102 protein-coding genes, 1 tRNA gene and 3 pseudogenes (1 of these 106 running past the window's edge) are annotated in these 115,343 nt (G+C 67.5%); 50 read left to right on the top strand and 56 right to left on the bottom strand.

Translation table 11 applies throughout. From position 1 onward, the window contains the following. The 10 genes from AU185_RS18175 to AU185_RS18130 form a co-directional block, all read right to left on the bottom strand. A protein-coding gene (locus tag AU185_RS18175) for a GNAT family N-acetyltransferase (protein WP_082683955.1) crosses the window boundary here: on the bottom strand, window positions 1-192 show its start. It extends 390 nt beyond the left edge of the window; the window shows 192 of its 582 coding nt (coding positions 1-192); it begins with the start codon at window positions 190-192; the stop codon falls past the left edge of the window. A gap of 37 nt (window positions 193-229) precedes the next feature. Then, window positions 230-1,114, bottom strand: coding sequence for a 5-oxoprolinase/urea amidolyase family protein (locus AU185_RS18170; RefSeq protein WP_059098727.1), 885 nt, complete (start codon window positions 1,112-1,114; stop codon window positions 230-232). 66 nt (window positions 1,115-1,180) lie between these two features. Next, complete coding sequence (locus tag AU185_RS18165) at window positions 1,181-1,858, bottom strand: 5-oxoprolinase subunit B family protein (protein ID WP_059098726.1); 678 nt, start codon at window positions 1,856-1,858, stop codon at window positions 1,181-1,183. Window positions 1,859-1,932: 74 nt separating this feature from the next. After that, entirely contained in the window at window positions 1,933-2,643 is a 711-nt protein-coding gene (locus tag AU185_RS18160) for a queuosine precursor transporter (RefSeq protein ID WP_059098725.1), read from the bottom strand. Window positions 2,644-2,655: 12 nt separating this feature from the next. Continuing rightward, the gene (locus AU185_RS18155; RefSeq protein ID WP_059098724.1) at window positions 2,656-3,564 is read right to left on the bottom strand and encodes an ABC transporter substrate-binding protein; all 909 of its coding nucleotides are present in this window, start codon (window positions 3,562-3,564) and stop codon (window positions 2,656-2,658) included. Between the two features lie 35 nt (window positions 3,565-3,599). Then, a complete protein-coding gene (locus tag AU185_RS18150; RefSeq protein WP_059098723.1) occupies window positions 3,600-4,409 on the bottom strand; it encodes an SDR family oxidoreductase in 810 nt (269 codons plus the stop codon). Next, window positions 4,409-5,281 (bottom strand): MOSC domain-containing protein, encoded by an 873-nt coding sequence (locus AU185_RS18145; protein WP_231740265.1) that lies wholly within the window; start codon window positions 5,279-5,281, stop codon window positions 4,409-4,411. The genes AU185_RS18150 and AU185_RS18145 overlap by 1 nt, the downstream gene beginning before the upstream one ends. A 22-nt stretch (window positions 5,282-5,303) precedes the next feature. Beyond that, the gene (locus tag AU185_RS18140; RefSeq protein ID WP_059098721.1) at window positions 5,304-6,269 is read right to left on the bottom strand and encodes a YihY/virulence factor BrkB family protein; all 966 of its coding nucleotides are present in this window, start codon (window positions 6,267-6,269) and stop codon (window positions 5,304-5,306) included. Window positions 6,270-6,319: 50 nt separating this feature from the next. Beyond that, on the bottom strand, window positions 6,320-7,303 hold the full coding sequence (gene ligD, locus AU185_RS18135) for a non-homologous end-joining DNA ligase (protein WP_059098720.1): 984 nt from the start codon (window positions 7,301-7,303) through the stop codon (window positions 6,320-6,322). Window positions 7,304-7,322: 19 nt separating this feature from the next. Further along, window positions 7,323-8,366: a CobW family GTP-binding protein gene (locus tag AU185_RS18130; RefSeq protein WP_059098719.1), complete on the bottom strand. Its 1,044-nt coding sequence runs from the start codon at window positions 8,364-8,366 to the stop codon at window positions 7,323-7,325. 76 nt (window positions 8,367-8,442) lie between these two features. On the opposite strand from AU185_RS18130, the gene AU185_RS18125 reads away from it, so the two are divergent. Together AU185_RS18125 and AU185_RS18120 are read left to right on the top strand one after the other, a co-directional pair. Further along, window positions 8,443-8,991, top strand: a complete 549-nt coding sequence (locus AU185_RS18125; protein ID WP_059098718.1) for a CsbD family protein — start codon at window positions 8,443-8,445, stop codon at window positions 8,989-8,991. Window positions 8,992-9,014: 23 nt separating this feature from the next. Then, the gene (locus AU185_RS18120) at window positions 9,015-9,680 is read left to right on the top strand and encodes a hypothetical protein (RefSeq protein WP_059098717.1); all 666 of its coding nucleotides are present in this window, start codon (window positions 9,015-9,017) and stop codon (window positions 9,678-9,680) included. Between the two features lie 6 nt (window positions 9,681-9,686). Here the strand turns inward: AU185_RS18120 and AU185_RS18115 are convergent, their stop codons facing one another. Beyond that, window positions 9,687-11,102 carry an NCS2 family permease gene (locus tag AU185_RS18115; protein ID WP_059098716.1) on the bottom strand — a complete coding sequence of 472 codons (1,416 nt, stop codon included), beginning with the start codon at window positions 11,100-11,102 and terminating at the stop codon, window positions 9,687-9,689. Between the two features lie 10 nt (window positions 11,103-11,112). Further along, window positions 11,113-11,547, bottom strand: a complete 435-nt coding sequence (locus AU185_RS18110; RefSeq protein ID WP_059098715.1) for a MarR family winged helix-turn-helix transcriptional regulator — start codon at window positions 11,545-11,547, stop codon at window positions 11,113-11,115. 51 nt (window positions 11,548-11,598) lie between these two features. Between AU185_RS18110 and AU185_RS18105 the strand changes: the two genes are divergently transcribed. Further along, window positions 11,599-12,234, top strand: coding sequence for a TIGR03086 family metal-binding protein (locus AU185_RS18105; RefSeq protein ID WP_172800161.1), 636 nt, complete (start codon window positions 11,599-11,601; stop codon window positions 12,232-12,234). On the opposite strand, the gene AU185_RS18100 is transcribed toward AU185_RS18105, so the two are convergent. From AU185_RS18100 to AU185_RS18090, 3 genes are all read right to left on the bottom strand, one after another. After that, the gene (locus AU185_RS18100; RefSeq protein WP_059098713.1) at window positions 12,218-12,589 is read right to left on the bottom strand and encodes an NYN domain-containing protein; all 372 of its coding nucleotides are present in this window, start codon (window positions 12,587-12,589) and stop codon (window positions 12,218-12,220) included. The two genes, AU185_RS18105 and AU185_RS18100, sit on opposite strands and share 17 nt — an antisense overlap. Window positions 12,590-12,721: 132 nt before the next feature. Continuing rightward, on the bottom strand, window positions 12,722-13,132 hold the full coding sequence (locus AU185_RS18095; RefSeq protein WP_059098804.1) for an STAS domain-containing protein: 411 nt from the start codon (window positions 13,130-13,132) through the stop codon (window positions 12,722-12,724). Between the two features lie 132 nt (window positions 13,133-13,264). Further along, window positions 13,265-14,533: a DNA polymerase domain-containing protein gene (locus tag AU185_RS18090; RefSeq protein ID WP_059098712.1), complete on the bottom strand. Its 1,269-nt coding sequence runs from the start codon at window positions 14,531-14,533 to the stop codon at window positions 13,265-13,267. 55 nt (window positions 14,534-14,588) lie between these two features. Between AU185_RS18090 and fadD2 the strand changes: the two genes are divergently transcribed. After that, the gene (gene fadD2 / locus AU185_RS18085) at window positions 14,589-16,271 is read left to right on the top strand and encodes a long-chain-fatty-acid--CoA ligase FadD2 (protein ID WP_059098711.1); all 1,683 of its coding nucleotides are present in this window, start codon (window positions 14,589-14,591) and stop codon (window positions 16,269-16,271) included. Window positions 16,272-16,277: 6 nt separating this feature from the next. Here fadD2 and AU185_RS18080 read toward each other — a convergent pair whose 3' ends face one another. The 4 genes from AU185_RS18080 to AU185_RS18065 form a co-directional block, all read right to left on the bottom strand. Next, window positions 16,278-16,589 (bottom strand): hypothetical protein, encoded by a 312-nt coding sequence (locus AU185_RS18080; RefSeq protein WP_059098710.1) that lies wholly within the window; start codon window positions 16,587-16,589, stop codon window positions 16,278-16,280. 81 nt (window positions 16,590-16,670) lie between these two features. Then, the gene (locus tag AU185_RS18075; protein WP_059098709.1) at window positions 16,671-18,887 is read right to left on the bottom strand and encodes an acyl-CoA dehydrogenase family protein; all 2,217 of its coding nucleotides are present in this window, start codon (window positions 18,885-18,887) and stop codon (window positions 16,671-16,673) included. 33 nt (window positions 18,888-18,920) lie between these two features. Further along, a complete protein-coding gene (locus tag AU185_RS18070; protein ID WP_231740264.1) occupies window positions 18,921-19,955 on the bottom strand; it encodes a 2-hydroxyacid dehydrogenase in 1,035 nt (344 codons plus the stop codon). Continuing rightward, window positions 19,931-21,073 carry an alpha/beta hydrolase gene (locus AU185_RS18065; protein WP_059098708.1) on the bottom strand — a complete coding sequence of 381 codons (1,143 nt, stop codon included), beginning with the start codon at window positions 21,071-21,073 and terminating at the stop codon, window positions 19,931-19,933. Before AU185_RS18065 ends, AU185_RS18070 begins: the two co-directional genes overlap by 25 nt. 237 nt (window positions 21,074-21,310) lie before the next feature. Here AU185_RS18065 and AU185_RS18060 point away from each other — a divergent pair, with 237 nt between their 5' ends. Beyond that, on the top strand, window positions 21,311-21,886 hold the full coding sequence (locus AU185_RS18060) for a VOC family protein (protein ID WP_059098802.1): 576 nt from the start codon (window positions 21,311-21,313) through the stop codon (window positions 21,884-21,886). A 3-nt stretch (window positions 21,887-21,889) separates the two neighbouring features. Here the strand turns inward: AU185_RS18060 and AU185_RS18055 are convergent, their stop codons facing one another. Beyond that, a complete protein-coding gene (locus AU185_RS18055; protein WP_059098707.1) occupies window positions 21,890-22,510 on the bottom strand; it encodes a TetR/AcrR family transcriptional regulator in 621 nt (206 codons plus the stop codon). Window positions 22,511-22,589: 79 nt separating this feature from the next. Here AU185_RS18055 and AU185_RS18050 point away from each other — a divergent pair, with 79 nt between their 5' ends. From AU185_RS18050 to eccE, 13 genes are all read left to right on the top strand, one after another. Then, window positions 22,590-23,480, top strand: coding sequence for an oxygenase MpaB family protein (locus tag AU185_RS18050; protein ID WP_059098801.1), 891 nt, complete (start codon window positions 22,590-22,592; stop codon window positions 23,478-23,480). Window positions 23,481-23,518: 38 nt separating this feature from the next. Beyond that, window positions 23,519-24,424 carry a class I SAM-dependent methyltransferase gene (locus AU185_RS18045; RefSeq protein ID WP_059098706.1) on the top strand — a complete coding sequence of 302 codons (906 nt, stop codon included), beginning with the start codon at window positions 23,519-23,521 and terminating at the stop codon, window positions 24,422-24,424. Between the two features lie 68 nt (window positions 24,425-24,492). After that, window positions 24,493-26,334, top strand: coding sequence for a type VII secretion AAA-ATPase EccA (eccA, locus tag AU185_RS18040; protein WP_082683954.1), 1,842 nt, complete (start codon window positions 24,493-24,495; stop codon window positions 26,332-26,334). Beyond that, a complete protein-coding gene (gene eccB, locus AU185_RS18035; protein WP_059098704.1) occupies window positions 26,331-27,896 on the top strand; it encodes a type VII secretion protein EccB in 1,566 nt (521 codons plus the stop codon). The genes eccA and eccB overlap by 4 nt, the downstream gene beginning before the upstream one ends. Window positions 27,897-27,957: 61 nt before the next feature. Continuing rightward, window positions 27,958-31,932: a type VII secretion protein EccCa gene (gene eccCa / locus AU185_RS18030; protein ID WP_059098703.1), complete on the top strand. Its 3,975-nt coding sequence runs from the start codon at window positions 27,958-27,960 to the stop codon at window positions 31,930-31,932. Continuing rightward, on the top strand, window positions 31,932-32,240 hold the full coding sequence (locus AU185_RS18025; protein ID WP_059098702.1) for a PE family protein: 309 nt from the start codon (window positions 31,932-31,934) through the stop codon (window positions 32,238-32,240). Before eccCa ends, AU185_RS18025 begins: the two co-directional genes overlap by 1 nt. 2 nt (window positions 32,241-32,242) lie before the next feature. Continuing rightward, window positions 32,243-33,754 (top strand): PPE family protein, encoded by a 1,512-nt coding sequence (locus AU185_RS18020; RefSeq protein WP_059098701.1) that lies wholly within the window; start codon window positions 32,243-32,245, stop codon window positions 33,752-33,754. Window positions 33,755-33,806: 52 nt separating this feature from the next. Further along, window positions 33,807-34,100: a hypothetical protein gene (locus tag AU185_RS18015; RefSeq protein ID WP_059098700.1), complete on the top strand. Its 294-nt coding sequence runs from the start codon at window positions 33,807-33,809 to the stop codon at window positions 34,098-34,100. Window positions 34,101-34,129: 29 nt separating this feature from the next. Then, window positions 34,130-34,420 carry a WXG100 family type VII secretion target gene (locus AU185_RS18010; RefSeq protein WP_059098699.1) on the top strand — a complete coding sequence of 97 codons (291 nt, stop codon included), beginning with the start codon at window positions 34,130-34,132 and terminating at the stop codon, window positions 34,418-34,420. Between the two features lie 6 nt (window positions 34,421-34,426). Then, window positions 34,427-35,293: an ESX secretion-associated protein EspG gene (locus tag AU185_RS18005; protein ID WP_059098698.1), complete on the top strand. Its 867-nt coding sequence runs from the start codon at window positions 34,427-34,429 to the stop codon at window positions 35,291-35,293. Window positions 35,294-35,379: 86 nt separating this feature from the next. Then, window positions 35,380-36,765, top strand: a complete 1,386-nt coding sequence (gene eccD / locus AU185_RS18000; protein WP_059098697.1) for a type VII secretion integral membrane protein EccD — start codon at window positions 35,380-35,382, stop codon at window positions 36,763-36,765. 10 nt (window positions 36,766-36,775) lie between these two features. Beyond that, window positions 36,776-38,182, top strand: coding sequence for a type VII secretion-associated serine protease mycosin (gene mycP / locus AU185_RS17995; protein WP_059098696.1), 1,407 nt, complete (start codon window positions 36,776-36,778; stop codon window positions 38,180-38,182). Beyond that, window positions 38,179-39,096: a type VII secretion protein EccE gene (gene eccE / locus AU185_RS17990; protein ID WP_059098695.1), complete on the top strand. Its 918-nt coding sequence runs from the start codon at window positions 38,179-38,181 to the stop codon at window positions 39,094-39,096. The genes mycP and eccE overlap by 4 nt, the downstream gene beginning before the upstream one ends. Here eccE and AU185_RS25690 read toward each other — a convergent pair. Then, the gene (locus AU185_RS25690) at window positions 39,083-40,279 is read right to left on the bottom strand and encodes an alpha/beta hydrolase family protein (RefSeq protein WP_059098694.1); all 1,197 of its coding nucleotides are present in this window, start codon (window positions 40,277-40,279) and stop codon (window positions 39,083-39,085) included. The genes eccE and AU185_RS25690 overlap by 14 nt on opposite strands. Window positions 40,280-40,320: 41 nt before the next feature. Between AU185_RS25690 and AU185_RS17980 the strand changes: the two genes are divergently transcribed. Next, window positions 40,321-41,082 (top strand): trans-aconitate 2-methyltransferase, encoded by a 762-nt coding sequence (locus tag AU185_RS17980; protein WP_059098693.1) that lies wholly within the window; start codon window positions 40,321-40,323, stop codon window positions 41,080-41,082. Between the two features lies 1 nt (window position 41,083). Here AU185_RS17980 and stf0 read toward each other — a convergent pair whose 3' ends face one another. The 3 genes from stf0 to AU185_RS17965 form a co-directional block, all read right to left on the bottom strand. Next, complete coding sequence (gene stf0, locus AU185_RS17975) at window positions 41,084-41,887, bottom strand: trehalose 2-sulfotransferase (protein WP_059098800.1); 804 nt, start codon at window positions 41,885-41,887, stop codon at window positions 41,084-41,086. Window positions 41,888-41,954: 67 nt separating this feature from the next. Next, complete coding sequence (locus tag AU185_RS17970; RefSeq protein WP_059098692.1) at window positions 41,955-43,319, bottom strand: sulfatase family protein; 1,365 nt, start codon at window positions 43,317-43,319, stop codon at window positions 41,955-41,957. A gap of 120 nt (window positions 43,320-43,439) precedes the next feature. Further along, the gene (locus AU185_RS17965) at window positions 43,440-43,922 is read right to left on the bottom strand and encodes a hypothetical protein (protein WP_059098691.1); all 483 of its coding nucleotides are present in this window, start codon (window positions 43,920-43,922) and stop codon (window positions 43,440-43,442) included. A gap of 48 nt (window positions 43,923-43,970) precedes the next feature. Between AU185_RS17965 and AU185_RS17960 the strand changes: the two genes are divergently transcribed. Continuing rightward, window positions 43,971-44,642 carry a phosphatase PAP2 family protein gene (locus AU185_RS17960; RefSeq protein ID WP_059098690.1) on the top strand — a complete coding sequence of 224 codons (672 nt, stop codon included), beginning with the start codon at window positions 43,971-43,973 and terminating at the stop codon, window positions 44,640-44,642. Here the strand turns inward: AU185_RS17960 and AU185_RS17955 are convergent. After that, complete coding sequence (locus AU185_RS17955) at window positions 44,596-46,086, bottom strand: bifunctional phosphatase PAP2/diacylglycerol kinase family protein (RefSeq protein WP_059098689.1); 1,491 nt, start codon at window positions 46,084-46,086, stop codon at window positions 44,596-44,598. The two genes, AU185_RS17960 and AU185_RS17955, sit on opposite strands and share 47 nt — an antisense overlap. A gap of 94 nt (window positions 46,087-46,180) precedes the next feature. Here AU185_RS17955 and AU185_RS17950 point away from each other — a divergent pair, with 94 nt between their 5' ends. Continuing rightward, the gene (locus tag AU185_RS17950; protein WP_059098688.1) at window positions 46,181-46,834 is read left to right on the top strand and encodes a L,D-transpeptidase family protein; all 654 of its coding nucleotides are present in this window, start codon (window positions 46,181-46,183) and stop codon (window positions 46,832-46,834) included. Window position 46,835: 1 nt separating this feature from the next. Here the strand turns inward: AU185_RS17950 and AU185_RS17945 are convergent, their stop codons facing one another. Next, window positions 46,836-47,294, bottom strand: coding sequence for a nuclear transport factor 2 family protein (locus AU185_RS17945; protein ID WP_059098799.1), 459 nt, complete (start codon window positions 47,292-47,294; stop codon window positions 46,836-46,838). Between the two features lie 30 nt (window positions 47,295-47,324). Further along, window positions 47,325-48,830 (bottom strand): FAD-dependent oxidoreductase, encoded by a 1,506-nt coding sequence (locus AU185_RS17940; protein WP_059098687.1) that lies wholly within the window; start codon window positions 48,828-48,830, stop codon window positions 47,325-47,327. A gap of 110 nt (window positions 48,831-48,940) precedes the next feature. Here AU185_RS17940 and AU185_RS17935 point away from each other — a divergent pair, with 110 nt between their 5' ends. Both AU185_RS17935 and AU185_RS17930 read left to right on the top strand, forming a co-directional pair. Continuing rightward, on the top strand, window positions 48,941-50,653 hold the full coding sequence (locus tag AU185_RS17935) for an Hsp70 family protein (RefSeq protein ID WP_156425576.1): 1,713 nt from the start codon (window positions 48,941-48,943) through the stop codon (window positions 50,651-50,653). 107 nt (window positions 50,654-50,760) lie between these two features. Next, the gene (locus AU185_RS17930) at window positions 50,761-51,213 is read left to right on the top strand and encodes a cupin domain-containing protein (RefSeq protein ID WP_059098685.1); all 453 of its coding nucleotides are present in this window, start codon (window positions 50,761-50,763) and stop codon (window positions 51,211-51,213) included. Between the two features lie 3 nt (window positions 51,214-51,216). Here AU185_RS17930 and AU185_RS17925 read toward each other — a convergent pair whose 3' ends face one another. Then, the gene (locus AU185_RS17925) at window positions 51,217-52,392 is read right to left on the bottom strand and encodes a DUF7159 family protein (protein ID WP_059098684.1); all 1,176 of its coding nucleotides are present in this window, start codon (window positions 52,390-52,392) and stop codon (window positions 51,217-51,219) included. A 143-nt stretch (window positions 52,393-52,535) separates the two neighbouring features. On the opposite strand from AU185_RS17925, the gene AU185_RS17920 reads away from it, so the two are divergent. The 6 genes from AU185_RS17920 (at window position 52,536) to AU185_RS25200 (ending at window position 57,148) form a co-directional block, all read left to right on the top strand. Further along, complete coding sequence (locus AU185_RS17920; protein ID WP_172800402.1) at window positions 52,536-53,201, top strand: VldE C-terminal domain-containing protein; 666 nt, start codon at window positions 52,536-52,538, stop codon at window positions 53,199-53,201. A gap of 757 nt (window positions 53,202-53,958) precedes the next feature. Then, complete coding sequence (locus tag AU185_RS17915) at window positions 53,959-54,183, top strand: hypothetical protein (protein ID WP_156425575.1); 225 nt, start codon at window positions 53,959-53,961, stop codon at window positions 54,181-54,183. Between the two features lie 105 nt (window positions 54,184-54,288). Continuing rightward, on the top strand, window positions 54,289-54,471 hold the full coding sequence (locus AU185_RS17910) for a hypothetical protein (protein WP_059098798.1): 183 nt from the start codon (window positions 54,289-54,291) through the stop codon (window positions 54,469-54,471). Then, window positions 54,461-54,982, top strand: a complete 522-nt coding sequence (locus tag AU185_RS17905; protein ID WP_059098681.1) for a hypothetical protein — start codon at window positions 54,461-54,463, stop codon at window positions 54,980-54,982. Before AU185_RS17910 ends, AU185_RS17905 begins: the two co-directional genes overlap by 11 nt. Window positions 54,983-55,158: 176 nt before the next feature. After that, entirely contained in the window at window positions 55,159-55,809 is a 651-nt protein-coding gene (locus AU185_RS17900; protein ID WP_059098680.1) for a hypothetical protein, read from the top strand. Beyond that, on the top strand, window positions 55,778-57,148 hold the full coding sequence (locus AU185_RS25200; RefSeq protein ID WP_156425574.1) for a PDDEXK family nuclease: 1,371 nt from the start codon (window positions 55,778-55,780) through the stop codon (window positions 57,146-57,148). The genes AU185_RS17900 and AU185_RS25200 overlap by 32 nt, the downstream gene beginning before the upstream one ends. Before the next feature lie 202 nt (window positions 57,149-57,350). On the opposite strand, the pseudogene AU185_RS24820 reads toward AU185_RS25200, so the two are convergent. The 6 genes and pseudogenes from AU185_RS24820 to AU185_RS17865 all read right to left on the bottom strand — a co-directional run bounded on the left by AU185_RS24820 (window position 57,351) and on the right by AU185_RS17865 (window position 62,203). Further along, window positions 57,351-58,124, bottom strand: a pseudogene (locus AU185_RS24820) (phage major capsid protein). A 53-nt stretch (window positions 58,125-58,177) separates the two neighbouring features. Beyond that, the gene (locus AU185_RS25685; RefSeq protein WP_231740263.1) at window positions 58,178-58,414 is read right to left on the bottom strand and encodes a hypothetical protein; all 237 of its coding nucleotides are present in this window, start codon (window positions 58,412-58,414) and stop codon (window positions 58,178-58,180) included. 531 nt (window positions 58,415-58,945) lie between these two features. Beyond that, a complete protein-coding gene (locus tag AU185_RS24815; protein WP_172800401.1) occupies window positions 58,946-60,211 on the bottom strand; it encodes a serine/threonine protein kinase in 1,266 nt (421 codons plus the stop codon). A 234-nt stretch (window positions 60,212-60,445) separates the two neighbouring features. Further along, window positions 60,446-60,913, bottom strand: a complete 468-nt coding sequence (locus AU185_RS25460; RefSeq protein WP_197413431.1) for an Rv1352/Rv1906c domain-containing protein — start codon at window positions 60,911-60,913, stop codon at window positions 60,446-60,448. A gap of 352 nt (window positions 60,914-61,265) precedes the next feature. Next, window positions 61,266-61,856: a GIY-YIG nuclease family protein gene (locus tag AU185_RS17870; protein WP_231740262.1), complete on the bottom strand. Its 591-nt coding sequence runs from the start codon at window positions 61,854-61,856 to the stop codon at window positions 61,266-61,268. After that, complete coding sequence (locus AU185_RS17865) at window positions 61,853-62,203, bottom strand: nucleoside triphosphate pyrophosphohydrolase (protein WP_059156994.1); 351 nt, start codon at window positions 62,201-62,203, stop codon at window positions 61,853-61,855. Before AU185_RS17865 ends, AU185_RS17870 begins: the two co-directional genes overlap by 4 nt. Before the next feature lie 67 nt (window positions 62,204-62,270). Between AU185_RS17865 and AU185_RS17860 the strand changes: the two are divergent. Beyond that, a pseudogene (locus AU185_RS17860) lies at window positions 62,271-62,490 on the top strand (tyrosine-type recombinase/integrase); the annotation flags it as partial. Between the two features lie 34 nt (window positions 62,491-62,524). Here AU185_RS17860 and AU185_RS17855 read toward each other — a convergent pair. After that, window positions 62,525-62,598: transfer RNA gene (locus AU185_RS17855), tRNA-Gly, on the bottom strand. 45 nt (window positions 62,599-62,643) lie between these two features. On the opposite strand from AU185_RS17855, the gene dcd reads away from it, so the two are divergent. From dcd to AU185_RS17815, 8 genes are all read left to right on the top strand, one after another. Next, window positions 62,644-63,216: a dCTP deaminase gene (gene dcd, locus AU185_RS17850; protein ID WP_059098673.1), complete on the top strand. Its 573-nt coding sequence runs from the start codon at window positions 62,644-62,646 to the stop codon at window positions 63,214-63,216. A 119-nt stretch (window positions 63,217-63,335) separates the two neighbouring features. Next, window positions 63,336-64,661 (top strand): ammonium transporter, encoded by a 1,326-nt coding sequence (locus AU185_RS17845; protein ID WP_059098672.1) that lies wholly within the window; start codon window positions 63,336-63,338, stop codon window positions 64,659-64,661. A 223-nt stretch (window positions 64,662-64,884) separates the two neighbouring features. Then, the gene (locus AU185_RS17840; protein WP_059156993.1) at window positions 64,885-66,510 is read left to right on the top strand and encodes a DUF7159 family protein; all 1,626 of its coding nucleotides are present in this window, start codon (window positions 64,885-64,887) and stop codon (window positions 66,508-66,510) included. A gap of 79 nt (window positions 66,511-66,589) precedes the next feature. Further along, window positions 66,590-67,927, top strand: a complete 1,338-nt coding sequence (locus AU185_RS17835; RefSeq protein ID WP_059100269.1) for a UDP-glucose dehydrogenase family protein — start codon at window positions 66,590-66,592, stop codon at window positions 67,925-67,927. 55 nt (window positions 67,928-67,982) lie between these two features. After that, complete coding sequence (locus AU185_RS17830; protein WP_059100271.1) at window positions 67,983-69,320, top strand: cytochrome P450; 1,338 nt, start codon at window positions 67,983-67,985, stop codon at window positions 69,318-69,320. Between the two features lie 44 nt (window positions 69,321-69,364). Continuing rightward, window positions 69,365-70,108, top strand: a complete 744-nt coding sequence (locus tag AU185_RS17825) for a maleylpyruvate isomerase family mycothiol-dependent enzyme (protein WP_059100268.1) — start codon at window positions 69,365-69,367, stop codon at window positions 70,106-70,108. A gap of 261 nt (window positions 70,109-70,369) precedes the next feature. Then, window positions 70,370-71,041, top strand: coding sequence for a TetR/AcrR family transcriptional regulator (locus AU185_RS17820; protein ID WP_059100267.1), 672 nt, complete (start codon window positions 70,370-70,372; stop codon window positions 71,039-71,041). Beyond that, entirely contained in the window at window positions 71,038-71,661 is a 624-nt protein-coding gene (locus AU185_RS17815) for a hypothetical protein (RefSeq protein ID WP_059100266.1), read from the top strand. Before AU185_RS17820 ends, AU185_RS17815 begins: the two co-directional genes overlap by 4 nt. 495 nt (window positions 71,662-72,156) lie before the next feature. Here AU185_RS17815 and AU185_RS17810 read toward each other — a convergent pair whose 3' ends face one another. The 8 genes from AU185_RS17810 to AU185_RS17775 all read right to left on the bottom strand — a co-directional run bounded on the left by AU185_RS17810 (window position 72,157) and on the right by AU185_RS17775 (window position 86,666). Then, window positions 72,157-72,966, bottom strand: a complete 810-nt coding sequence (locus AU185_RS17810) for a class I SAM-dependent methyltransferase (RefSeq protein WP_059100265.1) — start codon at window positions 72,964-72,966, stop codon at window positions 72,157-72,159. A gap of 92 nt (window positions 72,967-73,058) precedes the next feature. Continuing rightward, window positions 73,059-74,684, bottom strand: a complete 1,626-nt coding sequence (locus AU185_RS17805; RefSeq protein ID WP_231740350.1) for a LuxR family transcriptional regulator — start codon at window positions 74,682-74,684, stop codon at window positions 73,059-73,061. A 4-nt stretch (window positions 74,685-74,688) separates the two neighbouring features. Next, window positions 74,689-75,951, bottom strand: coding sequence for a YibE/F family protein (locus AU185_RS17800; protein WP_059100263.1), 1,263 nt, complete (start codon window positions 75,949-75,951; stop codon window positions 74,689-74,691). Between the two features lie 23 nt (window positions 75,952-75,974). Beyond that, window positions 75,975-77,249: a pyridoxal phosphate-dependent aminotransferase gene (locus tag AU185_RS17795; RefSeq protein WP_059100262.1), complete on the bottom strand. Its 1,275-nt coding sequence runs from the start codon at window positions 77,247-77,249 to the stop codon at window positions 75,975-75,977. A 47-nt stretch (window positions 77,250-77,296) separates the two neighbouring features. Beyond that, window positions 77,297-80,359 (bottom strand): heterodisulfide reductase-related iron-sulfur binding cluster, encoded by a 3,063-nt coding sequence (locus tag AU185_RS17790; RefSeq protein ID WP_059156992.1) that lies wholly within the window; start codon window positions 80,357-80,359, stop codon window positions 77,297-77,299. 138 nt (window positions 80,360-80,497) lie between these two features. Further along, window positions 80,498-82,210 (bottom strand): Hsp70 family protein, encoded by a 1,713-nt coding sequence (locus AU185_RS17785; RefSeq protein WP_059156991.1) that lies wholly within the window; start codon window positions 82,208-82,210, stop codon window positions 80,498-80,500. Window positions 82,211-82,316: 106 nt separating this feature from the next. Continuing rightward, the gene (gene iniR / locus AU185_RS17780) at window positions 82,317-84,860 is read right to left on the bottom strand and encodes an isoniazid response ATPase/transcriptional regulator IniR (protein WP_059100193.1); all 2,544 of its coding nucleotides are present in this window, start codon (window positions 84,858-84,860) and stop codon (window positions 82,317-82,319) included. Between the two features lie 3 nt (window positions 84,861-84,863). After that, on the bottom strand, window positions 84,864-86,666 hold the full coding sequence (locus AU185_RS17775) for an Hsp70 family protein (RefSeq protein WP_059157003.1): 1,803 nt from the start codon (window positions 86,664-86,666) through the stop codon (window positions 84,864-84,866). Between the two features lie 247 nt (window positions 86,667-86,913). On the opposite strand from AU185_RS17775, the gene AU185_RS17770 reads away from it, so the two are divergent. From AU185_RS17770 to AU185_RS17755, 4 genes are all read left to right on the top strand, one after another. After that, window positions 86,914-87,423, top strand: coding sequence for an Rv0340 family IniB-related protein (locus tag AU185_RS17770; protein ID WP_059100194.1), 510 nt, complete (start codon window positions 86,914-86,916; stop codon window positions 87,421-87,423). Window positions 87,424-87,763: 340 nt separating this feature from the next. Continuing rightward, window positions 87,764-88,759, top strand: a complete 996-nt coding sequence (locus AU185_RS17765; protein WP_059100195.1) for an IniB N-terminal domain-containing protein — start codon at window positions 87,764-87,766, stop codon at window positions 88,757-88,759. 106 nt (window positions 88,760-88,865) lie between these two features. Beyond that, window positions 88,866-90,797, top strand: coding sequence for a dynamin family protein (locus AU185_RS17760; RefSeq protein ID WP_082683952.1), 1,932 nt, complete (start codon window positions 88,866-88,868; stop codon window positions 90,795-90,797). A 78-nt stretch (window positions 90,798-90,875) separates the two neighbouring features. Continuing rightward, entirely contained in the window at window positions 90,876-92,372 is a 1,497-nt protein-coding gene (locus AU185_RS17755; protein ID WP_059100197.1) for a dynamin family protein, read from the top strand. A gap of 76 nt (window positions 92,373-92,448) precedes the next feature. Here AU185_RS17755 and AU185_RS17750 read toward each other — a convergent pair whose 3' ends face one another. From AU185_RS17750 to AU185_RS17720, 7 genes are all read right to left on the bottom strand, one after another. After that, entirely contained in the window at window positions 92,449-93,675 is a 1,227-nt protein-coding gene (locus AU185_RS17750) for a glycosyltransferase (protein ID WP_059100198.1), read from the bottom strand. A 4-nt stretch (window positions 93,676-93,679) separates the two neighbouring features. After that, window positions 93,680-96,871 carry an ATP-binding protein gene (locus AU185_RS17745; protein WP_059100199.1) on the bottom strand — a complete coding sequence of 1,064 codons (3,192 nt, stop codon included), beginning with the start codon at window positions 96,869-96,871 and terminating at the stop codon, window positions 93,680-93,682. A 114-nt stretch (window positions 96,872-96,985) separates the two neighbouring features. Beyond that, window positions 96,986-97,453: a hypothetical protein gene (locus tag AU185_RS17740; protein WP_059100200.1), complete on the bottom strand. Its 468-nt coding sequence runs from the start codon at window positions 97,451-97,453 to the stop codon at window positions 96,986-96,988. 61 nt (window positions 97,454-97,514) lie between these two features. Next, window positions 97,515-98,447, bottom strand: a complete 933-nt coding sequence (locus AU185_RS17735; RefSeq protein WP_059100218.1) for an LLM class F420-dependent oxidoreductase — start codon at window positions 98,445-98,447, stop codon at window positions 97,515-97,517. Between the two features lie 38 nt (window positions 98,448-98,485). Further along, complete coding sequence (locus tag AU185_RS17730; protein ID WP_059100201.1) at window positions 98,486-99,109, bottom strand: TIGR03085 family metal-binding protein; 624 nt, start codon at window positions 99,107-99,109, stop codon at window positions 98,486-98,488. Then, on the bottom strand, window positions 99,106-99,828 hold the full coding sequence (locus AU185_RS17725; protein WP_059100202.1) for an oxygen-binding di-iron domain-containing protein: 723 nt from the start codon (window positions 99,826-99,828) through the stop codon (window positions 99,106-99,108). Before AU185_RS17725 ends, AU185_RS17730 begins: the two co-directional genes overlap by 4 nt. 51 nt (window positions 99,829-99,879) lie before the next feature. Further along, on the bottom strand, window positions 99,880-100,329 hold the full coding sequence (locus AU185_RS17720; protein ID WP_231740343.1) for a hemerythrin domain-containing protein: 450 nt from the start codon (window positions 100,327-100,329) through the stop codon (window positions 99,880-99,882). Window positions 100,330-100,520: 191 nt separating this feature from the next. Between AU185_RS17720 and dnaK the strand changes: the two genes are divergently transcribed. The 4 genes from dnaK to AU185_RS17700 are packed head-to-tail and all read left to right on the top strand — an operon-like array spanning window position 100,521 to window position 104,603. Next, window positions 100,521-102,386 (top strand): molecular chaperone DnaK, encoded by a 1,866-nt coding sequence (gene dnaK / locus AU185_RS17715; RefSeq protein WP_059100204.1) that lies wholly within the window; start codon window positions 100,521-100,523, stop codon window positions 102,384-102,386. Then, window positions 102,383-103,012: a nucleotide exchange factor GrpE gene (gene grpE, locus AU185_RS17710; protein WP_059100205.1), complete on the top strand. Its 630-nt coding sequence runs from the start codon at window positions 102,383-102,385 to the stop codon at window positions 103,010-103,012. The genes dnaK and grpE overlap by 4 nt, the downstream gene beginning before the upstream one ends. A 23-nt stretch (window positions 103,013-103,035) precedes the next feature. Further along, window positions 103,036-104,217, top strand: a complete 1,182-nt coding sequence (dnaJ, locus tag AU185_RS17705; protein WP_059100206.1) for a molecular chaperone DnaJ — start codon at window positions 103,036-103,038, stop codon at window positions 104,215-104,217. Further along, window positions 104,217-104,603 (top strand): heat shock protein transcriptional repressor HspR, encoded by a 387-nt coding sequence (locus tag AU185_RS17700; protein WP_059100207.1) that lies wholly within the window; start codon window positions 104,217-104,219, stop codon window positions 104,601-104,603. The genes dnaJ and AU185_RS17700 overlap by 1 nt, the downstream gene beginning before the upstream one ends. A gap of 5 nt (window positions 104,604-104,608) precedes the next feature. Here the strand turns inward: AU185_RS17700 and AU185_RS17695 are convergent, their stop codons facing one another. Continuing rightward, the gene (locus AU185_RS17695) at window positions 104,609-105,511 is read right to left on the bottom strand and encodes an aldose 1-epimerase (RefSeq protein WP_059100208.1); all 903 of its coding nucleotides are present in this window, start codon (window positions 105,509-105,511) and stop codon (window positions 104,609-104,611) included. Between the two features lie 49 nt (window positions 105,512-105,560). Here AU185_RS17695 and AU185_RS17690 point away from each other — a divergent pair, with 49 nt between their 5' ends. Then, window positions 105,561-106,007, top strand: coding sequence for a hypothetical protein (locus AU185_RS17690; protein ID WP_059100219.1), 447 nt, complete (start codon window positions 105,561-105,563; stop codon window positions 106,005-106,007). A 4-nt stretch (window positions 106,008-106,011) separates the two neighbouring features. On the opposite strand, the gene AU185_RS17685 is transcribed toward AU185_RS17690, so the two are convergent. Together AU185_RS17685 and AU185_RS17680 are read right to left on the bottom strand one after the other, a co-directional pair. Beyond that, window positions 106,012-107,178, bottom strand: coding sequence for an FAD-binding oxidoreductase (locus AU185_RS17685; protein ID WP_059100209.1), 1,167 nt, complete (start codon window positions 107,176-107,178; stop codon window positions 106,012-106,014). Between the two features lie 18 nt (window positions 107,179-107,196). After that, on the bottom strand, window positions 107,197-108,207 hold the full coding sequence (locus AU185_RS17680) for a hypothetical protein (RefSeq protein ID WP_059100210.1): 1,011 nt from the start codon (window positions 108,205-108,207) through the stop codon (window positions 107,197-107,199). A 98-nt stretch (window positions 108,208-108,305) separates the two neighbouring features. Here AU185_RS17680 and AU185_RS17675 point away from each other — a divergent pair, with 98 nt between their 5' ends. Further along, the gene (locus tag AU185_RS17675; protein ID WP_059100211.1) at window positions 108,306-108,965 is read left to right on the top strand and encodes a TetR/AcrR family transcriptional regulator; all 660 of its coding nucleotides are present in this window, start codon (window positions 108,306-108,308) and stop codon (window positions 108,963-108,965) included. 1 nt (window position 108,966) lies between these two features. On the opposite strand, the gene AU185_RS17670 is transcribed toward AU185_RS17675, so the two are convergent. After that, complete coding sequence (locus AU185_RS17670; RefSeq protein WP_059100212.1) at window positions 108,967-109,617, bottom strand: GAP family protein; 651 nt, start codon at window positions 109,615-109,617, stop codon at window positions 108,967-108,969. After that, window positions 109,617-110,030, bottom strand: a complete 414-nt coding sequence (locus AU185_RS17665) for an Rv0361 family membrane protein (protein ID WP_059100213.1) — start codon at window positions 110,028-110,030, stop codon at window positions 109,617-109,619. Before AU185_RS17665 ends, AU185_RS17670 begins: the two co-directional genes overlap by 1 nt. Before the next feature lie 198 nt (window positions 110,031-110,228). Here AU185_RS17665 and clpB point away from each other — a divergent pair, with 198 nt between their 5' ends. After that, window positions 110,229-112,775 (top strand): ATP-dependent chaperone ClpB, encoded by a 2,547-nt coding sequence (gene clpB, locus AU185_RS17660; protein ID WP_059100214.1) that lies wholly within the window; start codon window positions 110,229-110,231, stop codon window positions 112,773-112,775. A gap of 40 nt (window positions 112,776-112,815) precedes the next feature. Here clpB and AU185_RS17655 read toward each other — a convergent pair. Beyond that, window positions 112,816-114,466, bottom strand: a pseudogene (locus AU185_RS17655) (acyl-CoA synthetase). A gap of 114 nt (window positions 114,467-114,580) precedes the next feature. Here AU185_RS17655 and ttfA point away from each other — a divergent pair. Next, window positions 114,581-115,343 (top strand): trehalose monomycolate transport factor TtfA (gene ttfA / locus AU185_RS17650; RefSeq protein ID WP_059156990.1); only part of this gene is annotated, 763 nt, incomplete at its 3' end.

The raw sequence follows: 115,343 nt of genomic DNA, 5'->3' as shown, positions 1-115,343 counted from the left end.
GCCGTGGTCGAAGATCATCGCGTGCATGCCGCCGAGGGAGTGTTCCCAGTCGACCTCGGTGAAATCCCCGCCGAACGCCTCGATCACCATCCGTTTGGCGTCCTCGCGCGTCTCGGGGTCGAGGTCGGAAGTGTGGATCAGTCGCGCGGTGTGGATGCGCACGACGGGAACATGGGACTCCTGAACATGCACACTGCTTTTCTACCAGCGCGGTGCGCTCGTTGTCTGTCTAGTCGTCTTCGAATGGCCGGCGCGGCCGCGACCAGTGCATCCGTACCGTTTGCCCGGGCCGCACCTGAGCCACCTTGTCGATGTCCTCGTCGGCGACGACGCCGATCACCGGGTAGCCGCCGGTGACCGGATGGTCCGGCCCCAAGATGACCGGAAAACCGTTCGGCGGCACTTGAATTGCGCCGCGGGTGGCCCCTTCGCTGGGGAGTTGCCGATCCGGACGGCGGTACTCCAGCGGCATCCCGACCAGCCGCATGCCCACGCGGTCGCTCTTGTTGGTCGCCAGCCAGTTGGTGCGGATCAACACATCCGGGTCGACGAACCAGTCGTCGCGCGGACCGGGCACCACCATCAGCTCGAGCGCGTCGTCCTCGATCGCCGCGACCGGCGCCTGATCGAGTTCGGGGAACTCCTCGGTGTGCTCGCCGACCGGCAGCACATCACCCGGCTGCAGCGGCTGCGGTCCGATGGCGGACATCACGTCGTATGACCGCGACCCCAGGACCGGCTCGACGTCGATACCGCCGCGCACCGCCAGATAGGTCCGCAGGCCGGAGTGCGGTGCACCGAGCGTGATCACCTCGCCGTCGCGAGCGAAGTGGATGCTGTTGGTGCCGAACGGTATTCCGTTGACAGCCGGGTCGGTGTCGGCGCCGGTGACGGCGATGGCGATATCGCCACCACGCACGCGCGCCGCCAGCCCGCCGAACGTCACCTCGATGGTGGCCCGATCGCCGGGGTTGGCCACCAGCCGGTTGGCCAGCGTGTGCGACCGGCGGTCGGCGGCACCGGATCGGCCGACGCCCATGTGCGCCAGCCCGGGGCGGCCCATGTCCTCGATCAGCGCCAGCGGCCCGGAGCGCAGGATCTCAAGCGTGGTCATGGCCCCTCCTACCCAGTCCTATTTGACGTCCTATTTGACGTCCTATTTGACGTCCTATTTGACGTCCTATCCGACATCCCGGAACTGCACCCACATGCCCGATGTCAGCAGCGCCGGCTTCTCACGGTCGACGTCCCAGAGCACCGCAGAGGTGTGGCCGATCAACTGCCAGCCGCCCGGGGACTCACGCGGATAGACGCCGCTGAACTCGCCCGCCAGACCGACGGCCCCGGCCGGCACCTTGGTTCGCGGTTCGGACCGTCGCGGCACCTCCAGGCGGGGATCACCGCCGATGAGATAGGCGAAACCCGGTGCGAAGCCGCCGAACCCGACCCGCCAGAGGCTGCCGGTGTGCGCGGCGACCACCTGCTCGGGCGTCAGGCCCGTCAGTCGGGCCACCTCGTCGAGATCCGGACCGTCGTAGACAACGTCGATCGTGACGTCGGCGCGGCGGTCTGCCGGCGGTGTCAACTCCGCATCGAAGTCGGCGTCGACACGCAGGCTGCGCAGGCGTTGCCGCGTGGGCGCCTGGTACCGGTGCCCAGCGAGCTTGATCAACACCGTGCGCGAAGCCGGCACGATGTCGAGCACGCCGGGCAGGTCGGCCTGCCGGATCGCCTCGGTCCAGGCCAATACTGCGGCGGTGCTGTCGAACTCGAGCAGGAGCGCCCGCTCCCCGTAGTCGCGGATGGGAATGGCGCCGGCGCCCCGTACGCCACGGTCCATTTCGGCTGTCACGCTCATGACCCGAACTTACCCGCGAGTAGCTACCAAATCCCGTGCTCTGTGAGCCTTGCCAGAGGAGTTTTAACGAAGCCTCAGGAGGCGGGCCGATAGGTCGGTTCGCGGCGCTTGATGAACGCGATGACGCGGTAGGTCACCGGCAGCACGACCACCTCCACCGCGGTCTTGTACACCCACCCCAGCGCCACGTACGTGAGGAAGTCACCCCAGGTGTCGATCCCGATGGCGGCCGCGGCGATGCTGCAGAACACGAGCGTGTCGGCGAACTCGCCGATGACCGTCGAGCCGATCAACCGGGCCCACAGATGCTTCTCGCCGACCCGGGTCTTGACCTTCACCACGACCCAGGCGTTGAGCGTCTGCCCCACGATGAAGCCCGCCAGCCCCGCGATGATCAACTGCGTGAACGGCTTCACCACGGCCTCGAACGCCGCTTGATTGGTGTAGAAGTCGGCGGCGGGCAGCACGGCGGTGAGCCAGAACGTGAACGCCGCGAGCGCCTCCATCACGAACGCGATGTAGATCGCGCGCCGGGTGGCCGCAAAGCCGTACACCTCCGACAACACGTCGCCGATCACGTAGGTCAACGGGAACACGACGAAGCCGCCGTCGGTGATCAGCGACCAGTCGCCGATGATGGGGCCGAACGCGATGCCCTTGGTCGCCGCCACGTTCGAGATCAGCACCAGGCCGGTGAACACCGCGACGAGCGTCGGATAGTAGGCCGACCCCGTGGTGGCGAAGCCGCGGTGCTCGGTCTGCTGGGCGTCCGGGGTGACCGTCACCGGGTCATCTTCTCAACTCAGTGCTTGGGCGATGCGCGACGGCAGTCGGTCGGCCACCACCGGATACGACAGCGGTGAGGCGAACGCGATCGCCCCGGCGAGTTCCTTGCCCGTGAACACGTTGGCCTTACCGCGCTTCGCGACGGCCGGGTCGGCCAGCAGCGCGGCCTGTTCCTCGTCGCTCTCGGTGGCCCAGATCAGCACGTCGGCCGTGTCGGGATTCTCGACGACGCGAAGACCCATCTGGGTGAGGAACTCGGCGCGCCAATCGGGGGTCAGGGCCCGCGGCTCCCCATCGTCCAGCCGGCCGTGCAACAGTGCCGCACTCCTGCCGGCCCACGCGGTGTTGCTCTCACCTACCGCGGTGAACTTCTGGTCGACATCCGCGATCAGGGCTTGCATCTCGTCGTGCTTGAAGACCGCCTGACCGACCGTGCCCGCCTGGTCCTTCCACGGCTCGAAGAACGCGGCGTGCCCGGACTGTGCGACCGTCGGCGCGATCTCGGACAGTTTCGTGTAGGTGTCGGAGTCCAGGCCGGCGTTGACGGCGACGATCAGATCGGGGTTCAGCGACGCGATCTGGGCGACCTGAATCCCGTCGGCGAGGCTGAGCACCGTGGGTTGGGCGCCGCCGAGTTTCGGCTGCGCCCACGGCCATACTGCGAACGGTTCGCCACCGAACCAGTCGGTGACCGCGATCGGCACCACCCCGACCGCCAACAGGTCGTCCTGTTCGGTGAGCCCCGCGCTGACCACCCGGGTGGGCGGCGCCGGGATCTTGGTCTCGCCGAAGACATGCTTGACGGTGACCGAGCCATCTTTGGCGACGGTGCCGGGTTTGTCCGAGCCGCATCCCGCGACGACGAGCGCCGCGCCCGCGGTCACCGTCAGGAAGCCTCGCCGAGTCAGCCGTGTGGCCACTCGGCGAGCCTAGCCAACCGAACGGTCAGACCACGTCAGGAGTGCGCCAGCTTCTTGTTCACCAGCCGGGTCAGCCATCCAGGGGAGAACCGGGAACCCGCGGCCAGCACCTTGGTCTGGGATCCGACCGGGAAGTGCACCTGGTGGATGGCCCGCCGCAACCACGACGGGTCGGTGGCCTTGACGATCGCGTCGGCGATGTCCTGAGCCGTCAGCCGGATGCCGAGCGAATCCGTCGTGCCGGTCTTGATGCTCTCGGTCATCGCGGTCTGCACGTACAGCGGCCACATCGCGATGACCCGGATGCCGTACCGGCTCCACTCGATGTCGAGCGCCTCGGTGATCCCGCGGACGAAGAACTTCGTGGCGCTGTAGTTCGCCAGTTCGGCCTGGCCGTAGATCGCCGAAGCGGAGGAGAGGTTGACGACGACCGAGTTCGGCGTCGCCCTCAGATAGGGGAACGCCGCGTACAGGCCGTTGACGACGCCCTTGGCGTTGATGTCGATCTCCTTGAGATGGCCGCGGATGTCCATCTCCTCGAACCGGCCCGCACGCAGAATGCCCGCGTTGTTGATCATGACGTCGAGGCGGCCGCCGGCGGCTTCGGCGAACTCGCGCACGCGCTGCGCCATCTCGTCGGGATCGGTGACGTCGAGGTGCCCGACGACAGCGGTGGCGCCCAGCCCGTCGATGTCGTCGGCCAGGCTCTTGAGACCGACCTCGTCGATGTCGTAGCCGCCGACGACGAAGCCGTTACGGGCGAACGTCAGCGCGGTGGCGCGGCCGATCCCGGCGGCAGCACCGGTGATGAAGACGGACTTGCGTGGTGGCGGGGGTTGCGTCATCAGATCTTCATACCCGCATCGACGACGTCGATGTCGCCCATGATGCGGACCTCGTCACCGATGCCGACGGTGCCGGCGGTGATGACCTCCGCGTACAGACCGGCGCAGGGGAGCGCACCGGAACCGGGCACCTCGACGCGATTGTGCTCGAGCAGGTGCCGGACGGCTCCCGGAAGGCGTTCGGAGCGGCCGTGTTTCAGGGTCGGCACGGCGCAACGCGGCGTCGGCCGCGTCCCCCGCAACAGGACCTCGCCGAGCTGGATCTGCGCACCGACCCAGTCGTTCTCGACGAAGGGCGAAGACCCGCGGGTCTCGACGACGATGTTCGGCCGGTACCGGATCGCCTCGGCCAGGTCGACCCCGACGGCGTCGAGCGTGGCGGTGCAGATCAGGTGCACAGGAGAATGGTCGACGAACGCTCCGCCCGGCGTGCCCTGTGCGAGTTCGAGCAGCACGGGGTCGATCTCCGCGTCGATGCCGTGGGTGAGCACGTCGACGGGATCGGACCGTTCGAGCACGGCCCCGACCGCTCGCTCGTCGGCGAGGTGCACCGTGCGGCCGAGCAGATCCGACAGCGGCGCGGCCGCCTCGGCGACCGGCACCGTGCGGCCGTCGGGCAGCGTCACCGCGACGCCGTCGGGTCCGGTCGCCGACGAACACTGCAGCAGCGCACTCCAAAGTCGGGGGTGCTTGGCGGTTGCGACGTGCCCGGTGGCGTCGTCGATGACCGCATACCGCCGATCTCCGGCCCCGCCCAGCGGACTGAGCTCGATGGAGTCGCACTGCTCCCCGAGCATCGACTTCACGGGATAGCGACGCAGCGAGGCGACGCGTCCGACCTTGTCCGTCATCCGATCTCGGATCCGTCTCATGTACCGACCGTACAAGCCGGCGCTACGGAGGCTCGCGAGAACCGTCGAAGCGCACGCTGACGCGCTGAAAGCCTTTGGCCCGTTCGGCTTTCGCCCTGCGCGTGTAGGTGCGGCGGTCGGCGGAGGTGAGGTCGACGTCGTCGGTGAAAGGTGTCAACAGTGCCCGGGGATGCAGCTGGTCGAGCCGGACCACGTTGATCTCCGCACACATCACCAGCGTCACCGACACCAGGAACAGGAATGCCAGTAACCCCAGCACGAGTGCGAACACGCTGTTGGTGGCGCTCGTCGACTTGACCGCGTGGGTGACATAGCTGGCGCCGAACCACTGCAGCAGTTGCCAGATCACCGCCGCGGTCAGCGCGCCGGGCAGCACGTCGCGGTAGGAGAGGCGCCGCACTGTGGTGACGCGGAACGCCACCAGGCAGATGAGCGCGTTGATGCCCACCGTGACGACGGTGACGCCGACCTTGCCGAGCCACCCGAGGCCGGCGGTCGCGTGGCCGACCGCCGAGAGCACGGTCGTGGCGATGGCCGCGGACCCCAGCACGAACAGCAGCAGCAGGCTGCGCAACCGCGACCGGAACGGGTCGGGCCGGTTGTTGCGCGGCACCGCCCACACCGAGTCCATCGCGTTCTGCACGGCCTGCCCCACGCCCAGGCCGCCGTACAACGCACCGGCGATGCCGACGACGACACCCGTGGCGCCGCCGCTGAGTTGCTCCGGCCGTTGCAACTGGCTGCCGATGACCGGGAACTGGCTGAGCGTGGACTGCAGCACCTGCTGCTGCAGGTCCGGGTGTCCGGCGAGCACCACGCCCAACGCCGTCGTCATCAACAGCAGCAGCGGGAACAGCGATACGAACGCGTAGTACGTGATCAGCGCGGCCAGGTAGCCGCCCTGGTCATCGACGTACTTGTAGATGACCGCGATGAGGAAGCCGATGCGGCGGTGACGTCGCTGCAGCCTGTCCAGCCAGCCCACCATCTCACCGACCCCCTTACCCGGGCCTCGCTGATGCGCTGGTCGATACCCGTTTACCGCCCTGGCAAATCTGACGCCTTGATGTCCTGCGCGCGGAGCGCCCGCGCCCGGCGCTTGCCCTCGTGCATCGCGGCCACCCGCGCCACGGGGATGGTCCTGCCGTGCTCGATCAGATCTGATGGCAGCGGCTGCGGGGCGGGCATCAGCTCGGCCCACGGATCGCGGTCGCCGAGTACACCGAGCGCGGTGTGCACCGAGAAGTCGGCCGGTGTGATGCGGTCCAGGTCCGACCAGTCCACCGGGAACGACACGGGGGTGCCGGCGCGCAGTCGGGGACTGTAGGCGGCGACGACGGTCGCACCGCCGGCACGGGTGGAGTCGATGAAGACCTTGCCTTCGCGGTCCTCGACGATGAAAGCCGTTGTCGCGCGGGCGGGATCGAGTTGCTCCGCACGCGCCGCGAGGGCGCGGGTGGCCGCCGCGACGTCGTCGACCGAGGCACTGTCGTCGACCGGCACGAACACGTGTAGCCCCTTGGCGCCACTGGTCTTCACCACGCCCGTCAGGCCGCAGTCCGAAAGCGCCTGCCGCACAAGCGCAGCCGTGGCCACCACTGCGTCGAAGGCGCTGCCGGGCGGCGGGTCGAGGTCGAGCACCAGATGCGTCGGGCGGTAGATGTCGTCGGCCAGCCCCAGCGTCGGGTGGTATTCGACGGCGCGCTGGTTGGCCAGCCACAGCAGCGTGCGGCGGTCGTCGCACAGGGCGTAGCGCACCTCGCGGTGCGAGGACTCCGCCCACATCGACACCGTCTTCACCCACTCCGGGGTGTACTTCGGGACGTTCTTCTGCATGAACGGCGCCTGGCCGCGCAGTACTCGCAGCACGGTCAGCGGACGCCCCGCCAGACCCGGCAGAATTCGTTCGGCCACCGCGTCGAGGTAGTCGACGAGATCGCGCTTGGTCGCCCCGGAATCCTCGCTCAACGGCTGGTCGAGGTTTGTCAGCCGAACCCCGGCGCGCTCCTCGGCGACGCTCATGAGCCCACCTTAAGCAGCGTCACACGCTCAGCCGGCGATAGCGCTGCAGGCGCCGCACGCCGGCGGCGGACGGGGCGCCGTCGTGCGGGCGCAGCGCGGCCTCGACGCGAGCGCGGACGTCATCGGCATCGATGTGCGTGCCGATGGCCACGAGGCTGTTGGCCCGGGCCGACGACGGCGCGGCCGCGATGTGCACCGACGTCCCGACCACGTTGACGACGTAGCTGCGGACGCGGTCGCGGTAGCGCACCGCGACGATGCCCTTGAGCCGGTACACGCCGTCGGGCGGCTGCTCGAGCAGGTCGAACAGCGCGTCCGGGTCGACGCATCCGTCGCTGGTCACGGTGACGGAGTCGGCGTGCACGTGCGGATGCTGGTCGAGCTCGGCGTCGACCAGCAGTTCGCGCAGCGACAACTGGCCGTCCTCGGTGGACGCCTCGGACACGTCGTACAGCAGCGCGGGATCGACGCGTCCCGCGACGGCGCCGACCAGGTGGACGTCCGGATTGCGTTCACGCACCCGGTCGGTGATGCGGGCGAGCACGCCGTCGCGGTCGTCGTGCGGTATCTGGTCGAGTTTGTTCACCACCACCAGAGAGGCCGCGGCGTACCGGGCCGGCGGGGTGGCGTGCGGGTCGACGGTGCCGAAATGTGCCTTGGCGTCGATGACGTCGACGATGCCGCCGGGCCGGATACGGTCCACGCCGCTGAACCGGATGATGCGCGAGATCGCGATCGGGTCGGCCAGGCCGCTCGCTTCGACGATGATCGCGTCCAGTGCCAGCTTCGGGTCGGCGAGCTTGGCCAGCGCCTCGTCGAGTCCGTCGTCGTCGGGCAGGCAGCAGATGCAGCCGCCTGCGATCGAGGCCGGTTCGTCGACCTGTCCGCTCACCAGGGCGGCGTCCACGTTGAGCTCGCCGAAGTCGTTGATCACCACGCCGATGCGGGCCCCCGGTGCGCGCAGCACATGGTTGAGCAGGGTCGTCTTGCCGGCGCCGAGATAGCCGGTGAGCGCAATGACGGGAACCGTCGGCTGCAGGACGCGGGCCACCACGGCACACATGATGTCAGCGATTGGCCCACAGCCGTGTTTCGGACCCCGTCGGATGTGGAACCTAAGCCCCCGAGAGGAGGCCCGAATGACGGACCAAGACAAGGCCGGCCAGGCACGCGAGAGCTTGATCGACTCGGTGAAGGGCAAGGCCAAAGAGGTGTTCGGCGCGGTCACCGGAAACGACTCGCTGACCGCTGAAGGGCAGCTTCAGCAGGCCGAGGCCGAGCAGCGCAAAGAGGCAAACAAGGCGCGGGCGCTCGCCGACGCCGAGGCTCGGGAGGCCCGGGCCGATGTGGCCGAGGCCAACCGCGAAAGCGCCGGAGAACGCGCCGCGCTGAACGCCGAAACGGCCGCCGAGCAGGCCGCGGTGGACAATCAGGAAGCCGCGCAGAAGCGGGCCGCCGAGCAGGCCGCCCACCGGCAGCTCGACGAAGAGCGCAGCCAGGCCGATCGGGATGCGGAGCGCAAGGCGCGCGAAGCGAAAGCCGAACAGCGCGCCGAGATCCACGACGCCGACAGCCAACTCGCCGACGCGCTCGAAGAACATCGCGAAGCCGTTGCGGAGTCGGCCAGCGCGCACGCGGAGGCCGCCCGCATCAGGCGGCAGGCCGAGAACCTCAACAACGACGCCTGACCAGGGCACAAAGGAGCTTGACCATGAGTCTCACCGCTATCCCGAGGGCGGTGCTGAGGATCCAGTACCAGCTGGCCCGCATGCCACTGCAGTTGATCGACGACCGGTTCGTCGCGCAAATGGACTCCGAGGCGCCCGCCCGGCTCTTCTACGAGCGTTCGCTGGGCATGTTGGACACCGCGGTCGGCGTCGCGCTCGGCGATCCCGAACTGCGTAAGCGGGGGGCCGCGCTCGTCGAGCGCAGCGATGCGCTGCGCCGCGCGGCCGAACTGGACGCGGCCGCCGACGAGAACGCCAAGCAGGCCGATGCCGAGTTGGAGGTGACGCGCGAGAAGGCCTTGCAGGACAAGCAGGATGCCTTCGAGGAGACCGAACGCGAAGCCCGAGAGGCCCGCAAGGAGGCCCAGCAGCGTAAGCGGGCGGCGATCGAGAACGCCGAGAAGCGCATCGCCGCGAACAAGAAGCAGGCCGACCAGATCGCCACCCAACGCAAGAGGAACGTCGAGACCGCCAAGCGTCGCGAAGAGGCGCAGATCGATGCGGCCGAGCGCAGCGTCGCAGCGACCGCAGCCGCCAAGCTCGACGACGCTGCGGAAAAGCGCGTCGATGCCACGGTGACGCAGGCGCAGGCGGACAGGATCGAGGATCTCGCCGAAACGGAGAAGGAGACGCGGCAAGCCGACCGCTGACCCGCGCTACATCCCGATCAGCGACTCGATCCAGCCGCGGCCGAAATAGAGCAGGAACCCCGCGGCGACGACCCACAGCAGCGGGCTGATCTCGCGCGCCTTGCCGACCGCCGATCGCAACACCACCCAGGCGATGAAGCCGACGCCGATGCCGTTGGCGATCGAGTACGAGAACGGCATCGTCGCCACGGTCAGCACCACCGGCAGGGCGACCGAGAATTCGGAGATGTCGATGTGGCGCAGGTGCGACACCATCATCACGCCGACGACGACGAGTGCTGCGGCGGCCACCTCGGTGGGCACGACGTTGGCCAGTGGCGAGATGAACATCGCCGCGAGGAACAGCCCGCCGGTCACCAGGTTCGCCAGGCCGGTCCTGGCGCCCTCGCCGATGCCCGCGCCCGATTCGAGGAACACCGTGTTCGACGACGCCGACGATGCGCCGCCGACCACCGCGCCGGCGCCCTCCACGATCAGCGCCGAACGCAGCCGCGGGAAGGTGCCCTGCGCGTCGGCCAGGCCCGCCTCGCGGGACAGCCCGGTGAACACCCCCATCGCGTCGAAGAAGTTCGCGAACACGAGCGTGAACACGAACATGATCGCTGCGATCATTCCGACGGGACCGAAACTGTCCAAGCTGAATGCGCCGACCAGCGAGAGGTCCGGGATCGCGAACGGCGATCCCGACAGCGTCGGCACCGACAGGCTCCACCCGCCGGGCTTGTCAGCCGCCGGGCCGAGGTGCCAGATCGCCTCGATGACGACCGCGACGGCCGTGCCGGTGATGAGCCCGATGAGGATGCCGCCCCGCACTTTTCGGGCCACCAAGGTTCCGGTCAGCAGCAGCGTGAACACGAAGACGACGGTGGGCACGGTGCCGATCGAGCCGTCGCCGAGACGGCCCAGGCCGACCGGCGGTGACGGCTCCCCGGTGCTGCCGATGAAGCCGGCGTCCGCCAGACCGACGAACAGGATGAACAGCCCGATGCCTGCCGTGATCGCGAGCTTGAGCTGCATCGGCACGGCGTCGAATACCAGCCGCCGCAATCCGGTCGCGGCCAGCACGACGATGACGAGCCCGTTGATCACCACCAGGCCCATGGCTTCGGCCCACGTGAGGGAGCCGACGAGCGTGGTCGCGACGAACGAGTTGATGCCCAGGCCCGCGGCGAACGCGAACGGCAACCGCGCGATGACGCCGAACAGGATCGTCATCACGCCCGCCGTCAGCGCGGTCACCGCCGAAACTTCGGCGAATTGGAGCCTCTCGCCGGCGACGTCCTCGGAGCTCGACAGGATGATCGGGTTCAACACGATGATGTAGGCCATCGCGATGAACGTGACCAGTCCGCCGCGGACCTCGGCGCCGACCGTCGTACCGCGCGCCGAGATCTCGAAGAAGCGGTCGACGAGGCGAGTCACTCTCCGAACCCTATGGGTTGGGCTCGACGCGCGTCATCTCGTGCAGAGCCCGCAGGAACGCCCGCCGCTCGGCGGCCGGCAACACCGACAGCCACCGCTCCTCTCCGCGCTGAATCTCCGCTTGCACCGCGTCCTTGAGGGCACGGCCCTCGTCGGTGATGGCCAGTAGCCGCGCACGCCGGTCGGCCGGATCGGGCCGGCGCTCGATGTAGCCCTTGGCCTGCAACTCGTCCAGCGTGGGAATGATCCGGGTCTTGTCGGCGCCGATCGCCTCGGCGAGTGCGGCCTGGGTGCGCACCGGCGACTCATCGAGCGCCACCAGCACGCTGTATCCCCACATCGACACGTCGTGCGACGCCAGGATCGGGGTTTCGAGGGCGATCAGCCGGCGCAGCAGCGGGGCGAGCATCGCCGCGAGGTCCGGTCGTCTCGACTTCGGCGGCATGGGCGAATGTTAAGCATTGACCAATGATAAGTAGACGCATATCGTATGCACATGCATATCAATAATGACCTTCGACCGCTCCACCGGATCGCCGTCGCCGCGTCGGTCGACATCGTCGCGGACGTCACCCTCGGCGACCTCGCTTCACCGACCCCGTGTGCCGGCTGGGACCTCGGCGATCTGCTGACCCATATGACCGTGCAGCACAACGGGTTTGCCGCCGCCGCGCGCGGGTCGGGTGCAGACCTTGCGATGTGGGATCCCGCGACCGTCGCCGACGCGGTCCGCGCGGACCCCGGCGGCACCTACGCCGCGGCCGCCGCCAACGTGCTCGAGGCGTTCTCCGCCGACGGCGTGCCGGATGCGACGTTCGCGCTACCCGAGTTCGGGAAGGACGCCGCCGTCCCGGGATCGATGGCGATCGGCTTCCACTTCGTGGACTATGTCGTCCACGGCTGGGACGTCGCCCGCAGCCTCGGGGTGCCGTTCTCGCTGCCGGCCGAGGTGATCGAGGCCGTCCTACCGCTGGCATTGGCGGTTCCGGACGGCGAGATCCGCGACATGGACAACTCGCCGTTCGCCCACGCCGTCCCCACGGAAGCGGGCGCGAGCGACCTCGATCGGCTGCTGCGCCACCTCGGCCGCTCACCCGACTGGCGGGCGGAAGGCGTCACCGTGGGTCGATGAGATCGCGCAGTCGGTCCGCCGGACATACGGATGCGCCGGCGGCTCGCACTCGCTCGGCGAGCGTTCGATCCGACGTCGCAACGCGAATGTCGGCCGGTCGGGTGTCGGCGTTCACCAGTCGCACGATCTCGTCGTCGGCCGAGTTGACGGCCGGCTGCGGCGCGTGCGCGACGGTGATGGTCGACGAGACGATCGGTGGCTTCGGCGGCCGTTCGAACACCACCGTGACGTCGTCACCGGTGGGTCGCCACCGTTCCAGGCGCTCGACCAGGGCGACCATCGCGCGGTGCCGGTCGCGCCACCAACCGTCGGGGCGCGATCCGATCACGTTCATCCCGTCGACGATCCAGCGCATCCGTCGGTGCGGGCGTCAGTCGAGGGCGTCGGTTCAGTGAGCGGCGTGGCCGGTCTGCTTGGCCGCCGGATGCCGACGGCCAAGCAGGTAACCGAGCCAACGAATGTCGAGTAGCACGTGTGTCGCCTTCCGCTATGCGGTCTTCTTGGTCAACAGCGGCAGCAGGCGGCGCCGTTGATCGATGCTGTCGGCGAAGTGGTGAAGCGCGTCCGGCACCGACTCGGCCACCGGGAAGCTCACTCCGGTACCGCGCAGCACGCGCTGCACAGCATCGCTGGCGATGACCGACCACTCCACACCGGCGTGGAAGCAGCACTCATCGACGTCGTACATCAGTGAAACGATCTGGCCCGCACACGAAGTGACGCCGCTGAGGTCGAGAACGAACGGCTTCTCGGCGAGCACGAACCGGTGCGCGAACGCGGTGATCCGCTCGATGTTCGTATCGTCGATGACTCCGTCGACCGTCACGACCGTCGCCAGCTGGCGGCACACCGCGTGAAGCTGCGCGCCGGCGCAGTCGAAGGTCGGATTGCCGTACATTTTTCCGGGCATCCCCGCCTCCTGCACCTCAACTTGACCTTGGAACCCAAGCTAAGCGGCCAATTTAAGGCAACCGGGAGCGGCGGCTAATACTTTGGTAAGAAGCCGCATTCGCGTCGACCAGCAAACCCGTCAGCCGCGGCGCAACCACTGGGGACCGGAGTAGTTCTCCCAGGGGCTGTAGTCGGCAAGCAGCTCTTCCTGTGGGGGGCGCTGATTTTCGGGCACATGCTGCAGGTTGATCCGGATCCGATACCAGATCGAACTGGGTCCCCGCATTCCGTCGACGAGAACATCTGCGGGCTCGAGTTTTTCGGCTACCGACGGGTAACGTCGCCGCCATTGTTCGAGAGCGGCCATCGCCTCGTCCTTTGTCTTCGTGCGGGCGATCTCGATCAGCGGCTTCGACGATGTGCGGCCCGCGCTGCGACGCGCGTCTCCACCGCCCGAACGCTTCGCCCCGCGCGGCGCCTTTTCTGCCGGGCCGAGCCGGTCGGCGAGATCGAGCAACGCGTCCAGCGAACCCGCCGAGTCGTCGATGCCCTCCCACGGATCGCCGGTTTCGGCGAACCGCTCCGGCACCGTCGCGATCGTGAACGCCTCCGGTCGGCAGCCGGGCACTTCGCTCCAGCGCAGGGGCGTGGACACCCGGGCATCCGGCGTCGCCCGCACCGAGTAGGCCGAGGCGACGGTCCGGTCGAACGCGTTCTGGTTGAAATCGACGAAGACGCCCTCGCGTTCCTCCTTCCACCAGCGCGCCGTCGCGATGTCGGGCGCGCGGCGCTCTATTTCACGGGCGACCGCCTGCGCGGTGAGCCGAACGAACTTGAACGGCCACCGCCGCTGAATCCGGGCGTAGATGTGAAAACCCCGTGACCCCGACGTCTTCGGCCACGCCGTCAACCCGTGGTCCTCGAGCACCTCCCGGGCGACCATCGCCACGTCGATGATCTGTGGCCACGCGACCCCGGGCATCGGGTCGAGGTCGACACGCAGCTCGTCGGGATGGGCCAGATCGTCCGACCGCACCGGATGGGGGTTGAGGTCGACGCAGCCGAGGTTCACCGCCCAGACCAAGCCGGCCCGATCGCGGATCACCGCTTCGGCGGCCGAGGTCCCGGACGCGTATTTCAGCTCAGCGACGTCGACGAAATCCGGCCGCTTCTGCGGCGCCCGCTTCTGGAACACCGCCTCCTCGGTGATGCCCTTGACGAATCGCTTGAGGATCATCGGCCGGTCCTGCACGCCGCGCAGGGCGCCGTCGGCGACGCCGATGTAGTAGTGCATCAGATCGGACTTGGTCACCCCGATCTCGGGGAAGACGACTTTGTCGGGGTTGGTGATGGGCACCCGCAGACCGTCGACCTCCAGGTACCGGGCTTCCTGCCGCCGAGAGGCCATATCGTCATGCTAGTTTCCCGGCCGAAGTGCGACGCCGGTCACATATTGTGGGTCCATGGCCAGACTCTCCGATCTCCCGTTGCAAGCAGTCGCCAAGGCTCAACAGCTCGTCGAGCGGGGGTCGGCCGAGCTGCACTACGCCAGCAAGATGTTCGGCGCCGGCGCGTTCAAGATCGAACCGCCGCAGAACATCGCCGGGATGCTCGCCGACATCCGGCGCTGGGGCGAGTTCGGGATGATCCCCGCCCTCAATGCGCGTCGCACGCCCAACAGCACCGCGATCATCGACGACTTCGGCGAGATGACGTTCAAGGAGCTCGACGACGCCGCGCACTCGGTGGCCAACGGCCTGCTGGAGAAGGGCGTCAAGGGCGGTGACGGCGTTGCGATCCTGGCCCGCAACCACCGGTGGTTCCTCGTCGCGCTCTACGGCGCCGCCCGCACCGGTGCGCGCATCATCCTGCTCAACAGCGAGTTCTCGGGTCCGCAGGTCAAGGAGGTGTCCGAACGCGAGGGCGCCAAGCTGATCATCTACGACGACGAGTACTGCCAGGCGGTTTCCAAGGCCGATCCGCCGCTGGGCAAGCTACGCGCGCTCGGGGTGAACCCCGACAAGGACGAGCCGTCCGACAGCACCGATGAGACCCTCGAGGACTTCGTCTCCCGTCATACGGGTAAGCCCGCGCCGAAGGCGACCAAGCACTCGTCGGTGATCATCCTGACCAGCGGTACGACGGGAACTCCCAAGGGCGCCAACAGAAGTACGCCGCCGACCCTGGCCCCGATCGGCGGTGTGCTCTCGCACGTGCCGTTCAAGGGTGGCGAGGTCACGTCGCTGCCCGCTCCGATGTTTCATGCGCTGGGCTTTCTGCACGCGACGATCGCGATGATGTTGGGCACGACGTTGGTGCTGCGCAGGCGTTTCAAGCCCGCGACCGTGCTCGAGGACATCGAGAAGCACAAGGTGACCGCCGTGGTGGTGGTGCCGGTGATGCTGTCGCGGATGCTCGATGCGCTCGAGGGCATGGAGCGCAAGCCGGACCTGTCGTCGCTGCGAATCGTGTTCGTGTCGGGATCGCAGTTGGGCGCGGAGATGGCACAGCGCGCACTCAAGATGCTCGGTCCCGTCATCTACAACCTGTACGGGTCGACCGAGATCGCGTTCGCCACCATCGCGCGGCCCCAGGATCTGGAGAAGAATCCGGCCACAGTCGGCCCCATCGTGAAGGGTGTGAAGGTCAAGATCCTCGACGACAACGGCAAGGAACTGCCGCAGGGCGAGGTGGGGCGCATCTTCGTCGGCAACTTCTTCCCGTTCGAGGGCTACACCGGCGGCGGGCACAAGGAGATCATCGACGGGCTGATGTCGTCCGGTGACGTCGGCTATTTCGACGAGGACGGCCTGCTCTACGTCAGCGGCCGTGACGACGAGATGATCGTGTCCGGCGGTGAGAACGTGTTCCCCGCCGAGGTCGAGGACCTCATCAGCGGTCACCCCGAGGTCGTCGAGGCCACCGCCCTTGGCGTGGAGGACAAGGAGTGGGGACACCGGCTGCGCGCCTTCGTGGTCAAGGCCGATGGCGCCTCGATCGGCGAGGACGACATCAAGCATTACGTCCGCGAGCACCTGGCCCGGTACAAGGTGCCGCGCGAAGTGGTCTTCCTCGACGAGTTGCCGCGCAACCCGACCGGCAAGATCCTCAAGCGTGAGCTCCGGGAAATGGAAGTGGAGGAGTAGGCGGCCCTAGTCGGCCATCGCGGCCGCGCCGGGAATCGACAGGCACACCAGCATCAGCAAGAGCAGGAACCAGCCGGCCCCCTGCCACTGCACCCACTGGTCCTGTGCCCTCCACTCACGGTAGGTCTTGACGAACGCGCCCAGCCCGCCGAGCAACAGGATCGCCGGCACGGTCGACGCGGCGACCACCGAAGTCTTCGACACGACTGCGTAGATGACGAACGCGACGGCCGCCACCGCGACCACCACGGCCACATAGGTGGCGGCGGCGCGGAATGCGCCCGGCTTGTCCCAGCGCTTCTCGACGTCGTTGGTCATGACAGCCGGGTTGCCTTCGGCCGGGTTGTTAAACGTGCGGCAGGCGCCGTGGGAGTCCGGGCCGACAACCGCCGAGCGCCGTTACGGGTCGCGGGGCAGTCCCAGCAGGCGTTCGGCGATGATGTTGAGCTGCACTTCGGTGGTGCCGCCGTAGATCGTGGTGGCCCGGCTGCCGAGCAGGTACTCCGACCACACGCCCGGCAACTCTTTCGGGTCGGCGACGGCGCCGTCGGTGCCGAATGTCGACACCGCGAATTCCGCATAACCCTGACCGGTCTTCATCGACAGCAGCTTGGAGATCGCCGCGGCCGGCATCGGATCGCCGCCGGCGAGCGTCAGCAGCGTCGACCGCATGTTGAGCACCTTGGCCGCATGACCCTCGGCGATGAGCCTGCCCGCGTGGTTCTGCTCGATCTGGTCGAACTGTCCGTCTTGGAGAAACTCGACGAACCCGTTGAGGTTGGCCAGGAACGGCGGCTCGCTGCTGCCGATCGACACCCGTTCGTTGGTGAGCGTGTTACGGCTGACTTCCCAGCCCCGGTTCACCTCGCCGAGCACCAGTTCGTCGGGGACGAACACGTCGTCGATGAACACCGTGTTGAACATCGCGTTGCCGGTGAGCTCGCGCAACGGCTTGACCTCGATGCCGTCGGTGGCCATGTCGAGCAGGAAGTACGTGATGCCATTGTGTTTCGGGGCACTCGGGTCGGTGCGCGCGAGCAGTGCGCCCCATTGCGAGTACTGCGCGCCGGTGGTCCAGATCTTCTGTCCGGTGATTCGCCAGCCGCCGTCGACCTTGGTCGCCTTGGTGGTCAGGCTGGCCAGGTCCGAACCCGCGCCGGGCTCGGAAAACAGCTGGCACCAGATCATTTCGCCGCGGAACGTCGGCGGCAGGAAGCGCTGCTGCTGTTCTTCGGTGCCGAACGCGACGATCGAGGGGATGATCCAGGCCGCGATGCCCATCTGCGGGCGTTTGACCCGGCCGGCCTCGAACTCCTGGGCGATGATGATCTGCTCGACGGGACCCGCCGCCCGGCCCCATGGCTTGGGCAGATGCGGCTGCACCCAGCCGCCCTCGGCGATCGCGACCGTGCGTTCCTCGCGTGGAATGTCTTTCAGCGCAGCGACTTCCGCGCGGATCTCGTCGCGCAGCTTCTCTGTCTCCGGATCGAGGTCGATGTTGAGCTTGCGCATGCCGGTGCTGGTCGCGACGTCGACGACGTGCTGCGGGTAGTCGGCGTGCCGCCCGAAACCGGCCGCCAGCACCAGCGCGCGGCGGTAGTAGACGTTGGCGTCGTGCTCCCAGGTGAAGCCGATACCGCCGTGCACCTGGATGCAGTCCTGGGCGCAGTGCTGGGCGGCCTCGGGCGCCAGAGTGGCCGCGACCGCCGCGGCGAACTCGAAACCCGCTTCGGCCGCACCGGTTTCGCGGAACTCGTCGATGGCCCGGGCCGCGTCCCAGACGGCGGCGGTGGCCCGCTCGGTGTCGGCGATCATGCCAGCGCATTTGTGCTTGATCGCTTGGAACTGGCCGATGGGCCTGCCGAACTGCTCGCGGATCTTGGCGTACTCGGCCGCGGTGTCGGTGGCCCACCGGGCGACGCCGATGCATTCAGCGGACAGCAACGTCGAGATCAGTGCGCGCGCCAGCGGGCGGCTCAGGTTGCTCAGCACCCGGTCGTCGCCGACCTCGACGGCGTTCACGCGCACGTGGGCCACCGGCCGCAGCGGGTCCAGGCTCTTGACCGGTTCGATCTCCAGTTCCCCGGCCTCCAGGACCACCCATTTGTGACCGCTGGTTCCTTCTTCCAACCCGGCGACCGGCAGCACCAGCACCGAGGCCTGCTCGGCGGCGGGCACGGCGCGCACCTCGCCGCGGATGACCAGACCCGCGGCATCGTCGTCACCGTGGCGGGTGGCGGTCAGGCCGGAATCGATGGCGTAGGACGCGATCGTCGCACCGGAGGCCAGGTCGTTCAGGAGCGCGGCCTCGGGGTCGTGCGCGGCGATCAGCGCGCTGGCGATCGCCGACGGCACGAACGGGCCCGGCATCGCGCCGTAGCCGAACTCCGCGACGACGATCGCCAACTCGAGGATGCCGAAGCCTTGTCCGCCAACGCCTTCCGACAGGTGCACGCCCTGCAGGCCCTGCTCGGCGGCGCCCTTCCAGTAGGGCGGCGGATTCGGGATCGGCGTCTCCAGCGCTTCGTGCAGCACCTCCGACGGCGCCACCCGGGCGACGAAGGACCGTACCGAATCGGCCAGGTCGTTGTGCTCAGGGTTGATGGCGATGGGCATACCTACACCTCTTTGTGACTGGGCTGGGACGGGTCATTCCCTATTAACCGGTCGGTTGGGAAACACGATACCGTTCACGACGTTGGTCAGCTCGCGGCCGTCCCGCAGGCGGCGGCAGTTGTCCACCGCGAATTCCAGGTACCGCCGCATCGTGTCGGCGGTGTACCAGCTGACGTGCGGGGTCAGCACCACATTGTCGAGTTTCAACAGCGGATTGTCGGCCGCGACCGGCTCGGTCGCGAAGACGTCGAGGCCCGCGCCGGCCAGGTGGCCCGCACGCAGCGCCTCGACCAGGGCCGCCTCGTCGACGATGGCGCCGCGGCTGGTGTTGACCAGCACGGCGTCGGGCTTCATCAGTGACAGCGCCGCACGGTCGAGCATGCCCGCGGTGCGGTCGGTCAGCGGAAGATGCAGCGAGACGATGTCGCTGGCGGCCAGCAGGTCGGGTAGCGCACGCCAACCGGGATGACCGTCCTCGCGGGTACTGGTGTGCAGAATCCGATCGGGCGGGGTGCCCATGGCCAGCACGATTCGCTCCACCCGCTTGGCGATGTTGCCGTAGCCGATCAAACCGACGGTGCAGCCGCCGATGTCACGGACGGTTTCGCCCAGGCTCGGGTCGGACGGCCAGCCCCGGCCCGCGCGGGTGGCGGCGTCCAGTTCGGTCAACCGGCGCAGCGTGGCCAGCATCAGCAGCACGGTCCCTTCGGCGACCGAGGGGGCGTTCGCGCCGGGCATGTTCGCTACCGCGATCCCGTGGCCCGCCGCGAAGTCCACGTCGACAGTGTTGACCCCCGCGCCCATCTTGTGCACCAGCAGGCAGCGACCGGCCTTGGCCAGGTCCTCGCCGGAGATCGGCCGCAAGACGTGCCAGATCACCTCGGCCTCGGGCAACTCCCGGTAGAAGGTGGCGTCGTCATCGTCTGCGCAGTAGCGGATGTCGAGCCAATCAGCCTCCGGAGCAACGAAATCGAACACCTTCGGACCAGGGTTGAAATGGGCGAGGACTCGCAGCGTTGCGCGCTCGCGCGAGTCGTCGACGGCTAGCGCCACCGCTTGGCGATCCACTTGGCGATGGTATCGGCCTGCTCACTGCGGGCCCCGGGAGTGGTGAAGTAGTGGTCGCTGTCGATCGAGCATTGCGCCTTGTCGGCGCTGGCCAGTGCGTCGAAGATGCGCTGTGCATCCGACGGGTACACGCCGGTGTCCTGATCGGCGTTGATGACCAGCGCAGGGCAGGTGATCCGGTTGAGGTGTGGTTCGGCACGCGTCTGCGCATGCCTCAGGCTCCACATGCCGATCCAGTTGCGCAGCGTGCACGCCGCCGCGATGCCGCGCGCGGATCGGTTGGCCTGCACCGGCACTCCGGCGTAACACATGTTCGGGGGTCGCTTCGTCGGTTCCAGGGTGGGATCCACCATGCGTGGGTCGGCCCACGTGCGCAGCACCGTGAACGGGCGGTCGGAGAAACCCGCAGCCTGCACGCGCTCGAGCTCTGCCTCGGCCCAGTCGGTGATCGCGTCGTTGCGCGCGACCTGTGCGGCCCGATACCGCTCGACGAAATCCGCGGAGTACGGCGGGCCGTTGTGTCCGTCGAACAGGTCGAGCTCGGGATCGCTTGCCACCGGGTCGGTTTCGTCGATGACGGCGCCGTCCATCCATGCGGTGAGCACGTCGGGACGGCCGGGGTGTGCGGCGGTCGAGACGTAGCCGTCGGCGGGCGGCAGGTCGGTGAGTCCGGCCGCCGGGCGCATGCCGGCGAGCGGTGTCACATGCGGGTCGACGGCCTGCGCCTGGTATGCCGCCATCAACGACCCGCCGCCGGAGTTGCCAAGCAGTACAACGGTTTCCACGCCCTGGACCTCGCGCAGCCAGCGCACCCCCACGCCGATGTCGACGAGCGCGTGGTCGAGCAGGAAGCTGCTCTCGAACCCGCGATACCGCGTGTTCCATCCCAGGAAGCCGATGCCGCGAGTGGCCATGTAGTCGGCGAGATAGTGCTCGGAGAAGTCGATCTGGTAGTGCGTTGTGATCATCGCGACCTTCGGCTTGCGGCCCACTCCGCGGTGATAGAGACCTTGGCACGGGTGTCCGCCGGCGCCGGCGCGGCGGGCAGTGGGGGAGTCGAGGCCGATGAACTCGCGCATGACGCCCGGCGTTCCGGCGCTCGAGGAGGTTCTGCTCATGCGGCCCCCAAGGGGTACGTCGTACGACGGGATACGGTCGCCGAAAGCACCCTGTCGCCCACCCAAAAGCCATGGTGGTGAACGTGTTCGACCGTGCGCGTGACCGACATGAACGGCGGCGGGACGCGCGGGGCGATCGTCATGGCAGTGCCGGTCCGTTCGTCATTGATCGAGCTTGAACCTGATGCTAAATTCAGTTTGCGTTTCTGGCCAGAGATTCGCCCGAGGAGGCGCCAGATGATCAGGCCCGACAATCCGAACTCCGAATTCGAACTCGGCGGCATCAACCATGTGGCGCTGGTGTGCTCGGACATGGCGAAGACCGTCGACTTCTACAGCAACATCCTCGGCATGCCGTTGATCAAGTCGCTCGACCTGCCGGGCGGCATGGGCCAGCACTTCTTCTTCGATGCGGGCAACGGCGACTGCGTCGCGTTCTTCTGGTTCGCCGACGCGCCGGACCGGGTGCCCGGCATCTCCTCGCCCGAGGCCATCCCCGGTATCGGCGACATCGTCAGCGCGGTCAGCACCATGAATCACCTGGCTTTCCACGTGCCCGCCGAGAAGTTCGACGAGTACCGGCAGCGCCTCAAGGACAAGGGCGTGCGGGTCGGTCCGGTGCTCAATCACGACGAGAGCGAGGCGCAGGTCTCACCCACCGTGCACCCCGGTGTCTACGTCCGTTCGTTCTACTTCCACGATCCCGACGGCATCACGCTCGAATTCGCCTGCTGGACCAAGGAATTCACCGATAGCGACGCACAAGCGACGCCCAAGACGGCCGCCGACCGCCGCCCGAAGGTCACCGCCTGACGGTCAGGTCTCGGCACCCGACAGACCCGACAACACGTCGAGAGTCACCGCCAGCCGGTCGACGAGTTGGTCACTGTCGATTTCGAGGTTGCCGGCCAGCCACGCGCTGAGGGTCTGGCCTACGCCGCCGACCGCGAAATGCGCGGTTGCTCTGGTGAGTTCGCTGTCTTGCGCGCCGAGCGTGCCGGCGTGCTGCAGCAGCAGCATCGCGAACAGGGCCGTGGACTCGGCGCGCTTACGCACAATCACCGTGTTGGACAACTCGACACTGAACAGCAGGCGACCGACGCGCGCGTCGGCGGCGATCGCGCGCACCACATTGGCCATGCCCGCCCGCGACTGCTCCTGCGACGGTGCCGACGCGACAGCGGCCTGGGTGGTGGCGGCGATGTCGGCGACCACGCTGTCGAACACCGCGGCGACGAAGTCGTCCTTGTCGGTGAAGCTCTCGTAGAAGTAGCGGACGCCGAGGCCCGCCGCGCCGCAGATCGCCCGCACCGTCAGCTCGGCGGGGTCGTTCCCCCCGGCTCCGAGCAGGTCGAGGCCCGCTTCGAGCAGGCGGCGACGGCGCCGGGCGAGGCGCTCGGCCGCGTCGACGCCGCGGTACGGGCGGACCTGTGCCATGTCGCCATCTTGACACCCGGGCCGAGCAGGAGCAATATCAGGAAACAAGTGTTCTCACTTTTGTGCGATAGGGGTGCAGATGGTTTCCGAGCCGATCGACCACGTCGGACGTGCGGTCAACGACGCGCCCCTGCCCGGGCGCCCGTTGCGGCGCAACGTCGGGCCCGAGGACGCGATGCTGGGCATCGGGCTGCTGTCCGGGGCCGCGAACGTGATCATGGAACTCGCGCGGCCGGGGGTCGGATACGGCGTGAAGGACAGCCGTGTCGAAAGTGGCCGCGCGGACAGGCACCCGATCAAGCGGGCGCGGACCACGTTCACGTACCTGGCCGTGGCGCTCGCGGGTAGTGACGAACAGAAGGCGGTGTACCGTCGCGCGGTCAACCGGTCGCACGCCGAGGTGTACTCGCTGCCGGACAGCCCGGTCGAATACAACGCGTTCAACAAGGACCTCCAGCTCTGGGTGGCCGCCTGCCTGTACAAGGGGTTCGTCGACGTGTTCCGGATCTTCGTCGGCGAGATGGACGATGAGTCCGCGGACCGCCACTACCGGGACGCCGCCGCGCTCGGCACGACGCTGCAGGTGCCCGCCGAGATGTGGCCCGCGGACCGCAAGGCGTTCGATGAGTACTGGCAGGAGTCGCTGGACAAGGTGCACATCGACGCCGCGGTGCGCGAGTACCTGTGGCCGATCGCGGCGGGCAGGCTCGGCGACGTCAAGGCGCCGGCGTGGCTGCAGCGGCGGACCGACGCCGTCAACCTCTTCATGACGACCGGCTTTCTGCCCCAGCGCTTCCGCGACGAGATGGGGTTGCCGTGGGATGCGGCCAAACAGCGCCGGTTCAACCGGGTGATGCGGACGCTGGGCCGGGTCAACAATGTGATGCCGCGCTTCGTCCGGCAGTTTCCGTTCAACGTGCTGCTCAAGGATCTGGACTGGCGCGTCCGCACCGGCCGCCCCCTGGTGTAGCGAGCCCACTGTCGGAATCTCGGCGTAGAAACAACTGCATGCGTACTGATGACGACACCTGGGACATCACCACAAGCGTCGGCTCGACGGCGTTGTTCGTCGCCGCCGCCCGTGCGCTGGAGGCGCAGAAGCCCGACCCCGTCGCGGTCGATCCGTTCGCCGAGGTCTTTTGTCGCGCGGTAGGCGGCGAGTGGGCGGACCTGCTCGACGGCCGGGCACCCGAGCATGCGCTCAACACGGAGTTCGGCGTGGACTTCGTCAACTTTCAGGCGGTGCGCACCAAGTACTTCGACGACTACTTCCGCGCCGCTGCCGCAGCGGGCGTTCGGCAGATCGTCCTTCTGGCCGCCGGGCTTGACTCGCGCGGGTACCGACTCGACTGGCCCGACGGCACCCTGCTTTTCGAGTTGGACCAGCCGCAGGTGCTCGAATTCAAGCGGCAAACGCTCGCCGGGCACAGCCCGCGGGCCGAACGCCGGGAGATCGCGGTCGACCTGCGCAACGACTGGCCGCAAGCGCTGAGGGGCCACGGGTTCGACGCGGCCAAGCCGTCCGCCTGGATCGCCGAGGGACTGCTGATCTATCTGCCCGCCGCCGCTCAACGGCAGCTGTTCACCGGTATCGACGCCCTGGCCGCACCCGGTAGTCACGCCGCCGTGGAGGAAGCGGCGCCGATGGACGCCGCCGCGTTCGAGGCCAAGAGGGCCGAAGAGCGGGCCACGGGCGGGGACGACACGTTCTTCAACCTGGTCTACAACGAACAGCACGAGCCCGCCGCGAGCTGGTTCGGCGCCCGCGGGTGGCGCGCCGAAGCCACCCCACTGCCGGACTGGCTGCGCGGGAACGGTCGGCCGGTGCCGGCGGACGATTCCGAGGCCGCCGTGATGGTCAGCACGATCAGCCTGGTCAGCGCCGTCAAAGAGGGGAAACGGCTCACCGGCTGAAGCAAAATAGGTGCGTCTGTACAAGTTAGCTTAGTCAATGCTAACTTCGGGCGGAAAGTTAGCCTGCGATGACTACGGGGAGATCACGGCGCGTGCCGCTACCAACCGATTTTGCTGCGACTTCGCGCGTCGATCACGACGTGGTGAGTCGGTTCGCCACGTGTTGCCGAGCCCTGGGGCTCTCCGTGCACGACCGCCGCCGTCCGCCCGATCCCGCCGCTGCCCGCGCCGGTTTCGCCGAACTCACCCGCATCGCCCGCGAGCAGTGCGATGCCTGGACCGGGCTCGCCGCGGCGGGCGACACCAGCGCGAAGGTCGTCGAAGCCATCTGGCGCACCGTCGCCACGGCGGGGGTGCTGCAGCGCCACGTGCAACTCACCGAGGGCGATCTGGCGTTCACCTATGACGCCGGGCTCTACCTCAAGTTCTCGGCGTCGGCTCCCGACGACTTCCAGCTGGCCTACGCCGTCACGCTGTGCGACGCCGGCGACTATTCCGCCGCCGACGAACTGGTGGAGCCGCTGATCACCAGGCGCCCCGGCTGGTTCGAGGCGCGGTGGGTGCGGGTCGCGATGTACTACCGGGCCGAGCGCTGGTCCGACGTGGTGCGGCTGCTCACCCCGATCGTCAACGACAAGAAGCTCGACGAGACGTCGGCACACGCCGTGCGCGTGACGCTCGGCATTTCACTGGCCCGCCTCGGCATGTTCGCCCCGGCGCTGTCATATTTGGAGGACCCGGCGGGACCGGTAGACGTCGCGACGACGGACGGCACGCTCGTCAAGGCGCTGTGCCTGCGTGCCCAGGGTGAAGAGCTCGACGCCGCCGACGTGCTCGCCGAGCTCTACGCCGCCAACCCCGAGAACGAGCAGATCGAGCTCGCCCTGTCGGACACCTCCTACGGCATCGTGACCACCACGGCTGCGCGCATCGAGGGCCGCTCCGATCCCTGGGATCCCGCCACCGAACCGACCGAGGCCGAGTTCGTCGACCCCGGCGCCAAGGAGCGTAAGGCGCACCTACTGGTCGAAGCCGAGGCGGAGCTCGCCGAGTTCATCGGCCTGGAAGAGGTCAAGTATCAGGTTGCGCGCCTGAAGAGTTCGGTCGCGATGGCGATCCGCCGCCAGGAGCGCGGGCTGACGGTGGCCCAGCGCACCAACCACCTGGTGTTCGCGGGCCCGCCCGGTACCGGTAAGACCACGATCGCGCGCGTCGTCGCCAAGATCTATTGCGGGCTGGGCATTCTCAAGAAGGAGACGGTCCGCGAGGTGCACCGCGCCGACCTGATCGGTCAGCACATCGGCGAGACCGAGGCCAAGACCAACGCGATCATCGACAGCGCGCTCGACGGCGTGCTGTTCCTCGATGAGGCCTATGCGTTGGTGTCGACCGGCGCCAAGAACGACTTCGGTCTGGTCGCCATCGACACGCTGCTGGCACGCATGGAGAACGATCGCGAGCGGTTGGTCGTCATCGTCGCCGGTTACCGCAAGGACCTCGACGCATTCCTGGACACCAACGAGGGTCTGCGGTCCCGCTTCACGCGCAGCATCGAATTCCCGTCGTACTCACCACACGAACTGGTCGAGATCGCGATGCGGATGGCCGAGAAGCGCGACAGTGTCTTCGAGCCGGCCGCGCTCGCCCACATGGAAGCGTTGTTCGGCCAGTTGGCCGCGGCCACCACGCCGGACGCCACCGGGATCGAGCGGCGCAACCTGGACATCGCCGGTAACGGCCGGTTCGTCCGCAACCTGGTCGAGCGTTCCGAGGAGGAGCGCGAATACCGACTCGACCACTCCGATTCCGAAGACTTCACCGATGACGAGCTGATGACCATCACCGACGAAGACGTCACCAAATCCGCCATTCCGCTGCTGCGTGGCCTCGGCCTGGCGGTGCCCGAATGAGCACTCCCGACAACTCGAATCGTCGCGCGTTCGCCTCGCGGACACCGGCCAACGAGAACCCCGACCGGGTCGTGTACCGCCGCGGGTTCGTCACCCGCCATCAGGTCACCGGATGGCGGTTCATCATGCGGCGCATCGCATCCGGCGTCGCCCTGCACGACACCCGCATGCTCGTCGACCCGCTTCGCACCCAGACCCGCTCGGTGCTCGTCGGCGCGCTGGTGCTGATCACCGGGCTGGCCGGGTGTGTCGTGTTCTCGTGGATCCGGCCCGGCGGGGTGGCGGGCAACGACGCGATCCTGGCCGACCGCACCACCTCGGCGCTCTACGTCCGCCTCGGCGAGCAGCTGCACCCGGTGCTGAACCTGACGTCTGCACGCCTGATCGCGGGTCGCCCGGACAACCCGTCGCAGGTCAAGACAAGCGAGATCGATCAGTTCCCCCGCGGCAATCTGCTCGGCATCCCCGGCGCGCCGGATCGCACGGTGCAGAACACGACCCGTGACGCCGACTGGACGGTGTGCGACGGGGTTTCGGGACCCGCCGTCGGTGTCACGATGATCGCGGGCCCGTTGGCCGACGGTGGCGAGCGCGCTGCGCCGTTGGCCGACGACCAAGCGATTCTGGTGTCCAATCCGAGTGGCCCCAACGCCGGCACCTGGTTGCTGTGGGACGGCCGTCGCAGCCCGATCGACATGAACGACCGCGCCGTCACCAGCGCGCTGGGCTTCGGCACCGAGCCCGCCGTCGCCCGACCGATCGCGCCCGGGCTGTTCAACGCGGTGCCCGAAGCACCCGCGCTGAGCCCGCCGGCGATCCCGGGCGCAGGCGAACCGCCGCGTTATCCGCTGCCGGTGCCCGCACCGGTCGGCGCGGTGGTGGCCGCCTTCGCCGCCGACAACACGCTGCGCCATTACGCGGTGCTCAGCGAAGGGCTGCAACCGATTTCACCGGTCATCGCGTCGATCATGCGCAACGCGAATTCGTTCGGGCTCGACCAGCCGCCGAGGTTGGGCGCCGATGACATCGCGCGTCTACCCGTCGCGAATGTCATCGACACCGACGCCTATCCGAATGAACCGCTCACGCTCGTCGACGCCGCGGACGCGCCGTTGACATGCGCCCGGTGGACGCGGCCCGCCGACGCCACCAGCGCGACGCTGGACCTCCGTTCCGGGGTCACACTGCCGGTGTCCGAAGAATTGCGCGCCGTCCCACTGGTCGGAGCCGGTTCGGGCACCACCGCGAACCGCGTGGTGATGACGCCTGGTCGCGGCTACCTGGTCCAGACCGTCGGCCAGGACGGCGGGGGCGCGTCGACCCCACCCGTCGGCGGCGCATCCTTCTGGCTCAGCGACGTCGGGGTCCGCTACGGCCTCGACGAGAACGGTGACCAGAAAGCCATCGACGCGCTCGGGCTGACCCCGCCCGCGGTACCGATTCCATGGTCGATGCTGAGCCAGTTCGCGCCAGGTCCGACGTTGTCGCGCGCCGACGCGCTGTTGGCCCATGACGCGCTCGCCGCCGACCCCCGCCCCGCCGTCGTGAGGGAGAAGCCGTGAGCGCAGCTTGCAAGCGAACCATCAGCACAGAACACGCCGGGCGAGCCTGCGAGGCCGGCGCGTGAGTCGGCTCATTTTCGAGGCGCGTCGCCGCATCCCGGTGCCGACGACGCGCAAGGGCACCATCACCATCGAGCCGCCGCCGGAACTGCCGCGGGTCGTGCCGCCGTCGCTGCTGCGGCGGGTGCTGCCGTACCTGATCGTCATCCTGATCGTCGGCATGATCGTGGCGCTGGTGGCCACCGGCATGCGGCTGATCTCGCCGACGACGCTGTTCTTTCCGTTCGTCCTGCTGCTGGCCGCCACTGCGCTCTACCGCGGCACCGACAACAAGATGCGCACCGAGGAGGTCGACGCCGAGCGCGCCGACTATCTGCGTTACCTGTCGGTGGTTCGCGACAACGTGCGCGCACACGCCGCCGAGCAGCGCGCCGCGCTCGAGTGGTCGCACCCGGATCCGGGGCTGCTCATCGACGTGCCCGGTACGCGCAGGCAGTGGGAGCGCGATCCGCACGACCCGGACTTCCTGGTGGTGCGCACCGGACTGCACGATGCCCCGCTCAACGCGACGCTGCGGGTGAAGGACAGCGCGGACGAGGTCGACCTGGAACCGGTGTCGCACAGCGCGTTACGGGGACTGCTCGACGTGCAGCGCACGGTGCGCGCGGTGCCGACGGGCATCGACCTGGGCAAGGTCTCCCGCATCACGGTGCTCGGCGAGCCGGACGACGTCCGCGGGGCACTGCGCGGCTGGATCACCCAGGCGGTCACCTGGCACGACCCGGCGGTGCTGGGTGTCGCGCTGCTCGCGCCGGACATCGAGAGCGACGACTGGTCCTGGCTGAAGTGGCTGCCGCACAACGACATTCCCGGGTCGGTGGATGGCGCCGGGCCGGCGCGTTACCTGGCGTCCGATGTCGCTGAGCTGCGCTCGCTGCTCGCGCCTGCGCTCGACGACCGGCCGCCGTTCGGCGACGCCGACGAAACGGGTGCCAAGCACCTGCTCATCGTCGTCGACGATCCCGACGTGGATCCCGGCGCGTTGGTCCCGCGGGGCGGACTGGCCGGTGTGACGCTGGTGCAGCGGATCGCCGAACCGCCGCACCGCGAGCAGTACCCCGACCCGGAGCGGCCGATCCTGCAGGTGAGCGACGGGCAGCTGCGGCGCTGGCAGACCGGCGGGTGGCAGCCATACGTCGACGCCGCCGACCAACTCGACGTCGCCACCGCGCGGCACATCGCACGCCGGCTGTCGAGGTGGGACTCGAACCCGAGCCACGCGCGGACCGCCAGCGCCGGCGTCGCCACGTTCTCGACGCTGCTCGGCATTCCCGACGCCGCGGCGCTGGACGTGGCGAGCCTGTGGGCTCCGCGGGCGCGCGCCGACGAACTGCGGGTGCCCATCGGGGTGACCGCGACGGGCGAGCCGCTCATCTTCGACCTCAAGGACGAGGCGGAGGGCGGCATGGGCCCGCACGGCCTGATGATCGGCATGACGGGTTCGGGCAAGTCGCAGACCTTGATGTCGATCCTGCTGTCGCTGTTGACGACTCACTCCGCAGATCGGCTAATCGTGATCTACGCCGACTTCAAGGGCGAGGCCGGGGCGGACATCTTCCGGGACTTCCCGCAGGTGGTCGCGGTCATCTCGAACATGGCCGAAAAGCGTTCGCTGGCCGACCGATTCGCCGACACACTGCGCGGTGAGGTGGCGCGCCGGGAGCAACTGCTGATGGAGGCCGGGCGTCGGGTTCAGGGCAGCGCGTTCAACTCGGTGCTCGAGTACGAGGCCGCCATAGCGGCGGGTCACGACCTGCCGCCGTTGCCCACGCTGCTCGTCGTCGCCGACGAGTTCTCGCTGATGCTGTCCGACCACCCGGAATACGCCGAGCTGTTCGACTACGTCGCGCGCAAGGGCCGTTCGTTCCGCATCCACATCCTGTTCGCGTCGCAGACGCTGGACGTGGGCCGGATCAAGGACATCGACAAGAACACCTCCTATCGCATCGGGCTCAAGGTGGCCAGTCCGGCCGTCAGCCGCCAGATCATCGGTGTCGAAGACGCGTTCCACATCGAGGCCGGCCCCGAGCACAAGGGCGAGGGTTTTCTGGTGCCGACGCCCGGTGCGATGCCGGTCAAGTTCCGCAGCACCTACGTCGACGGCATCTACGACCCGCCGCGGATCGAGAAGTCTGTTGTCGTGCAGGCGGTTCCGGTACCGCAACAATTCACTGCCGGTCACGTCGAGGCGCCCGCCGACACCGTCGTCGTCTCCGATCCGGCTGCGCACGAGGACCGTCCGCCGCGCAAGCTCGTCGCCACCATCGGCGATCAGCTCGCGAACTACGGTCCGAAGGCGCCACAGCTGTGGTTGCCGCCGCTGGACGAGCCGATTCCGCTCGACGAGTTGCTCGCGCGCGCCGACGTGGCCGAACGCCAGTGGCGTTGGCCGCTCGGCGAGATCGACCGCCCGTTCGCGATGCGCCGCGATCCGCTGATCTTCAACGCCAGGTCCGCTGCGGCCAACATGTTGATTCACGGCGGCCCGAAGTCCGGTAAGACCACGGCGCTGCAGACGTTCATCCTGTCCGCCGCGGCGCTGCACTCACCGCGCGACGTGTCGTTCTACTGCCTGGACTACGGCGGGGGCCAGTTGCGTCCGCTGGCAGACCTGGCGCACGTCGGCAGCGTCGCTTCGCCGCTGGAACCCGAGCGCATCCGGCGCACGTTCGGCGAGCTCGAACAGCTGCTGCGCGCCCGCCAGGCACATGGCCACTCGGGTAACGGTCAGCGCGACGACTACGGCGAAGTTTTCCTGGTCATCGACAACCTGTACGCGTTCAGCCGCGACAACACCGACACCTTCAACACCCGGAATCCGTTGTTGGCGAAAGTGACCGAGTTGGTGAACACCGGGATGTCCTACGGCATCCACGTCGTGATCACCACGCCGAACTGGCTCGAGGTGCCGCTGGCGATGCGCGACGGCCTCGGTCTGCGTCTCGAGTTGAAGCTGTCCGACGCGCGTGACAGCAACGTGCGGATCACCGGTGCATTGCGCCGGCCCGCCGAAGCGGTACCGGCCGATCAGCCGGGCCGCGGTTTGACCATGGCCGCCGAGCACTTCCTGTTCGCCGAGCCGTCACTGCGCGACATCGGGGTGATCAACGCCCGCCATCGGGGTGTCACCGCGCCGCCGGTGCGGCTGCTGCCGCGCGATCTGGCGCCGGCCGCGGTGGCGCCGTTGTATCCGGCGCCGGAGCGCGTCGTCATCGGCCAGCGCGAGGAGGACCTCGCGGCCGTGACGATGGCGTTCGACCAGAACCCGCTGCTGATGGTGTTCGGCGATGCCAAGTCGGGCAAGACGACGCTGCTGCGTCACGTGATCCGCACGGTGCGGGAGCACTCCACGTCGGACCGGGTCGCGTTCACGGTGATCGACCGTCGCCTGCATCTGGTCGACGAACCGTTGTTCCCGGACAACGAGTACACGCCGAACATCGACCGGATCACCCCTGCGATGCTGGGGCTCAGCGCACTGCTGGAGAGGCGCCGCCCGCCGGCCGGGCTGTCCCCGCAGGAACTGAGCAGGTGGACCTACCAATCCGGTGAGGACGGCCACACCCACTACCTGATCATCGACGACGTCGACCAGATCCCGGACGCCCCCGCGGTCAGCGGTCCGTTCGTCGGGCAACGGCCGTGGACCGGGATCATCGGTTTGCTGTCGCAGGCAAGTGAACTGGGTCTGCGCGTCATCGTGACCGCGCGGGCCACCGGTTCGGCGCACGCTTTGATGACGGCACCGCTGCTGCGCCGGCTCAACGAGTTGCAGGCGGCCATCCTCATGCTGTCGGGCAACCCGCAGGACAGCGGCAAGATCCGGGGCCACCGGTTCCGCCGTCTGCCTGCGGGCCGCGCGATGTTGCTGGACGATGGCGATGGCCCGACGTTCCTGCAACTCGTCAACCCGTTCGCCGACGCGGTCGCAGAGAGCACCGGCAACAACGGCACTAGTGGAAGGGAGTTCAACTGATGACTCTTCGCGTCGTTCCCGAGGGTCTGGCCGCGGCGGGTTCCGCCGTCGAGGCGTTGACGGCCCGATTGGCGGCCGCGCACGCCGCCGCCGCGCCATTGGTCAGCACGGTGGTGCCGCCGGCCGTCGACGCGGTGTCGCTGCAGACCGCCGCGGGGCTGAGTGCGCACGGCACGCAGCACAACACGGTGGCCGCGCACGGCGTCGAGGAGCTGGGCCGCTCCGGCGTCGGCGTCGGGCAGTCCGCCACCAGTTACGCCACCGGTGACGCCATGGCCGCTTCGACGTACCTGGTCGCCGGTAGCTGATCATGACGGCTCCGATCTGGATGGCGCTGCCTCCGGAGGTGCACTCGACCATGCTGAGCAGCGGGCCCGGGCCGGGTTCGCTGTTGGCGGCCGCGGGTGCGTGGCAGTCGCTGGCCGCCGAATACTCCTCCGCCGCAGCGGAGTTGACCGCCGTGCTGGGGGCGGTGCAGGGCGGCGCCTGGGAAGGGCCGAGCGCCGAGCAGTATGTCGCTGCGCATGCGCCATATCTCGCGTGGTTGGCGCAGGCCAGCGCCAACAGCGCGGCGTCGGCGGTTCAGCACGAGGCCGCCGCGGCGGCGTATACGACGGCGTTGGCGATGATGCCGACGCTGCCCGAGTTGGCGCTCAACCACGCCACGCACGCGGTGCTGACGGCGACGAACTTCTTGGGTATCAACACGATCCCGATCGCGTTGAACGAAGCCGACTACGTGCGGATGTGGATCCAGGCCGCGACGACGATGAGCACCTACCAGGCGGTGTCGGGAGCGGCGGTGGCGGCCACCCCCATGACGACACCGGCACCGATGCTGTTGGCTCCCGGTGTGGGAGAGGCCGGTTCGGCCGCCGCCGACGCACAGCACGCCTCGGCGATGGCCACCGCCGCCGACTCCGGTTCGGCGCGGAATCTCGCCGACTCCATCGCGCGATTTCTGGAGGAGCTTCAGAAGTTCTTCGAGGACTTGTTCGATTCTCTCAATGACTTCATGGGCAACTTCTTCGCGTGGCTCTTCAACCCGGGGTCGGGAGTGGTGCTCTTATTCGTCCTCTATCAGGCGATCACCCAGCCACTCGGATGGACCACGTGGTCGCTGATCTTCAGTGCTCCGATATTGCTGCCGATAATGATCGGCCTCATCGTCCAGGCGCTGAACCCCCCGCCAATGGCTGTGCCCGCACCCGCGCCAGCGCCTGCCGTCGCCCCTGTCCCGGCCCAGCCGGTCCCGGTGACGCGGGCCGAGAGTATGCCACCCGTCACCGCGGTGGCGCCGACCGTTCCCACTGGAACCGCCGCTCCGACGACGTCGGTCGGTGCCGGGTCGGCCCCAGCGGGCGCGCCGCCCGCCCCGGCGGCGGCAACTGCGGTGCCGTACGCGATCGCCGGCCCCGACCCGGACGAGGGTGTCTCCCCGACGTTCCGGGACGGCATCAGCGCCAAGGCGCCGGCGTCCGACATCGCGGCATCCGCGGCTGCGGCCGCCGCGGCATCGTCGTTGGCCAAACGGAAGGCTCGCCGCAAGCGCCCGCAGCCGATCCACCAACGCCAGTACGCCGACGCCTACATGGACTACGAGCCGGAAGACGAGACGCCGCCGCCCGAACCGGTGCGGCGTCCGCACGTGAGCGCATCGGAAAAGGGCGCAGGCGCAGTGGGTTTCACCGGTGCAGCGACGAAGTCCGACGACGAGCAGGCCGCCGGGCTGACCGAGCTCGCCGGCGACTCCTTCGGCGGCGGACCCACCGAACCCATGCTGCCCAGCGACTGGGACCACAAGGGGGGAGAGCGCGACTGAACAGAGCTGAGCGAAACCCGAACCGCCGAACCACGATCCGAAAGGAAAAACCATGAGCCTCTTGGACGCTCACATCCCGCAACTCGTGTCATCCGAGGCCGCGTTCTCTGCGAAGGCCGCCCTGATGCGCAGCACCATGGCGCAGGCCGAACAGGCTGCCCAGTCGGCGCAGGCGTTCCACATGGGCGAGTCGTCGGCCGCCTTCCAGGCGTCCCACGCCCGCTTCATCGAGGTCTCCGCGAAGATCAACTCGCTGCTCGACATCGCCCAGGTCAATCTCGGCGACGCCGCGGGCACCTATGTCGCCGAGGACGCCGCGGCGGCCAGCACCTACACCGGTATCTGAACTTCGAACTGACCTAGAGGGAGAACCTGATGTCTCAGATCATGTACAACTACCCGGCGATGCTGGCCCACGCGGGCGAGATGTCCGGTTACGCGGGCGCTCTGCACGCCGTCGGCGCCGACATCGCCAGCGAGCAGGCGGCATTGGCCGGCGCCTGGCAGGGCGACACCGGCATGACGTACCAGGCGTGGCAGGCGCAGTGGAACGCCAGCCTCGAGGAACTGGTGCGCGCATACCGCGCGATGGCCGCCACGCACGAACAGAACACCATGTCGATGAGCGCCCGTGACCAGGCCGAAGGCGCCAAATGGGGTGGCTGATCGGCGGTGGCAGTTAACGCAGTCGAGCTGACCGCGGAGCAGGCCTGGTTCGTCGCCGATGCGTCGGGCGCAGGGAACTATCCCTGGGTGCTGGCCATCACCCCGCCGTACAGCGACCACGCTGAGCGGGCGGCAGTCGAGTCCAGGCTGTCGGCCGAACTGGTGGAGCTGGGCGTGATGACCGCCGAGCGGACCGTCGATCCCTATGTCCGGCAATGGGTTACGACGACGTGCCGGCCCCGGCGGTGGCTCGAACTCAGATTCGTCCGCGGCTCCGGCAGCATGCTGCGCGGGCACGTCGCGCGCCGTGGCGAGCACACCGTCGTCGCGCTGCGCGCCGGCGGCCTCGTCACGCTCACCGCGTTGGACGTGGACCACCCGCAGGCGCTCGTGCCCATCCTGACGGCCGGGTTGTCGGGCCGGCCGCCGGCCGGCTTCGACGAGTTCGCCATCCCCGCCCGGATCGGGGCGCGCGCCGACGAGCAGCTGCGCAACGGCGCGACGCTGGACGACGTCGTCGAGTTCCTCGGCATCCCGCCGAGCGCGCGCGCCGTGGTGGAAGCCGCTTACGCGCCGGACCGCAGTTATGTGGAGATTGTCGCGGGCGATCACCGCGACGGTCACCGTGTCAGCACCGACGTCGGCGTCAGCGTCGTCGACACCCGGGAAGGCAGGGTCCTCGTCCATCCGTCGAAGGCGTTCGACGGCGAATGGGTGTCGACCTTCGCCCCCGGCACACCGCTGGCGATCGCGACCGCGGTCGAGCGGCTCACCGCAACGCTGCCCGACGGGGCGTGGTTCCCCGACCTGCAACTCACCCGAGACTTCGATTCAAACCAAAGAACGGAACCGCAATGGCAGACCATCCGATGACCGGCACCTCTTCCCTGGCGACCATGCCGCCAGGGCCGCCAGGGCCGCCAGGGCCGTCGGGGAGGACCGAGGCGTCCGCGCCGTCGATGCCGATCGTTCGGGTCGCCGTGCTCGCCGCGGGCGAGGCCGGCGGCCGGGTCACGGACATGGCGTTGCCTACCGAACTTCCCCTGCGCGAGATCCTGCCCGCGGTACGCCGGATGGCGATGCCCGCCGACGAGGAATACGACGACGCCGCACCGGTCGTGCTGTCGCTCGCCCCGGTCGGCGGCGCGCCGTTCAGCCTCGACGCGACCCTGAACACCGTCGGCGTCGTCGACGGCGACCTTCTTGCGCTGCAGCCGCTACCCGCCGGGCCCGCGGCACCGCGAATCGTCGAGGACATCGGCGATGCGGCGGTCATCTTCTCGGCTGCCCGCGAAAAGCCTTGGGGTGCAGCGCACATCGCCCGCGGCGCGGCAGCGGCCGTCGTCGCGCTGATCCTGGTTGCCACGACGTTCGCCGCTGTGCACAGTGAGGTCGTCGGCGGTTTCGCCGGCCTCATGGCGGCCAGCGGGATCGCGGTGCTCACGGTGCTGGCGGCGCTCCTCACCTGGGGCCGGTCACCTCGGCTCGGCACGGCGCTGGCCGTGACGGCGTTGGCGCCGATCGCCGTGGCCCTCGCGCTCGCGGTACCCGGCGAGTTCGGGCCGTCGCACGTGCTGCTGGCCGCCGCGGGCGTGACGGCCTGGTCGATCATGAGCATCGTCGTCGCCCAGCGCGCCATCGCGATCTTCACGGCGGCAACGGTCGTCGGCGCCGGCGCCCTGATCACCGCGGGCGCCGCCACGATCTGGACGCTGGACCACCTCGTCGTCGGATCCGTGCTGGTGGTGCTGGCGCTGGTGGTCACGGTCCAAGCCGCCCAACTCTCCGCGGTGTGGTCGCGACTGCCGGTTCCGGTGATTCCCGCCCCCGGTGACCCGACGCCGTCGGCGCCGTCGCTCAAGGTGCTCGCGGATCTGCCGCGGCGGGTCAGGATCAGCGACTCCCACCAGACCGGCTTCATCGCCGGAGGAGTGCTGCTGAGCACCGCGGGCGCACTGACATTGGCGGCCCCGCAGGGCGTTTCGAACTGGGCGTGGTACGTCGTGGCCGCGGTCGCGCTGGGTTCTGTGCTGCGGGCGCGGGTGTGGGACTCCGCGCCGTGCAAGGCGTGGCTGCTGAGTCTGCCGTTCCTGCTGGCGATCTCGTTCCTCGTCGTGTTCAGTGTCGACGACCGCTACACCGCCGCGTGGTGGGCGCTGGCGGCGCTCGCGGGCTTGACGGCGGTGTGGGTGATCGCGGCACTGTTCCCGCGGGTGGCGTCGCCCGACACCTACTCGCTGCCCATGCGCCGCCTGGTCGGTTTCCTGGCGTCTGCCGTCGACGCGTCGCTCATCCCGGTGCTGGCGTATCTGGTCGGACTGTTCACCTGGGTGCTGAACCGATGAGGCATCGGTGATGCGCGACGGACTGCGCACCGTACTCGCCGCCACAGCGGTGGCACTGACCGTCCTGAGCATGAGTTGCCCGATGGCGCAGGCGATCACACCGCCGCAAGTGGACCCGGCGGTGCCACCGCCGTCGGGTGCCCCCGGCCCCGTGCAACCGATGTCTCAGCGCGGCCCGTGCGTCAGCGCCGGTGTGCTGCCGGGCACCGATCCCGGTGCGCCCGGCCCGAACCGCGAGCTGCTCAACCTCGAGGGCGCCTGGGAGTACAGCCGCGGGGACGGACAGGTCGTGGCCGTCATCGACACCGGTGTGCGGCCGGGCCCGCGGCTGCCGAACGTCGATCCAGGCGGGGACTTCGTCGCGGACACCGATGGGCTGACCGACTGCGACGGGCACGGAACGCTGGTGGCCGGGCTGATCGCCGGCCAGCCGGGGCCCGACCGGTTCTCCGGCGTCGCGCCCGGAGCCCGGGTGTTGTCGATCCGATCCACCTCGGCGCGGTTCTCACCGACCGAGTCGGTGGAGAACCAGGCCGTGGCGCGCGTCGCGCTCGACGTCGCGACGCTGGCCCGCGCGGTCGTGCGCGCCGCGGACCTGGGTGCGCGCGTGATCAACATCTCCGCGGTCACCTGCCTGCCCGCCACCGAGACCGTCGACCAGAGTCAGCTCGGCGCGGCCCTGCGGTACGCCGCCGTCGAGAAGGATGCGGTGATCGTCGCCGCGGCCGGGAACAACAAAGCGGGTCTCAACCCCGGTTCGGCGTGCCCGTCGAACCCGTTGTCGGATCCCGCTCGCCCGGACGACCCGCGCAACTGGTCGGGCGTCACGTCGGTGTCGATCCCGTCGTCCTGGCAGCCGTTCGTGCTCTCGGTCGGGGCGCTGACCTCGACGGGTCGGCCGGCCGATTTCACGATGGCCGGACCATGGGTGGACATCGCGGCGCCGGGGCAGGACATCGCGTCGGTGGGCAACGGCGACGGCGGCGGGCTCGCGAACGCGTTGCCCGACAGCCAGGGCCGGCTCTTCCCGCTGAACAGTTCGAGTTTCGCGGCGGCCTATGTGTCCGGTGTCGCGGCGTTGGTGCGCAGCCGGTTCCCCGAGTTGACCGCCGAACAGGTCAGGGATCGCCTGACTGCCGGGGCCCAGGGGGCGGCCCGGGCGCCGTCGAACCTGACCGGGTTCGGGCTCGTCGACCCCGTCGCCTCACTGACGTGGGATGTGACGGCGGCCATCGACGACGACGGTGACCCGGAACCCCGGCCGGTCGCCGCGCCGCCGGCGCCGCAGGCGCCCGATTCCACCCCGAAAGTCGTCGCGTTCGCGGGTACCGGGGCGTTGGCGTTGATCGCGGCCGTGACGGCGGCGGTGGCGGTGCACCGGCGAAGGAAACTCGACAATCAACCGGAGGCATCGTGACCGTTCGAATTGCGTTGGCGTCGTTGGCCGTGGTGTTGGCGGCCATGGCGTACCCGTGGGAGTCCACCACCGACTGGTGGATCCTGGGAATCGCGGCCGCCGTCGTCGTGGTGGTGTTCGCCTGGTGGCGTGGACAGTTCGTGACGACCATGATCGGCCGCCGGGTGGCGGTGTGGCGGCGCAACCACTCGAAGCCGAAGGCGCAGAGGCCGGATCAGGCAACCGTGGTGCTGCGTGTCGACGGCCCGGCAGGCGTCGATGTGTCGCTGCCGTTGCTGGCCGGATACGTCGAGCGGTTCGGGGTCCGCAGCGAGAAGGTTCGGGTCACCAACCTCGATCAGGACGGTGTCCGTACCACCTGGATCAGCCTGACCCTGGACGCGAAAGCGAATCTGGTTGCCCTGCAGGCACGTTCTCCGGAACTTCCGCTGCACGACACCGCTGAGATCGCCGGCCGGCGGCTCGCCGACCATCTGCGGGAGGCCGGTCTCGACGCCGCGATGGTCGAAGACACCGACGCGCCGTTGGGCGCAGCGGTGCGCGAGAAGTGGTCGGGGGTATGCGATGACCGCGGATTCATCTCTGCCTACAAGATTCCGGTCGATGAGCGGTTGGCTGAGCGCCTCGCCGAGGTGTGGTCGCAGCAGGGTGAGACGTGGACCGCCCTCGAGTTCAGCGGCACCGCGGCGCAACCGGTCGTCGCCGCGGCATGCGCCTTCCGCACTCCCGACGTGGTGCGCAAGGCACCCTTGCCCGGGTTGACCGCCCACCGCGGACTCCAAAGGCCGTTGCTGACCGCACTGGACCCCAAAGCCGTTGACCATCTAGGTGTTTCGGGCAAGCCGGTATCGCGTGAGCAGTTGGAGCGGATCGCCTGGCCGGCGGGAACGCGGCCGGAGTTCAGTCGAACATGAAGCCCTGCATGAACCGCGTCATCCGGCGCAGGTAGTCGGGCTGGCTGACGTGCAGGATGTGGTTGCCGGGAAACCAGTGGAACGCGCAGCGGTCCCAGTGCTCCCATAGCATCTCGGCCTGCTCCGGCGGCGCCAACCGGTCACCGAGACCGGTGATGATCAACCTCCGGTCCTTCGGCACCAACGGCGCGTAATTCAGCGGCGACGAGAACCGGGTCGCAGCGCTGGTGAGCTCGGCATCGGTGCCCGACAGCAGGTTACGCAACGCCACCACCTTGTTGGCGGGGAACCATTCGTCGACGGTCTGATCGGGCGCCACCACCGGGACGTTGGGGATGACGGCCTGGATGCGATCGTCGATGCCCGCGATCAGCGCCGCCGTATACCCGCCGAGCGACATCCCGGTCAAGGCGATGCGATCGACGCCGGTGAACTCGAGATAGTCCATGATCGAGCGGAAGTCATGCACCGACTGCGCCATCGCTTCGGCGAAACCGGAGAACCCGTTGGCGAAGAACCCGTAACCGCTGAAGGGCGAGCCCTTCTCGGCGCGGGGACCGTGAAAGGGCATGGTGTATAGCAGGACGTCGTAACCGGATCGGAAGAACCACGGCAGGGAGAAAAACAGCCCGTTGAACAGATAGGGCGAACCCATGAACCCGTGGATCAGACACAGCGTCGGGTGGGGACCGTCGTCGTGCCGCCAGTGCTGGGCGTGCACGACGTTGTTGCGCTCGAATCCTCGGCACTGTGTGCGCAAGGCCGGGTTGATCGCCTCGAAGCTGCTGTTGAACCGGATGTTCTCGACGCGACCCTTCGCTATCCACTCAGCGAACGGGTTTGCGGTGCGCGAGGTGACCCGGGGACGCGATGCCGGCGCCGGGAACGACTGCGCGGAATCGTTCGCCGCGGCCAGTTCGGCGTAGAACTGCAACTGCTCGCGCTCGGCGCGCGACTGCGACCGGCGCAGCCCGCCCGCCAGGGTCGGCAGCATGGTGGTCGCGAGCAGCGAGGCGATCGCGGTCCGCAGCGCGATGTCGGCGACGGCCGACGTGTCGACGATGAGCCGCTGGCGCAAGGTGAGATCGGCACGGCGGGGAAGTCCGCCGGTAGTGGCGTCCGCGCCGGGTACGTCGGGAACGGGAATGGGGGGATCCACCGGGTTGGCGTCCGATTGGCTCACGTCCGCATGGTAACCGGCGCCGGCGGTGCCAGACTGACGACGTGTGGAACGCCGAGGTGTATCTGGCCTTCGCCGACCAGCGCGGGCGGCCGTTCTTCGACCTGCTGTCGCGGGTCGGCGCCGACGCGCCGCGGCGGGTGGCGGATCTGGGCTGTGGGCCGGGCAATCTTACTGTCGGCCTGGCACAGCGCTGGCCGCGAGCGGCGATCGACGCGTTGGACAGCTCACCGGAGATGGTCGCGGCGGCGCGGGAGCGGGGAATTGATGCGCACGTCGGCGACCTTCGCGACTGGGTGCCGAAAGCCGACACCGACGTCGTGATCAGCAACGCCGCGCTGCAGTGGGTGCCCGGCCATTCACAGCTGCTCGTCGGCTGGGCCGGACAACTGCCTGCCGGGGCCTGGCTCGCGATCCAGGTGCCGGGAAACTTCGACGCGCCGTCGCACCGTGAGGTGCGCCAGCTCGCGCGACGGGATCGGTGGGCAGAACCCTTGCGGGACTTTCCGTTCGGGGAGGGCCAAGTCTTCGATGCGGCCGGTTACGCGGATCTGCTCACCGACGCCGGTTGCACGGTCGATGCCTGGGAGACAACTTATGTGCACGTGTTGACCGGCGAGAATCCGGTGCTGCAGTGGCTCACGGGCACCGCGTTGCGGCCGGTACGGAGTCGGCTCACCGGTCCCGAGTGGGACGAGTTCCGGGCGGACCTGATTCCGCTGCTGGACGCCGCGTATCCGATGAGGGCGGACGGTAAGACGTTCTTCCCGTTTCGCCGCATCTTCGTGGTCGCGCAGATCGGCTGACTCAGGTGGGCAAGCCGTCCCGCTCGGCGTCGGCCCGGTACCTGTCGACCCAGTCGTCTGAGCGCTGGTCGGCCTGCCGCTGTAGCACCGGCTCCGGGGCAAGCCGACGGTCCTGCCCGAGCGCCTCCAGGATGTCGCCGACGACCTGGGTGAGGTTGCGCCACAACACCGGATAGGACACCTCGATGGGGGACACGCCCTCCTGGGCGAACCAGCTCTGCCAGCCTTCCTGCTGGGCCCGCAGCATCGTGACGACGTGGGCGATCGCGCCTGCGTGGTATTCAGCGCGCGCATCGCGCGACGGGTCCGGGCGGCCGCGCCAGACCCGGGTCTGCACCGCGCGCCAGAACGAAACAGCCTGCGACACAACGTCGGGACGATGGACGTGAACTAGTAATGGGTCACTGCCGATGACGTCGCGGATAGCCGACAGCAGGCCGGTGCCCGAGCGGTCCGGCAGCTCGCCGGCGCGCTCGAGCAAGAGCGGGGTCTGGTTCCACATCAGCTTGCCGCCCCAGATGCCGTTGGGGGTGCGGCCCGCCGTACGGATGTAGTCGCGCCAGATCTCCGGCGGCGCCAGGTCGGGCTTGCCGTCGTCGAGGGGATCGAGGAGGCGCAGGATCGATTCGTCGGTGGCCGCCGCGAACCACTGACGCGGCTGGGGCGCCTGACTGGTGGTCGGCAGGTACTGGAAGAACTCTGCGGGCTCGCCGGCGACACCCGTCGCGCGCAAAGACTCGACCAGCAGCGTGCTACCGCTGCGCTGGGACGCCAGAACGAGATACGCCGTCGCGTGCGCTGACATGCGCGAGAGCATAACGGGACTTCAAAGATCATGCGCGGCGGAGGTTTTCGATCATGATGAGCGAAACTCAGCTGCTGAGGTACCCTTCGACACCGCGGTCCGAGGCGATCGCCGACCGGCTGGTGACGCTCGGACCGTGCAGGCGTAGGTAAGTCTGGGTGTAGCGCTCGGATATGCGGGTGCCCGCGAACTCCGACGGGATCACGTCGTTGGTCTTGGTGCGCCAGTCGTTGAGCAGCAGTGCCATGTCGTCGGCGACGGCCTCGGCGCTGCCCGTCGCGTCCGGCCCGAGCAGATTGCGTGATTCGGTGGGATCGGTTCGGAGGTCATAGAGTTCGCGTTGCGGGCGTTGGGCTTGCACCAGCGGTGCCATGGTGCGGCCGGGAGCGCTGTCGGCGATGTCCAAGGGCAGATCGAGCAGCGGCCGCGCGGCGTAGTTCTCGATGTAGCTGTACTCCTTCGTCCGGACCGCGCGGATCGGATCGAAGGAGTCGTGGTACGTCTTCGTGGTGTAGACCTCGGTGCGTGGCGGCGCCGCCGCGGTCAGCAGACCGGCCGAATGCGACAGGCCCTCGACGTCGGCGGGGATGTCGACGCCGAGAAGCTCGAGCAACGTGGGAAGCAGATCCACGCCGCTGAACAACTCGTCGTAGACCTTCGGCGCGATGTATGTGCCGCGTGGTGGGCGCAGGATCATCGCGATGCCCGTGCCGGCGTCGTACAAGGTCGATTTGGCGCGGGGTAGCGCCGGGCCGTGATCGGTGGTGAACACCACCCAGGTGGTGCGGTCGAGGCCCGTCGTCGACAGCGCGTCGAGCAGCTGGCCGACCGCGGCATCGGCGACCGATATCGAACCGTAGAACGCGGCGAGATCCTGGCGGACTTCCGGGGTGTCGGGCAGATAGTCGGGTACGACGACGTCGGTCGCATCGGCGGGTTCGTACCTGTCGCGGGGATACGGTCGATGGGTCTCGAAGAAGCCCGCGGTGAGCAGGAACGGCTGCGCGGGCGGGTCGGCCAGCCAACGAGTGGCCTGTTCGACGACGTACTCGCAGTAGGAGTTGGAGACGTCGAACTCGTCGAAACCGAGCCGCGCCGGATACGACGTTTCGTGCTGCATGCCGAACAGCGCAGTGTGCCAGCCGGATTCGGACAACAAGTCGGGCAGGGTGCGCACGCCCGTCCGGTATTCCCATCCGTGGTGAGCCAGCCCGACCAACCCGTTGCTCTGCGGGTAGCGGCCGGTGAACAGCGAACCGCGCGACGGCGAGCAGAGCGGCGCCGTGGCGTGCGCGCGGGTGAACAGAATCCCCTCGGCGGCGAGTGCGTCGAGGCGCGGACTCGACACATCCTGGTGGCCGTACGCACCGAGATGGCGACCGAGGTCGTGCCAGTGCACGATCAGCACGTTGTCGGGCCCCGGGTCGCTCACTGCCAGTCCTCTCGTCGCTGTCGTGCCCACTGAAACGTAGGCGGCACGGGCGGGCAACCCTTTGGCTCGCAACGAGCCACCACCGTTCTGAAAACCCCCGATGGGTGCGTCATCCGGCGGTCAAGGGTGATAGGGCACGCCCACCGCGCGGAACACGTACTCGGGTGGTGCGTCGAACGACAGCGATCGCCGGGGCAGGCGCATCAGCACCTCCTCGGGGATGGTGACCTTGTAGTGCATCGAAAGTTGGCCGCTGAAGCGCGAATCGATCCCAGCGATGTCGACGTCGATCAGCATGCCGGTAGCCGAGAGTTCGGCGCTGACGGTGCCCGACTGCGCGGCGTCCCAGCGTTGGTCGATGGTGCGGGCCGCCAACTTCGGAACCGTCGACAGCGTGCCGAGAACCCGCTCGTTGGTCAGCGCCAGCGAGCCGACGTAGCTGGTGACGTTGACGTTCGCGCGCCGGCCCGGGATTTTGCCGCTGAACCGCCGGGTCACCGCGATGTACTCGGCGAGGAAGATGACGCCTTCGGCCTCCACCTCGGTCCGCATGTCGTCGGGCAGACCGCCGATTCGGAGCAGCTTACGCAGGAACACGGCCATGGGCTGTCACCCTAACGGCACAGTGATTCACGTGGTAGAGGTGAAGCGGTGGCATCACACAAGCGCTGGCTGACGGCAACGGCTGTTGGCGCGATCGCGGTGTATGCCGTGCTGTGGGTGGGATATGCGCAGCAGTGGATGTGGTTGACGGCCGTCGACTCCAGCGCGCTCGACTCGTTCTATCGGCGGGGCGAAGGGCGTCCGGGCTGGGTGCTCGGATGGGACGTCCTGTGCACCCTCCTGGGGCCTAACGCCTTCCGGTTGATCACCGTCGTGCTGATCATCGTGGCGCTGGCGCGGCGCAACGTCCGGATCGCGATGTTCCTCCTGATCAGCGTGGAGCTCTCCGGCCTCGTCACCGAGGCCGCGAAGGCGGCGGCCGATCGCCCCCGTCCGGACACCGCGTTCGTCTTCGCGCTCGGCACGTCGTTCCCCTCCGGCCACGCGCTCGGCGTGCTGGTCGCCGTACTCGCGCTGTTGACCGTGGGACTGCCGATCGTGCGGGCTCCTGCGCGAGGTTGGCTGATCGCGTTCGGTGCGGTTGTCGTCGTCGTGATCGGTCTCGGTCGGGTGGTGCTCAATGTGCATCACCCGTCCGACGTGGTGGCCGGATGGGCGTTGGGCTACGCGTATTTCGTCTTCTGCCTGCTGGCGGTGCCGCCGTCGCGACCGATCACGGAAGCGGACGAAACACCGGTAGCGCCCGATACTGCACGCTGAAACTGGCCGTGGTGCATTCGGTTCCGACTTCGCCGTCGAGGGCCAGCATGGTGGGCCCGTCCACCGCCGTGAACTCGAACTGCGGAACCCGCATCTCGTGATAGAACGGGCTGCGCACGAGCCGGCCGAGGGCGGCGTCGACGAGGATGCGCAGCCGGCTGAACCGGCGGCCGGTCTCGAGAATCCGGATGTCCATCAGGCCGTCGTCCATCCGGGTTCGCCGCGACGGCGCGAATCCTGATGGCAGATAAGCCGAATTGCCAAGGAAGAACAGGAACGTCTGCAACGTCTTGTTGTCGTAACAGATGCGTACCGGCTTCTCGTGGCGCAAGGTGTGGAACATCGCGTACAGGCCGGCCAGCGGCTTACCGACCTTGTGCTCGTACTTCTCCCGGGTCCGAACAAATGCCGGGTACGCGCCGATACTGGCGGTGTTGACCACCATCTGATTCTCGTTCATGCAGACCAGATCGACACACGCGGCGCTGCCCTGCCGGATCGCCTCGATCGTCTTGTCCACTGTCTCGCAACCGATGTCCTTGGCGAAGTGGTTGAATGTGCCGCCCGGGAAAACCGCCAGCGGGATGCCCGCTTCGAGAGCGGCCGCCGCGGCGGACGACACCGTGCCGTCCCCACCGCCGATGGCGAGTACTTCTGCGCGCTGCGCCGCCGAACGCAGCACGCTTTCGATGTCGTCGTCATCGTTGAGCTCAGTGATATCAGTGCGGGGCAATGCATTTCGGACCTGCTCGACGATGCGCGCACCTGTGCCGCTGCCGGATGTCGGGTTGACGACCAGCACCACCCCGGCTCCGTCCGGGCGCGGCGGGGTCTCCACCCGAAGCGGGTCGGCGGTTGGGATCCTCGGCGGGACCACCGCGGGCACCACCCGTCCGCCCAGCACCGCGACCCCGGCGCCGATGCCGAATCCGGCGAGCACGTCACCGGGATAGTGCGCACCGGTGGCAATCCTCGACATGCCGACCAGCCCCGCCAACAGCGCGAGCGCGAGGCCGAGCGGCGGGCTCTCCAGGCCGACCCCGACGGCAAATGCCGCCGCGCTGGCCGAATGCCCCGACGGTAGCGAGTTGGACGTCGGCGTCCGACGGGCCTGGCGCGCCAGCGGTACCAGGAGGCGGTTGGGCCGCTGTCGCCGCCACACCCGTTTGGCTCCCTGGTTGGTGATCAGGCTGGTGACCGCCAGGGTGAGGACGCCGCGGATCGCACCGCGCTTCGCCGACGCGCCCCCGGACGCCGCCAACGCCGCCGCAATGGCGAACCACAGCTTCGAGTGATCGGCCGCCCGGGTCAGCCGGGGCATCACCGCGTCGAGTAGCGGACTCGGCGATTCCGCGATCGCTTCGAACACCTCGCGGTCGAGCGTGCCGAGGCCCCGGCCGATCTGTCGGACACCGCGGTGGCGGCTGCGGGACAGCAAGTTCATCCCCCCAACGTATCCACACTCCGCAACAACTAACCCTGGCAGCGCCAAGCGTGGCTTACCCGACGCGCGCAGCGCCGGGCCATAGCATGACCGAGTGCGCCGACTGCTGACCCTGCTGTGTGCGGTCGCGATGACTCTGGCGCTGGCGCCCGTCGGCCAAGCGCAGACCGTACCGTGGTTCGCCCAGTCGGTCGGTTCGGCCACCCAGGTGATTTCGGTCGTGGGCACCGGCGGGTCCAAGGCGAAAATGGACGTCTATCAGCGGACGGCGGCCGGTTGGCAACCGGTCGCGGCGGGCATCCCGGCCTGGATAGGGGCCAACGGCATGTCGCCGCAGACCCATGACGGCGAAATGAAAACGCCCATGGGCGTATTCACCCTCGACTTCGCGTTCGGCACCGCACCCAACCCCGGCGGGGGTCTGCCGTATGTTCAGGTCGGGCCCGACCACTGGTGGGACGGCGACATGAAAAGCCCCACCTACAACACCATGCAGGTCTGCAAGAAGGCCCAGTGCCCGTTCGACACCGATCCGGCCAGCGGGACCGAGAATCTCGACATCCCGCAGTACGTGCATGCGGTCGTGATGGGGGTCAACAAGGCGCGGGTGCCCGGAAACGGCGGCGCATTCTTCCTGCACGCCACCGACGGCGGCCCGACCGCGGGATGCGTGGCGATCGCCGACGACAAGCTGGTCGAGATCATGCGGTGGCTGCGGCCGGGGGCGTTGATCGCGATCGCGCAGTGAGTCAGATGTTCAGTGCCCGACCGGGTTTCACCTTGAAATTGAGGGCCTCGAGCGACATCGACGCGTCGTAGGTGCGGTCGTACCCCGTCTCACTGATCCGCCACCCGTCGCTGGTGCGCCGGTAGCGGTCGTGGTAGAAACCCGCGCCGATCAACATGAAGTTGAAGTCGGGCGCGATCACCCGGTCCTGCAGATACCAGGTGCCCGTCGCCTCGTCGCCGTCGACGGTGATCTCGGGATGGGTGACGCGGTGTTCGGTGATGATCTCGGGACCCAGCGAGTCCCGCATGAACTTCACCAATTCCTCGCGGTTGGTGAAGTGGTGCTCCTCGCCGATCGACTCGCCGTACTTGCCGACCACATCCTCGGTGAGGGTTTCGGCGAACTCGTCCCAATGCTTGGTGTCGAGGGCACGCAGGTACCGGAACTTCACTTGCTGGATCTCGTCGATGTCACCCATGGCGGACATTGCAGCACACGCGGGTGGGGGCTACCGCGCGGATGTCAGATTGCGGGTGGCCGGGCCCTCGAGAAGCGTGCCGTCGGGCGCGAAGCGCGATCCGTGCAGCGGGCACTCCCATGACTCGCCGGCGTCGTTCCAATTGACGATGCCGCCCAGATGCGGGCACACCGGCGACACCCGGTACTCGCGTCCGTCGACCACGCTGCGGGCCTCGAGGTCCCACGGCGGGCCGCTGACCACGCCGCCCTCGTCGGGCGTGCGGTTGGCGATTCGGGTGACCGGTGTGATCCACCCTCGCGCCAGATACAGAGCGACCTGCGCGTTGGTCTGCAGCGCCTTCGGGATCCCGGACAGTTCGTGCGGACTCCAACTGGCGAACGCCTCCGCCCAGTCCATCCGCCCGCCGAGGATGCGACTCGACAAGGCGAGCGCCGCGGCGGTTCCATTGGTCATTCCCCACTTGTCGAAACCTGTTGCCACGAAGATCTTGTCGTTACCCGGCAGGATCGGGCCGACGTAGGGCAGTTCGTCGATCGGCGAATAGTCCTGCGCGGACCAGTAATGCGTCTGCATCGCGCCGGGGTAGTGCAACTTCGTCCACTGGTCGAGTTCCTGCACCGAGGACGCCGGGCTCTTCTGGTGACCGACCGGATGTCCTGCGCCACCGGCGATCAGGAAGTCGCCGTCGGGCGTCGGCGCATATCGGATCGACCGGGTGGGGGAGTCGGCGGAGATGTACATCCCGCGCGTGATGTTGCCCGGCACCTTGTACGCCATGCAGTAAGAGCGTTGCGGCTTGAGACGGGCGAAGAAGCCGCCGCGGTCCAGGATCGGAATACCCGTCGCGAGAACGGTTTGCTTGGTGCGGACGTCGAATTCGTCACCGGCGCTGGTGCGGACGGCCAAGGTGAGTCCGTTGCCCTCGGTCGAGACCTTCTGCACCCGAACGCCTTGCGTCAACCGGCCGCCGCGCTCCTCGAGTTCGACGACCAGGCTGTCCAGCAACGGCATCGGGTCGAACTGCGCCTGGTCGGCCAGCCGGACCGCGCCATGGAACGGAAACGGTACGTCGGCTTCATCCACCCACTGGGCGTCGAGCCCCGCGGCCTCGCAGGCCTGCAGTTCCTGGCGGACCGACGAGACCCCTTTGTCCGATTGCGCATAGGTGTAGGCGTCCTCCCGCTGGACAGCCAGCCCGTGCGCCTCGCAGTGCTGGATCAGCCACTCCTGACCCTCGCGATTGCCCTGGACGTACTGGCCGGCCGTCTTCGCGCCGTGCTTGTCGACGATCTTCGACAGCTTGGTGCTCTGCAGCAGGCTGATCTTCGCGGTGGTGTTGCCGGTGGCGCCCGCACCGACCCGTTGCGCTTCCAGCACCAGCACGTCTTTGCCTGCCCGCGCCAACAGCACCGCGGTGATGAGGCCGGTTATCCCGGCACCCACGACCACGATGTCGGCCGAACGATCCGATTCGCCCAGCGGGTCGGGCGGTGTCGGCTGCTCGACGCGGTTTGCCAGCCAGAGAGATGTCATGGCCTTGCAGATACCCGTTTGGGGCGGCCCAAAACGACGGCGGCCGAACGGGGTTCGCACGGAGTGTCTGACGGTTTCCGCGTGGTCGGACGGCTATCGTGTGGTCCGTTATGAGCGACCCGTTGGGGTTGTCGATCGGGACGACGAACTTGGTCGCGGTACGTATCGACAATCAAGCCCATCAACCTGTGACCAGGCGCCCGGTGTTCACCCTGCCGGACGGCGTCGTGATGACCGGCCTGGTCGAGCGCGTCGGCGACTCGGTGCCGCTGGTCGCCCCGGACGGATCGCTACATTCGGCCGACCGGCTGCTGGTCGCGGCGCTTGCCGAGCTGGTCGACAGCATCGGTGGCACGCCGTCGGCCGATGTCACCGTCGCGGTCCCCGCGCATTGGGGACCCGCGACGCTGCAGACGTTGCGCACCGCGATGCGCGCAAACTCGGCCCTCGGCGCTGACGGCGAGCCCGCTCGATTGGTTTCCGACGCCGCAGCGTCGCTGAGGGCGCTGCAGGCCAATCCCGGTCTCCCGACGCAGGGTGTGGTGGTCCTGTTGGACTTCGGCGGCGGCGGAACCAGCATCACGCTGGCGGACGCGAGCGCGGCTCTCGAGCCGATCGCCGAAACCGCCCGGCACGCGGAGTTCTCCGGCGACTGGGTGGACCAGGCGCTGCTGAGTCACATTCTCGACGAGCTCGCGACGTCGGGGCGGGTCGATCCCGCCAGTACCGCCGCGGTGGGATCGCTGACCCGCCTGCGTGAGGAGTGCCGCCGCGCCAAGGAACGGCTGTCGGCGGAGGAGGCGACCGACGTCGACGCGGAGCTGCCCGGCCACCGGGCGGCGGTCCGGGTGACCCGCGACGAGCTGGATGCGTTGATCGCCACGCCACTCGCCGATGTTCTGCAAGCGATGGACAACACGTTGCAGCGCAACGCAATTGACCGCTCTGATGTTGCCGCTGTCGTCGCGGTCGGCGGCGGCGCCAACATTCCGCTGATCCGGCGACGCCTTGCCGAGCACTCCGGCGTGCCGGTGATCACGACACCGCAACCTTCGGTCGCCGCCGCGGTGGGCGCCGCGCTGATCGGGGCCTATACCTCGGCCGCTGAAGCGCAGACCGGGTTGGCTCCGGTGCCGCCGGCGGACGTCGACTCGCCGGGGTCGGCGACGTTCCGGGCGCTGGCGTGGTCGCAGGACGACGACTCGGCCGGCGAACCCGTGCCGTACACCGGGCTGGAACCGTACGAGGCTCCCTACGACACCGGGTCGATGCGGCCACCGGTGCGGTACGTGGCCCCGACCGGTCCGATCGACGAACCGCGGATCTGGCAGCGGTTGCCGGGGATGGTCTTCGGCGTGGCCGCGGCCGTCGCGGTGGTCGCCGTCGGCGGAGTGGCGATCGCGTTGACGAGCGCGACGGGCAACACCGGTGTGACCGAGGCGCCACGCACCTCGCCGGTTCCGCCGCCGTCCGCGCCGCCCCCTGCGACCAGCGAAGCGCCGCCGCCACTACCCGTGGAGTCCGTCACGGTCACCAGCGCGCCGCCGCCACCGCCGATGACCAGTGAGGCGCCGCCCCCACCGGTGACCACCGTCGTCACCACGACGGACCCAACCACCACCACCACGACCACCACCACGACAACAACCACAACGACAACGACCACAACGACCACAACGACCACGACAACGACGACGACCACTCCGCCCACGACGACGACCCCCACCACCCCGACGACGACCACTCCCTCGACGACCACCACTACGACGACGACCCCTCCGCCACGACGACGACCACCACCACCCCGACGACGACGCCGATGACAACCACCTATCTGACGGTGCCGTTCGTGCCCGTTCCGATCCCGATTCAAGTCCCGCAGAATCCGTACCAGCCGGTCCCGTAGGTCCAGGTGTCGGATAATGCGGTGATGAACCGGGCGGGGAGGGCAGTTGCGACGGCGGTTGCGGTTGTGTTCGCGGGGATGACGGTGTCACCGCCGGCGGCGGGCACGCCGGCCGAGGGCGACATCGAGCGCACCGATCTGGCGAAGGGCACCACCGATACGCCGATCGCGATCGTCACAGTGGGGCAGCCGACGACCCTGTACGTGCAGAACCTCGTGCTGTCTCCGGCGTCGACCAGCGGTTGGCACACGCACCCCGGCCCCGAGCACTCGGTGATCAACGCCGGCACAGTGACCCTGCAAACTGCGACCGGTTGTGCGCCAGTCGCCTTCGCTGCGGGACAGGCCATCTTCATCCCGGCTGGCGTGCCGCATGTGGTGTCCAACAAGGGTTTTGAGCAAGCGGAGGCGACGGTCACCTACACGCTGCCTGCCGACCGGCCGGTTCGGGACGACGCCCCGGCCGCCTGCCCGTAGGGCTTAACGCCCGTACGAGTAATCCGGTTCGTGGAACCGGTTGATGATCGGGATCCGCTCGATGATGCGGTCGCGCAGGCGCGGCTGCGGCGGAGGCACGTAGGCGGGCGCCGGAGGTGGCGGTGCGTACACGGGTGCCGGCGGTGTGTAGGCCGGGGCGGGCGGTGTGAAGGCCGGCGCCGGGGCGGGCGGCGTGTACTCGGGCGCGGGCGGCACATAGGCAGGTGGTTCGTAGACCGGCTCGGCGGCGGGTGCGGCCGGCGGCGGAGGCGCGGCCACGGCGATGGTCTGCGCGACCACCGGTATCGCCTCGGCAGGCGTGGTCACCTTCTGCTCGGCCGGGAGCGCCTCTTCGGCGACGGCAACAGACTCGTCGTCGGCGCCGGCGGCCGCGGGTGCGGGATCGTCGTCACCGGTGAGGCTGAGGCCGACCGCCGCCGAGACCGACACCACGAACGTCACCACCGCGGCGACGAGCACCGACGCCAGCGCGCCCACCGTCGTGGGCTGGCGGGAACCCGTCGCGTCCAGGGCGTTCACCGCACGCGCCGACGCCAACGCCGCGCCGCGTGCCATCGCGAGGTCGGCCTCGGCCGCGGAGAACACCGGTGATTGCGTGACATCGCCGAGCGTCGAGGTGATCAGATCGAGATCAGGAGCCGACCCCACCACGAAGATCGCCGTCGGCTGCCATTCATTGAGCTCGAGCATCGCGATCACGCTGCTCGGCAGCTCGATGACGTCGGCGCCGTCGAGCGGTCGGGCGATGCGGTCGACGGTCACGCCGGCGCTGGTGACCATGGCGACCACCGCGGCGTCGGGTTCCACGATGCACACCGCGACGTCGTCGTAGTCGGCGAGGTCGGCGATGCCCGCCGCCAGCACGTCGCCGGCCTCGAGTTCGGAGATCGCGATCGCGTTGTCGTATCCCCGGGCGGTGAGCGCCGTGAGCACACCCGACGCGACCCCTTCGGCTTCGTTGGTCCAGGTGACGCCGATCGCATGGATGGGGCTGTCGACGACGTCGGCAAGCACCACGTTGAGCAGATCATCGGGATCGACCTGGGCGTCGAAGTCGAACGATCCGCGGTCGACGGTGCCACCCTCGCCGGTCGTGCCCTCGACGAGCACCCACCGAACCGTGCTGGACGTCATCGACAGGCCGAGCACGAGGTCCATATTCGTGTCCCCGTTCTTGCGGTGAATCAGGTTCCGAGGTTACCTCCCGACCGATGCGGTGCCGAACGAGAGCACCGAGCAGCAGCTCATTCGACGGATCCGCAGAATTGCGGTCAAGGTAACGATTTGATATACAACCCCCCGTGGGACGGCACTCCGTAGCCAAGAAGCGGCGCACGCCACCGATGGGCGTGGCTGCAGCCATCGCCCCGGCAGCGCTCTTCTTCGCGGTGGGAGGAGACGTCCACCTTTCCGCCCGCCCGGCGCCCGAGGCCGAACCCGTCGTCGAGGACGCCACGCCGTGTTGCGTTGAGATCGTGGCGGCGGCACCGGCGACGCGGCCTGCGGCCCCGTCGGTCGGTCAGGTCGCCTTGAGCGCGATGCCCGACGCCATGGTGGCGGCGGCCCGGTACCGCACCGTCGACCGTTCGCTACCGGTCGGAATGGCGCCCGAACGCGGGCTCCAGGTGAAGACCATCCTGGCGTCGCGTGCGATCAGCGATGCGTTCCCGGAGATCAGCAACATCGGCGGAGTACGACCGGATTCGCTCAGATGGCACCCCAACGGCCTGGCGCTCGACGTGATGATCCCCAACCCGACCAGTGCGGAAGGGATCGCACTAGGCAACGAAATCGTCTGGTACGCACTGCGGAACGCGAAGCGGTTCGGGTTGCAGGATGCGATCTGGCGTGGCGTCTATTACACCCCCGACGGTGCCCAGAGCGGTGGCTACGGACACTTCGACCACGTGCACATCACCACGACGGGCGGCGGCTTTCCCGACGGTGACGAGGTCTACCTCCGCTGACGCGTTGACTCGACTGAACGGGTTTCAGTGATGCCCGCCGTCGTGCTCCCGGCTATCCACCGGACCGGTCACCGGGTTGGATGCATCCGGCGCGGTAGGGGCGGGCACACAGGTCGGTTTGCCGTCGACAACGGATTCGCTTCCGGTGCATGCTGGTTCCGCGACCGACTGCGGATGTGTATCGGTCAGTGCGGCGACGGCGGGACCCGCAGCGAGCGCGACACCGAGGACGGCTGCACCGGCAAGTCTGCGGACAGGCCTTGGCAGATCGAACATCTCACACCTCCTGTTCCAGCGTCTCGACAAGAAAGCACGCAGCGGTCATGCGCTCACCTGCGAGGCAAAGTCGAGACTATTGCCGGTGCGGGGGCGGTGTCGTGGATTGTGCAGAAAACTGAAGCGCTGCGGTTCTATGGAGCCGGTGACGGGAATCGAACCCCCGGAAGTCGATGCAGGTAATCCAGACATGTCTCTGCGTGTTTTGCGGCATGGGTTGACCTGCCGAAACCCGTCCGTTCGTGTCCGCAGCTGTCCACGTCTGACGGTCCGTTTTGTGACAACGCCGTGACACCGGGATAGACGAGCTGACATCTTCGTCCCGAACGACCACCAGCGCGTTTGTATGAGACGGCTTTGTTGGATCTGTGGAAATTGTGCACTTCAGCGTGTTGGTGGCGTTGATTGTCAGTGGTCAATGCTGGACTTACTGCGGACCGGTTGCGGACTGGAGGGCTGCGCAATGACCAAGCGAGACGACGTGACCACGATTCCTGCCGAAGAGGTGAAGCCTGGTTTCACGCTCTTGATTCCGCGCGTGGATGGATCGTCCCCACCGCGGCAACTCGACGTCGCTGCGGTCAAATTCTTTCAGATTGTCGGAGGCCGGCCGATGGTGCAGATCACTGCGGAACTGGTACCTCCGGAGGGTCGGCCGTGGACCGTCGAACGCAGAGTCGGCAGCAAGGTAGCGCGCCTGCTCTGAGGGCGGCGGTCTTGATCTGCTGAGCGATAAAATTGTCGGTGGGTCATGCGACCCTATCGATGTTGAGCAACTGTTAGTGTGGCGATCCCGAGGAGGTGTGGATACATGGCCGTCAATTTTGAGAAGATCGACGCCGATAGGTCGTGGAAGATCTTCGATCAAGCCGCCCGACGTCTCCTTGGCGTTGATGCCGTGACATTCGTCCAGCAGTGGGATGGTGGATCGTATGCGAGCGACGCCGACACTGATGTGATGAAGGTCGCCATGCTCCGTCCGAGTGGCCGGTAGGAACCCGACAGCAGCGGTCAAGGCTTTCATCGCGCCGATTAGCGACGCGCTCGGACTGTTTGCATCCGGCAGAGTAACCGCCGACAGCTACAAGCCTGCGGTTGAGGGCGTCCTCACCTTCAACGATGGCAAAATCGTCAAGCTCCTCGGGAATAAGGTCGGCCTGAGCGTGAGTATGCGGTACCGCATCGTCCAAACCGATGACCCCGGACGCGGGCCCTGGAAGGTCACGACCGTCGGGTACATGTACGAGCTGCAACTCGACGGCAAGACGCTTTACGACTATCACTGGCACCCAATTTCGGCGTCGCATGAGGTGCGCCCGCACCTGCACTGCTCGGCGGTCGGCAAGGGCCACATACCAACCGGTCGCGTCATGATCGAGGATGTGCTGAACCTCGCTGTTCACCACGGGGCAAAGCCCAGGAACGCGACGCAATGGAACACGCTCGACAAGCTCAACCGCGAGAAGTTCGCCCGCGGCGCTACTTGGGGCATAGGGCCGTCCTGAGCCCGTTAAGTGCGTGGGCCCTCCATGCGTTCATGTCGGTGCCCGCCGACACCGTTCGCGCCGTGATCGTCACGCGGATAGCACGGCCCGCAGGCATATAACGCACTGTTGTCGATGCGGGTAAACGGGAGAGTCCAGCGAAACAACTCACCGGCACGGGTAGGCTGGAGAAACTGATGAGCGAGGACGCCGACGTTAACCGCCTGGATGCAGTGTGGATCCGCCCCCGTGAATATGAAATCGGCGCTGCAAGCTGGCAAGACCGAGCCCTCGACGATCTTTCCCGAGCAATTCACCCGATCTTGCAGGCGATGACGCGAGAAACGGTCCGCGACCTACCTGAACCGAAGGACCGCGAACTTCCACCTCTGCCGCCAAGCGATCTTGTCTCCGAGTCGACCGTGGAGTCCAATCTATATCGTGGATTTCACGTACAACATGAGTGGACGTGGAACACGGAAGACATCATTGCCTTCGACGTCGGCTCGTATATGGCACATCTCTTTGAGGCCGCGGATTCGATAGGCGGTCAGCTCGCGAACGCGATGTTCGAGCACATCAGCGAGGTCGCCGAGGAGCATGGCCAAACGATCAACGCACACGGGCGCAACTTCTATGACGTGTTGATCGAAGCCTCCGAAAAGATGGAACCAGACTTCGATGAGGAGGGAAATCCACGACCCGGACTCCTTGCGATAAACCCGGCCGACGCCGAGAAGGTCTTCCGGGACCCTCCTACGCCCGAGCAGGAGAAGAGGATGCAAGAGGTCATAGACCGGAAGCGAGAGGAGTGGCGTGCTTCGCGCGCTCGTCGGAAACTTCCTTGACTCTCTGAGTGAGCGCGAGTTTGACGCGCCACTGCTTGCGATTCTGGCAAATCAGGGTTTCTACGACATTCACTTCATTCACGGCGGTTTCGAATTCGGCAAGGATGTCATCGCCAAGAAGAGAGACGAAAGTACAGGCGCGGTATACCAGTACGCAATTCAGTCGAAGGCCGGCAACATTGGCCAGCCCGCGTGGCGCGAGGTCCGACCGCAGATCGAAGAATGTGCCTACAACACGCGAGCCCACCCATCGTTCGATAAAGATCTCCCGCGCGTCTCGGTCCTAGTGACTACTGGGCGTCTCATCGGCGCCGCGCCTATCGATGCGCAGGAATACGGGCAGAGTCGTGAAGCAAGGGACCTCGGACCGTTTGACATTTGGGACCGGGAAACATTACTCAACTGGCTGTGCGTCGAGCCTTCACTTGGATTGTCCCCCAACGAGACCCAAGATGACCTCCTCGCCATCATCAGCGATATCCGACGAGGTGTCGTGAACGAGCCCATGCTGGAGAGATTCTCTCGGACGTGGCTCGATGACGGACAACCGCATCGCCTCGCCCAAGCCTCAATTCAGGCATCGATCATATGCAATTCGCTTCGCGAAACTCAGAGGCTCGATCTCGCAGCTCTCATGGCTCTACACCTGCACCGAGCGAGCTGGAGGCAGTTGACGGGCGAGAACGCAGCGAGATCTCCCGAGTCAGAAGCCGCTGTGCGACTTTTTGTTTCGTATGCGTCGGAAGTGTTGGATCAAGTCCAGCACCTGCTCTCCGACCCATTGGAACTGACTCGCTCGTTACTGAGTATCGCTGCCATGGTGAGCTATCCCGCCGCGTGCGTGCGACTGGCCGAGTTGCTCGGACTTCTAGCCATAGAATCCGAAGGCGATTTGTCTGATCATGCCAGCACTGCAGTCGCCGAGTTGTGCGCTCTCCATCCAGGCTCTTGGCGGCCTCCTGCGGATCAGTTCGCCGTGTCGCTGATCCCTCCCGTCGTGGCAATTGCGAAAACGGACATCCCAGCTGCGACCAAATATCTGAAGGAAGTAGCGAGTTGGCTGCTAGATCGCCACGATCCAAACTTGAACGGCTTGGGTTTGGCGAGCCTCGATGAAGACGAGCAGACAGCCGCGGAGAGATTACTTGCGGGTGGAGACAACAACGCTGGAGCGCCGACGCGCCAGCTACGTGGCCGTCGTGGTGTTGGACCTCTTGATCGCAATCGGGGACATGGAACTCTACGACGCCGTGCGCAGCAACGTCATCGACGTGCTGCGGATGGCTCCTTGCTCCACCGCGGCAAAAGAGGTCGAAGCCGACTGGCGGCGCGGCGGTAATCACGTCTGGCCGCAACCGCGAGTCGACTATGGCCCTCCCGGCGCAAGCCCGCCTGCACATCACTCGCATCTCCCACCGGTACCCCCGAAGGATGCGTTGCTGCTGACTGCTGTCTGCCGCAGTCGGCATTATCCGCAAGCAATCATCCAGCTTCTCGGGCCGGAACCCACCAAATCCAGTCCAAGCAAGTAAACATTCTGCCTACGCCGTTGTCGGGATCGACGGCAGTCGGAATGCTTGGGGCACGACAACGTCGGAGCCGGTTCGGAACCACAACAGGGCGCCGCGTTGCCCGGTACGTCTGCGGTTGGGGACGAACAGGTGCGGCACGAGTTCGAGGGTTGAGCCGACGCGGTCAACAATGACGAAGTTCGGGAAATCGCCGTACACCAGCAGGTAGTTGCTCTCCGTCGCTGCCGGGTTGAGTGTGCCGTCGAGGTTGGAATTCTCATTGACGGTGCGGCCCAGCAGCATCGGCGAATTGTTGTTCAACTCGGGGAACTTCAACGCGCCGTTGGTGGTTTCGAACTGGCGTGCCGTGTTGATGATGCTCAGGCTGGCGTTCCACACCGCCCAGGGTTGGAAGCGTGGTGGCAAGACGTTCTGCACCGCGAAGATGTCCGCGGGTGCGAACGCTTCGGGTGTGGCCGGCGCGACCAGCGGAACGGTTCCGGCGGCGAAGACGAGGGCGGTGATGACAACCTCGGGCTGTCCTGTGCCCGAGTCCATGGTGTAGGCGGTGGCGGTGAGCTGATCAGCTACGGCTTACAGCAGCTTCCCGAGTTCGGTGATGAAGTTGACTGCGTCGCCTTGGATCTCGAAAGAGAACGGCACGAACCCGTCGCCCTTGTGTACCGGGATGCTGGGCTGCGCCAACGTGGGTGACGCATCGGCAACCTCGGCGGCGTCAGCGGTCCGTTCCGCAGTCACACCCGCGCTGGTGACGCCGTTCCACGATTCCGTGGCGATCTGCACCACGCGACTGATCTGGCGCAGCGGGTTGACACTGCCGTTCGACGTCAACTGAATCAGCCGGATCGAGGGTCAGCGGCACCATGTAAGCCGCCAGCGTTGTCGGTGAGGCTCATGACGCGTTGTTCGGTCTGCACGTGCGACACGGTGCGCCACGCTCCGGCCTCCTCCGTTGTCCACGTCAGATGCCCGTTGTCGGGGTCGGCGAGCTTCGTTGCGAATGCCCGCTCATAGGCCTGTGCCCGTTGCGGCGGCCCAGCGTGCCGTCCACGATTGCGCCATCGCCGGGCCATCGCTCATTAAGGTTTCGACGACCTCGGCGCCGCGCGTCCGCAGCATGCTCTCATCGGACGAGACGGTCCAAATTACGCAACGTCGCATCACGAACACCCGGGGTGTTCACAGCGTGTCCGCCGTCCGGGGTGCTGGTCTCCAAAAGGCAACGGGCCGCGGCCCCGACCAGCGCCGGCCAACTGGGAAGCCCGCTTCAAGAAGCCGTCGCCAGGTGGACCGAATCGAAGACAGGGGGCGCCACCTCTCGAACGGGTGCGCGAATCCGCTGCAGACTGACTGCGGACCAGACGAAGAAGCCTTTCAGAGTTGATCCTGAAAAGGGCCCTGATCTGCGCCAATGTTGTCGGGGTGGCGGGATTTGAACCCACGACCTCTTCGTCCCGAACCTAGCCAAGTCGACGTACGGCTGCTTACGTGCATTTATGGTCTCTTACGGAAAGTACTGTTGAACAGGGGTGGAACACGGTTTTCGTTAGCGTCAATCCAAGACCGTTCTACCTACAAAACGTACCCAATCGCGTACCGAGAAGCTATATATCGTCTTGCCGATTGGCCAAGAACGTCTTGACCGCCGCGCCTACTACGGCATCGCTAAGCGCCTGGTCCCATTCGTGTCCTCGCCACACTTCTTCACCGTCGACTAGCACGACATACTCGCTGGGTCCGCGAGGTTCAATGCGGTAGGCCGTCCAGTGTCGCGGCTGGTCACTGTCGGTCGTCATGGACAGGTTGACGGTGGCCCATTCGTCTTCGGCCGTGGCGGTCGACGCCCAGTTGGCCTGCCCCCGCAGCAACCCCTTCGACGTTGCGAAGTTCAGCAGGACGTGATCCATTGACCGGAGAAAATGTTCTAGCTTCTCCCGTCGAGCACCAAGCGCCTGTAGATTTCGGCTCTGCGCGAAATCGTCCATCTGCGCCATCAGCCGGTCAAAATCGTCATCGTTCTCTGAATCGGTAGCCATAGCCCTATCTATCTGAGCGACGAGTTCTTGTGCCGTCGTGAATCGAGCGGTGAGTTCCGGCGTGAAGGCCCTGTCGAAGACACGGAGGATTCTGAGGCGTTGCCGGTCTGTAAGACCTTCCGTGAGCGAGTCGGCCGCACCGGGGCGTTGGTGGGGCATCAGGCCAGCCTGATCTATCAGAACTCGCGGCTCGCGCCCCGTCAGAAGGAACAGGAATACTCCGGCAATTTGAGTGACATCGCTACCTGCTCCTCGGCCGCCGAAGGCATGTTCTGGAAGGCGGAGAAACCGGTTGCCGATCTCTTCGCCTACTTGCGTGAGGTCGTCCTCAGACTCGTCGTTGAACGACAGCCCGAAATCGACCAACACCGGTTGCGTGACCTCACCGTCGCGTAGAACGACGTTAGCTGGCTTCACATCTCGATGAGTGACGTTGTTCTGGTGGCAGTTGTGTAGGACGGCACATAGTTCGCGGATGCACTCCGTTGCTGCGTCCAGGCCGACCGGTCCGTTAGCGCCGATGAAAGCGGCGAGATTCGGACCCGCGATGTATTCCAACGCCATGTACATCGGTTCTCCCAGGTCAGCCCATGTGTCAGCGTTATCGTCGAAAAGCGCTGGAGGTCCCAGCCCCGCGAGCGTTTCGTAAGCCGCCGCTTCTCGTCGAAATCGTGCCCGCGCCTTCCGCTCCTTCTCGCGGTGGTGGTGAAGCGTTTTGATGAATGCCCTTGTCCCATCCTCTCGCGATCTAGCAACGAATGAGGTGCCCTGGCCACCGCGGAATGATGGCCCTTGCTCGCGCTGCCAGCGTGCTTCCCATGGTTTTGGGGGCATGTAAGTAAGGCTAGTGCGGCCAGACAGGTCCGACACACTCGATGCGAACGAGTCAACCTGGGTGTTTGATGCTATTGACATCGTTGGCTCAGCTGAATATCTGCTGATCACGTCGTTGAAGCTGTTGGCGAGATTGGGAGTGAATCGGTGCTGCTGCGGACGGACTGCGGACGCACTCTCCTCTAGGAGCGTTCAGACGGGCAGCTTCCATCCGAGGCTTTCGCCGTCCTCGACCTATCCGATCTTTTCCCATACGCCGCAGCGTTTCGTGGAAAATGCCACGTCAGACGCCTCAATGGTCACTACAGCGGGGCCGCTCGCGTTATCGTTCGCGATGATGTCCGAACCAGTTCCTGACAAGCCGCTGAGTCGCTCCCAATAGCATCCCGACGCGCCGCTGTTGCGATAAGTACCTGGCATGACTTCCTTGTTGACGAGATAGGTCCCGTCCCCGGTGATTCTGCTCAGTTCTTGTAACTGCTCCTGTTGAGAGACGGCCGACTCGCGGGCATCAAGCTCCTGCTCGCGCCGATCCAATTCGGCCTTCTGCTGGTTGAGGCGAGCCTGTTCTGCGTCACTGGCCTTGATTGTCGTGGTGACCGTGGAAGTGACAGGCGCTGGTGCAGCTTGGCTGGAACATGCGGTTAACGCGATTCCAGAAAATGCCGCGACGACGACGATGCGTTCTAAGCAGGGTGGCATGGTGTTCTCTCGTTGTGAATAGGGAGGCTAACTGTAACAGCCAGCTATCCCTCTCGCGGCGAAATTGTGTCGCATGAAAGAGGTTTAGCCATACTGGCTACTCCCGTGTCGTAGACGGTTTCCTTCCAAGCTTTGCAAGCTCCATCGGTTGAGCGTCGGCTACTCGGGCGAGCAAGGGGGCACGCTTCATCCCGCAGTGGACCACGACCGGCTCGGCAATGCGCATCGACTCATGGGGCACATGCGCGGAGAGAGAGGGCGCGCGAGCCGTTCGAGTCGGATGTCGCTGACGCCAAGTGTGTACCCCCACTCAGTTATGGCCTCGCAGATCTGCAACCAGAGGCCTATCCGGTTACACGACCGGGAGGGTCCGCGCTAACTGTTCCGCCTCAGCACGGATACGCCTCAGCGTCGGATAGAAGTATTTGTGGGCGTTCCCTTGAAGGTTCAGGGGCAGGTCAAGGTTGGCGATGAGTTCCTCTTCCAAAACCCAAGGCTCCTCACGTACCACCCATGAAACCAGAGCGTTGTCGGCCATCCATTGGCTCAGTGCGGCCTCTCCTGCGGGGCCGAACGTTCGTCGCGTTCCCGACCCGACTCGGCGCAGCTGGACTCCGAGTTCGTCTGCCAACAACACGCCGAGAGTCTTGCGAAGCGTGGAGCCCTCCGCATTGCCGGTGTAGTGGTAGCGAATGCGGTGAAAGAGGCTCTGGCTGCTTGGGGGTTTGCCGTTCGTTGGTGGACGCGACGGGCTGATACCGGTGTACAACAGCGTCAACCCGTCCCGCGTCTCGCAATTGGTGGTATCTATCGCGCCCGGTATGCGACGGAACCACCACCCGTAGACGCCCGGAGCTTTGGGGACAGGGCAGGGACGGACCAGCACTTCGTCGCGTGTGTAGTATCGCGGACTCATCAATGTCCCGGGCTCGATGATGTTCACATTGTTCCCCCTGTTCTTAGCCACAGCCTGCCGCAGAACCCTCCACGTTCCGCTCGCTTCTTCGCGGCGGTGCGTAGAAGATCGTCGAGTGTGTATCCGCGTGCCTCAGCGATGCCGATAAGTGCTTCCAGAACGTCAGCGGCTTCTTCCAATACAGCGGTCGGGTTGCTGGCGCGTCGGAGTTCCGCAGTTTCCTCGTCCAACTTCTCCCAGAGAGCAGCACGATAAGCGTTGTCGTCGAGCGTCTTTACCTCGGCTGTGCGCCCGGATGTTGCGATGATGGCCGAAACGCCATCTCGAATCAATTTGCCCGTAGTGTCGGAGTGAGTCGCCATACTGTTGTCCATGTTGCAGCAGTTTTACCGCAGTGAACCGAAGGCCCGAACGGCCTGGCGACAGGCGATCTTGATGGGCGCTAATGTCCGGCACATCAAGGCTCCACGCTGCGAGGCACACCTGCGCAACCCTGATGCATCTGAACGGGGTCCCTGCCGCAGTGATCGCCGCCTGGATCGAGCATAAGGACGCAAGCCCCACTATGAAGCTCTATGCCCATTCGCAGGACGATGCGCTCAAAGCTGCTGGCGCGACTTTGAACCGCGTTGTGACATTGCGTGACACTGGCGTGATCTGATCGAACAGTTCGAACGACGTTTGCGCCGCTGCAGTGGAGCCGGTGACGGGAATCGAACCCGCGTTCTCAGCTTGGGAAGCTGATGTTCTGCCATTGAACTACACCGGCTGGTTTGAGCACGAAGGCTAGCATCCGAGCGGCTACGCTCGTCGGGTGCTGCTCTCCGACCGCGACATCCGCGCCGAGATCGCCGCCGAGCGACTGAGTCTCGACCCGTTCGACGACACTCTGGTCCAGCCGTCGAGCATCGACGTCCGCCTCGACAGCTTGTTCCGCGTCTTCAACAACACGCGCTACACCCACATCGATCCGGCCAAGCAGCAGGACGAGCTCACCAGCCTGGTGCAACCCGAACCCGGCGAGCCGTTCGTGCTGCATCCCGGCGAGTTCGTGCTGGGCTCGACGCTGGAGCTGTGCACGCTGCCCGACGACTTGGCCGGCCGGCTGGAAGGAAAGTCCTCGCTGGGCCGCCTCGGGCTGCTGACGCATTCCACCGCGGGCTTCATCGACCCTGGGTTCTCCGGCCACATCACGCTCGAGCTGTCCAACGTCGCCAACCTCCCGATCACGCTGTGGCCGGGCATGAAGATCGGCCAGCTGTGCCTGCTGCGACTGACCAGCCCTGCCGAGCATCCCTACGGCAGCGCCAAGGCCGGGTCGAAGTACCAGGGCCAGCGGGGCCCGACACCGTCGCGGTCGTATCAGAACTTCATCAAGTCCAGCTGAACGTCGACGCATGGTGAGCACGCGGTAACCGCACAGAAACACGAAACAATCCGGAAACACGCGCGCCCCGCGACCGAAATCTGAAGCCGACATGCTCGTCCCCGACCGGGAGGAGCCCCATGGACGCGATCGATCCGGCCGCGACGGCCTGGCTGCTGGCGGCGACGGCGATGGTGCTGTTGATGACGCCTGGTCTGGCGATCTTCTACGGCGGCATGGTCCGCACCACCGGCGTGCTCAACATGATCATGATGTGCTTCATCTCGATCCCGTTGTGCACGGTCGCGTGGTTTCTCGCCGGCTACAGCGTGGCGTTCTCCGACGACGCCGGCGGCGGGTTGATCGGCAACCTGACCCACTTCGGGATGCTCGGCATCGATCCGACCACGCTGCGCGGCGAAGTTCCCGAACTGCTGTTCGCGACGTTCCAGCTCACCTTCGCGATCGTCACCGCCGCGCTCATCAGCGGGGCGATCGCCGACCGGGCCCGGTTCGCGGCCTGGATGGTGTTCGTTCCGGTGTGGACGGTCGCGGTGTACGCCGTCGTCGCGCACTGGGTGTGGGGGCCCGGCGGCTGGCTCTTCGAGTTCGGCGTGCTCGACTATGCCGGCGGCCTTGTCGTCGAAATCGTCTCTGGCGCTTCCGCTTTGGCGCTCGCCCTGGTGCTCGGCCCGCGGATCGGCTTCAAGAAGGACGCCATGCGCCCGCACAACCTGCCGTTCGTGTTGCTCGGTGCCGGGCTGCTGTGGTTCGGCTGGTTCGGGTTCAACGCCGGGTCGGCGCTGGCCGCCAACGGCACCGCGGCCGCGGTGTTCCTCAACACGCTGGTGGCCGGCTGCCTCGGCATGCTCGGCTGGATCACCGTCGAGCGGCTCCGCGACGGCAAGCCGACCACGTTCGGCGCCGCCTCGGGTGTGGTCGCCGGCCTGGTAGCGATCACACCATCGTGCGGGACGGTCAACACGCTCGGCGCGTTCATCGTCGGCGCTGCCGCCGGAGTGGTCTGCTCGTTCGCGGTGGGGCTGAAGTTCCGGTGGGGTTATGACGACTCGCTCGACGTGGTCGGCGTGCACTTCGTCGGCGGGGTCGTCGGTGTGCTGCTGATCGGCCTGATCGCCACCGAGGTGATGACCGCCGGTCCGTCGGGCCTGTTCTACGGCGGCGGACTGACCCAACTCGGCAAGCAGTCACTGGCGGTCGTGGTCGTCGCCGCCTATGCGTTCACCGCCTCTTACGTGATCGCCAAGATGATCGACCGGGGGATGGGCTTCCGGGTCAGCCCCGAGGACGAGACCACCGGGGTCGACTTCACCCAGCACGCCGAGACCGCCTACGCGGAGGGTGTGCACGGCCATGTGCCGACGAGGCGCCCTGGGTTGGGTGGACTCGGGGCCCTCGAAACACCCGGAACACCACAGCCGGCGGAAACCGCCGAAGAGAGTTGAACCGCCGGGCGCTTTCGGTCGTTGACACGAGTAGGGTCTAGATACCGGAGTCGGCCGTACCCGTGCCGTCCACACGCCGGCCGTGGCTGATCGTCCCTAGCAAATGCGGGTTCGGGTGTAACGCCCGCGCTGCTCAGGACGATAACGCACTAGTCGGCGGCTTGTGCGGAACGAGACACCGGTCGACGATCCAGGCAACGTAGCAAATACTCATGGAGGGGCAGTGGACATCGTACTGGGTGTGTCGATGACACCTGCGACGGTCCGCATCGTGCTGGTCGAAGGCGAGAAAGCCGACGGGGCGACCGTCGATCACGACGTCTTCGATGTGAGCGAAAGTGAGGGTTCGGCAACGTCGGGCGCGGCCGCCCAGGTGGTGGATGCGGTGCTCGGCACCAAGGAGAGCGCCGAGGCCGGCGGCCACGAACTCAAGGCCATCGGCGTCACGTGGAGCGACCACGCCGAGGCGGCGCAACTGCGCGACCTGCTGGCCGCCCGCGGCATCGACGACGTCATGCTCGTCTCCGACGGCCACGCCGCTGCCGCGCTCGCGCAGGCCGTCGGCCGGGCGGTCGGCTACGACACCACCGCGCTGTTGTTCATCGACCGCGACACCGCCACGCTCTCGGTCGTGCAGACCGACGACGGGTCGGTGGTCAAGGTGCTGGGCCGCACCCTGCACAGCCACGACGCGATGGCCGTGCTCGCCGACATGGCCGCCGCCGTCGACGCCCAGGACACGCGTCCGCAGGGCATGTTCGTCGTCGGTTCGGGCGTCGACATCAGCTCGGTGAAGAGCCACCTCGCGAACCTGGTGAGCCTGCCGGTTCATGCCCCCGACGAGCCCGAGATGGCGTTGGCCCGCGGCGCCGCGCTGGCGGCGGCCAACGCGCCCGCGTTCGAAGCCTCGACGGTCGGACTCGCCTACTCGCAGGACCCCGACGGCACCACAGCGGGCTCGGTGTATGCCGGGCTGGCTGGCGCCCAGACGCAGCTCGCCCCCGCCGGGGGTGATGGCGCCTACCTCGACACCGACGAGCCGCAAACCGACCTGTCACCCGCCTCCAACGACGACCGCAAGCCGTTCCTGCTCGTCGGCAGCGCTTTGACGTCGATCTTCGTCGTCGGCGTTGTGGCGCTGGTGATCTCGCTGGCCGTCAGCATCCGCCCGACCGCCGACCAGCGACCCAGTCCCGGCCAGAGCGCTATCGTGCCCAGTTCCGTCGCGCCCGCGCCGCCGCCTCCGCCGGTGGAGCAGGCGCAGCCGGTCCAGGCGCCACCGCCGCCGGCTGAGACCATCAAGGCGCCGGTACCCGTGGTCCAGGAGCAGCCCGCGCCGCAGTCGCCGCGGACCGTCTACGTCGAGGCGCCTGCCCCGGCACCGCAAGCGCCCGCCCCCGCTCCCGCGCCGGCGGCTCCGCCGCCCGCTCCGGCCGCACCCCCGCCGGCCCCGGCCCCGGTGGCGCCCGCACCAGTTCCGGCGTACGTGCCGCCGGCGGTGGCGCCGCCCTACCTTTACCCGCGGCCCCAGAACCCGTGGAGTCCGCCGTGGTCGCCGCGGCCGACGTGGACTCCGCCGAAGTCGCCGCCGTGGACCCCGCCGTGGCAGGACGAACCGGAAGAGCCGGAGTGGCCCGACCTCGAGACGCCGCCGTGGCAGAACGGGTCCGGCAACGGGTCCGGCGGCTATCCCGGTTCGGGCAACTACCCCGGGTCCGGGTCCGGCGGTAACTCCGGCAGCGGCTCCGGGCGGTACCCCGGCAGCGGATCCGGTGACGACGGGCCCCGACGCTCGGGCGGCTCGTCCGGTGGTGGCGGGTCGAACTGCTTCCTGATCTTCTGCGGATAGACACACTCGTAACCTGACGTTGGCCTGCCGCTCAGTGTCGCGTCGCGGTTAGCTCACACCGGCCGCATATCAAGGCCGTATGCGGTGCACCGTCTTCGGCACGGGTTATCTCGGAGCCACCCACGCGGCCGGCATGGCCGAGTTGGGCCACAAGGTGATCGGCGTCGACGTCGATGCGGGCAAGGTCGCCAAGCTCGCATCCGGAGAGATTCCGTTCTACGAGCCGGGCCTGCGAAACATGTTGCGGGACAATCTCACAGCTGGTCGGCTGACGTTCACCACCGACTACGACGCCGCGGCCGAATTCGCCGACGTGCACTTCCTCGGTGTCGGCACGCCGCAGAAGAAGGGCGAGTACGGCGCCGACCTGCGCCACGTGCAGGCGGTGATCGACACGCTGGTGCCGCGGCTGCGACGGTCGGCCGTCATCGTCGGCAAGTCAACGGTGCCGGTGGGCACCGCCGCCGAACTCGGCGACCGGGCGCGCGCACTCGCGCCGGCCGGGGTCGACGTCGAGATCGCCTGGAACCCGGAGTTCCTTCGCGAGGGCTTCGCCGTATACGACACCCTGCACCCCGACCGCATCGTCCTTGGGGTGCAACGGAACTCGACGTCGGCCGAGCCGGCGATCCGCGAGTTGTACGCGCCGCTGCTGGCGCAGCAGGTGCCACTTCTGGTCACCGACCTGCAGACCGCCGAGTTGGCCAAGGTGTCCGCAAACGCTTTCCTGGCCACCAAGATCTCGTTCATCAACGCGATCTCCGAGGTCTGCGAGGCCGTCGACGCCGACGTCACGCTTCTCGCCGACGCGCTGGGCTACGACTCGCGGATCGGTCGCCGGTTCTTGAACGCCGGCCTGGGTTTCGGCGGAGGTTGCCTGCCCAAGGACATCCGCGCGTTCATGGCGCGTGCCGGCGAACTGGGCGCCAACCACGCACTGACGTTCCTGCGCGAGGTGGACAGCATCAACATGCGTCGGCGCACCCGGATGGTCGAACTGACGACCGCCGCCTGCGGCGGTTCGCTGCTCGGCGCGAACATCGCCGTGCTCGGCGCCGCGTTCAAGCCCGAGTCCGACGACGTGCGCGACTCACCCGCGCTCAACGTCGCGGGCATGCTGCAACTCAACGGCGCCACGGTCAGCGTGTACGACCCGAAGGCGATGGAAAACTCCAGGCGGGTGTTTCCGACGCTGACCTATGCGACGTCTGTCACCGAAGCCTGCGCACGCGCCGACGCCGTGCTTGTGCTCACCGAATGGCGCGAGTTCGTCGAGCTGGACCCCGCCGACCTGGCCGGCGTCGTGCACGCGAAAGTGATTGTCGACGGCCGCAATTGCCTCGACGTCGGCCGGTGGACGCAAGCCGGCTGGCAGGTGCACTGCCTCGGCAGGGGTGCGAGCTTGCCCGCTCGGTAGGCTGGGGCCACCTGACCGAACCGCCAATCGGGTCAAGGGAGGCCACGTGGAACCGATTCGTCACGCTCGGCGGGCCGGACCCATCCGCCACCGGATTCGGTGGCTGGCCGTACACGGGTTCGTGCGTGGCGCCTCGAAACTGCTCGCCCTTCGCGGCGACGTGCAAGGCAGGCTGATCGCGGACCCGGCCGTGCGCGTCGACCCGGTGGCGTTCACCGAGGAACTGCGCGCGCGAGGGCCGATGGTCAAGGGCCGCGTCATGCACATCACCGTCGACCACGCGATCGCCAGCGATCTGCTGCGGTCCGACGACTACCACGTCCTGCCGATCGGGTCGAACCTGCCCAAACCCTTGCAATGGGTCGCGAACCACACCAAGACCGGGCTGCTGTATCCGCTGGAACCGCCGTCGATGCTGTCGGTGGAACCGCCCGAGCACACCCGCTACCGCAAACTGGTGTCCTCGGTGTTCACCACCAGAGCCGTTGCCACACTGAAGGACCGGGTGCAGGCCACCGCCGATTCGCTGCTCGACGGCCTCGCCGGTGCCGGAACCGTCGATGTGGTCGATCGGTACTGCTCGCAGCTGCCGGTCGCCGTGATCGGCGACATCCTCGGTGTTCCCGACGAGGCCAGACCCCGCATCCTGGAGTTCGGCGAGCTCGGTGCGCCGAGCCTCGACATCGGCCTGACCTGGGCGCAGTACCGCAACGTCTACCGGGGTGTCGAAGGCTTCAACGACTGGCTCTCCGAGCACCTCGAAGAGCTGCGCCGCCATCCGGGCGACGACCTGATGAGCCAGCTGATCGCGGCGTCCGACGAAGGTGCCCGGCTCAACCAGCAGGAGCTGATGGCCACCGCGGGTCTGGTCCTCGCGGCCGGTTTCGAAACGACGGTCAATCTGCTGGGCAACGGAATTCGGATGCTACTCGACCATCCGCGGCATCTGGACACGCTGTCGGAGCGTCCGGAATTGTGGCCCACCGCCGTCGAGGAGATCTTGCGCCTCGACCCCCCGGTGCAGCTCACCGCGCGGGTGGCGAAGAAGGACACCGAGATCGCGGGCACGCGGGTCCGGACCGGCAAGGGCGTGATCCTCTACATCGCGGGCGCCAACCGCGACCCGAACGTGTTCGACGACCCGCATCGCTTCAACCTCGAACGCGAGAACGCCGGCAGGCATCTGTCGTTCTCCGGCGGCAGGCACTTCTGCCTGGGAGCGGCGCTGGCGCGCGCCGAGGGCGAGGTCGGACTGCGCACGTTCTTCGAGCGGTTCCCCGACGCTCGGTTGGCCGGTGCCGGCAGCAGGCGCGAGACCCGGGTGCTGCGTGGATGGGCATCGCTGCCGATCGCGCTGGGCACAGCTCGCGCACGTATTGGTGCGCCGTCCTGACGCGATCGGCGGTTTCCGCATCGAGTATTGAGTACGTTCGGAGCGTGGATTTCCGAGCCGCGCTGCTCGACCAGACCCGGGCCTTCGGGAAACTGATCCGCAGTGCAGACCCGTCAACGCCCGTGCCGACCTGCCCCGGCTGGACGCTCAAGCAACTGTTCCGCCACGTCGGCCGCGGAAACCGTTGGGCGGCACAGATCATCGCCGAACGACGGATGGCTGCGCTCGATCCGCGCGACGTCCGCGACGGCAGGCCACCCGACGACCCCGACGGCGCGACCGACTGGCTCAACCAGGGGGCGCGGCTGATCGTCGACGCGGTCGAGCGGGTCGGCCCCGCCACTCGGGTGTGGACGTTTCGCGGTCCCCGCCCGGCGGGCTGGTGGATCCGTCGACGGTTGCATGAGGTCACAGTTCACCATGCGGACGCGGCGCTGTCCCTCGGCGTCGAGTACGACCCGCCGCCCGACCTCGCCGCCGACGCGATCAGCGAATGGGTCGAGTTGATGGCGAGCAATACGACGCAACCCGCGCTCGACCGCGGCCGCAGCATTCACATGCACGCGACCGACGACGGTCTCGGGCCGACCGGTGAGTGGACCATCGTCCACGACGAGGAAGGTGTCTGGTGGTCGCACAACCACACCAAGGCCGACGCCGCTCTGCGTGGCCCCGCCACGGACCTGCTGCTGGCCATCACCCGCCGGCGAGCGGCCGGTGATCTCGGCGTCGAAGTGCTGGGTGATGCCGCGGTGTGGGACCGGTGGCTGGAGCGGACGTCGTTCTGACGGCGTACCTTCTCGGCCATGACCAATTTGACACGCTAAAGCGCTAGCGGCTGTTGCAAGCAGAATCGCATTGAAACTGAAGGCTTTAACGCCGATTGGTTAAGTGTCATCTCAGGTTTCTCCTGACTCACAACGAGATTCGCGACTAGTTCAGTGGCTGCTGCAGATGCGTTAGTCAGGAGAGTAAGCGGCCGCATTTTGCGCACACTCACACGCTGCGAAACGGTGTGCTTGACAACTAAACTAGCACTAACTTAGTTTATGGACATGGCTCAGGTAAGCCGCCGCAGGATCGGACGACCGCCGGCTTCCGATGCGGAACCGACGGGCGAGCGGATCTTGGCGGCTGCGCTTCGGTTGTTCGCCGAGCAGGGTTTCGCCGGCACATCGGTGCGCCAGATCGCCGCCGCTGTAGGGGTAACCGACGCCGCGCTGTATTCGCACTTCCCCAGCAAGCAGGCGATCTTGAACCGGCTCATCGAATCGATGGGGCCACCAACGCCCGAATTGCTGGGCTTCGATGCGTCCGATGCGGTCGAGGCCGGGCCGCGGGTGGCCATTTCTGCCGCGGTCGATCGGCTGCTGGCCTACTGGAGCCAGCCCGACATTCGGATGTTCTCCGCGGTTCTGCTTCGCGAAGAGAGCCGCGCGTCGACGGCCATCCACGTAGCCGGAGCGATCGAAGCGGCACGCGGGGCCCTTACTCCGGTGTTCGCCCGGTGGCAGGAAGCCGGACAGCTCCGCACCGATTTGCCCGCGCGACAGATTGTTTGGGAGCTCATTGCCCCCCTCAACGTGATCCGCTTCCTGTATCTCGGCCACAACTCGCGTCCCGACGAAGTTGACCGCGCGCGGCAGATGGCCGCCGAGCACCTCGACTACTTCCTCGCCTGCACGATCACCGACACCACGGAACGGAGTACCACGCAATGATCTCCACGTACTCCAAAGAATTCATCGCCGCCACAGTGGCGGCTTGCGCCGCGATCATCGGATTCAACCTCCACCCCTCCCCGGTGACGATGTGGTGGACCTTCATCCCGTGCATGGTCATCGCCTACTGCTGCCACCTGGCAAGCACGGCCCGGCACGCCGCCGACCCCGCTCGCATACTCCCGATCTACCTCATCGCGCTGGCCTGGCAGTTTCTGCACTTCGCCGACGAATTCCAGGGAGGGTTCTACCGACGCTGGCCCGAGGACATCTTCGGTGCCCGCAGCATGTCCACCGAGTTCTTCGTCTGGGGCAACATGGCGAGCTACGCAGTTTTCGCCCTCGCCGGCTTGGCCATGTACCTGAGGCTGCCGCGCCGTGTGCCCATGCTGATCGTCTGGTTCTTCGCGGTCATGGGCGTCATGGGCAACGCCATCAGCCACACGTTGTACTGCTTTATCACCGGTGACCTGGGGTTCCCCGGCTTCTGGACGTCACTCGCTTACTGGATCATCGGCCCGGTCCTGATCTACCGACTGTGGACTTCACGCAGCGAAGGCCATCGGGTGGCTTCCGATCATGGGGGCAACATGGTCTCCGCGTCCGGTCAGCGACCCTGAAATAACAGGGTCCCCCCGATCGCCGCAGGCGCCGACACCGAACCATCCACGCCGTCTTTCCCGAGGGCATCGAGAACCTGTTCGCGATGCGCGACCTCAGGGATGAACCCAACGGTCGAAAGTCTCTGCCGGCCCTCCTGCTTACCGCGCACCTGGGCTGAGAATCGGCTGGCCAAGCCCGCCAGGAACCGGCGCAGGGCAGCCGTCCACGCACGAAGCCTGATCGCCGGTTAAATGTAGGCCACGAGACCCGTTTTAGGGCAACGTCTTACACATGACACTGACGCAAAGATCAGTTTAAACAACGCAATCCACGTGAGACGTTACGGATAAGCGGTGCGTACGCACACTTCATAACGGTCCCAATCGAGCCCCGTGCGTTTGGCGCATGCAGTGGCGGGGCCTTCGAGTGTGCTTGTTGTGATTCCCAAGGTGAGCGTGGACGCTAGTACCGCGGCGGCGCCAGGGGTTGCTAGGAATGTCATGAGTTGCCAGCTACTTTCGCGCCGTGGCTATAGCGACTGACAGCTCGAGAACCAGTTCGTCGTCGTGGACGAAGTCTTGCCAGCGCGTGACGACGTCGTCTTCGAGTCTTCGTCGGTGGCGGTCATCCGCCCCTAAGACGAGGCCCGCTATAGGTGTGACTTCGAGGTATTGCCAAAGGAATTCGGCCGGTGGCGGGAGTCGCAACGTCTTCGTCACGGTCTTGACGGTCACGTCTTGGAAGTGAGCGCCGTCCAACAGCTGGCGAAGTTCAGTTTCGCTCACTGAGAAGACCGCCCGTAGGAAACCGGGGAGATCAGGATTGATGTGGCGGCCAAGAGCATCAGCCATGATCTCGAACAGTCCCGGCATCGCTCCCGGCACGTTGACGGCGACGCGGCCACCCGGCGACAGCACCCGCCACATCTCGCTCACTGCCGCGGCTCGGTCGGGAAAGAACATCAGCCCGAGCTGACACGACGCCAAGTCGTAGGACTCATCGGCAAGCGGGAGAGCTTCGGCGCTTCCCTGCCGCCACTCGATTACGGCACCGGACGGTGCGGCGCTTGCGCGGGCAACCTCCAGCATTTCAGGGGTGAGATCCACTCCGACGACTTTCCCGGTGGGTCCCACCCGCTCGGCGGCCAGACGGGTGACGACGCCGGTTCCGCACGCGATGTCGACGACATATTCACCCGACTCGGGTGCGGCCGCCTCGATGAGATCCTCGGCCAACGGCGCGGGAATGAGCGGGACGAAATTGGCCGCGTAATTTTCGGCTTCGGTTCGCCGGAGGTCACGGTAATCAACTTGTTGAGTCATGGTGAGACGGTATGAACGGCAACGCTCTCGCCGCGTCGACCAAATCGACCATTTCGCTGCGATACCCGTGGTCAGTTCTGACCACTCGTCCCTCAGACGAGGTGTTGCTCGTAGGCGTAGGCGGTGGCCGCCGACCGGGACGACAAGCCGAGCTTCGTGAAGATGTTCTGCAGATGGCGCGCGACGGTGTGCTCGCTGAGCACGAGGCTCGCGCCGATCTCTCGGTTGGTCTTGCCGGCGGCGACAAGCCGTAACACCTCGCATTCGCGTGCGGTCAGCATGCCCTTCGGCCCCTGCGGACTCCCGACGAGTTCGGCCAAGCGTCGCATGTCTGGCTTGGCGCCGAGCCGGTCAAAGCCGTCACGTGCCGCGTCGAATTCCATTGCTGCGGAGTCGAAGTCGCCAAGCGCCCGGCACGCCAGCCCGCACTGGACTCGAGTTCGAGCGGCTTCGTAAGGCATTGCCAGGTCCCGCCACCCGGCCGATGCGCGGTGCAAGGCGGCAAGCGCCCCAGCGGCGTCGCCCTCGGCCAGCAGCGTCGACCCGTCGGCGTGAGCGGCGACCGCGCGCAGGAACGGAGCGTCGATGGTTTCGGCGAGCCCGGAGAGTTCGTCGGTGCTCGTCCGCGCTGCTGCGACGTCGCCGCTCGTGAGCATGATCTCGACGTGAGCCGCCAATGCGGCCGGCCGGCCGAAGGGATCTGAGCTTTCGTCCACCGCGCGGCGGATGGCGGTCGTCGCTGCGTCGAGTTTTCCCTCGGCCATTCGGAGTAAGGCCAAGCCGGGCAACGGCTCTCGTCCAGATTGGTGGGCCTGCCGGTATGCGGCCTCAGCGTCGTCGAACTCCCCGCGCAGCCGGTGCAGCTCCGCTTGCTGGTAGGCGGCCAGCCCGAAAGTAGGGTGTGGCGTCGGGTGTGACAGGTGTTCGCAGGCCTGACGGGCCGCGGTCGTCGCCTCGGACCACTCGCCGTGGATCTGCAAAATCTGCGCGCGATGCACGAGGCATTGGCCGCGGTAGGGGACGAGGCCGGGCTGGGCGTCACACCACTCGCTCAGTGCCACGGTCCACTCGGTTGCTCGCCGCAGGTCGAACGCGCCCATACACGTCTCGATGACGGCGCAGTAGACGATGCCGGCCGGGATGGGCGACACTTCGCCCGCGGTGACGCTCACCATCGCTTCGTCGAGCAGCGCCACACCCCGCGCGGTCTCACCGCCGGTGACCGACGCCTGACCTTGCCCCAACCGAGCGAGGGCCGCCAGGTCCGGGTCGGCGAACCGTGCCGCGATCCTGCCGGCCTCGGCGAACATCGCAAACGATTCGGCCGAGTCCCCACTCGTCCACAACTGAAGGCCCGCGGATACGAGTAGGTAACCGCGGGCGGCGCAATCCAGCTCGCGGTCCTCCACGAGCCGGCCTACCCGCGCGAGCCATCCGCCGCCGCGTGCGCCGTTGCCTGCAAGCAGCTGTGTGAGCGCCAGCCAGAACCCGCACTCTGCGGCGCGGCCGGGGTCGTCGCGCGCCAAGTGCGCGGAGTAGGCCTGTTCCCAGGCTCGAGTACTTTCCTCGTCCCTTCCCAGCAGGTAGGTGGCAATGGCGAGGCGTTCGAGATCGTTCGCATCGAGATCGCCTTGCGCGCTGGCCTGGATCAGGGTGTCGTAGACCTCGGGCCACGCCCGGTGTTCAAAGGCGTCCTGCGCCCTGTCGGTGGCCGCCATCATCTCAGTCTGGCGCATTGTGAGGCGACACAGGTGCCGATCGTCGGCCGGTAGGCGTCGCCAGCACCGCGGCGATACCCGTCGTCAGCGGAACCGACAATGCCAACGCGATACCGCCGACCGCCGAGCGGGCGATCTCGATGGCCACACTCTCGCCGGTGAGCACGTCGCCGAGGGCCCGGTTGGCGACGCTGAACAGCAGCAGCAACGGCAGCGCACTGCCCGCATAGGCCAGCACCAGGGTGTAGACCGTGCTCGCGATGTGGTCGCGGCCCACCCGCATGGCACCCACGAAGATCGCCCGCCGCGTGGCCCCCTCGAGTTGGGCAAGCTCGAACACGGTGGATGCCTGCGTGACCGTGACGTCGTTGAGTACGCCCAGTGACCCGATGATGAATCCGGCCAGCAGCAGCCCGGTGATCGACACATTGCCGAGGTAAGTCGCGACCGCATTGTTCTCCTCCTCGGACAGGCCGGTGAGGTGAGCAAATTCTATTGCGGCCCAAGATAATACCGCTGCGAGGAGCAGGGATGTCAGTGTGCCCAGCAGTGCCGCGCTGGTGCGCAAACTCACGCCGTGTGCAAGGTAGATCACCGCGTAAAGGATCAGCGCCGATGCCACCAATGCGACGGGAATGGCGGCGGCTCCGTCCCGTAGGGCCGGCAGCATGAACACGACGAGCACCGCGAACGCGACGAGGATGCCGACGAGCGCACGCAACCCGCGCCATCCGGCGACCGCGACAACCACCACCGCGAACGCCGCGGCCAGCCCGGTCAACGGCCACGCCCGTTCGTAGTCGTAGAACGAGTAGGTCGTCGTACCGGTCGGGTCGACCTGGCGGGTGATCCGGATCTGGTCACCGACCGCGAGTTGGGGCTGCCCCGGCCCGCCGCTGAACTGCAGCAGGGTGTGGGCACCCCGGTTCGGGCCGGAGTCGATCGCGATGAGCGAGTGCACGCAATTGGCGTTGCCGCCCTCCGCCGGTACCGGTTCGGTCGTCAGCACCGCTCCCACGGACGGCCCGCCGCAGACGGCTGCGCTGCTGGACACCACGTGGCCGGCCTCGGTGGTGACCGCTCCGCCTTCGGCGTTCTGGAACGGCAGCGGGATGTCGGTCTTCTGCTGGCTTGGCCACAGCCAGGTGGCGCCGACCAAGACGGCCAACCCGATCGCGATCAACAGGCCGACGACGACCTTCGCTGCGATGGGCCCGAGCGGCGCTGGACCCTGCAGGGAATGCGAGTGTCCGTGCGAGTGCGTCACGGACTACAGCGTAGAGAAGGCCGCTACTGCCGGTAGCTGACGAGGAAGTTACCCAGCCGCTCGATGGCGTTGGCCAGATCACGGGCCCACGGCAGCGTCACGATGCGCAGGTGATCCGGTGTCGGCCAGTTGAAACCGGTGCCCTGTGTGACGAGGATCTTCTCTTGCAGCAGCAGATCCAGAACCAGCTGCTCGTCGTCGACGATGTCGTAGACCTCGGGGTCCAGGCGCGGGAATGCGTAAAGCGCGCCTTGGGGTTTCACGCAGGACACGCCGGGAATCTCGTTGAGCATCTGCCAGGCCACGTCGCGCTGCTCGCGCAGCCGGCCGCCCGGCAACACCAGGTCCTCGATGCTCTGATGTCCGCCGAGGGCGACCTGAATCGCGTGCTGCGCAGGCACATTCGGGCACAAGCGCATGTTCGCGAGCAGGCTGATGCCCTCGATGAAGCTGCCGGCGTTCTCCTTCGGCCCGGTGATCACCAGCCATCCGGACCGATACCCGGCCACCCGGTAGGCCTTCGACAGCCCGTTGAAGGTCAGCGTCAGCACATCGGGGGCCACCGACGCCATCGCGATGTGCTCGGCGTCGTCGTAGAGGATCTTGTCGTAGATCTCGTCGGCGAGCAGCAGCAGTTGGTGCTCACGCGCCAATTCAGCGATCTGCTCGAGGGTTTCGCGGCGGTATACCGCGCCAGTCGGGTTGTTCGGATTGATCACGACGATCGCCTTCGTGCGGTCGGTGATCTTGGATTCCAGGTCGGCGATGTCGGGCATCCAGCCCTGCGTCTCGTCGCACAGGTAGTGCACCGGGGTGCCACCGGCCAACGAGGTGCAGGCGGTCCACAGCGGATAGTCCGGCGCCGGGATCAACACCTGGTCGCCGTTGTCCAAAAGCGCCTGCAGCGTCATTTGGATCAGCTCCGAAGCGCCGTTGCCGAGATAGACGTCGTCGACGTCGAATTTCGGGAACCCCTCCACGAGTTCGTAGCGGGTGAACACCGCGCGCCGGGCCGGCATGATTCCCTTGGAGTCGGAGTACCCCTGCGCATACGGCAGCGCCTGGATGATGTCGCGCATGATCACATCGGGCGCCTCGAACCCGAATGGCGCCGGGTTGCCGATGTTGAGCTTGAGGATGCGGTGGCCCTCGGCCTCGAGGCGCGAAGCGTGCTCGTGCACCGGACCGCGGATCTCGTAGAGAACGTCCTGCAGCTTGGAAGACTGCGTGAACGTGCGATGCCGCGGGCTGTGCCCCGTGGCATGGATCGGCACCTGGTGCGTGGTCACGCCCTCCATAGTCTCACTGCTGTCCAGCGATTAACGAAAAAGCTGCTCAAATGGCGTCAGCGCTTGCCCGGCGGGCGTGCGCCCTTGGCGATTCCGAGACCCTTCACCGGTGGCGGCGCCGGCTTGTCTTCGTTGTCATCAGCGACGGAAGGCTCAGCGGCAGCGGCGGTTTCGCCATCGGTCGCCGACTCCTCTTGTGCCGCAGTGGGTTTCGGGGCAGCAGGCGGCTGCGCTGCCGGGGCTGCCTTCTTGGCGCCCGGCCGGCGGGCACCCGGCGCGATGCCCAGGCCCTTGACCTCGGGCTCGGGCTTGCCGTCCAAACCTCGGTCCGAGTCCGCGGTATCGGTCTTGGCGCCCGGCACCGCCTTGTCCGGGTCGACGTTCGGCGGCTGGGTGACGGTCGCTTCGCCCGCGTTGGGGGTCTTGGCGGCCTTCTTGGCGCCCGGCCTCTTGGCGCCCGCTGCGATGCCCAGGCCCTTCACCTCGGGCTCCGGCTTGGCCGTTGCCTCGGGCGCCTCAGCGGCCGGTGCCTGAGCGGCCTGAGCGGCCGGTGCGGCCTTGTTGGCGCCGGGACGCTTGGCCCCGGCCGCGATACCGAGCCCCTTCGCGGGTGCCGCTGCGGCAGCGGGCTTGTCAGCGGCCGGCTTTTCCGCGGCGGCGGCGGCCTTCTTCGCCCCGGGCCGCTTGGCGCCGCCCGCGATACCGAGGCCGGTGACCGGCTTGGACCCCGCCGGCTGAGCCGGTGATTCGGTCGCGGTCTGCGCGGCGGGCTCCGGCGTGGCCTCCGCCTCGGCCGGCGCCTCCTCGACCGCCGGCGCCCGCGCGGCCAGCTCGGCGGCGCGTTCCTCGGCCTCCTTGGCCGCCGTGCCCTTTTCGGGCAGCGTGATCGCGGTCTTGTCGAGGGAGCCCAGCAGCAGCTGAGCGACGTCGAGCACCTCGGCCTTCTCCACGTTGCGGGAGGCGGCGACGTCGTCGACACCGTCGGTGATCATCACGCGGCAGAACGGGCAGCCGGTCGCGATCGTCGAGGCGGTGTCCATGGCCTCTTCGGTGCGTTCCACGTTGACGCGCTTGCCGATGTGCTCTTCCATCCACATCCTCGCGCCGCCCGCACCGCAGCACAGGCCACGATCGGCGTGCCGGGGCATCTCGGTCAGCTTCGCGCCCGACGCGCCGATCAGCTCACGCGGCGCCGAGTACTCCTTGTTGTGCCGGCCCAGGTAGCACGGGTCGTGATAGGTGATGTCCATCCCGCCGTCGGCAGGGGTGACCGGAATCAGCTTCTTGTCGCGGACCAGCCGGTTCAACAGCTGCGTGTGGTGCAGCACCGTGAAGTTCCCGCCGAGCTGCGGGTATTCGCGACCCAGGGTGTTGAAGCAGTGCGGGCAGGTGACCACGATCTTGCGGTCCACCCGCTCGACGCCCTCGAAGAGATCGTTGAGCGTCTCGACGTTCTGCGCGGCCAGCTGCTGGAACAGGAACTCGTTGCCCGAGCGGCGGGCCGAGTCGCCGTTGCAGGTTTCCCCCTCGCCGAGCACCAGGTACTTCACGCCCGCGGCGGCGAGCAGCTCGGCGACGGCCTTGGTGGTCTTCTTCGCGCGGTCCTCGTACGCGCCGGCACACCCCACCCAGAACAGGTATTCGTAGCCGTCGAACGACTCGACGTCCTTGCCGTACACCGGCACGTCGAAATCGACCTCGTCGATCCAGTTCGTGCGGTCCTTGGCGTTCTGGCCCCACGGGTTGCCCTTGGTCTCCAGGTTCTTGAACAGCACGCCGAGCTCTCCGGGGAACTCCGACTCCATCATCACCTGGTAGCGCCGCATGTCGACGATGTGGTCTATGTGCTCGATGTCGACCGGGCACTGCTCGACGCACGCCCCGCAGGTCGTACAGGACCACAGCACGTCGGGATCGATGACGCCGCCCTGTTCCTCGGTGCCGACCAGCGGGCGGGTGGCCTGCTCGGGCCCCGAACCCATGATCCGCTCGAAGCCGGACTCGGGAACGTGGTCGTGCGAATGCTCCTCGGAGTGCTTCTCGCCGCGAACTTCCTCGCCGAGACCGCCCTCGGGGGTGTTCTCGAGCGGCGACTCCTTGTCGCCGAGGACATAGGGCGCCTTGGCGAACAGGTGATCGCGCAGGTTCATGATCACGAGCTTGGGCGACAGCGGCTTGCCGGTGTTCCACGCCGGGCACTGCGACTGGCAGCGGCCGCACTCGGTGCACGTGGTCATGTCGAGGTAGGCCTTCCACGTGAAGTCCTCGATCTTGCCGCGGCCCAGCACGGCATCCTCGGGCGGATCCTCGAAGTCGATCGGCTTCCCGTCGTACTCCACCGGAAGCAGCGGACCCAGGCCGTCGGGCAGCCGCTTGAACGTGACGTTGATCGGGGCCAGGCCGATGTGCAGGTGCTTGGAGTGCAGCACGATCAGCAGGAACACCAGCATCACCGCGATGTGCAGCAGCAGCGCGATGGTCTCTATCCACTCGTTGGCGGTGTGGCCCAGCGGGTTCAGCACCCAACCCATGAACTGCGAGAAGAACGCGCCGTTGCCGTACGGCAGGGCATCGGTGTTCACCGCGGCGCCACGCACCAGGGCGTAGGTCCAGATGACGTTGAAGATCATGAACAGGATCAGCCAGGCGCCGCCGGTGTGCGATCCGTAGAAGCGTGAGTCGCGCCCGTGTTCCTTGGGCTCGGTGCGCAACCGGATGATCGCGAAGATGATGATGCCGACCAGCACGGCGACGGCGAAGAAGTCCTGCAGGAATCCCAGCGCGTCCCAGCGGCCGATGAACGGGATGTGGAAGTCGTGGTCGAAGAGCAGCCCGTACGCCTCGAGATAGACCGACGCGAGGATGAAGAAGCCCCACATCGTGAAGAAGTGCGCGATGCCGGGGATCGACCACTTCAAGAGCCGGGTTTGCCCGAACACCTCTTTGATCTGCGTGGTGATCCGCGTGGCGAGGTTGTCTTTGCGGTTGTTCTCCGGGCTGGTCGGCGCCCCGGAACGGATCAGATTCGTCAGCCAGAGCACGCGTTTCGCGGCGAAGACCAGTACGAGTGCCGTCAGCCCGAGGCCGACGACGAGTCTGATCAGCATCTGGGTGTCCACCGCGCGCCTCCCGTTTCTAAGTTACCCAAGAGTAACTTAATGCATGTTACCCGTCGGTAACTTTAGCTCAGGGCCTGCTCAAGCCCGGGGCTCATAGTTGCACCTTGCGGGGATGCGCCGCTACGAAGGTTGACCTAACTACGCGCCGTCGCCCGGTTCCGGTGTGACGGGCGCGGGGTCGTCGCCGGTTCCCTCGTCGCTCGGTGCGGGGTTCTCGGGCGTCGATCCGCCGTCCGCTCCGCCGTCGCCCGGACCCGGGTCGATGGGCGGGGGTTCGGATGCCGGAGGCGGCTCGGGCGGAGCTGTTGAAGGCGGTGTCGTCGTCGGCGGGGCCGTGGTGGGCGGCGCGGTGGTTGGTGGAGTCGTCGGTGGCGTGGTGGCCGGTGGGGACGTGACCGGCGGGGGCGTGGTGACCGGCGTCGGCGCCTGCGTCGCCGGGGCGTGGCGGGGAGTGTGCCGCTGGGGCGGGGTGGATCGCTGCGCGGGTTGGACCACGACGGTGGTGGCGTGCGGAGCCTGCGGCGCGGGCGGCGTAGGAGTCGGAGCCGGCGCCGCAGGCGCGTGGGGCGGCGCAACCGTGGTCGCCGCCTCGACCGGGGTGGCGGTGTCGTCACGCAGTTGCATGACGCCGAACAAGGCCGTGGTGACCACCGCGGCCGCCGCGGCGAGGCCGAACAGGATGAGCGGTGACCGCCGCGGCGCCGCCGATTCGTCGTCCTGCCAGTCCTCCTGCTGAAAGTGAAGGTCGGGCCGGAAGTCGGCCGGGGAGTCGGTGAGGTGCACGGGCAGTTCCGCATCGTTCTGGTCATCCTGGTCGTCCTGCGACCAGGCCAGCGCGCCGAACGTGCTCGACGGTGCCTCGGCGTCGAACAGCGTCGTCGCGCTTTCCACGACCCCGCTGCGCTGGGCCGTCAGCGCTGCGCCCGCCGCGGCGGTCAGCTGTGGTTGCGCGGTGGTCACCACCGGCGCCCGCAGGTGTGCGGACAGCCGCTGGGTGATCAGCGGAACGCGTGCGCCGCCGCCGATCGTCGCCACGGCCGAAACGGCCGCCGTCGGCACCCCGTAGCGTTCGAGCGTATCGTCAAGTGCAGCAAGGAAATTCGTCAGCGGTCCGGCAATGAGCCGGTCGAGCTCGGTACGGGTGACGCGAATCTCGGCGTGGTGTCCGGGCAGGTCGACGGCGACGGCGGTCGCAGTCTGCGCCGACAGCCGTTCCTTGGCGTCGCGGCATTCGTCGCGCAGCCGAGCCAGTGAACTCACCATGGCCGTCCCCGACGGATCGGCGTCGGTGGTGATCGAGGCCATCACATGCGTCAGCAGCGCCTGATCGACGAGGTCGCCGGAGAAGTCGGCGAAGCGGACGGTCTCGCCGACCACCGCGTGGTTCGACGATGCGTTGACGAGCGTGATGCTGGTGCCGCTACCGCCGAAGTCGCAGAGCACCACCACGCCGCGAGACGGTAGGCCGGGGTCCGCGTTCAGCGCCGTCAACGCGGCGGTCGCGTCGGAGACCACCGGCACCTCGTCGTGAAGGGCACGGCGCAGGGTGTCGGCGACCGACGGCCGCCAGTGCGCAGGGACGGCCACCGTCAAGTCCGCCGCGCCATCAGCGGGCGCGAGCGCGCGCAGCGCCTCGGCGAGCAACTGCTCGGGACGGTGCGCGGAACCGTCGGGTGCGACGAGCGGCACGGGATCGCCGACGCGGTCGACGAAACCGGTGAGCCGCTGCCCGTGCAGAGTCACCTCGGACGGCCGAATCGCCGCGGCATGCCCGTCGCGCGTCGCGGCGAGGTTGGTCGCGCCGACCGACAGGCCCAGCGGTGCGGTGGGACTTGCCTGGTCGTTGAACATGGCATGACGCTATTGCGCTGGCCGGAGCGACGAATCCGGTGTGAGACCCATCGTCGAAAGCTCCGGTTAGGGGATTTCGGTTAGGGGATGGCGGCGCGTTAGGGACTCAGGTCTGCGGCGCCAGCATCGCCCGCAGCATCGACAGCATCTCCGAGCGGGATTCGGCGCCGAGGCGCCGCCGGATCCGCGCGACATGGTGCTCGACGGTCTTCGCCGAGATGAACAGTTGCGCGCCGATGTCGCGGTAGGGCATGCCGAGCAGCAACAGCTCGGCGACCTCGCGTTCGCGGTCGGACAGCCGCGACGACATGGGCCGCGAGGCGCCCGCCCGCGGAGCCTCGGGTGCAGCGGGGTGATCGACGCCCGGTGCCTCGTCGACCGCGACGGTCTGCTTCAGGTCGCGGGCGAGCTGCAGCATCGCTCCGGACACCCGGCCATCGGGGCTCTGCAGCGCGGCCTGACCGGCCAGGCGGGTGGCGTCCCAGGTCAGGCCCACCTGCGCCAGCAGCCGGGCCGCCGCGGTGACCTCGTCGACGTCGACGTGGTTGGCCAGCACCCGCAACCAGGTCCGGCCGGCGGTGGCCAGCGTCTTGGCGAACGCGCTGTGGCCGGCCGCGGCGGTCAGCGCCTGGCCGTGCGGGGCGACCGCGTCCGGCGCGTTGGCCAGGATTCCGGCGTGCACGCCGGCCCAGTGCAGCGGCGCGGACCACAACACCGGATCGCCGAGCGAGCCGAGCAGGGCGAAGGCCTCGTCGATGGCGTGCTGCAGCCGGTCGACCTGACGGATCCGGGAGGCGGCCACCCACAGCTCGCCGAGCGGCAGCAGCGAGAAAAGGTCCGTGGAGTACTCGGCGAGCACCTCGACCGCTGCGTACCAGTGCTTCTGCATGGCGCCCGTGTCGCCGCTGCGGCGGGCGATGGCGGTCTGCAGCGCCGCCGCCCACAACGCATCACGGCGGTGCAGCGGGGAACTCGCGTCGGCGTCGGCGTACACGATCGTGACGTCGGAGGTCGCAGCGGATAGTTGGCCGTCCAGCATGCGCACCCAGCCCAGCAGCAGCCGGTGCCTGCGGGCGACGAAGAGCGCGGCCTCGGGTCCGTCCTCGAGCCCCGAGCGCACGGCGCGGGCGATCACGCTGCGGGCCCGCACCGGATCGCCGCCGTGCAGGGCGGCGAGCGTCACCAACGCCGCCGAGGTGTCCGGCGCGACGCCCGCCGCCGGCTGGTCCGCGGTGATCGCCTGGCCCAGCCGGGCGACCGCGGCGGGGTACGGCGACTGCAAGGACATCAGCAGCCCGTCGGCGAGGCTGCGCGCGGCCCGAGCCGTCGATGTCGGAGGGCCGCCGGTCTCCGCAGACAGCGCCGCACGAGCGGCGGGCAGGTCGCCGGCGGCGAGCGACACCACCGCGCCCGCCGCGCTGACGAAGGCGTCCGGATAGGGGCCCAGCCAGCGGAACAGGTCGGCGGCCTGCGCTGCGCTGCCGTCGTGGACTGCGATGCTGGCGGCGATCCGGACCGCGGCGGCCCGTTCAGCGGCGTCCTCGGACCCGAGCAGCTCGTCGGTGAGCCGGCTCGCTGTTGCGCAGTCACCGGTCATCGCGAGCGCATCGGCCAGCTGCGAGCTCAGCGTGGTGGCTCCGGCGTCGGCGGCGGCGCGGTAAAGCCTTGCCGCCCTTGCGGGTTGGCCATGGCTGCGGGAAGCGAGTTCGGCCAGCGCGGTGGCGAGTCGGTCGTCGCGCAAGCCGTGCTCAGCCAGCTGTAGCGCCAAATCCGCTGTCAGCGTGGATGATTCCAGCTGGGACACCAGCAGCGCCACCTCGATGTCGTGATGCCGCGCGGCGCCGAGGACCTGGGCGATGCACCGATGCAGTGCCCGCAGGAAGGCGCGACTGTGGGACGGCTCGATCAGCCCCGTGGCGCGGGCACGGTCCACCACGGCGTGGGCGTCCACGGCGCTCATCCGCAGTGCGGCGGCGACGTCGTCCGGACCGAGATCTCTGCTCAGCGATGTCATCAGCAGCGTGTCGAGCGTGGCGTCGTCGACGCGACGCAGCCGCTCGATCAACGCGTACTTCGCGGCCTGCAGGATCGCGGTGGCCGGCGGCTCACCGTCCGGAGCGGCAGCGGCCGCGATCGCGGGCTGCAGCAGGAACGGAAGGCCGGCCGTCGCGACGAGCAATGACCGGACGAGGTCGGATGCCGGTGGGCCGCCGAGCTTTTCGGCAGCGAGGTGCGCCACCTCCGCGGGCGGCAGCGGGCCCAGCGCGACGATCGGGTTCTCGCGTTCGATCGCCGTGGTCAACGCGCGCAGTGCGCGACGATGCACGAGTGGTTCGGTGCCGATGACGACGGTCGAGGCCGGGTCGGCGACTCGGCCCGCGAGGTGGTCGAGTTCCTGGTCGTCGAGCAGGTGCGCGTCGTCGATGACCACGGCTGCCCCCGGGTCATCGCCGGCACGCAGGGATCGGGTCAACACCGCCGGGCCCGCGGACCGCAGAGCCGTCCGGATCGCGGCCAGCACCGAACTCTTGCCTGTGCCGATTCCGCCGGACACCAGGAGCTTGACCGGTTCGGTCGGCGCTGTCGTCAGCCGTGCGACCGCTTCACGCGCGGCTGGCGGGATGTCGGTCCGCGGGTCCGACGCGGTCATGGTCTACGGCTCGTCCGGAACCGGCACGTCCGGGACCGGCTCGACCGTCGTGGTGACCGGCGGTTCGGTCGTCGTCGGCGGCTCGGTGGTCGTCGGCTGTGTCGTCGTGGCACGCGTCGTGGTGGTGGTGGTCGGCGCGGTCGTGGTGGTCGTTGTGGTAGTCGTCGTTGTGGTCGTCGCCGTGGTGGTGGTCGGCGCGGTCGTGGTCGTCGGCGGAGGCGGCGGCGGCACGACGGTGGTGCTGGGCCGGCCATCCGATCCGGTGACCGTGATCGTCTGCGGCGCAGCCGAAGTCGTCTGCTGCGGCGACGGTCCGGTTTCGACGGTGGTCGCGGTCTCGGTCACCGGTCCGGTTTCGCCGCTGGTGCTCGTCAGCGTGACCGCCAGGCCGCCGACGGCCAGCAGCGCGGCCGCGGCGGCCGCGCCGAACAGCACCGTGGGCCGTCGGTACCACGGCAGCGGTGGCGGTTCGGGCTCGTATCTCTCTTCCTCGTGGGCGAACTCCATCGCCGGGCGAGCACCGGTCATGCCCGGTTCGAACGTGTAATCCTCACCGGCATAGGGCACCGGCTCGTCGGCCGGTGACTCGTCCTGCGACCAGGCCAGCGCCCGGAACGTCGCCGAGGCCGGCGCGGCGGCGGCCGCCCCGGCGGCCGCCACGCCCGCCGCCCCGGCGGCCGCCACCCCTGCCGCACCGGCGGCCCACGCGGCGGCGGCCATGGTCGCCGGGGCCATCCCGGTCGGAGCATCCGCTGCAGCAGCCATCCCGGTCGCCGCATCGGCGACGTCGGCGATCAGCGCGGCGCCCGCGGCGACGTTGAGTTGGGACTGCGGCGTCGTGATCACCGGCGCGCGCAGCCGTGTCGACAGCTGCTGTGTCACCAGCGGGATGTTCGCCCCGCCGCCGACGGTCGCGACCGCCGACACGTTGGCCAACGCAATGTTGTTGCGCTGCAACGTTTCTTCGACGGCATTGAGCACACCGGCGAGCGGTTCGTCGATCAGTCGCTCCAGCTCGGTGCGCGTCACCCGGACGTCGGAGTTGAAGCCGGGCAGTTCGGCGTGCACGACGGCGGCGGTCTCGGCCGACAGCCGCTCCTTGGCCAGCCGGGCCTCGTTGCGCAGCCGGGCCAGCGAGCTGACCGCCGCGGTGCCCGCCGGGTCGGCGTTGTTGGCCGCCGCGATACCGGCCACGACATGGTTCAGCAGCACCTGGTCGATCTGGTCACCGGAGAAGTCGGGATAGCGAACCGTCTCGCCGATCGACCCGAAGCCGGCGCCGGCGTCGGCCAGGCTGATGCTGGTTCCGCTGCCACCGAAATCGCACAGCACGACGACGCCGTTGGACGGCAGCCCCGGCGCGGCCTGCAGTGCGGCGAGCGCGGCGGCCGAATCCGCGACCAGCGTGGGCGCCACCCCGTTGCGAGCGAGGCCGGGGGCGGCTCGCAGCGCGTCCCGCAACGCGCCCACAGTGGCCGGCCCCCAGTGCGCGGGCACCGCGATCACGACGGGGGCGCCGCCGCCCACCGTGCGCCCCATCGCGTCGAGCGCCTCGACCAGGACCCGCTCGCCGCGGTGCGGTGTGCCGTCGGCGGCGACCAACGGCACCGGATCTCCGACCCGTTCGACGAAACCGCTCAGCACCATGCCGGGTTGGTTCAGGTTCGGGTTCTCGCCCGGGATGCCGACCTCCGGTGCGCGGTCGTCGAACACGGTGAGGATCGACCGGCGCATGACCGGGGGGCGGCCGATTCGGGCCGCCACCAAATTGGTCGATCCGATCGACAACCCGAGTGAGTCGCTCATCTCCACCTTTGCGTGTGGGTGCAATTGGGCCCGGCCATCACGATAGCGGCTCATTTCCTTCCATCCCGGGAGCTGCCCCTAGTGCGGCGAAATCCCCTAACGGTGCGTCCCCTAACGGTCCAGCCACGAAGGTGGGTTTCGCACCGATCACCAGGGCTGTGGCCGTCGATAGCATCGGGTCAGCGCCTTGTTGGGCTGAGCCGCATATCTAGCTACATATATCTGTTTGAGGGAGGGAGGGTGTTTCATGGCCAACGAGCTACTCGACTTCGTGATGTCGGTGGTGCGGGATCCTGACGCCGCCGCGCGGTTCGCCGCCGATCCGGATCAAGCCATTCTCGACGCCAATTTGACCAATGTGACCAGTGCCGACGTCAACGCCCTGATCCCCGTGGTCTCCGAGTCGCTGTCGGCGCTGCCGACGGCGGTACCGGCGGCTGGACTGGACGGCGGCATCGCCGAAGCGGCGGGCAATGTGTGGGCCAGTGGTGCGGCCACGGCCGCCTTCGACGCGTTCGGAGACCATGTGCCGGCCGAGACGTTCGACGACGTGCACACCGCTCTGATCTCCGATCCGGGCGCCGAGCTCGCCGATCCGGACGTCCCGGGTATCGGCGACACATCGCTGCAGCTCGACCAGCCGGTGATCGAGGAAACCGACGTCGACGAGGTGCCGACGATCGAGGACTTCAGCGACACGGTGGTCGACGTCCAGCAGCTGGATGTCGACGCAGGCGGTTTCGACATCTTCGACTGACCATCGAGCGACGCAAGTGCGCGGTCCCGTTCCGGGGCCGCGCATTTTTGCGTTCGGCTGGGCGGGAGTGCCGCGTGCCGGCCTCGATTGTGCGTCCTCCGACGCCCGTCTCGGCGTGTCGCGTAGGAGACCGCACAATCGGCGTTGGCATCGGTCTCGGCTATCCCCCAGTCACCCCCTAATCCCCTAACGCGGCCCCCATCGCAATCCCGGGACGGTCGTCCGCAGGGAGGGGTTGCGACCCCGTTTCTGCGCAGTCCCGGGGCCCATAACGTGGTCTTCAGTTCGCCGGACAGTCCGGTGACAAGACCAAGAACCGAACACTCGAAAGGACCTGACAATGAACCTCATCGACTGGTTTCTGAACCTGTTCCGCGATCCTGTTTCCGCCGCGGCGTTCGTGGCCGACCCCGACCGCGAGTTGCAGCAGGCCGGCTTCGGCAACGTCTCCGCCGCCCAGGTGCAGGCCGTGGCGGCCACCGTGGCGCCGGCTGCAGTGGTGCACGGTGGTGGTGACCCGGTGGTGGGTCTGCAGCAGGCGGTGGCTCAGACGCATGGGATTGCGTTTGCTCCGCAGCGCCAGACCGATCTGTGGTCGAACAACGACACGTTGAGCCACAACGACACCCGCTTTTTGAGCCCGGAGACCAACACCGTCAATCACGCCGGTGAGGATCAGCAGCAGGGCATCGGCAATGTCGGGTTGGAGTTCGGTGACATCACCTTCGGTGACAAGACCACCAACACCGCCACCGACGGCGGTGTGGTCAACACCGGTACCGCCGGAGACATCGATGCCACCAACGTCGAGGGTGACGGCAATGTGGTCGGCGATGACAACGAGAGCGTCAACACCGGTGACATCGAGGATTCGAACGTCAACATCGGCGAGGACAACGAGATCGACGACAGTGGCGATCAGAGCGCTGGCGGGGACATCATCTCCGACAACGAGGGCCCGGTCATCAACGACGTCGACATGAGCGGCGGTGCCGGTGGCGGCGCGGTCGGTGGTGATGGTGGCGGCGGGCTGATCGGTGTCGGCAACGACGGCGGCAACGCCGCGGGTGGGGCCGGCGGTGCCGGTGGCGGCATCGTGATCAACGACGCCGACTCGAGCACCACCAATGTCGACGGCAACCAGACCACCGTCGGAGACATCGACGGCGGCGTGTCCGGCGGCATCTCCGGAGGCTCGAGCGTCGAGGACAACTCGGTGGACAACTCGGTGGACAACTCCGTCGACAACTCCGGGCAGGACAACTCGGTCGACAACTCCGGTCAGGTCAACACCGATGTCGATGTCGACACCACCGTCGACGCCGGCCTGTTCTGACCCACAACCACACAGCCCAACTGGCGGGGATCAAACCGTGATCCCCGCCAGTCGGCACGTCTACCGTTGACTGACCGGCCCACCCGGTCTCCGACACGAGGACTCCATGACGCAACCGAACGACCCTCGCAAGGCTCCAACGGCTGACCCCCGCAGGGTGGCGGCCGGCGAGCCGGCCAGACAGGTCAAGGCCGGCGAGCCGGCCAGACAGGTCAAGGTCATCGTCGAACTGATCGACCACACCAGCAGGATCGCCGACGCCAACGATCGCGGCGACTTGGTCGAGCGGCTGGCCAAGGCCAAGATTCGCATCACCGACCCGCAGATCCGGGTGGTGGTCGCCGGTCAGCTCAAGCAGGGGAAGAGCCAGCTGCTGAACTCGCTGCTGAACGTTCCGGTCGCACGGGTCGGAGACGACGAGAGCACCGTGCTGGCGACGGTGGTGACCTACGGCGAGACGGCAACCGCGAAGCTGATCGTCGCGCGGGGCGAGGGCGAGGAACGGGACGCCGTCGAGATCCCGATGGCCGACATCAAGAACGATCTGCGGCGGGCGCCGCAGGCGGGCGGCCGTGAGGTGATCCGCGTGGAGGTCACCGCGGCCAGCCCGCTGCTCAAGAACGGCTTGGCGTTCGTGGACACCCCGGGTGTCGGCGGCCACGGCCAGCCGCACCTTTCGGCGACGTTGGGTCTGCTGCCCGACGCCGACGCGGTGCTGATGTGCAGCGACACCAGCCAGGAGTTCACCGAACCCGAGATGACGTTCATGCGCCAGGCATTTGAAATATGCCCTGTCGCAGCGATTGTCGCCACCAAGACCGACCTCTATCCGCACTGGCGCCAGATCGTGGAGGCCAACAACGGCCACCTGCAGCGCGGGGGCCTGTCGGTGCCGATGATCCCGTCGTCGGCGCTGTTGCGAGCCCACGCGATCCAGCTCAACGACAAGGAACTCAACGAGGAGTCGAACTTCCCGGCCATCGTGCGGTTCCTCAGTGAGCAGGTGCTGTCGCGGCAGAACGACCGGATTCGCGATCACGTCGTCGGCGAAATCCATTCCGCGGCCGAGCATCTGACTCTGAAGGTGAAGGCCGAGCTGTCGGCGCTCAACGACCCTGGCACCCGCGACCGGCTCAAGGAGGACCTCGAGCGGCGCAAGCAGGAAGCCCAGGACGCGCTGCAGCAGACGGCGCTGTGGCAGCAGGTGCTCAACGACGGAATCGCCGACCTGACCGCCGATGTCGACCATGACCTGCGCGGCCGGTTTCGGGTCATCGGCCAGCACATCGAGAAGGTCATCGACTCGTGCGATCCGACCCAGCACTGGGCCGAGATCGGTGCGGAACTCGAGAACGCGGTCGCCACCGCGGTGGGCGACAACTTCGTCTGGGCCTACCAGCGTGCCGAGGTGCTGGCCGCCGAGGTCGCCCGCACGTTCGTCGAAGCGGGTCTGGACGCGGTCAACATGCCGGAGCTCGACCCCAGCCGGATGGGCGCGAGCCTGGGGGAGATGAAGTCGCTGGGTCGCTTGGAGGCCAAGCAGTTGACCAAGGGCCGCAAACTGACCATGGGCATGCAGGGTTCGTACGGTGGCGTGCTGATGTTCGGCATGATGACGTCGTTCGCGGGATTGGGCATGTTCAATCCGATCTCACTCGGCGCGGGTCTGCTGATGGGACGCACCGCGTACAAGGAGAACGTGGAGAACCGGATGCTGCGGGTGCGTAACGAGGCCAAGACCAACACCCGACGGTTCATCGACGACACGCAATTCGCGGTCAGCAAGGAATCGCGTGACCGGCTCAAAGCCATCCAGCGGCAGTTGCGCGACCACTACCGCGGCATCGCGAACCAGACGACCAGGTCGCTCAACGAATCGCTGCAGGCGACGCTGGCGGCGGCGCAAGTCGAGGAGGCCGAACGCAACGGCCGGATCCGAGAACTCGAGCGCCAGCTCAACATCCTCAATCAGGTCACCGAGCACGCGGTCAAGCTGATGCCCGCGCAATCCGCGCCCGAACCCGTGGCAACCACGTAACCGCCCCGGTATCTAAGCTGGTTCCTTGGCCATTACCGAGGGCCATTGCCGAACGGGAGGACGCCGAGGTAGCGCGAGATGAGCACTAGCGATCAGGTGCGCGCGATCCTCGGCGGAACCATCCAGGCCTACCGGGCCGACCCCGCTTACCGTCATCGTCCCGACGTGCACAACGAGTTGGAGCGCGTCGGCGGTCGGCTCAACCAGCCGATCCGCATCGCGCTGGCGGGCACCCTCAAGGCCGGCAAGTCGACGTTGGTGAACGCGCTTGTGGGCGAAGACATTGCGCCCACCGACGCCACCGAGGCCACCCGGATCGTGACGTGGTTCCGGCACGGACCCACGCCGAAGGTGACCGCCAATCACCGCGGCGGCAGGCGGTCCAACGTGCCGATCGGGCGGGACCCGAACGAGGGCGGGCTGACCTTCGACTTCGCCAGCCTCGACCCCGAGGACATCATCGACCTCGACGTCGAGTGGCCGGCCGCCGAGTTGATCGACACCACGATCATCGACACTCCGGGCACGTCATCGCTGTCCCGCGACGTCTCCGAGCGCACCCTTCGCCTGCTGGTGCCCGATGACGGGGTGCCACGGGTCGACGCGGTGGTCTTCCTGTTGCGCACGCTGAACGCCGCCGACATCGCGCTGCTCAAACAGATCGGCGAATTGGTCGGCGGCTCCGCCGGGGCGCTCGGCGTGATCGGGGTCGCGTCCCGCGCCGATGAGATCGGGGCCGGACGAATCGACGCGATGCTGTCGGCCAAGGACGTCGCGACCCGGTTCACCGCCGAGATGGAGAGGACCGGCACGTGTCAGGCGGTGGTGCCGGTGTCGGGCCTGCTGGCGTTGACGGCACGGACGCTGCGGCAGAGCGAGTTCGTCGCGCTGGAGAAACTCGCCGGGGTGGACGCCGCCGAACTGACCAAGGCGATGCTGTCGGCGGACCGCTTCGTCCGTGAGGACAGCTCGCTGCCGGTGGACGCGGCGACGCGGGCGGCGCTGCTGGACCGGTTCGGGATGTTCGGGATCCGGATCTCGATAGCGGTGTTGCGCGCCGGTGTCAGCGATTCGGTGGCGCTGGCCGACGAGTTGTTGGAGCGCAGTGGGCTGGTGGCGTTGCGAGAGGTCATCGACCAGCAGTTCGCACAGCGGTCGGATCTGCTCAAGGCGCACACTGCGTTGCTGTCGCTGCGGCAGTTCGTGCAGAACAATCCGATCTACGCGACGCCTTACATCCTCGCCGACATCGATCCGTTGCTGGCCGACACGCACGCGTTCGAAGAGCTTCGACTGCTGAGCCAGTTACGTTCGCGGCCAACTACTTTGAACGATGACGAGATGGCGTCGCTGCGTCGGATCATCGGCGGGTCCGGTAGCGACGCGGCCAGCAGGCTGGGCCTGCAACCGGACAACCCGTACGACGGGCCGCGTGCCGCCTTCGCGGCAGCCCAGCGCTGGCGCAGGCGGGCCGAGCACCCGCTGAACGACCCGTTCACCACCCGCGCGTGCCGGGCGGCGGTGCGCAGCGCCGAAGCGCTCGTCGCCGCCTACGCGGCGCACGGTCGGGCCTGAAGCGCTGCACGCCGAGCGCACGGCTGGTGTACGCGAATCGCGAGAAACCGTGCACCAACCGTGCACTCGACGCCAGCTAGCGGAGTATCCGCTGTTCGAACAGGTCGGCGCCCCGGGAAGTTCCACCGGTGGCCTCGAATCCCGCCGCGACCCGCTTGGCGCCGTCCGTCATGGCCTGCGCCTGTTGCACTTTCGTCCGCAACCGCGGAGCTGTCAGCTTCTTCGCGGGCAGTCGGGTGCCGCACCGAGCCACTTCGACTCGCCGCGCAACCTCGAACTGATCTCGCCCGAAGGGCACAACGCACACCGGTACGCCGTGCAGAAGCGCCTTTTGCGTCGCCCCCATGCCGCCGTGGGTGATCGCGCACACTGCGCGGGCCAACACAGCTTCGTGCGGCACCATCCCGCACACCGTCGTGTTGGGCGAAGTCGTGAAGTCCTCCAATGGGCCGGTCGGGACAGTGGCGATCACATGCACCGGTTCATCGGCCAACGCGGCCACCGCCGTCGAGACGAGTTCGGCGTCGGCCTGCGGCTCGGACGATGTCGTGACCAGGACGAGCGGCCGGTCGATTTCGGCCAGCCAGTCGCAGGTGGTTTCACTAGCGGGATCCAACGCGCAGGGTCCGATCATGTGGACGGCATCTCCCCAATCGGTCTGCTCGTATTGGAACGGCTTACCGGTGGCCACAAACATCAGCGGTGCTCGACGAAGGTACTCGTCTGCCGACTTGACCGCCGGTAGGCCGACGTCGGCACGGATTCTGTTGACCGCCGGCAGCAATGCCTTTTCGATCGACCGCGAGACCACGGCTTGTATCGCCGCGTCGCGGGCTCGGCCGAGCGCCCCCGGTATCGGCTTGAGGCCCAACCCGAACGGTGGCACGCCAGGCGATTGCATCGGAGGCGTATACGGCGAGAAGCATGCCCACGGAATGTCGCCGGCCTCGGCGGCCGACCGCGCTCCCCAGCAGTTCACGTCGATCAGCAGCGCATCCGGCGCGACGTCGGCAATTGCCGCGCCTAGGTCGGTGACTTCGTGTACGGCGCGTCGGCCGAAAGCCGCGACGCCGATCTGCAGGGCGCGGCGAGGGTCGGTCGTATCTCCGTCGCCGAGCGGGATGCTCTCAATGCGGGGGTCGATCGCGGCGGTGTCGAAACCCAGGCGTGCCGCCATGTCGACCGCGCTGGACAGCGTGCGGAGATGGATGGTGTGGCCGCGGTGTGACAACTCCGACAGCAGCGCGCTCATCGGCAGCATGTGACCCAGTGCGGGGGAGGTGTACGCCAGGATCGTCGCCACGTTCTCATACCATTCCGGCTTGCACAGTCGATTCACCCGCGAGCCGGCGGGCTTCGGCCAATCTCCCTCGGGCGTCGAGCCTTTCACACAGCTGAAGGTAGTGAGCGGCCTCCTCGGCGAAGGTAGCCGAGCGATCTTCGGCCCGGGCCAGCAGGACGCGAGACTTCAGCCACCACAAGTCCAGAGCGGGGATGCCGGGTCGCTCATCCTGCCATTGTTCGACGATTCGGCGGGCCTCGGCGAGGTCGTCGTCTCCTCCTCTCTCGACGAGGAGTTGGACCAGTGCCTCACTGCCGACCACACCGAAAACCGGTGAGCAACCGCTGCTTTGCGCCTGGAGAGCTCGAAGTTCGTCGATCGCTTGGCTTCTTGCTCCTCGACCTGCATCGTCCACTGCAAGATCGCGGACAATCGTGGTCAATCCGACCACCCCCACCCGGTGCTTCAAGATGTTCGTCCGCGCGCGTCGGAGCACGTCCACCGCTTCCTCACGGTGCTCCTGGCCCGCCCGCAGCAGGACCGTGCCGTATGCCCACTGCGCGATGACGATGCCACAGGCATCGCCGAACGCCTCGGCACGGCTGAGCGCGTCACGTGTGCTGTCGACCAGGCCGGCTGCCTCGTACAGTCCCAGGGTCAACATCACCGCCCAGTAGATGTGCACCGACGCATAGTTGACCGCAGGAAGCGAGCGCGCTTGTCGACTTCCCTCTTCGAGATGCCGTCGACCGATCTCGTGGTCACCCAGACATGTCTCGATGGTGCCGCGAAGTGCCAGGGCGGGAGCCGCTTCGATCGGCGGCATTTCCGGTACCAGATCAAGGATTGCGTTGGCCGCCAGCAGGGCAGCTTCGAATCCACAAGTTGCGAATCGGGCGTAGGCCAGCGAGTTCAGGACGATTCCTCGTGTCTCCGCATCCAGGCCGGGACTCGCTGCGAGCGCGTCCAGTTGCGGCAACAAAGGCGCAGTGTCGGAAATTCGGAAGCCATTAACCGTCAGAGAGAAGATGCGCCCGGCCGTACCAAGAGCAAGCAACTTGAGGTCACCGGCCGCCGTCGCCAAATCATGAAACTCTGCATACCGCTCATCGGTGTCCGGGGCGTCGCCGGTGTACAGCAGTTTGGACATCAACATGGCGCGCGGAGCGACACGCATCTTGATGACCTCGTCGTGGTTGTCGGAGAGTTGGTCGGCAACGCGCCGAGCGCTGTCCCACTCCGCGCCCGCGGCACGCACATCCCGCGGCCGGAGCCATTCCGCCGCACGCATGTGCCATCTGTACGCATCTGGCAGATCACCGGCGGCTTCGAGGTGGGTCGCGATCAACGCCGCGTTCTCGTCGGCGGCGTGAGGGTCACGCGCTTCGATGGCGGCGGCCAGGTTACGGTGCGCTCGGGACCGGGTGCCGCTCAACTGCGAGTCGTAGGCGACCGTGCGCACCAGCGGATGATGAAAGCAATAGCGTTGGCGCGGCACGAATTCCGTCTGGTCGATCAATTCGGCAGCTACCAGCTCGACCAAGCCTGGTGACAGCGCTTGTGTGCGCAGCACCTGGAGGGTTTCGACATCGAACCGGGTACCGATCACGGCCGCCGAATTCAGGATCGCCTTGGCGTCGGCGGATAAGCGATCGATGCGAGCTGCGAGCACAGCCTGAACAGTTGCAGGAACGGATATTTCGCCGATGTGCGTGATCAATCGGTAGCTGCCCCGGCTTCCGGACAGCGCTCCGCGACCGGCGAGATCGCGAACGATCTCCTCGACGAAGAACGGATACCCGGCCGCTGCGTCGGCGATCCGGTCGGCGACACCTGCCAGCGACGGGTCCGTGCCGAGGATCTGGCCCAGCAGCTCCAGCGTTTTTGTCTTCGTCAATGGTTGAAGTGTCAGCGTGTGCTGCGAATGACGGTGTAACGCTCCATGGAACTCGGGACGGTAGGTTGTGATGAATATCGACGTCGTCGGGGCGAGCATCGCGGCGAATTCGGCGAGGACGGCGTCGCTGGGTTCGTCGATCCAGTGCGCGTCGTCGAGAACGAACACCAATCTGGTCGGGTGTGCCCGCACGGTTCGGCCCATCAATTCCACCAGTCGCCGACGTCGGCCGTCGGCTCCGATCTGCACCGCAGGAGCGTCCGGGTCTGCGATACCCATGGCGTCGAACAGGATCTGCGCATCCATCGAGTACGGTTGCAGGCCTGCACAGGCCGCCAACGTTTGCCGGCGAGCGTCGTCGTCGCTTTGCCCCTCGACGCCGAACATGGCGCGGAGCAACCGCGTCACCGCTCGGAATGCGAGCTTTGTGGTGTGTGCTTCGCAGCGGGCGACCACCACCTGGGCGCCTTCGTCGGCCGCTATCGTGCTGAACTCCCGGATGAGCCGGCTCTTGCCGAGCCCGGGGCCGCCGACTATCCCGACCAGCGACCCCCGTCGTGCCGCGAAGAGGTTGCCTAGTCGAGCCAACTCGGCGTCGCGGCCGAGCATCAATCCCTCGTTGCGGCCCAGGATGATTCGATCGGATTCAACGCCGAGAAGTTCGCGCGCCGGCACGGACATGACGCTTCCTTTGACCGCGATCTCACGAACAGGGCCGAGCCGCGCTGCATCTTCCACGAGCTGAGCGGTCGACATCGAGCACAAGGCGCCGCCCGGCGCAGCGGCCGCCTCCATTCGTTGGGCAATCCCGACGGGATGACCGATTGCCGTGTAACTGCCCGGGCCCGAGCCGATCTCACCGGCGATGACGTCACCGGAGTTCAGTCCGACACGCAAGTGCAGGGCGACACCGTCCCGGTTGAGCACTTCCTCCGCGAGCTCTCGGGCTGCCGACTGGATTTCCAGCGCTGCGATGCACGCCCGCAGTGCGTGGTCTTCGAGAGCCCTTGGAGCGCCGAACAATGCCATCAAGCCGTCGCCGGTGAACTTGTCGACCGTTCCCTGGTAGCGCTGCACCACCGCCCCAGCGCGGTTGAACAGCTCGTGCATGATCTCTTGCAGCCGCTCGGCGTCCAGCCGCGCCGCGAGTTGCATCGAGCCGACAACGTCGGCGAACAGCACCGTTACGTGCTTGTGCTCACCGTCGGGCTGCTGTGGGGTAACCCGGACTCCGCAGGCGTCGCAGAAGCGTGCTCCGGCGCGGAGGTCATGACCACATGACCCACACCGATCGGCGATTTCACTTGGCGGACTGGCCATCCCCCGATATCTCCCGCGCCGTCAATTTGCGCATTGATCATCGCAAATCTGCCGGCGAAGCGGTTGATAACCGACAAGCCGGTGGAGAGGCGGGTTGGCCGACCTCGACGGGGGCTAGGGCCCTGGCGGCGGGGCCGTCACGGTCTCGGTGACCGTCTCGGTGCTGGTCTCCGTGCTGGTGCTGATGCTGGTCGTCGGCGGCACGGTCGTCGTGGTGGTCGTGGTGGTGGTCGGCTCTGTGGTCGTCGTGGTCGGCGGCGCGGTGGTGGTGGGGGTGACGGTTTCCGTAACGGTTTCAGGTGTCGCGGTCGTGGTGGCCGTCGCCGTGCGTGTCGTCGTGGTCAGCGGAGTCAACGAGGTCGGTTCGGTGTTGGTGTCGTCGTTGCTGATCAGGTTGGCGAGTCCCCACACGATCAGGGCGACGACCAATGCGCCGAGCGCGCCGAAGGCAACCAGAGCCGCGGGCTTGCGGTACCAGGGAACGGGCGGTTGTCCGTAGCCACCGTCGTCGCCGTAGTCGATGTAGGCGGTGGGGTCGTTGTCGGGATAGTTCGGGTCGTCGGGAGGTCCGTTTCGCGCCACGGGCCGATAGTAAGCGCTCAGGGGTACGGATCGAAGGTTCGCGTCACATTCGGGCGCGTGCTCAGCGGAACTGAGGGATCACTTCGCCGGCGAAGAACTCGAGGTGCTTCAGGTCTGACATGTCGAGAACCTGCAGGTACACGCGCTGCACCCCGGCGTCGATGAAGGCGCCGAGTTTGTCGGCGATCTCGGCCGGGGTGCCGACCGTCGGGGAGTTGCTGCGGAGCTCGTCGACCTCACGGCCTATTGCGGCCGCCCGTCGGGCGATCTCGGCGTCGTCGCGCCCCGCACACAGCACGAACGCCGCGGAGTACGTCATCGACTCCGCGGACCGACCGGCCTCCGAGACGGCGGCGGCGACGCGCTCGAACTGGGTCTTGGCCGTTTCCAGCGGCACGAACGGCACATTGAACTCCGCGGCGAACTTCGCGGCCAACGCCGGCGTCCGCTTGGCGCCCTGCCCTCCGATGATGATCGGCGGGTGGGGCGCCTGCGACGGCTTGGGCAACCCGGGGGACTCCACGACCGTGTAGTGCTCGCCCGAGTAGTCGAACGTCTGGCCCTGCGGCGTCGTCCAGAAGCCGGAGATGATCTCGAGCTGTTCGGTGAGCCGGTCGAAGCGTTCCCGCAGCGACGGGAAAGGGATCGCGTACGCCTGATGCTCGGCCTCGAACCAGCCGGCGCCGATGCCGAATTCCACTCGGCCGCCGCTCATCTCGTCGACCTGCGCGACCGAGACCGCCAACGGGCCCGGATACCGGAACGTCGCGGAGGTGACCATTGTGCCGAGCCGGATCGATGACGTCTCGCGGGCGATGCCGGCCAGCGTGACCCAGGAGTCGGTCGGACCCGGCAGGCCGTCGCCGCTCATCGCGAGGTAGTGGTCGGATCGAAAGAACGCCGAGTAGCCGAGTTCCTCTGCGGCGCGCGCGACCGCGAGTTGGTCGCTGTAGGTGGCACCCTGCTGAGGCTCGACGAAGACACGGAAATCCAGCGATGAACTCACGGCGGCCAGCTTAAGCGGCAAGCCGCCTACAGCCCCCGCCGGTTGGCCCGGACCGAGGCGACGGTCTGGGCGTCGCCGTCGAAGTCGACCCGAACGGCGTCGCGGCCGGAGATGAACAACAGCAGTTCCGGCGGTTCACCGGTGAGGGTCAGCGCGGGCCCCCTCCCGACGGTGGCGAGCACCTTGCCCTGCGGGGTCTTCAGGGTCATCCGCGCGGGCGCCTTGGCCAATGTCATCCTCGCCATCAGGGGCAGTGAGCGGCTCAGCGCCTTGATCGTGTCGTCGTCGAGAGGCCTTGGCTCCCAATCGGATTGGGCTCGCCGCACGTCTTCGTGGTGGATGAACATCTCGCCCATGTTGGCCACCGGGTCGAGAAGCTTGAACGGTGAGAACAGCGGCGGCCCCGAGGCGACCTTGGCCAGCAGATCGTCCCACTCGGTGCTCGACGCGGTCTGGCGTTGGACCTTGTCGGTGTAGCCGGCCAGGGCGGGAATCGCGATGCCGGGGGTGGCGTCGAGCCTGCGCTCGCGGACCACCAGGTGTGCGGCGAGGTCGCGGGTCGTCCAGTCACCGCACAAGGTCGGCGCATCGGGGCCGACGGTGCGCATGGTTTCGACGAGTGCGGCGCGTTCACGCTGGGCGGCTGTCATTGCCGCGATTCTGCCATCGCGGCGTATCCCTCGGCGAGAGCGCGTAATTGCCGCCCACCGTCACCGGCGTAGGAAGCCCCGTGCATGAGCGCCAGTGTCGTCGGCTGGAGGTCGGCGAGCATGTGCAGCATCGGCTGCAGATTGGTGGTCAGGCCGGTGGCGTGGAAGACTTCCTCAGCCGCGAGCGCGGGTTCGACGACGTCGTTTTCGGTCACCGCGGGGCCCGCGCCGACGTGGGTGAAGAGGTCGCCGGCGAGCAGCGTCGACGTCGTCTCGTCGAACCACAGGCCGGCTTCCCAGTTGTGCGGGACATGTGGCGTGCCGATGAAGCGCAACCTATGCCCGCCGATGTCATGCACGCCGTCCTCAGGCGCCACGACCGGCGGGCGGTCGCACAAGTCGACCAGCGAAACCATGCAGGCCAGAGCGCTGTGAATGACCTCCGCGTTGGGCGCCGCGTCGAGTAGCAGGTTCACGGCGCCGCACTCGTCGGCCTCGACGTGGCCGAACGCGATCCACCGCAGTTTCTCCAGCGGCACAACGCGATTGAGGGCCTCAGAAACCGATCCGAAGAGTTGGCGGTGGCCGCAGTGGAATAGGAACGGTTCGTCGCCGGTGAGCAGAAACTGGTTGAAGGTGAAGCCCTGTTCGGTGATGCCGGGGACGAAGGTGGACAGGCGGTAGATGCCTGGCCCGATCTCGTCGACGATGGTCTCCATCGGTCAATGGTCCGCCGATTTCTGCTGCAGAGTGGCCGATTCGCAGGAGGCTCACACGCTCCACTTGACCATCTCGCAGTTCGGATGGGCCTCGTGCCACGCCTCGATCGCCGCGTCCCACTCATTGCCGTCCAGAGACGTCAGCGCGGCCGGGAAGATCCCGTCTTCTTCCTTTCTGGTGTGCTCCCAGAGTTCCTCCACGGCATCGCGGATCGCGCGCTGATGATCAGCGCGCGTCAGGTCCACGTTGGCGAGTAGCTCGTTCAGTTCGCGGTGTTCACGGATCAGCGGATCGATGTGCTCGGCGAACAACTCCTCGCGCGCCATCACCTTGAACAGCCCGTTCTCCTCGCCGCGCCAGTGCGACTCCAGTTCCTCGGCCATCTCGGCGAGCAGGCGCCTCGCGCGGTCGAGATCGCTGCGGTCGATTGCGCGGACCGCTTCACCGCCGAGGCTGAGCACGCGCGCATGTTCAGCGATGTAGTCGCGGATCAGCGGCATGTCCCGGCATCCGCAGTATTGACACATCCCCTCGACGCTACTCGGGAACAAATCAAGCGACGGCCCCGTTGATCCCTTCGACAGTTGAGTGGATCAGACTCAAGTCTGAGTTGACAGGGTAGGGTACGTCGGCGCAGTCTTGAGTGCGGTGCACTCAGACCCTTAGCAGGACTACTCAGGGAGGAACAACTATGGCTCGTGCGGTCGGAATCGACCTCGGGACCACCAACTCCGTCGTCGCGGTACTGGAGGGTGGCGATCCCGTTGTCGTCGCCAACTCCGAGGGCTCCCGCACCACGCCGTCCGTCGTCGCGTTCGCGCGCAACGGTGAGGTGCTGGTCGGCCAGCCCGCCAAGAACCAGGCGGTGACCAACGTCGACCGGACCATCCGTTCGGTCAAGCGTCACATGGGCACCGACTGGTCCGTGGAGATCGACGGCAAGAAGTACACCGCGCAGGAGATCAGCGCCCGTACGTTGCAGAAGCTCAAGCGCGACGCCGAAAGCTATCTCGGCGAGGACATCACCGACGCGGTCATCACCGTGCCCGCCTACTTCAACGACGCTCAGCGTCAGGCCACCAAGGAAGCCGGCCAGATCGCCGGCCTCAACGTGCTGCGCATCGTCAACGAGCCGACCGCGGCCGCGCTGGCCTACGGCCTGGACAAGGGCGAGAAGGAGCAGACGATCCTGGTCTTCGACCTCGGCGGCGGTACGTTCGACGTCTCGCTGCTCGAGATCGGCGAGGGCGTGGTCGAGGTTCGTGCCACCAGCGGTGACAACCACCTCGGTGGCGACGACTGGGACGACCGGATCGTCGATTGGCTGGTCGACAAGTTCAAGGGCACTTCGGGCATCGACCTGACCAAGGACAAGATGGCCATGCAGCGGCTGCGGGAGGCCGCCGAGAAGGCGAAGATCGAGCTCTCGAGTTCGCAGAGCACTTCGATCAACCTGCCCTACATCACCGTCGATGCGGACAAGAATCCGCTGTTCCTCGACGAGCAGCTGACGCGCGCCGAGTTCCAGCGCATCACCCAGGATCTGCTGGACCGTACCCGCCAGCCGTTCCAGCAGGTGGTCAAGGACGCCGGTATCTCGGTGTCCGACATCGACCACGTGGTGCTGGTCGGCGGCTCGACGCGGATGCCCGCGGTATCCGATCTGGTCAAGGAGATGACCGGCGGCAAGGAGCCCAACAAGGGCGTCAACCCGGACGAGGTTGTCGCGGTGGGCGCCGCGCTGCAGGCCGGTGTGCTCAAGGGTGAGGTGAAAGACGTTCTGCTACTTGACGTCACGCCGCTGTCCCTCGGTATCGAAACCAAGGGTGGCGTGATGACGAAGCTGATCGAGCGCAACACCACCATTCCGACCAAGCGGTCGGAGACCTTCACCACCGCCGACGACAATCAGCCGTCGGTGCAGATCCAGGTCTATCAGGGCGAGCGCGAGATCGCCGCGCACAACAAGTTGCTCGGCAGCTTCGAGCTCACCGGTATCCCGCCGGCCCCGCGCGGCGTGCCGCAGATCGAGGTCACGTTCGACATTGACGCCAACGGCATCGTGCACGTGACGGCGAAGGACAAGGGCACCGGCAAGGAGAACACGATCCGTATCCAGGAGGGCTCCGGCCTGTCCAAGGAAGAGATCGACCGGATGGTCAAGGACGCCGAGGCGCACGCCGAGGAGGACCGCAAGCGTCGCGAAGAGGCCGACGTCCGCAACCAGGCCGAGTCGCTGGTCTACCAGACGGAGAAGTTCGTCAAGGAGCAGCGTGAGGCCGAAGGTGGCTCGAAGGTCCCCGAGGACACTTTGAGCAAGGTCGACGCGGCCATCGCGGATGCCAAGAAGGCGCTCGAAGGCACCGACATCGGCGAGATCAAGTCCGCGATGGAGAAGCTGGGCGTCGAGTCGCAGGGCCTCGGCCAGGCCATCTATGAGGCCACTCAGGCCGAGCAGGCGGCAGGCGGCGGCGCGGACGCCGGAGCGCCGGCCGACGACAACGTCGTGGACGCCGAGGTGGTCGACGACGACTCGAACAACAAGGAGAACAAGTGACAGGAAACGATCCGTACGAGCCGGTGACCGTCACCGACAAACGGCGCATCGATCCGGTCACCGGTGAAGTGAGAGAAGCAGGTTCCGAGCCGGCCCCAGGTGGGCCGGCGCCGGACCAGCCCTCGCCGCAGAGCGCAGGCGCAGAGGCCGACAAGGCCTCCGAACTGCTCGGCGATCTGCAGCGGGTGCAGGCCGATTTCACCAACTACCGCAAGCGGGCGCTGCGCGATCAGCAGCTGGCTGCCGACCGGGCGAAGGCCTCGGTCATCACGCAGCTGCTGCCGATCCTCGATGACCTCGATCGTGCCCGCAGCCACGGTGACCTGGAGAGCGGTCCCCTCAAGGCGGTGGCCGACAAGCTCGTCAGTGTTCTTGAGGGACAGGGACTTTCGGCATTCGGTGCCGAGGGCGACGAGTTCGACCCGGAACTGCACGAGGCCGTGCAACACGAGGGGGAAGGCACTCACCCCGTGCTGGGCACGGTGATGCGGCGCGGCTACAAGGTCGGCGAGCAGGTTGTGCGCCACGCCATGGTGGGCGTGGTCGACACGGTGCCCGACGGTCCCGAAGCCGCCGATAACGGCGGCGATGCGGCGGCAGAACCAGCAGAATCAGACGAGGAGTGACACCGGTAAGGAGGTGACGCGGTATGGCCCAACGTGAGTGGGTCGAGAAAGACTTCTACAAGGAGCTCGGCGTCTCCTCCGACGCCAGCGATCAGGAAATCAAGCGGGCGGCGCGAAAGCTGCTCGCGGAGAACCATCCCGACCGAAACCCGGGCAATTCCTCGGCCGAGGAACGGTACAAGGCGGTGTCCGAGGCCAAGGAGGTGCTCACCGATCCGGCCAAGCGCAAGGAGTACGACGAGACCCGGCGGTTGTTCGCCAACGGCGGGTTCGGTCGCGGCCGGTTCGGCGGCGGTGGTGGCTTCGGGGGCTTCGGCGGCTCGGACGGCGGCGTCGAGTTCAACCTGAACGACCTGTTCGACGCGGCAGGTCAAACCGGCGGCGCGAACATCGGCGACCTCTTCGGTGGTCTCTTCGGTCGCGGGGCCCAGCAGCCACGCCCCAGCAGGCCACGGCGCGGCAACGACCTCGAGACCGAGGCCGAGCTGTCGTTCCTGGAGGCCACCAAGGGCGTGGCGATGCCGTTGCGGCTCACCAGTCCGGCGCCGTGCACCAACTGTCATGGCAGCGGGGCGCGCCCGGGTACCAGCCCGAAAGTCTGCCCGAGCTGTAATGGCTCCGGGGTGATCAACCGCAACCAGGGCGCGTTCGGATTCTCCGAGCCGTGCACCGAATGCCGTGGGAGCGGGTCGATCATCGAGCACCCCTGCCAGGAGTGCAAGGGCACCGGCGTGACCACCCGAACTCGCACCATCAACGTGCGGATCCCGCCCGGCGTCGAGGACGGCCAGCGGATCCGGTTGGCGGGCCAGGGCGAAGCGGGTCTTCGCGGCGCACCGTCGGGCGACCTGTACGTGACCGTCCACGTGCGGCCCGACAGGGTGTTCGGCCGCGACGGCGATGATCTCACCGTCACCGTTCCCGTCAGCTTCCATGAATTGGCCTTGGGTACAACGCTTTCGGTGCCGACGCTGGAAGGCAAGGTCGGTGTGCGGGTGCCCAAGGGCACATCGGACGGCCGGATCCTGCGCGTGCGCGGACGCGGTGTGCCGAAACGCTCCGGCGGCCACGGCGACCTGTTGGTGACGGTCAAGGTGGCGGTGCCGCCGAACCTCGAGGGTGAGGCGGCCGAGGCGCTGGAGGCCTACGCGAAAGCGGAGCGGGCCAGCGGCTTCGATCCGCGGGCCGGATGGGCAGGTGCGTGATGGCCACGAAACGGTCGAAGGAGGAGGCCCGCACCTTCCTGATCTCCGTCGCCGCCGAGTTGGCGGGCATGCACGCGCAGACCCTGCGCACCTATGACCGGCTCGGCCTGGTGCGCCCGCAACGCACCTCGGGTGGCGGCAGGCGTTACTCACAGCACGATGTCGAGTTGCTCCGCGAGGTCCAGCGGTTGAGCCAGGACGAAGGCGTCAACCTCGCCGGCATCAAGCGCATCATCGAGCTGACCAACCAGGTCGAGGCGTTGCAGGCCCGGGTGCGGGAGCTGAGCGAGGAAGTCGAGGCGCTGCGCGCGCAGCCACGCCAGAAGAGCACGGCTCTGGTCGTCTGGCAGCCCGGAGCCGCTCGGCGGCGACGTCAGGCGGATTGACAACCTCAACTGATCCTGATCGAGAATCGAGCGGTCTCCGGCTTGCCGGGGGCCGCTTTTCGGTAGCCGCCCCGCCGCAGCGCGTCGGTCGGGGCGGCCATCGGCTCGATGGCGATCAGGTCGTCGTTGGTGGGCGCGAAGAGTTGTGCTGCGGGATAGCCGCTTTCGAACGTCACATCGATGCGGCGGTCACCGCCGGTGAGCGTGAACACCGCGCCCTCGGGCACCCGGTCGAAGCCGTCGTCGTATGCAGTGATCTTCAACTGCTCGGTCCTGGCCGGCCACGGTTCCTGAGCTCCGGTCGGAATGCCGTTGTCGTCCACTGGCAGGTGGCGCATCGTCGGGGTGTTGAGCGCCCATTCCTCGCGCGGCACGCCGGGGATTCTCAGGTACGGGTGGTAGCCGAAACACAGCGGCACGGGCGCCGACGTGGTGGGCGCGACGGTGGTCTCGATGGCGAGTGTCCGGTCGTCGAGAGTCACGTGTTGTGTCAGCAGGTGCGGGAACGGAAACGCCGCGAGCAGTTGCGGGTCGCCACCGTAATCGAGCACCGCGGTCAGGCTGTTGTTCGTTTGCGCGCTGACTCGCCAGCCGGGATAGGCGGCGAGTACGCCGTGGATCGGTGCTCCGTGCTCGTCGGTCCGGACGCCCCCGGTGCCGGGGGTCAGGCTGACGACGGTGCCGTCGACCTCGTAGGTGTTGGCGCTCAACCGGTTCGCCCACGGGTACAGGATCGGGATGCCCATCGTCTTTCCGTTGTTGACGTAGGCGGTCAGGCCGCGGCGCTGGCTGAGGAACTCGTCGCCGCCGTCGGCCAGCGAGGTGCCCACCATGCCGGCTGCCGGCACGAACGATGCGGTCAGCGCGGACGACGGATCGCGAAGCGTGACGGTTTCGAAGTCGGCCATGACACGAAGCTACAGACCAGTGCCACTTCAACCCGGCTACGATCCAGGAATGGTGAAACGCACTGCGGTCGGCGCCGTCATGGGTATCGCTGTTGTCGCGATCGCGGCGGCCGGATGTGGCACGACCGAAGGCAACCCGAAAGCGGATGAGCCCGACGCCGCCACTTCTGAGGCCACGACTTCGGCGACAGCGACCACGTCGGAAACGGTCGCGGCCACGCCCGCTGGGCCCCCGGTCGGCACCGCGACCATGGAGGTGAGAGGTGGTGCCGGCCCGGTGAGCATCCGGTACCAGATCAACGGTGGCCCAGAGCAAACCGAGACGAATGTGACGCTGCCATGGCAGAAGCAGTACCCCGTTTACAACGAGGTGCAATCCTCGGTCACCGCCGACGGCGGCGACACACGCCTGATCTGCACCATCACCATGGACGGCAATCTGCTGGCGTTCAAGAGCGAACCACGGCCGACATGTAGCTTCTCCTACTGGGGCTAGCGGTTCAGGAGACCAGCGGATCGTGTTGAATCCGTTGGGCCGGTGCCCCTTTGGCGATCAACGCGGCCTTCGTCGCCGTCACCATGTCCGGTCCACCGCAGATCAGGATCTGCCGATCACCCCAGTTGCCGTAGCGGGTCACCACGTCGGCCAGCGTTCCGGTCTGCCGCACGTGCAGGCCGCGCGGTGGCTGCACATCGGGATAGTCGCTCGCCCACGGCGGGTCGACGTTGAACTCCGACACCGGGGTGACCGACAGCCACGGGTTCTGCGAAGCGATCTGCCACAGGGTGGGCAGGTCGTAGAGGTCGCATGGGAAGCGGCCGCCGAAGAACAGATGCACTCGCGGGTTGACGCCCCAGCGGGTGAGATTCATGATCAGCGTCCGCAGTGGCGCGAGGCCGGTGCTGCCCGCGACCATCAACACGTCGCCACCGTCGCGGTCGATCTGCAGGCCGCCGTGCGGGTTGGACAGCCGCCACCGGTCACCGGGCTTGGTCTCGGCGACGATAGCGGTGCTCACCATGCCGCCGGTCACCGAGCGGACGTGGAACTCGATGGCGCCGGCGGGATCGGTCGGGATCGACGGGCTCAGGTAGCGCCACCGGCGCGGCCACTGCGGAACCTGCACCGTGACGTACTGACCCGGGTGGTAGAACAGCGGGCGGTCCAATTGCAGCCGGACGACGGAGACGTCGCGGGTGGCGCGGATGTGCTCGAGCACCGTGCCGTCGCAGAACGGCGGGCCCTGCTCGGCGTCGGCGGCACCCCGCATCAACCCGATCATCAGTGCCACGGCGTCATGCGCGGCCTCGGCGAGCGTGTCGTCCCAGCCCTCGGCCAGGTGGCTGCGAAAGCTGCTGTACAGCGCGTTCTGCATGCTGTCGTAATGATGTTGTGTCACACCGTATTTACGGTGATCCCGGCCGAGCTGGGCGAGGAACGCCACCGGCTCCTGCGCCCGCTGGGCGGCGAGTTCCCCCAGCACCCACGTGACGGCGTGGGCGAACCGGTTGCGCTGGGCTTCCATGTCCGGCGGGAAGAGGTCACGCACCGAGGTGTCGATGGCGAACCAGTGCGTGTAGAAGCGGCGAACCAGCTCACCGGAGCCGAGCGCGGGATCGACCGCGTCGCGCAGCGTGCGCAGCGCGTCACGGTCGTCGAGTCCCACGCGGCCCCAGTGTAAGTGTCAGGCTGAGCTGGTCCTTCGCTGCCGAAGCGCCGCGATCACTATCAGCGCGGCGCCGAACGCCGCCCAGCAGGTCAGCACGATGACCGGCACGGTGGCGCCCGCCCCGTCGAAGAAGGCGGCGGACCGCAGCAGGGTGGCGTTGGCGCCCTGCGGCAGCAGCTGTCCGAACTGTCCCCAGCCGCTCGGCAGCAGTTCGGGGGCGGTGTTCAACCCGGACAGCGGGTTGCCGATGAGCAGCGCGGTCACCGCACCCAACGCCAGGCCGACCCGGCCGAACAGCGATCCCAGGCCCAGCAGGGTCAATCCGGTGGCCAGGATGCCGAGCGTCAGGGCGCCGGTGACACCCCAGAAATTCGCGTCGATCGAACCCAGCACCCAGCGCAGCAGCCCGGCGATCGACACGCCCGCGACGCCCGCGAACACCACCGCGGCGGTGACCCGGGCCCACACCTCCCGCTTGAGCGCGAACAGCAGCGCGATCGCGGGCAGCAGACCGGCCAGCGTGATGGGCAGCGCCGAGGCGGCCAGCCCGGCTCCGCGCGGATCGTCGGCGGTCGGCGGCGCAAGGTCCTCGACCTGCAACTGCGCCCCGGTCTTCTGGGCGATGCCGTTGCCGATCTGGGTCAGCATCTGGGCGATCATCGGGCTGCCGCCGGTGGCGATCATCAGCGTCGGCCCGTCGGGGCCGAGCGCGATGCCGCCGTAGACGTCGCGGTTGCGGATCGCCTCGCGCAGCGCCTCTGCGCCCGGGTAGTAGGTGAACTCGAACGCACCCGGCGCTTGCCGCTCCATCGTCGCGGCGACTTGGCCGCTCGCCGCCTGCGGTCCCGCCGCGCCGATCGGCACGTCGTGCGGCGCGGTGCGTGCGGCGGGCAGCGCGAAAGCGAGCGCGACGATCGCGAGCACAACGGTGAGCACGACCACCACGGCGGTCGCCCGGATTGCGGCCGGCGGCTCGTGGCCGCCCGATGCGTGGTGGTTGGGCCTTGCGGCCGTTTCGGTAGTCATGGCCGACACCTTTTCATTCGTCGTTGAATTACTGGTATCGGCAGCGTAACTCCGGACCGTAACTATTTCAACACATATTGAAATGTTAGCCTGGCGACATGGCATCACCAGCGAAAACGCGCCGCGGACGCCGCCTGGGTGAACCGGTGTCGCGCGACGCGGTGCTGGCGGCCGCGCGCAAGCGGTTCGGCGCCGAGGGGTACGAGAGGACGACCCTTCGGGCGATCGCCCGCGATGCGCACGTCGATCCGTCGATGGTGCTGTACCTGTTCGGCTCCAAGGCCGACCTGTTCCGGGAGTCGCTGAGCCTGATAGTCGACCCGGAGGTGCTGGCGGCGGCCGTCGCCGGCGGACCGGACGAGGACCCGGACATCGGCACCCGGCTGGTGCGTACGTATCTGCACATCTGGCAGTCGCCCGAATCGGGTCCGACCATGGTGGCGATGCTGCAGTCGGCCACGTCGAACGCCGATGCCCACGAGGCTTTCCGCGGGTTCATGCAGAACTACGTTTTGACCGCGGTGTCCGGGCGGCTCGGCGGCGGGCCGCAGGCCAGGTTGCGCGCGCTGTTGGCCGCGAGTCAACTCGTCGGGACCGCGGTGCTGCGCTTCGTCATAGAGATCGAGCCGTTGGCATCGCTGCCGGATGACGATCTGGTGCGGTTGCTCGCGCCGACGGTGACGCGGTACCTGACCGCAGATGCGGCCGAACTCGGGCTGCCGGAGCCCGGAACCACAGCCCAAGCCGTGCAGCGCTGACTCAGAGCCCGTGAATTCCCTTGTACAACACGAGGATTCCGATCACCACCAGGATGCCGGCCACCAGTGCCGCGTGCTGCCGCTCCATCCAGTCCGCGAGCCGGGCCAGCGGGCCGTCGAGGCGGTCACCGGACACCGCGTAGGCCAGGATCGGCGCGGCCACCGTGGATCCCGCGACGACGACGAACCACGTGACTCCCACCCAGTCGTCACGCGGGCCGCCGCCCGCGGTACCGATCGCGAGACCTGATGCGGCACAGATGAACAACACCTTCGGGTTGACGACGGTCAGCGCCATCGCGGCACCGCCGGCACGCATCGGGGTCAGCTTGCTCAGGCTCTGCATCCAGCGCGGCGTGTGCGCCGACGTCCTCCGGGTGAACCAGCGGTAGAGGCCGAACACGATCAGCGCCGCGCCGACCACGATGCGCAGCCACGACGCCCATCCCGGCGGCCTCTCCTCCCGGCCGCCCAGCAGGGTGGACACCTGCAGGAAAACGACGGTCAGCACGCTCAATCCGATCAGCCAGCCCGCGAGGAAGGCCAGGCCGGTCGGGCGTGGCTGCGGCGTGTGCAGCACGAGCACCGCCGGAATGATCGACAGCGGCGACAGCGCGATCACCAGCGCCAGGGGAACGAGTTCGGTGAGCACTATGCGGCTTGGGTCGGGTGGTAGTGGCAGGCCTTCCACTCGCCGGCCTCGCGCACGAAGTCGATGTCGAAGGTCTTGGCGCTGGAGTGGTTCTCGGCGGCGAACCGGACGGTCGCGACGGCCGTGACCGCGGGGTGGCCGGCGACCGTCACCGAGTTGACCGAGATCCGGGTGGGGCCGTCGGCCCGCCGGCTCGCGTACCACTCTGTCTCGAAGCCGTCGGCATGACGCATGGCGGCGCAGACGTGCGCGGCGAACGACGTGAAATCCGAGCGGTTGTACGAGCCGTTCATCCCGGCGAGGACGGCGCGGACCTGGTCTGCATCGCCGGCCGCGCGCGCAGGGACGATCAGCAGAGACGAAACGGACACGCCCACCGCGACGGCCGCGAGCATGGCGGCGAGTCGACGCATGACTCAAGCGTCGCCGATACAGGTGTGAAAGCTGTGACACCTGAGCGGCGTGTTGCGATATGCGCCAGGCGGCGATGTTTGGAAGCGACGAAATTGGCTAGACTTGAGCGGAACAGACTCAAGATTGACGACGTTGAACCATGCGACAAGCATTTCCGGTAGCTCGCGTAGCTCACGAACCAAGAAAGGCACCGTGTCGTGGACTCGTTCAACCCGACGACCAAGACCCAGGCGGCGTTGACCGCGTCGTTGCAGGCGGCAACCACCGCGGGTAACCCGCAGATCACGCCCGCCCATCTGTTGATGGCTTTGCTGACCCAGAACGACGGCATCGCCGCACCCCTGCTCGAGGCCGTCGGCGTCGAACCCGCGACCATTCGCTCGGAGACGCAGCGACTCCTCGACCGGCTGCCCAGTGCCAGCGGCGCGGCCTCGCAGCCGCAGTTGTCGCCCCAGGCCCTGGCAGCGATCACCGCCGCCCAGCACCTGGCGACCGAGATGGACGACGAGTACGTCTCGACCGAACACCTGATGGTCGGCCTGGCGACAGGTGACTCGGACGTCGCAAAGCTGTTGACCGGCCACGGCGCATCCCCGCAGGCGCTGCGCGAGGCCTTCGTCAAGGTGCGCGGCAGCGCACGCGTCACCAGCCCCGACCCGGAGGGCAGCTACCAGGCGCTGGAGAAGTACTCCACCGACCTGACCGCGCGCGCCCGCGAAGGCAAGCTCGACCCAGTTATCGGGCGCGACAACGAGATTCGTCGCGTCGTTCAGGTGCTGTCCCGGCGCACCAAGAACAACCCGGTGCTGATCGGTGAGCCCGGTGTCGGCAAGACCGCGATCGTCGAGGGCCTGGCCCAGCGCATCGTGGCCGGCGACGTGCCGGAAAGCCTGCGCGACAAGACCGTCATCTCACTTGATCTGGGTTCGATGGTCGCCGGGTCGAAGTACCGCGGCGAATTCGAGGAGCGCCTCAAGGCCGTCCTCGACGACATCAAGAACAGCGCGGGCCAGATCATCACGTTCATCGACGAGCTGCACACCATCGTCGGCGCCGGCGCGACCGGCGAGGGCTCGATGGACGCCGGCAACATGATCAAGCCGATGCTCGCCCGCGGCGAGCTGCGCCTGGTCGGCGCGACCACGCTCGACGAGTACCGCAAGTACATCGAGAAGGACGCCGCGCTGGAGCGCCGCTTCCAGCAGGTGTTCGTCGGCGAGCCGTCGGTCGAGGACACCGTCGGCATCCTGCGCGGACTGAAGGATCGCTACGAGGTGCACCACGGCGTGCGGATCACCGACTCGGCGCTGGTCTCGGCGGCGACGCTGTCCGACCGCTACATCACCAGCCGGTTCCTGCCCGACAAGGCCATCGACCTCGTCGACGAGGCCGCATCGCGGCTACGGATGGAGATCGACTCGCGGCCCGTCGAGATCGACGAGGTCGAGCGGCTGGTGCGTCGCCTCGAGATCGAGGAGATGGCGCTGTCCAAAGAAGAGGACGCCGCCTCCAAGGAACGGCTGGAGAAGTTGCGCGCCGAGTTGGCCGACCACAAAGAAAAGTTGGCCGAGCTGACGACGCGGTGGCAGAACGAGAAGGGCGCCATCGACGTCGTGCGCGAGCTGAAGGAGCAGCTCGAGGTGCTGCGCGGCGAGGCCGACCGCGCCGAACGCGACGGCAACCTCGAAAAGGCCGCCGAACTGCGCTACGGCCGCATCCCCGAGGTCGAGAAGAAGCTCGACGCGGCGCTGCCACAGGCCGAGGCGCGCGAGAACCTCATGCTCAAGGAGGAGGTCGGGCCCGACGACATCGCCGACGTGGTGTCGGCGTGGACCGGGATTCCGGCGGGCCGGATGCTCGAGGGCGAGACGGCCAAGCTGCTGCGAATGGAGGACGAGCTCGGCAAGCGCGTCGTGGGCCAGCGCAAGGCAGTGCAGGCCGTCTCGGACGCGGTGCGCCGTTCCCGTGCCGGGGTCGCCGACCCGAACCGGCCGACCGGCTCGTTCATGTTCCTCGGCCCGACCGGTGTCGGTAAGACCGAGCTGGCCAAGGCGTTGGCGGAGTTCCTGTTCGACGACGAACGCGCGATGGTCCGCATCGACATGAGCGAGTACGGCGAGAAGCACTCGGTGGCCCGCCTCGTCGGCGCGCCTCCCGGCTACATCGGCTACGACCAGGGCGGTCAGCTGACCGAGGCGGTGCGGCGGCGTCCGTACACGGTGATCCTGTTCGACGAGATCGAAAAGGCCCACCCGGACGTGTTCGACGTGCTGCTGCAGGTGCTCGACGAGGGCAGGCTGACCGACGGGCAGGGCCGCACCGTCGACTTCCGCAACACCATCCTGATCCTGACGTCCAACCTCGGCGCCGGCGGCAGCGAGGAGCAGGTGATGGCCGCGGTGCGCGGCGCGTTCAAGCCCGAGTTCATCAACCGGCTCGACGACGTGATCGTGTTCGACGGGCTCAACCCCGAGGAGCTGGTCCACATCGTCGACATCCAGCTCGAGCAGCTGGCAAAGCGGTTGGCGCAGCGCAGGCTCACCCTCGAGGTGTCCCTGCCGGCCAAGAAGTGGCTGGCGCAGCGCGGCTTCGACCCGCAGTACGGCGCGCGGCCGCTGCGCCGGCTGATCCAGCAGGCCATCGGCGACCAGCTCGCCAAGATGCTGCTCGCCGGTGAGGTGCACGACGGCGACGTGGTGCCGGTCAACGTCAGCCCCGACGGCGACAGCCTGGTGCTCGGTTAGGTCGATACACGAGCTGACCCGCGGCCGTCCGGTCCGCGGGTCAGGTCGTGACGTCCATTTCGACCAGGACTCGGCGCAGCAGCTTTCCGGTGGCGTTCCGGGGTAACTCGTCGACGAACACCACGTCGCGAGGGACCTTGTGCCGAGCCAGGTTGTCCTTCACGTACTGCTTGATCTCCGCCGCGTCCCGCGCCGCGCCCGGCTCGGAAACGATGAAGGCGCGCAACCGCTTTCCGAACTCAACGTCGTCGACACCGACCACCGCCACTTCGGCGACGTCGGGGCGCTCCTCGAGCAGATTCTCCACTTCTTGCGGGAAGACGTTCTCGCCGCCGGACACGATCATGTCGTCGTCGCGGCCGTCGACGAACAGCAGCCCGTTCGCGTCGAAGTGCCCCATGTCGCCGCTGGACATGTAGCCGTCGAGGATTTGCTTGTTCCGACCGTCGGTGTATCCGGCGAACGGTGCGCCGTTGCGGATGAAGATCCGGCCGCGACGGTTCGCACCTGCGACGCGTTGATCGTGTTCGTCATACAGCACCACCTCGCATGTCACCGGGGCGCGGCCCGCGGTGCCGGGCGCGGCACGAAGCTCGTCCGGGGTGGCGACGGTGGCGATGGCGCATTCGGTGGAGCCGTACATGTTGTACAGAACATCGCCGAAGGTGTCCTGGATCCGAGCGGACAGGTCGGGGCTCAGTGCCGAGCCGGCGATCAGGATCACCTTCAACGACGAGGTGTCGTACCGGGCGATGACATCGGGCGCGAGCTCGACCATCCTGTGCAGCATCGTCGGTACCGCGACCAACATGTCGGCCTTGTGGTCGGCGATGAGCTTCAACGTGGCCTCCGGCTTGAATCGCCTGGACGTCACCACTTTGTTGCCCAATGCGGCGCCGACGGTGTAGGTGGCCCAACCTGTGCTGTGGAAGATCGGCGAGACAATGACCATGGTGCCTCTGCGCGGGAACGGTATTCGGTCGATGATCTGCGCGGTGGCAAGCGGATTGACCGATTCACGGGGCGCGCCCTTGGGTAGACCGGTCGTGCCGCTGGTGAGGATGACCGAACTACCGGCTTTGGCGGGTGGAGGCAGCGGCTCGGCGGAGTTCGTCGCGACGATGTCGTCGAGGGTCTGCGCGCGAAGGCAGCTCGGCGCCGTCGTCCACCCAGACCAGCACGCGCGGCAGGTCGGTGGGCAGCGCGTCGAGCAGATCGAGGAACTCGCTGTCGTGCAACATGACGCCGACGTTTTCGCGTTCGCAGACCTGCGCGAACTGCGGCTTGGCGAAACCGGTGTTCATCAGGACCATGCGGGCGCCGAGCTTGCCGCATGCGGCCATGGTGATCACCAGCCCACGGTGGTCGCGGCACAGCACGCCGACGACAGAGCCCGCCGAAACGCCGAGCCCCTGCAGGCCACGCGCCAACGCCCACGATTGATCGTCTACCTGCTTGTACGTCAATGTTCCGCGCTCGTCGACGATGGCCGGCAAGGTCGCATACCTGCGCCCACCCAGGATCGCCATCGTCGCCTGGGGCCCGTAGACCCGGGCGAGCTTGGCGCCCTTAACCGTCGAATTCAGGTCCTTGATGTCGATGACGCCGGTCTCGACGAGTCGCCTGACGGCGCGCCCCGCCTCGGACACGTGCCGCAGCTTCTGCCGAATGCCGGTCACCACATCACCCATCCGACCTCCTCCGTTGTGGATCACGCGTGCAGGCAGCGGCTTCACGCTATGTGATGGGGCTGTGATCTGGTTGAGTTCGGGTTTACGGACTACCTGCAAGTAGGCTAGGGCGCAATGGTTCCGCTTTGGTTCACGCTGTCCGCACTCTGCTTCGTGGGTGCGGCGGTGCTGTTGTACGTCGACGTCGACCGTCGACGCGGGCTGGGACGCCGGCGCAAGTCCTGGGCGAAGTCGCACGGCTTCGACTACGAGCACGAATCGCACGACATCGTCAGGCGCTGGAAGCGTGGCGTGATGTCGACCGTCGGCGACGTCACCGCCAAGAATGTCGTGCTGGGCCAGATCCGCGGCGAGGCGGTGTTCATCTTCGACCTCGAGGACGTCGCGACGGTGATCGCGCTGCACCGCAAGGTCGGCACCAACGTCGTCGTGGACCTGCGGCTCAAGGGCATCAAAGAGCCGCGGGAGAACGACATCTGGCTGCTCGGCGCGATCGGCCCGCGGATGGTCTACTCCACCAACCTCGACGCCGCGCGGCGCGCGTGCGACCGGCGGATGGTGACGTTCGCCCACACCGCCCCGGACTGCGCCGAGATCATGTGGAACGAAGAGCACTGGACGCTGGTGTCCATGCCGGTCACCAGTACGCGGGCACAGTGGGACGAGGGGTTGCGCACCGTGCGTCAGTTCAACGACCTGCTGCGGGTGCTGCCGCCGACTCCGCAGGCCATGGCGAGCCAGACCAGCCAGGCTGCGCTGGCCCGGCGCAGCGGGTCGCCGAGCCGACCGCTCACCCCCGCCGGCCGCGCCGAACCGGCCCCCGGCCGCGCCGATGCGCCGCCCCCGCGCCCAGAAGCCGCTCGCTACCCCCAGCAGC

The organism is Mycobacterium sp. GA-0227b (genome assembly GCF_001499855.1).
In the GTDB taxonomy this organism is placed as follows: Bacteria; Actinomycetota; Actinomycetes; order Mycobacteriales; family Mycobacteriaceae; genus Mycobacterium.
The sequence above is the reverse complement of the archived record's forward strand: the minus strand, read 5'-3'. Positions and strand labels throughout refer to the sequence as shown.

Bases quoted from the DNA above. Each gene is read 5' to 3' on its own strand.
- AU185_RS18170 (WP_059098727.1), bottom strand. From the start codon at position 1,114: ATGACCACGCTTGAGATCCTGCGCTCCGGGCCGCTGGCGCTGATCGAG.
- AU185_RS18165 (WP_059098726.1), bottom strand. From the start codon at position 1,858: ATGAGCGTGACAGCCGAAATGGACCGTGGCGTACGGGGCGCCGGCGCC.
- AU185_RS18150 (WP_059098723.1), bottom strand. From the start codon at position 4,409: ATGACGCAACCCCCGCCACCACGCAAGTCCGTCTTCATCACCGGTGCT.
- AU185_RS18145 (WP_231740265.1), bottom strand. From the start codon at position 5,281: ATGAGACGGATCCGAGATCGGATGACGGACAAGGTCGGACGCGTCGCC.
- AU185_RS18140 (WP_059098721.1), bottom strand. From the start codon at position 6,269: ATGGTGGGCTGGCTGGACAGGCTGCAGCGACGTCACCGCCGCATCGGC.
- ligD (WP_059098720.1), bottom strand. From the start codon at position 7,303: ATGAGCGTCGCCGAGGAGCGCGCCGGGGTTCGGCTGACAAACCTCGAC.
- AU185_RS18130 (WP_059098719.1), bottom strand. From the start codon at position 8,366: ATGTGTGCCGTGGTGGCCCGCGTCCTGCAGCCGACGGTTCCCGTCATT.
- AU185_RS18125 (WP_059098718.1), top strand. From the start codon at position 8,443: ATGACGGACCAAGACAAGGCCGGCCAGGCACGCGAGAGCTTGATCGAC.
- AU185_RS18120 (WP_059098717.1), top strand. From the start codon at position 9,015: ATGAGTCTCACCGCTATCCCGAGGGCGGTGCTGAGGATCCAGTACCAG.
- AU185_RS18110 (WP_059098715.1), bottom strand. From the start codon at position 11,547: ATGCCGCCGAAGTCGAGACGACCGGACCTCGCGGCGATGCTCGCCCCG.
- AU185_RS18105 (WP_172800161.1), top strand. From the start codon at position 11,599: ATGCATATCAATAATGACCTTCGACCGCTCCACCGGATCGCCGTCGCC.
- AU185_RS18100 (WP_059098713.1), bottom strand. From the start codon at position 12,589: ATGCGCTGGATCGTCGACGGGATGAACGTGATCGGATCGCGCCCCGAC.
- AU185_RS18095 (WP_059098804.1), bottom strand. From the start codon at position 13,132: ATGTACGGCAATCCGACCTTCGACTGCGCCGGCGCGCAGCTTCACGCG.
- AU185_RS18090 (WP_059098712.1), bottom strand. From the start codon at position 14,533: ATGGCCTCTCGGCGGCAGGAAGCCCGGTACCTGGAGGTCGACGGTCTG.
- fadD2 (WP_059098711.1), top strand. From the start codon at position 14,589: ATGGCCAGACTCTCCGATCTCCCGTTGCAAGCAGTCGCCAAGGCTCAA.
- AU185_RS18080 (WP_059098710.1), bottom strand. From the start codon at position 16,589: ATGACCAACGACGTCGAGAAGCGCTGGGACAAGCCGGGCGCATTCCGC.
- AU185_RS18075 (WP_059098709.1), bottom strand. From the start codon at position 18,887: ATGCCCATCGCCATCAACCCTGAGCACAACGACCTGGCCGATTCGGTA.
- AU185_RS18065 (WP_059098708.1), bottom strand. From the start codon at position 21,073: ATGAGCAGAACCTCCTCGAGCGCCGGAACGCCGGGCGTCATGCGCGAG.
- AU185_RS18060 (WP_059098802.1), top strand. From the start codon at position 21,311: ATGATCAGGCCCGACAATCCGAACTCCGAATTCGAACTCGGCGGCATC.
- AU185_RS18055 (WP_059098707.1), bottom strand. From the start codon at position 22,510: ATGGCACAGGTCCGCCCGTACCGCGGCGTCGACGCGGCCGAGCGCCTC.
- AU185_RS18050 (WP_059098801.1), top strand. From the start codon at position 22,590: ATGGTTTCCGAGCCGATCGACCACGTCGGACGTGCGGTCAACGACGCG.
- AU185_RS18045 (WP_059098706.1), top strand. From the start codon at position 23,519: ATGCGTACTGATGACGACACCTGGGACATCACCACAAGCGTCGGCTCG.
- eccA (WP_082683954.1), top strand. From the start codon at position 24,493: ATGACTACGGGGAGATCACGGCGCGTGCCGCTACCAACCGATTTTGCT.
- eccB (WP_059098704.1), top strand. From the start codon at position 26,331: ATGAGCACTCCCGACAACTCGAATCGTCGCGCGTTCGCCTCGCGGACA.
- AU185_RS18025 (WP_059098702.1), top strand. From the start codon at position 31,932: ATGACTCTTCGCGTCGTTCCCGAGGGTCTGGCCGCGGCGGGTTCCGCC.
- AU185_RS18020 (WP_059098701.1), top strand. From the start codon at position 32,243: ATGACGGCTCCGATCTGGATGGCGCTGCCTCCGGAGGTGCACTCGACC.
- AU185_RS18015 (WP_059098700.1), top strand. From the start codon at position 33,807: ATGAGCCTCTTGGACGCTCACATCCCGCAACTCGTGTCATCCGAGGCC.
- AU185_RS18010 (WP_059098699.1), top strand. From the start codon at position 34,130: ATGTCTCAGATCATGTACAACTACCCGGCGATGCTGGCCCACGCGGGC.
- eccD (WP_059098697.1), top strand. From the start codon at position 35,380: ATGCCGATCGTTCGGGTCGCCGTGCTCGCCGCGGGCGAGGCCGGCGGC.
- mycP (WP_059098696.1), top strand. From the start codon at position 36,776: ATGCGCGACGGACTGCGCACCGTACTCGCCGCCACAGCGGTGGCACTG.
- stf0 (WP_059098800.1), bottom strand. From the start codon at position 41,887: ATGTCAGCGCACGCGACGGCGTATCTCGTTCTGGCGTCCCAGCGCAGC.
- AU185_RS17965 (WP_059098691.1), bottom strand. From the start codon at position 43,922: ATGGCCGTGTTCCTGCGTAAGCTGCTCCGAATCGGCGGTCTGCCCGAC.
- AU185_RS17955 (WP_059098689.1), bottom strand. From the start codon at position 46,086: ATGAACTTGCTGTCCCGCAGCCGCCACCGCGGTGTCCGACAGATCGGC.
- AU185_RS17945 (WP_059098799.1), bottom strand. From the start codon at position 47,294: ATGGGTGACATCGACGAGATCCAGCAAGTGAAGTTCCGGTACCTGCGT.
- AU185_RS17940 (WP_059098687.1), bottom strand. From the start codon at position 48,830: ATGACATCTCTCTGGCTGGCAAACCGCGTCGAGCAGCCGACACCGCCC.
- AU185_RS17935 (WP_156425576.1), top strand. From the start codon at position 48,941: ATGAGCGACCCGTTGGGGTTGTCGATCGGGACGACGAACTTGGTCGCG.
- AU185_RS17930 (WP_059098685.1), top strand. From the start codon at position 50,761: ATGAACCGGGCGGGGAGGGCAGTTGCGACGGCGGTTGCGGTTGTGTTC.
- AU185_RS17925 (WP_059098684.1), bottom strand. From the start codon at position 52,392: ATGGACCTCGTGCTCGGCCTGTCGATGACGTCCAGCACGGTTCGGTGG.
- AU185_RS17910 (WP_059098798.1), top strand. From the start codon at position 54,289: ATGGCCGTCAATTTTGAGAAGATCGACGCCGATAGGTCGTGGAAGATC.
- AU185_RS17900 (WP_059098680.1), top strand. From the start codon at position 55,159: ATGAGCGAGGACGCCGACGTTAACCGCCTGGATGCAGTGTGGATCCGC.
- AU185_RS25685 (WP_231740263.1), bottom strand. From the start codon at position 58,414: ATGGCCCGGCGATGGCGCAATCGTGGACGGCACGCTGGGCCGCCGCAA.
- AU185_RS24815 (WP_172800401.1), bottom strand. From the start codon at position 60,211: ATGCCCCCAAAACCATGGGAAGCACGCTGGCAGCGCGAGCAAGGGCCA.
- AU185_RS25460 (WP_197413431.1), bottom strand. From the start codon at position 60,913: ATGCCACCCTGCTTAGAACGCATCGTCGTCGTCGCGGCATTTTCTGGA.
- AU185_RS17865 (WP_059156994.1), bottom strand. From the start codon at position 62,203: ATGGACAACAGTATGGCGACTCACTCCGACACTACGGGCAAATTGATT.
- AU185_RS17845 (WP_059098672.1), top strand. From the start codon at position 63,336: ATGGACGCGATCGATCCGGCCGCGACGGCCTGGCTGCTGGCGGCGACG.
- AU185_RS17835 (WP_059100269.1), top strand. From the start codon at position 66,590: ATGCGGTGCACCGTCTTCGGCACGGGTTATCTCGGAGCCACCCACGCG.
- AU185_RS17820 (WP_059100267.1), top strand. From the start codon at position 70,370: ATGGACATGGCTCAGGTAAGCCGCCGCAGGATCGGACGACCGCCGGCT.
- AU185_RS17815 (WP_059100266.1), top strand. From the start codon at position 71,038: ATGATCTCCACGTACTCCAAAGAATTCATCGCCGCCACAGTGGCGGCT.
- AU185_RS17810 (WP_059100265.1), bottom strand. From the start codon at position 72,966: ATGACTCAACAAGTTGATTACCGTGACCTCCGGCGAACCGAAGCCGAA.
- AU185_RS17805 (WP_231740350.1), bottom strand. From the start codon at position 74,684: ATGGCGGCCACCGACAGGGCGCAGGACGCCTTTGAACACCGGGCGTGG.
- AU185_RS17795 (WP_059100262.1), bottom strand. From the start codon at position 77,249: ATGGAGGGCGTGACCACGCACCAGGTGCCGATCCATGCCACGGGGCAC.
- AU185_RS17785 (WP_059156991.1), bottom strand. From the start codon at position 82,210: ATGTTCAACGACCAGGCAAGTCCCACCGCACCGCTGGGCCTGTCGGTC.
- iniR (WP_059100193.1), bottom strand. From the start codon at position 84,860: ATGACCGCGTCGGACCCGCGGACCGACATCCCGCCAGCCGCGCGTGAA.
- AU185_RS17775 (WP_059157003.1), bottom strand. From the start codon at position 86,666: ATGAGCGACTCACTCGGGTTGTCGATCGGATCGACCAATTTGGTGGCG.
- AU185_RS17770 (WP_059100194.1), top strand. From the start codon at position 86,914: ATGGCCAACGAGCTACTCGACTTCGTGATGTCGGTGGTGCGGGATCCT.
- AU185_RS17765 (WP_059100195.1), top strand. From the start codon at position 87,764: ATGAACCTCATCGACTGGTTTCTGAACCTGTTCCGCGATCCTGTTTCC.
- AU185_RS17760 (WP_082683952.1), top strand. From the start codon at position 88,866: ATGACGCAACCGAACGACCCTCGCAAGGCTCCAACGGCTGACCCCCGC.
- AU185_RS17755 (WP_059100197.1), top strand. From the start codon at position 90,876: ATGAGCACTAGCGATCAGGTGCGCGCGATCCTCGGCGGAACCATCCAG.
- AU185_RS17745 (WP_059100199.1), bottom strand. From the start codon at position 96,871: ATGGCCAGTCCGCCAAGTGAAATCGCCGATCGGTGTGGGTCATGTGGT.
- AU185_RS17730 (WP_059100201.1), bottom strand. From the start codon at position 99,109: ATGACAGCCGCCCAGCGTGAACGCGCCGCACTCGTCGAAACCATGCGC.
- AU185_RS17725 (WP_059100202.1), bottom strand. From the start codon at position 99,828: ATGGAGACCATCGTCGACGAGATCGGGCCAGGCATCTACCGCCTGTCC.
- AU185_RS17720 (WP_231740343.1), bottom strand. From the start codon at position 100,329: ATGCCGCTGATCCGCGACTACATCGCTGAACATGCGCGCGTGCTCAGC.
- dnaK (WP_059100204.1), top strand. From the start codon at position 100,521: ATGGCTCGTGCGGTCGGAATCGACCTCGGGACCACCAACTCCGTCGTC.
- dnaJ (WP_059100206.1), top strand. From the start codon at position 103,036: ATGGCCCAACGTGAGTGGGTCGAGAAAGACTTCTACAAGGAGCTCGGC.
- AU185_RS17700 (WP_059100207.1), top strand. From the start codon at position 104,217: ATGGCCACGAAACGGTCGAAGGAGGAGGCCCGCACCTTCCTGATCTCC.
- AU185_RS17695 (WP_059100208.1), bottom strand. From the start codon at position 105,511: ATGGCCGACTTCGAAACCGTCACGCTTCGCGATCCGTCGTCCGCGCTG.
- AU185_RS17690 (WP_059100219.1), top strand. From the start codon at position 105,561: ATGGTGAAACGCACTGCGGTCGGCGCCGTCATGGGTATCGCTGTTGTC.
- AU185_RS17680 (WP_059100210.1), bottom strand. From the start codon at position 108,207: ATGACTACCGAAACGGCCGCAAGGCCCAACCACCACGCATCGGGCGGC.
- AU185_RS17675 (WP_059100211.1), top strand. From the start codon at position 108,306: ATGGCATCACCAGCGAAAACGCGCCGCGGACGCCGCCTGGGTGAACCG.
- AU185_RS17665 (WP_059100213.1), bottom strand. From the start codon at position 110,030: ATGCGTCGACTCGCCGCCATGCTCGCGGCCGTCGCGGTGGGCGTGTCC.